Here is a 115,343-nt window from a genome sequence, read left to right as displayed (position 1 = left end):
CGTAGGAATACGAAATTGAGGAACAAGAGGAACACAATAACGGCTTCTCCCACCTTAAGCACAGAGTAATGGGCTTCATGCATCCACGTGAGAATCCCGATCCGGAGAATATTGACTCCGGCTATGATCCATACGCAACCTGCTATAAATAATAATATCTGCTTATTGACTCTGAACATCCGTCTACTTTTACTGCAATGCAAAAGTACTATTTTTAACGATATATCCTAATTTCAACAAACTATGAAGCCTGCTTTTCACTTTCCAGTTCCTTTATTTCCTTATTCAGGAAAACAGAAAGGATAGTCCTTAAAACAACAATACCGCCAAGGATAGCCAGTTCGTCCAAACTGGGTTCCAGGACGGTTTTAAGAATATCGGAAGCTATCAGCAACTCCAATCCCAATAACAAATAAGTTCCTAATTCAGCTCGCAGCCGACGGATATTGACTGTTGAGTATTGGCCGGTAAATCGCTTGAGTTCATTTCCTAGAAAAGATATAAAAGCAACCAGCGCTCCGTAAGTAACGATCAGTAAACTTACCACGCTGATAACCGTAGCCAGAATATTCAGAAAATGTGTGAACATGAGTTTATTCTTTATAATAGGAACAAACTCATGTTCAGGAAAGTTCACTTAATATGTTTTTAGCTTCTGCGATAAACTTCGGAACGTTTACTTTCCTGTCGTTTATTCTCTTTTTCCTTCTCTTTTTTGTCTTTATCACGCTTGTCATTGCGTTTTTCATTACTGCGATAGCTGTCTCCCCGCTTATCGGATCTTTTATCCCGGTCATACCGGTCATTTCCCGGTTTCGATGGTTTATTGAAATGCTGGTTATGATTTGGATTGGGACGATTATGATTGTCCGGGCGCCACTGTCCGTTATCATGATGACCGGGACGATCGTATTTACCCCGATACCATTTGCCATCATCAAAACGTCCATTCCATCGTCCGTTTGAATATTCCCATTGATTATGCCAGTAATGATCTTCATAACGCCAACAAACATCGGACGGACGGTAATTCGGATAATGAGGATTATTATACCAACCCTGATAATCATGAATACGCTGCGGACGTTCACGAACAAAGCGAACATACAGGCGGAACTGCGAAGGAGAAAGGACACGCTGTAATTTACGGTCGCGCTCCATACGCAGATTAAAGATCTTCTTTGCAGACTGGTCCCAGTAACGATAATGTTTACGGGCCTCTTTCTCTATCTTCTGACCGTATTTATGTACGATATTATGATAATCGGCTGCCTGTCTTCCATTCAACCGCATGGCTTGCTCCATCCAGAGGCAACTCTGGCAATGGGGTTCATTCCAACCAAAACTGATCCAAAACTGAGCTTGTCCCGGCAAACTACACAACAAAATCAACAAACATATAAAGCTAATCCGTTTCATGACTTTTCGTTTTTAGTTAGTAATTACTTCTATGACCAGCCAAAGAAGAAATGGTTTAACGGCCTGATCAACGTTTGACCTTCAACAATTCTTTTGCGTTGGCGATAGAAGCTCCGGTCAACGATGCGCCACTCAACATACGGGCAACTTCCTTGATCCGTTCTTCCTTGTTGAGTTTCTTAATTCGGGTTATCGTACGTTCGGACGTATCTTCCTTATAGACAAAGAAATGATCTTTTCCTTTGGCGGCAATCTGAGGTAAATGAGTGATAGTGATCACCTGCATCTTTGATCCCAGATCCTGCATAATATCCCCCATTTTATCGGCGATATCACCGGAAACACCTGTATCTACTTCATCGAAAATAATAGCTGGTAGAGCTGTGAATCCGGCAATCATAGCTTTTATACATAACATAAGGCGGGAAATTTCACCACCGGATGCTGTTTGAGCAACAGGTTGTAGTTCTCCACTCTTATTGGCAGAGAAAAGAAAACGTATATCGTCCATTCCATCGCTTTCCGGTTCCGGTCTGGCAACAAAATCCACAGCAAAACGAACATTCGGCATTCCCAATGGAATAACCATTTCCACTAACTGTTTGGCTATTGCATTCGATGCTATCTTACGCTGTTCGCTTAAAACGGCAGCCTGTTGGAGTAATTCCTGATAAGAAATATCCAATTGTCCTTTCAGAACATCGATCTGTTCGTCAAAAGAATCTATATCGCGTAATTGTTCAGTATATTTATCCTGTATCGCGATCAATTCTTCCACAGTGGCAACCCGGTGTTTTTGTTCCAAAGTATACAAGGTGTTCAGACGTTCATTTACCCATTCCAGGCGCTCCGGGTTGAATTCAACATCTTCTTTCAGAACATCAGTCTCCGAGGCCAGGTCGTTCAGGTCGATATAAGCAGAGCGCAAACGTTCTGCAATCTCTTTGGCTTTAGGATAGTAACGTTCCAACGAATCGACCGTTGAAAGAGCTTCTTTGATAAGCCGGACACTTCCCTGTTCTTCGCCATTCAGTAATTCGGTTATCTTATATAAGGAACTTTTGATGTCTTCGGCATGGGACAAGGTTTCCAATTCCTGTTCCAGTTCTTCCTGTTCTCCGGCAACCAGACGGGCATCGGTCAGTTGCTCCAACTGAAAACGGATATAATCCTCTTCCTGCCGGTTCTGCCCTGCCTTTTCTTCCAACTCTTTCAATTCCCGTTTCAAAGACTGATAACGCCGGTATTCTTTCCGGTACAGAATCAGAAGTATTTCATTTTCCGCCATTACATCGATCACCTTCAACTGGAAACGGTTATCTCCCAACAACAAGTTCTGATGTTGCGAATGGATATCGATCAGGCGACTACCGAGTTCCTTCATAACAGTAAGAGGCACAGGGGAATCGTTGACAAACGCACGCGATTTACCGGAAGCGAACAATTCCCGGCGAAGGATACAGATTTCCGGATCATATTCGAGGTCGTTCACATGGAAAAACTCTTCCAACTGATACTTGGATACATCGAAAGTTGCTTCCATCACACATTTATCCGAGCCGTTCTTAATACTCTTTCCGTCTGCCCGTTGCCCGAGCACCAACGATAAGGCCCCTAAAATAATAGACTTTCCGGCTCCCGTTTCACCGGTGATGACCGAAAAGCCGTTATTGAACTGAATATCCAGGCTGTCTATTAAGACAAAATTCTGTATAAATAAAGATTTCAGCATAGTTCTTATTTACTTTTTGAGTGGCTCCAGACGTGTAGTCATTGCCGGATACAGATTGGACAACATTTTATATCCTTCCTGCTTTTCAGTCGTGGTTGCCTTGGAATAAATGGCAACTACTTCATCCAGTTTGGAATCGGCAAACATTTGCAATAAAACAGAAGTTGGCCGGGTTTTCTTCAATTCCTCCAGGACAGGCAATAAAGAAAGGATCGTAGTACGTCCACGATCTACATTTGCAGCCATTTCATCGAGGCCTTTGCGATGGTAGTTATACCACATATCGCGGTATCCTTCCGATGCATTTTCAGTCAGCGCGGTCGCTATTGCATGGCGGTTACGGTCACTGTCGAAAGCTTTCCAGCCATTCCATGACATCTGTGCCTGGGCCAGTGTAACGACTTGCTGTGCCTGCTGGTAGAAAGCGCTTCCTCCTTTAGGTGAAAAACTATCGAAATCAAGTCCTAAAATGGTGTACAGATAAAATATGACCGTAGCTGTAAGATTATTGCTCAGAGAATTCTCCGTATATTCCAGCGGTTCGAACTCTGTATAATCAAAATCGAGCTGGGTGTCACGGAAGTTCAGCAACGTAGTTATATAACTTGAATTGTAGACCGGGCGACTTGCCTGAACCTGTAATTCCGCCTTGAAGCTGTTATCAGAAGGCATTTCATTGATAATGATATTAAAAGTACAGTCAATCCGTTCGTTGATACCGAAGGTCGCATCCGTCCATTTCCGGTTATTGATAAACTCGATCAAAGCATTCTGCAATGTAATAAATACCTGCTTGTTAGTACCCTGAATCTTATCACTATTGATTTTGACCTGGGCATTAAACTCATTTGCTTTATCTTGCGCTTTACCGATAAAAGGAATCGTTCCCAACAGGAACAGGAATAACAGTCTTTTAATCATTTTCATTTCAATAATGTTGCCAACTTGTTTACGATATCAGCAGCTACCCCTTGTTTTGATTTCAACGGATAACTGGTCAATTCTCCCTGACGGTCGATAATGGATATCTTATTGGTATCGCAACGGAAACCGGCACCAGCATCACGAAGTGAATTCAACACGATGAAATCGAGATTTTTTCGCTTCAACTTGCTTTCGGCATTTGTGGCTTCATTGTTCGTTTCCAAAGCAAAACCGACCAATACCTGCCCTTCCCGCTTGATTGCTCCCAAAGAAGCTGCAATATCCTTATTCGGGACCAGATGCAACGTCATCTCTTCTTTACTTTCGCGTTTGATCTTTTCATCCGCCTGTACCTCCGGACGGTAATCGGCTACTGCCGCACATAAAATACCGGCATCCACATCCGGAAAAGCTGCTATAGCTGCCTGATACATTTCTTCGGCTGACTCCACATCCACCCGATGTATGTTCGGATGCACAGTCGTCAACGATACCGGACCGGCTATCAATGTTACCTCCGCTCCTTGCTGTGCACAAGCCTCCGCCAGTGCAAATCCCATCTTCCCGGAAGAATAGTTACCTATAAAACGTACGGGATCAATCTTTTCGTACGTCGGACCGGCTGTTATTACAATCTTTTTTTTTTCAAGGGCAGTTTGGGAAACAAAAAACTCTTCCAGAACGGCAATGATCTTATCCGGTTCTTCCATCCTGCCTTTACCTACTAGATGGCTTGCCAGTTCGCCTTCAGCAGGTTCAATGATATGGTTTCCGAATGAACGGAGACGGTCCAGGTTCTGCTGTGTCGAAGGGTGGGCGAACATATCCAGGTCCATTGCCGGTGCGATGAAAACGGGTGCCTTACATGACAGATAGGTGGTCACCAACATATTATCGGCTATTCCGTTCGCCATCTTGCCGATCGTCGAAGCCGTTGCCGGAGCGATCAGCATCGCATCAGCCCACAAACCCAGATCGACATGGCTGTGCCAGGAACCGTCACGGTTAGAGAAAAACTCACTGATAACAGGATTACTGCTTAATGCAGAGAGGGTTATGGGTGTAATAAACTCTTTTCCCGCCGGGGTTATCACAACCTGCACTTCAGCTCCTTTTTTGACTAATGCACGGATAATATAGGCTGCCTTATAAGCCGCTATACTTCCTGTTATTCCTAGTATGATATGTTTACCTTTCAGCATCTTTCTCCTTATAAACGCAACATCAGAATGTCGTGTGTTACCTTACTGTCAATATTATGATGTTCACCCAAATGCCAGCCTTGTTTATCCACCGGGGCTGAGAGTGCATCCAGATCGCTTTCTTTAATACCGAATTCGCTCAAGCGGGTTTTCAGCCCCATACGGCGGAAAAAGTCTTCGCAGGCTGTAATTGTTTTACGGGCACGTTCTTCTTCCGTCCCTTCGATTATGCCGAAAACGACTTCACCCATACGGGCCAGTTTCACCTGTTTTTCCTTGAACATATAAGTCATTACACCCGGCAGAAGAATAGCCAGTGTTTGCGCATGGTCCAAACCGAACTGAGCTGTCAAAGCATATCCCATACGATGAGAAGACCAATCCTGCGGAACACCCTGGCCGATCCATACATTCAATGCATTGGTCGCTGCCCACATCAGGTTGGCACGGATATCGTAATCATGCGGATGATCCAAAACTTTTATGCCTTCTTCATAGATCACCTTCATCAGACCTTCGGAAAAAGCATCCTGTACTTTGGCATTGACCGGATAAGTCAGATATTGCTCCACGACATGGATGAAAGAATCCACAACACCGTTAGCAACCTGTCTTGCCGGTAGTGAATAAGTCACTTCCGGATCGAGTACGGCAAACTGAGGGAATACCATAGGACTCGCGAAATTTAATTTCTCACGGGTTTCCACACGTGAAATAACAGAACGTTCGTTCATTTCAGAGCCGGTTGCCGATAACGTCAGTACAACGCCTAAAGGTAATGCCTTTTTAATAACACCTCCTTTGGAGAGAATATCCCAAGGTTCGCCTTCATAATAATAAGCCGCTGCAATAAACTTGGTAGCATCGATAACGGAGCCACCTCCTACTGCCAGCAGGAAATCAATATTTTTTTCTTTAACGATCTCCACTACTTTCATGCAGGTTTCATAATGCGGATTGGCTTCGATACCAGGAAATTCGGTTACTTCAAAACCCTTCAGCGCATTTGTTACCTGGTCATAGATACCGTTTTTCTTAATACTGCCGCCTCCATAAACCATCAGCACCTTGCTTCCGGTAGGGATCAAAGCGGATAAACGTGCAATTGTGCCTTTCCCGAACACTACTTTTACAGGATTGGCAAACTCAAAGTTATTCATTGCTGTTATTTCGAATTAAAACCTCTCAATTTGATTTCGGTAAGCACTTTCTTCGTATTCAACGGGAAATCGCCATTCATGATCCAGGAATAATATCCCGGGTCGTTCTTCAACACTTCTTCTACCAGTTTTCCTTTGTATTTACCGAAATTGATGGTTTCCTTACCATCTTCATTGTAAACCATACGGCCTGCAAAATCCACATTATTGGTGAAGCTGGAATATTTGGAAAGAAATTCTATATCATTCTGCAAATCATCCGGATAACGATCAAGTTGTGCTTTTAATATCTCATAAGTCGCCATTGTATCAGCTTCTGCGGTATGGGCATTCTCCAGGCTCTTATCGCAATAAAACTTATAGGCAGCAGAAAGTGTGCGCTGTTCCATCTTATGGAAAATAGTCTGTACATCGACAAACTTGCGCTTGTTCAGATCGATATCCACTCCGGCACGAAGGAATTCTTCAACCAGTAAAGGAATATCGAAGCGGTTGGAATTATATCCGGCCAAATCACAGCCTTCGATCTGTGCTGCCAGCGATTTGGCTATCTCTTTAAAAGTGGGGCAGTCTTTTACGTCTTCATCCGTAATACCGTGGATCGCCGTCGATTCCGGTGGAATGGGCATTTCCGGGTTGATACGTCTCGTCTTACACTCTTCTTTGCCGTTAGGGTGAACCTTTACAAAAGAGATTTCAACGATACGGTCTTTAACAATATTTATACCCGTAGTCTCCAGGTCGAAGAAGACTAACGGGTTTCTCAGATTTAATTGCATTTTTTATTTATTAGTCATTCAACATCATTGGCATAAGCAGCATCAGTTGGTCTTCGTTCTCTTCATTTTCTGCAGGAACGATCAGACCGGCACGTGAGGGGTCTGCCAATTCAAGAATTACTTCTTCCGAATTGATATTACTTAATATTTCAATCAGATAGGTTGCCTTGAAACCGATATTCAGCTCTGTCCCGTCGAACTGGCAAACGATCTTTTCTTCTGCGGAAGTCGAAAAATCTATATCCTGTGCAGATACGACCATTTCACTCTCCTTCAACTGCAACTTAACCAGGCTGCTTGCCGGATTAGAGAAAACAGAAACACGCTTCAAAGCATTCAGGAAGGATACACGGTCAATCGTTACCTTGAACGGATTATCTTGTGGAATTACACTGTTATAATTCGGATAACGACCTTCGATCAGGCGGCAAACCATTTCAAAGTTTGTACAATTCACATAAGCATTGTTGTCGTCGAACTTGATATTAACCATTTCAGTTTCCTTACCCAGCAGATTCTTTAACAGGTTAGCCGGTTTCTTCGGTAATATAAAGGAAGCTCTTTCCGGTGATTTCACCGACAGGTTACGCAAACGCACCAATTTATGTCCGTCTGATGCCACAAATGTCAGGTCATCCGTATGGATATCAAAATAGATACCATTCATAACCGGACGAAGTTCATCGTCTGCCGTAGCAAAAAGAGATCGGCTGATACCATTCAGCAACATCTGTGAATCTACAGTAATGGCGATCGCATTATCGTTCAACGGTTTTTGTTGCGGATAAGTATCCCCTTTCTGACCGATGAAATTGTATTTACCGTTCTGGAAATGAATAAAGATCTCCAGATTCTCGTCGTTGATATCAAAAGTTAGCGGTTGTTCCGGCAGTTCTTTCAGAGGATCGAGCAGGATCTTGGCAGAAACGGCGAAAAGTCCGGTTCCTTTTGCATTCATCACTTCAACAGAAGTAACCAGACGTGTTTCAGCATCCGAAGCTGTTATAGTCAGTTTATTACCATCAAGGTCGAACAGGAAACTGTCGAGGATCGGTAAAGAGTTCTTAGACGCAATAACTTTGCTGATAGACTGCAAACGGGATAACAGCGCAGTGCTGGATACATCAAATCTCATGGTTCTTAATTGTTTATATTATTAATTTTATTATTGTACATTATTTAGTGACGCATCGTCAACGCCCATACAAAAGTAAAAAAATATTTGATTCTATCCATTATAATCTCCGTTACTTTTCTCTTGATAGAAAAGTAACCAAAAGATCAAGCCAAAAGTAACATACTAAATATGAAAACAAAAAAGAGGTCCTTCATGACGAAGAACCTCTTTTCTATATCTCTTATTACGAAAGATTATTTCGCGAAATAATCTTTTACAGCTTCGTTAGGAATCATTTCTTCCTGGAAGATGTAAGCACCAGTTTTCGGAGACTTAACCATTTTGATTACTTTTGAATAAGTACGGCCGTCACCTTTCTTAAATGTTGCAACTGCTTTTTTTGCCATCGTTTAAAATCTCCTATTACTTAATTTCTTTGTGTAAAGTCATCTTCTTCAGAATCGGATTGTACTTCATCAGTTCCAATCTCTGAGTTGTATTTTTTCTATTCTTTGTAGTGATGTATCTGGATGTACCCGGCATACCACTTTCTTTGTGTTCAGTACATTCCATGATTACCTGAACTCTGTTACCTTTTGCTTTCTTTGCCATTTTTTCTTTTCCTCCAAATTAAGCGTTTAAATAACCTTTTTCAGCTGCTTTTTTAATTGCTGCATCTAAGCCAAGCTTATTGATAGTACGCAAGCCTGCGGCTGAAATATTCAGGCTAACCCAACAATCTTGTTCTACCCAGTAGAACTTTTTAGTAAACAGGTTAACATCAAACTTACGTTTCGTTCTTCTCTTAGAGTGAGAAACGTTGTTGCCAACCATTGCTTTCTTTCCGGTAATTTGACAAATTTTAGACATTGCTATCTTCTTTTTTTATTAACGCAATAAATTAATTACAACTCCTGCTATCTGTCTTCCCTTCCGAACTAGCATCATGATCAGAACGAAGATTCTAATAGAGTTTCTCTCTTTACAGGGCGCAAAGGTAAATATTATTTTTGATTCTACCATACAAATCTCCGATAAATTTCACCTATACTTACATATATACTCCCGTGCAACAAAAATACAACTTTATTGGTTTTACTAATAATAATAAACATAAATACTTACGTAAAAATGGCTAGAAATTTTAAAGAAGCAGTAGAACACAGGAGAACATACTATCACATCACTAACAGCTCTCCTATTTCAGACAATGAGATTAAAGAGATCATCGCATTTGCAGTGAAAAACGTACCTTCCGCTTTCAACTCGCAATCGTCACGGGTCGTTCTTCTTTTAGGAAAGAACCATAAGAAGTTCTGGGATATCACAAAAGAAGCATTAAAAGCGATTGTTCCGGCAGAAGCATTTGAAAAAACGCTTGCAAAGATCAATTCCAGCTTCGACTGCGGGTACGGAACCATTTTATATTTTGAAGATATGGCAGTAGTGGAAAACTTACAGAAAGCTTTTCCGACCTACAAAGATAATTTCCCAATCTGGTCGCAACAAACTTCCGCCATGCATCAGTTCGCTATCTGGACGATGCTGGAAGATGCCGGTCTGGGTGCTTCCCTGCAACATTACAATCCGTTGATCGATGAAATGGTGCAAAATGAATGGAAACTCGACCCGAACTGGAAGCTGATCGCACAAATGCCGTTCGGTACACCGACCGAAGGACCGGGAGGAAAAGAATTCGACCCGATGGGAGAACGTTTCCTTACTTTTGAATAATTAAAACGAAAGGTTATGAAATATGACATAGCCATTATCGGAGGAGGTCCCGCCGGCTATACGGCCGGTGAACGGGCCGCCGAGAATGGATTAAAAACAATACTCTTTGAAAAGAATGCCATTGGCGGAGTCTGCCTGAACGAAGGTTGTATTCCTACCAAGACATTATTATATTCAGCAAAAATACTGGATAGCATAAAGAGTGCCTCCAAATATGGAATACAGGCAGATGATAACCCGGGGTTCGACCTCGGCAAGATCATCGCACGAAAAAATAAGACCGTAAAGAAACTGACACTGGGCGTGAAAGCCAAATTGAACGGAAACGGTGTAACAATCGTGCAGGGTGAAGCCTTGATCCGGGGAGAAGAAGAGGGATACATCCTGATCCAATGCGGTGAAGAAGTATTTGCGGTAAAAAACATTTTGCTCTGTACCGGTTCGGAAACCGTCATTCCACCGATAAAAGGACTGTCTGATATTGCCTACTGGACATCAAGAGAAGCTCTGGATATAAAAGAGCTACCCCGTTCGGTTGCCATTATTGGCGGCGGAGTGATCGGCATGGAATTCGCATCCTTTTTTAACAGCATGGGTGTAAAAGTGAAAGTCATTGAGATGATGCCCGAAATACTCGGTGCGATGGATAAGGAAATATCCGCCATGCTCCGGGCAGAATACACCAAAAGAGGTGTTGAGTTCTTTCTTGAAACCAAGGTTATTGAAGTCACTTCCGACAGCGTGATCGTTGAAAAAGACGGAAAGACGGAAACGATCGAAGCAGATAAAATACTGGTCAGTGTCGGACGAAAAGCCAATACAGCGAATCTGGGTCTTGAAACCCTAGGCATCGAACTCTTGCGGAACGGCGTAAAAGTAAATGAATACATGCAAACCTCCCACCCCAATGTCTATGCCTGCGGAGACGTCACCGGTTTCTCCATGCTGGCCCATACGGCATACAGGGAAGCGGAAGTTGCCATCAATCATTTGCTGGGACATGACGACCGGATGAGTTATAATGCGATTCCGGCTGTCGTTTACACCAATCCGGAAGTCGCCAGTGTCGGGAAAACGGAAGAAGAGTTGCTGGCTGCCGGCAGTATATATAATGTAGTAAAGATACCGATGACCTATTCCGGCCGTTTTATGGCAGAGAACGAAGGAATCACCGGCTTATGCAAACTGATCACCGATACGGACGATCGTATCATCGGTTGCCAACTGCTGGGAAACCCGGCTTCCGAAATCATTATTACAGCCGGTATCGCTATCGAAAACGGTTTCACGACGGAAGAGTTCAAAAAGAATATCTTTCCCCATCCGACAGTCGGTGAAGTCATTCACGAAAGTTTATATATGTAATGCTCTGCATTCACAACACCCATACAGACGCCTGGTTCAATCTGGCAGCAGAAGAGTATCTTCTGAAGAATTTCTCTGAAGACATTTTCATGTTATGGCAGAATGAACCGGCCGTCGTTATCGGTAAATATCAAAATATATGGGCGGAAGCAGATCTTGAATATGCCGGACAAAAGCAAATCAAACTGGCGCGCCGTTACTCCGGCGGAGGTGCCGTATATCACGACATGGGCAATCTGAACCTTTCTTTTATCGAAAACAGCAGTCAGATCCGCCCGACCGGATTTACCAACAGCATCATAGATTTCCTGGAGACCTACGGTTTGCATGCCTGCTCCGACGAAAGACAGGGCTTGACTATCGACGGTCTGAAAGTATCCGGTAGCGCACAGGCCATCCATAAACGGAGGATGCTGCACCATGCCACTCTTCTGTTTTCCACCGATCTGGAAACGCTCGAACATGTGCTTTGTCCATCGATAGAATATACCACCGGACATGATACGGCAGCCCGTCCCTATTTCGTTCCGTCGGTAAAAAGTCCGGTGACCAATCTGTGCGGCAAACTGCCTGCCCCCATCACCATCGACAAATTCAAGCAGTCTTTGCTGGCTTATTTCTCTGCGCGCAGCACAGCCTTCCGGCCATACAAATTCACAGACCAGGACCTGGAGGAGATTCGGTTGTTAAGGAATAAAAAATATGCTGACGAAAACTGGATATTCAATACTTACACCCTGTAATATAGAACTTTCCGTATCTCTTCCTTGTTCCATTATAACAATAGAACAGACCGAAATATTCACGGTCGATTTATTTATCCGGCGATAACAAAAAGAAATAAATTAATTATACTATGGCTACATTCGAAATAAAAATGCCCAAACTGGGCGAAAGTATTACAGAAGGAACCATTATTTCCTGGTCTGTAAAAACAGGTGATTTCATCAAAGAAGACGATGTACTTTTCGAAGTAAGTACGGCAAAGGTCAGTGCGGAAATACCTTCCCCCGTTGCCGGAAAAGTACTTGAAATATTATTCCAGGAAGGCGACACGGTTGCAGTAGGTACAACAGTCGCAGTAATCCTGCTGGAAGGTTCGGAAGAAGAGGATGCACCCGATCACACAGCTTCAGAACAAAAAGTTGAAAAAGGAACGACAGCCGCTGCTCCTGCCGGGAATAGCAACACGATATCTTCGGCACCGGTGCCTAAAGCACAAGCCGCCCAGGAAGACGGGAGATGGTATTCGCCTGTCGTACTCCAAATGGCCCGCGAAGCCAATCTGTCACAAGAGGAACTGGATCAGATTCCCGGAACAGGTTACATGGGACGTTTGAGCAAAAAAGATATGAAAGATTACCTCTCCGGAAAGAAAAATACCGCTTCGGGAACGAAAGTGCAGCAGCCCTCACAGGCAGTATCGGCCAGCAAACCGGAACCTGCTCCACAAAGCAAAGCAGCTTCTGCAACTCCGGTTACTTCTGCCCCATCCGCTCCGGCTTCTGCTCCGTCAATACCCGTATCGGCAAACGGCGAAGATAAAATAGTCGAGATGGATCGTGTCGGCCGGATCATTGCTGATCATATGGTCATGTCGAAGAACGTCTCACCTCATGTCACAACGGTTGTGGAAGTAGATGTAACCAAACTGGTTCAATGGCGCTCCCGCACAAAGGATGCATTTCGGAAACGCGAAGGTATCAGTCTGACCTATATGCCGGCCATCACGGAAGCGACAGCTAAAGCTTTAGCTGAATTTCCGCAGGTTAACGCCTCTGTCAACGGCTATCAGATCATTCTGAAAAAGCATATCAATGTAGGAATAGCAGTTTCACTGGATGACGGCAACCTGATTGTCCCGGTCGTACGTGATGCCGACAAGCTGAATCTGAACGGCCTTGCCGTTGCCATCGATTCTCTGGCCAATAAAGCACGTGCCAATAAACTTGCGCCGGATGATATACAAGGAGGAACTTTCACGATCACTAACTTCGGTACATTCAAGAACCTCTTTGCCACTCCGATCATCAATCAACCGCAGGTGGCCATCCTGGGTGTCGGTTATATAGAAAAGAAACCGGCTGTCATTGAAACACCTGAAGGCGACACGATCGGAATACGCCATAAGATGTATCTGTCCCTGTCATACGACCATCGTCTTATCAACGGTGCTTTGGGCGGTGCTTTCCTGCGCTATATTGCCGATTATCTGGAAAACTGGAATCTTTAATAATTAAATTACTCAAACATGAAAAAGTACGATATAAAGACTACGGATAAAGAAACCCTGAAAAAGTGGTTCTATCTGATGACACTTGGCCGGGCTCTCGACGAAAAGGCCCCTGCCTACCTGCTACAATCGTTAGGTTGGTCATATCATGCTCCATACGCCGGACATGACGGGATTCAACTTGCGATCGGGCAGGTTTTCAAAAAGGGAGAAGATTTCCTGTTCCCCTATTACCGGGACATGCTCACGGTATTATCGGCCGGAATGACTCCTGAAGAAATTATACTGAACGGTATCTCTAAGGCGACCGACCTGACTGGTGCCGGACGGCATATGTCGAACCACTTCGCCAAAACGGAGTGGAACATAGAAAATATCTCTTCCGCAACAGGTACACACGACCTGCATGCGGCTGGTGTCGGACGTGCGATGGTTTACTACAAACACAAAGGAGTTGCTATCACTTCCCACGGTGAATCCGCCACTTCCGAAGGTTTCGTGTATGAAGCGATAAACGGTGCCAGCACGGAACGCCTGCCGGTTATCTTTGTTATTCAGGACAACGGGTACGGCATTTCTGTTCCGAAGGAGGATCAGACAGCTAACCGAAAGGTGGCCGACAACTTCTCCGGTTTCAAAAATCTGAAGATTATCCATTGTAACGGTAAGGACGTATTCGACTCCATGAATGCCATGACGGAAGCAAAAGAATATGCCCTGAACCGTACACCGGTAATCGTACAGGCAAACTGTGTTCGTATCGGTTCCCATTCCAATTCGGATAAACATACTTTATACCGCGATGAAAACGAGCTGAACTATGTAAAGGCAGCCGACCCTTTGTACAAATTCCGCCGTATGCTTCTCCGTTACAAACGATTTACGGAAGAAGAATTGAAGGAGATAGAAGACAAAGCAAAGAAAGACCTGAGCGCAGCCAACCGGAAAGCATTGGCCGCACCCGATCCGGATCCTGCCACTGTCACTGACTTTGTTTTGCCCGAGCCTTATATCCCTACCAAATATACGGACGGCATACACGATGAAAACGGAGAAAAAGAAACATTGGTCACCGCCATCAACAAAACACTGAAAGCAGAATTCCGTCACAACCCGGACACGTTCATCTGGGGACAGGATATTGCCAACAAAGAGAAAGGCGGCGTTTTCAATATCTCAAAAGGAATGCAGCAAGAGTTCGGCGATGCCCGTGTCTTCAATGCCCCGATTGCCGAAGACTATATCGTCGGTACGGCCAATGGTATGTGCCGCTTCGATCCTAAAATCCATGTTGTAATAGAAGGGGCCGAATTTGCCGATTATTTCTGGCCCGCAGTAGAACAGTATGTGGAATGTACCCACGAATACTGGAGAAGCTACGGACGGTTCACTCCCAACATCACGCTTCGTCTGGCTTCCGGAGGTTATATCGGAGGAGGTTTATATCACTCCCAGACTATCGAAGGGGCGCTGACTACGTTGCCCGGTGCACGGATCGTCTATCCTTCTTTTGCCGATGATGCTGCCGGTTTACTCCGGACGAGCATGCGGTCGAAAGGCTTCACCCTGTTTCTCGAACCGAAAGCTTTATATAATGCAGTTGAAGCATCTGCCGTCGTTCCCGATGATTTTGAAGTCCCATTCGGCAAGGCACGCATCCGCCGGGCAGGCGACGATATGAGTATTATTACATATGGTAATACCACTCATCTCTGCCTGAATGTTGCCGAACGGTTACAGAAAGAGCATAACAGGAATGTCGAAGTGATCGATCTCCGTTCGCTTATTCCGTTGGATAAAGAGACTATTTTTGAATCCGTTAAAAAGACCAGTAAAGTGCTGATCGTACATGAAGACAAAGTGTTCTCCGGTTTTGGAGCTGAAATTGCCAGTATGATCGGTGCCGAGTTGTTCCAATATCTGGATGCCCCGATACAGCGTGTCGGTTCGATCTTTACCCCCGTCGGATTCAATCCGATACTCGAGAAGGCTATCCTTCCCAATGAGGAGAAGATATATAAGGCGGCTAAAGAACTATTGGAGTATTAAGATAATCAGAAAGGCAGTACCTGGTAATGCCACTATTATGGCACGACTCTGCCAAGGTAATGGCATAACTCTGCCATAGGTATGGCACAACTCTGCCAATACAGTGGCAGAGTCTTTTGGTCAGGACAAAAACAATCCTTTGTTACGGGTTCAGGTCTGATAAGATTAGAAACAATTAATAAAAACAAGCAATGAAAAAGATAGGATTATTTTACGGGACTGCTACAGCTAAGACTGCTGCAGTTGCCCAAAAGATAAAGGAAGCGTTCGGAGAAGATATTGTCGATATAATTCCGGTAGAACGTTCCGATGAAAAGGAGTTTAATGCATACGACCATATCATTGCAGGCTCATCCACCTGGTTTGACGGAGAACTGCCGACATACTGGGACGAGACCCTCCCCGAACTGGCAACACTCAACCTGCAAGGGAAGAAAGTCGCCCTCTTCGGACTGGGTGACCAAAAGAAATATCCGGATAATTTTGCCGATGGAATCGGTATTCTGGCAAGAGCATTTACCGAACGAGGGGCTACCCTGATCGGTAAAACATCGGCAGAAGGTTACCATTTCAGCCGTTCAGAAGCCGTCGAAAACGGACAATTCCTCGGCCTGGTGATAGATATAGAAAACCAATCCGATAAAACGAACGAAAGGATACGGAAATGGGTGAAACAAATAAAGACAGAGTTCGAGAAAGGCGCACCTTCTTCCGATGAAGAATTTAATTGTTGAGCCGATAAAATAAATCTCCCGGTGAATGTTCTCTTTACGGGAACAATCAACCGGGAGATCATTATTTAATTATTCTTGTTCCTCTTCAGAAGCCTTATAGAATCCGATCTCCGATAACTGAGGAAGATCTCTCGACTCCGAAACCACAATCCGGACTTTATTGCATCGGACAGGGGCAAACCGTAGAATCCGTTTATATCCGACAGTTGTCCCTTCTGTTATCATTTGCCAGGTATCGCCTACCTGACATTCCAGTGTAAAGCGTTCGATCCGTTGACCTTCCGTTATATTTTCCTGTAAAAGAAGGCGGTCGAACTGCTCTTCCCCTTCAAAGGATATTTCTATCGTATTTGTTTTTCCGGAACCTTGCCAATAGGTTTCCAGCCTGCCATCAGTTAAATCACCGATTTCACCGGTAGACGAAACAGCTTTCTCCAACAGATTCTTTTCAAATGTCTTTCCCAGTATCCGCTTCATATTCATTAATGAAGAAATGTCATTCTCATGGATCAATCCCCGTTTGTCAGGAGGCAGGTTCAATAGTAGCAATGAGTTCTTCCCTATCGAACTGTAATAGATATCGATCAACTTTTGAGGCGTTTTCACCGAAGTATCTTCCGATGCATGGTAATACCAGCCCGGACGGATCGAAACGTCTACTTCGGATGGATACCAGATCACTCCCCTGGCGTCAGCCAATAAAGTACGGCTTCCCAGATCCTGTGCCATCTTATCTCCTTCCGGCAGGAAAGTACCGCTGCCGGTTTCTTGCTGGGACGACTCCGCAATAGCTGTCAGGCTGGATACTGCTGCCGGCAATACACTCCACTCCGTATCACGTCCGTAACCGCTTTCCGTTCCTACCCATCTCACATCCGGCCCCATAACAGCAATGACAGCCTGAGGTTGCAAGCGACGGATCAGTTCATAATAACGCATGAAATCATATTCCTGTTTCTTCCCGTTCGGCCCTTCACCACAGGCTCCGTCAAACCATACTTCGTCAACACGGCCATATTGCGTCAACAACTCTGTAAGCTGGTTGACAAAATAATCATTATATTGCTCCGTTCCATAATCCGGATGATTCATATCCCAAGGAGAAAGATAAACGGCAAACTTCAGGCCGTATTCCTTACAGGCATCAGCTACTTCACGAACCAGGTCACCCTGCCCGTCTTTCCAGGGAGTAGATGCTACCGAGAAATCGGTATATGCCGAAGGCCATAGACAGAAACCATCGTGATGCTTGCAGGTCAGCAGAATCATTTTCATGTCCGCGTCTTTCGCTGTCTGTGCCCATTGCCTGGCATCGAGTTCTGTCGGATTGAAGACAGACGGATCTTCTTTCCCCGTTCCCCACTCTGCATCGGTAAAGGTGTTTACACCATAGCAGATGAAACAGGTAAACTCCATCTGCTGCCATTCCAGCTGACGGTCGGAAGGTACGACATGAGCTGCTAAACGGGCCTTTTCATCCGCCGTAACTCCTTTCGGGAACAGGCAGGAGGTGACAGATATTTCTTTCTGTTGGTTTCCACAGGATAATAAAGAACAGAAAGCAAGTCCCAATAATAAGTTATTCAAATTTTTCATATAGTAATTTCCGGTTCATTTGTTATTCCTGATCATCTCTCCTACTTCCTGAAGTACCTTCCGGTCTGTTTCGCGGATCATCATGAGGTCCACCCGTCCATTCTTTCTTCCGGCTACAACCACTGAACAGTAAAGACAAGATCATACACCAGAGATACAGATTCCCAACTATTGTTTTCATGATGTTAGAATTAGAATTTAGTACCGGCAAAAATAAATAATCCGTTTTATATACTCATTGTATAATTTTTGGCTATTATTGTAGAATCTTATTCCAGACTATAACATTATGATCCATTTAAACCATACAATCGATGTGCTTACCGGAGGAACTTATTCAGGCAACAGTTCATGGAATAAAAAGCATTCGGACATAGATAACTGTTTCAAGCTATACCAGATCACAGACGGAGAACTGTTCCTTACCGATGAAAACGGGGAATTTCTACTGGAAAGCGGAAATCTGTATTTTATCAACGGTAGTAAACTGGTATCGCAACAATGCAGGAAATCGTTCTCTACGCATTGGCTGCATTTCATTCCCAAAGATATAATTCTTCATCATAGTCTGCTGGCAATGCCTTTAGTCGTTAATTTCGCAGATACATTGGAAATGGTTGCCGGGTCATTACCCCATATAGAAATACTGATCTCCTCCGCACATACCTCCGGCAGAGAATATCTTCTGGAATCATTACGCATGCAAACCGGTATTCAGGCAATGATCGTATCTTTGCTGGAGCAGCATTCATGGACTTCTCCCCGCGAGATTTATTCTATCCATACGATAGAACCGGCCATTTCATATATCAAGGAACATTTCACCGAACCAATTCGCTTAAAGCAATTGGCCGATTGTTGTAATATCTCACCGAACTATTTCCATAAAATATTTTCAAAGGCATTGCAGACGACTCCGGCAAACTATATTTCTTTATTACGGATGAATGCGGCACTCCCTCTGTTGCTCAGCAATGAATATAATATAAAAGAGATCGCTTACCGGTTAGGATTCTATGACGATGCTTACTTCTCACGTGTGTTCAAAAATCATTATGGCATAACACCCGGTGAATACAGGAAAAGAAGAAAAGAATTATTATTCTGAAACAACGGTATGATGTCCGTTCTGAAAACATATATGGTTTGAAGGCAAAACACCTATGTTTTAGAAGCGAATCATATATGTTTTATTTCTTGGTAGGGAATGACAGGATATGCCAACTGACTCCGATACTGATCAGGATCAGCAGGATCTTCACCCAAAGAATATCGACGAGAAAAAGAGAGGTAAAAATAGCAGACAGCCACATCACTGCTACGGAAATGATCTTTGAACGTAACGGGATTGCCTTATCTACCATATAATTCCGGATATAAGGTCCGAAATGGCGGTTGCTCATCACCCTGTTGTATAACTTCTCGGAACTCCGGATATAAAACCAACAAGTGAGCAACCAGAAAGGAGTAGTCGGGAGCAACGGAACGAATATTCCTATTGCTCCCAGTATCAGGAAAAAAGAACCCAGTATTATATAGATAATGCGTCTGGTTCCTTTCATCATTATTCTACGGTATAATCCCCGATTTGTTTGAATCCGTTCAGGAAGTCTTTTACTTCCATCCGTTTTTTACCCGCTAATTGCACCGCCAACAGACGGATGTAACCATCTTCCACGGCGACATCGATATAGCTTTTTGCATCCGTATGTATCGTACCGGTAACCAGATCATGCGAAGCCGGATGCTTTTCAGTCTTATAAACTTTCAATGCCATACGGCTTCCATCGGGAGCTACCAGCTCTGTCCATGCTGCAGGATACGGAGAAAGACCACGGATAAAATCATATATCTTCTTCAACGGCTGGTTCCAATTGATCCGGCAGGTATCCTTGAATATCTTAGGGGCCGGGCGCAGTTCGGCTGCATCCTTAAAGAACTCTTCCTGGGGAACGGCATCCACTTTCCCTTCCAGCAGCAGATCTACCGTTTCTGTTACCAGGCCGGCACCTATGGCCATCAAAGCATCGTGTACGACACCGACATCATCCGTATCGGCAATCGGCAGATGTTTCTGGCGGATGATCTTTCCGGTATCTATTTCATGCGTCAGGAAAAAAGTTGTCACACCTGTTTCCGTATCGCCGTTAATCACAGCCCAGTTGATAGGAGCCGCCCCGCGGTATTGCGGCAGCAAAGAAGCATGCAGATTGAATGTGCCGAAACGAGGCATATCCCAGACAACTTCCGGCAACATACGGAAAGCTACCACGATCTGCAAATCTGCTTTCAATGCACGCAGCGCATCGAGAAAAGCTTCATCTTTCAGTTTCTCCGGTTGTAACACGGGAAGATTCTGCGACAAAGCATATTCTTTCACCGGACTTGCCTGCAGGACACTTCCATGACGTCCGACTGGTTTATCCGGCATAGTGATTACTCCTACTACATTATATCCGCCTTCCACCAAGGCACGCAGGCTCTCCACGGCGAAATCGGGAGTGCCCATATACACAATCCGTAACTCTTTTTTTTCCATCTTTTAATCTCCTGAAAAGTTTTCTACCAATACTTCGCGGTATGAATTAAATATCTTTGATTTCGACATAAAGCCGACATAACGTCCTTCTTCATCCACTACCGGCAAGTTCCATGCTTTCGTATCGTCAAAGATACCCATGATTTGTTCCATCGGTGTCCCGATCTGTATCTTTGCCGGAGCCGATACCATGAACTTAGAGACATGAAATCTGTTATATAACTCCGGACGGAACATAATGTTGCGAATGTTATCCAATAATACAATTCCCAGCAAAACACCCTTTTCATCGACAACCGGGAATGTATTTCGTCCGCTCTTTGCAATCACCTTGACCATATCTCCTAATGACATTTCCGGTGAAACGACCTGAAAGTCTTTCTCTATTACACTGTCCGTATTCAATAAAGTCAGGACGGCACGGTCTTTATGATGGGTAAGCAATTCGCCCTTTTGTGCCAGACGCATTGAATAGATACTATGAGGTTCAAACATGAGAATTGTCAGATATGAGCTGATAGAAACGATCATTAACGGAAGGAAAAGATCGTATCCACCGGTAAGTTCCGCAATCAGGAACACACCTGTTAGCGGAGCATGCATGACTCCCGACATGATTCCGGCCATTCCCAGTAGGGCAAAATTCTTTTCTGAAATATACATGGTGAACGGAAAGTAATTGGAGGTATGTGCAAAGAGAAAACCGGAAATACATCCCAGGTACAAGCTAGGTGCAAAAATACCACCACATCCGCCACCGGCATTTGTCGCACTGGAGGCGAACACCTTTGTTAGCAGGATCAGGAACAGAAACACGATAATTCCCCAATAAGTATCATTCAGGTCATAAAACAAACTCTTGTCCATGATATGGGAAAATTGTCCGTTCAGCAGTGAACCGATCGTATCGTACCCTTCACCGTACAACGGCGGGAACAGGAAGATAAGTACGCTCAACATGACACCGCCAAGCAGGAACTTCTTCCAGTAAACACCCAGTTTACGGTACATACCTTCCACCCGGTTCATCACCCGTGTAAAATACAAAGAAACCAATCCACAGAAAACTCCCAGTAACAATACATACGGAATACGTTCTATCTCAAACACTTCTGTCTGCGAGAATTTAAACATGGCCTCCGTACCTGTAAAGATATAGGAAACCGTAGCCGCTGTCACTGAAGAGATCAGTAAAGGCAACACCGATGTCATGGTCAGGTCGAGCAATAACACCTCGATCACAAATACCAATCCCGCGATCGGGGCCTTAAAGATACCGGCAATCGCACCGGCTGCTCCACAACCGACCAACAGCATCAACGTCTTCTGCTCCATACGGAACAGACGCCCCAGATTGGAACCGATAGCCGCTCCCGTCAATACGATCGGGGCCTCCGCTCCTACTGATCCACCGAAACCGATCGTGACCGAACTGGCTACAATGGAAGTCCAGGTGTTATGTGGCTTGATGCGGCTCTTACGCTGCGAAATGGCATACAGGATCTTTGTCACCCCATGACTGATATCGTCACGTACGATGTATTTTACGAATAATCCTGCCAGCAATATACCGATCACCGGATAAAGCAGATACAGGTAGTTCACTCCGCTCACATCGAAATTTCCGGTAAGAAGATGTTGTATCAGATGAATTAACTGTTTCAGGATAATTGCGGACGCAGCCGTACATATCCCGACCAGAAAACTGATCACCAAAATAAAATGCTTTTCTTTTATATGCTTGTCCCGCCAGAGCAGGAACCTGTAAAATAAACCTTCTTTTGCCATTTCAAATACCTTTACCTGTAAACACCGTTTTCACCGTATAAATCAAAATTGTTATATCCAGCACTAACGACATATTTTCGTAATATAATATATCATATCTTAAACGTTCTATCATCTTATCGACATCATTGGCATAACCGTATTTCACCATTCCCAACGAGGTAATACCTGGCTTTACGTTATGCAACAGATAGTAATAAGGCGCTTTTTTCACGATTTGATCGATAAAATACTTCCTCTCCGGACGCGGACCGACAATCGACATATCGCCTTTCAGTACATTCCAGAACTGGGGGAACTCATCCAACCGATATTTCCTTAAAAGATGGCCGAACGGAGTGATCCTTTTGTCTTTTTCCGATGAAAGCAAAGGGCCGTTATCTTCCGCATCGGTATACATTGTCCGGAATTTATAGATATAAAAAGGCTTCCCCATATATCCGATCCGTTCCTGCCGGAAGAACACCGGTCCTGGCGAATCTTTCTTCACCCGCCAGGCTATGTAAAGATACATCGGCGAGAGTATCAACAGTACCAATACAGACAATACTTTGTCCATCACAAACTTAATGTTCTTCTCAACCGACGACAGGTTATTCTCTGTCACGTTCACCAACGGGATGCCTCTGATCGTCTTTATCTTCACTTGCGACAACATGCTCAACTTATCTGCCAGCACCTTGATCGGCAATTTGTAATGATAAAGCGAATACAGGATCGTAAGTTGCTTTTTGTCGTCTTCCGTTTCAGCAGCCAGTACCAGTTCATCGATCTTCTTGTCGGTTACGACCGACGGCAAATCAGATAACTCTCCGGCAATCTCATTCTTTTCCACAAGTACAGGAGTCGTATCGTCTTCGGGGATAAAACCTGATATATGGTATCCCAACCGATAAAGATCACCCGCAATATGGGCTGCTCTCTTTCCTGCACCGATAATCAAAACTTTCGTTGCCCATTTCCGGCTCTTTATCTTTCGTATGCCACTTTGTGTAATTGCCAGGCGTGGTATATAGGTCATGAAAAACTGTAATCCGAAGAGAGAGAAAAACAGTTCATAATAAACATGGAAAGAACGCGGCAGGTCATTCAACACCACCACAAAGAAAATAAATACCACCCCGATCAGCACTGTCACAAAAGTCGAGAACAACTCTGTTAATCTTGACTTGGCCAGCCATTTATTGTAATAACCCGAGAAATAATACAAAGCCAGCCAAAAGAACGGAATGATCAACTGTCCTTTTATAACCGGAGTATAACTCAGATAGTTAGCAAAAGAGGTTGCCCCCTCATACACAGCCATCTCTTCATAGCGAAGCCAGTTAAATAAAAACCAGGCGACCGCTGCCGATACAAAATCCGATAATATGTATTTTGCTGCCTGTCTGTTTCTTTTCATTATTACCTGATCACCTGAATAAGACCTCCGGCACCCAACTTAAGTATGTTCGACGGTTGCGCCTTGCTCATATCATCCTGGCGGTAAGAAACGATGTAATCGACGCCATTCTTTACCACCTCGGACACTTCAGAGAAATTAGCTGGAGAAAGATCTCCGCTCACATTGGCAGAAGTAGAGACCAACGGTTTACGGAAGCGTTCGCATAACTGACGCGAAAATTCTTCATTGGTTATACGTATACCGACACTACCGTCATCTGCCAACAGGTTTTTTGCCAGATTCTTCGCATTGGAATAAATGATTGTCAGTGGCTTATCTGCCACTTCGATCAGATCCCAGGCAATATCCGGAATATCGTTCACGTACATATTTAATTTGGCTGAACTATCCATCAGGACCAGCATAGCCTTATTGTCTGCTCTTTTCTTTAATTCGTACACACGTTGCACGGCCTTCTCATTGGTCGCATCGCAACCAATTCCCCAGATTGTATCTGTCGGATAGAGAATTATCCCTCCCGCCTGCATTACTTCACAGGCCTTTTTTATATCTTCCGTCATTGTTTTTTAAAATATTGTGACAAATATACAGGTTTATTTTCCAACTAACGATATAAACCGAAAATAATTATATATCACCTTCACTGCTTTCAGTTTATCACAGAGACGGTACGAATCTACGGAAGAAAACATAAACCTGCCATTCTTCATATCCTGAAAGGAAAGTCAGTTTTTTTATTGTTAATATTTCATCGTACCCACCGATATTCTCCATTTTAATTTCTAACTTTACGGGTTCAAAAGAAACAGGGAGTTAACCCCGATGATAATGTGATTCAATCGACACATTATCTGTGATAAGAGAGAAAAAAGAAAAAAACAATATATAATGATTAACAGATGGAATTTTCAAACCCCTACAGAAGAAGAATTACGTAAGAGAGATGCACTGGCAGCCGAAATCGGCTTCAGCCCGGTCATCTGCCTGCTGCTTGTTCAGAGAGGGATCACGACGGCTGAAGAGGCCAGAAAATTCTTTAAACCCAGCTTGAACGACCTGCACGACCCGTTTCTTATGCCGGATATGGATAAGGCGGTGAAACGGTTGAACAGGGCATTGGGAAATAAAGAGAAGATTCTGATTTACGGCGATTATGACGTGGACGGTACAACAGCCGTATCACTTGTGTACAAGTATCTAAGACCCTATTCTTCGTCCCTGGATTATTATATCCCGGACCGTTACGATGAAGGATACGGCATTTCTTACAAGGGGATAGATTATGCCTCCGAAAACGGAGTCTCATTAATTATTTCACTCGATTGCGGAATCAAGGCAATCGAAAAGATTGAATATGCCAAAGGCAAAGGCATCGATTTTATCATCTGCGACCACCATATGCCGGATGATACACTGCCGGATGCTGTGGCTGTACTGGATGCAAAACGGGTGGATTCGATCTATCCGTATGACCATCTGTCGGGTTGCGGCGTAGGTTTCAAATTCATGCAGGCTTTTGCCAAAAGCAATAATTTCCCTTTCTCGGAACTGGAAAAACTACTGGAGTTGACAGCTGTCAGCATAGCCTCCGATATCGTGCCTATCACCGGCGAAAATCGTATCCTGGCTTATTACGGACTAAAGCAATTGAACAGTAACCCGAGCCTGGGACTGAAAGGTATCATCGATATCTGCGGACTTACCGGAAAAGATATAACGATCAGCGACATCGTTTTCAAGATCGGCCCACGTATCAACGCATCCGGACGCATGATGAACGGAAAGGAAGCTGTAGACCTGTTACTGGCGAAAGATGTGGAATCGGCCCGTGAAAAGAGCGAAAACATCAATCAATACAATGACGAACGCCGGGAACTGGATAAAAAGATTACCGACGAAGCGAATGCTATCATCGATGATTTCGCCAATATGGAAGACCGGAAGGCAATCGTCGTTTATAATCGCGGTTGGCATAAAGGCGTGATCGGTATCGTCGCTTCCCGCTTGACGGAAAAATACTACCGCCCGGCAGTCGTTCTGACCAAATCATCCGAACTGATCACCGGTTCCGCCCGTTCGGTTACGGGTTTCGATATCTACAAAGCTATTGAGAATTGCCGTGACCTGCTGGAGAATTTCGGAGGACACACATACGCCGCCGGTCTTTCCCTGAAAGAGGAAAACCTGGATGCTTTTACCGAACGTTTCCTGAAACTGGCTGCCGATGAAATCATTCCGGAACAGATGACACCGCAAATCGATATCGATGCGGTACTGGACCTGAAAGATATCAATACCAAGTTTATGAGTGAACTAAAGAAAATGAATCCTTTCGGTCCAGACAACCAGAAACCTGTGTTTTGCTCGCTGAACGTGAAAGATTACGGAACAAGCAAACTGGTCGGAAAGGAACTGGAGCACATCAAACTGGAACTGATAGACGACAAGTCGAACACACCGATCCACGGTATCGCTTTCGGAATGCATCAACACAGTACCCATATTAAAGGAATGAAGCCTTTCAATATCTGCTACACGATCGAGGAAAATACGTATAACGGTAACACGACCTTGCAACTCATGGTTAAAGACATAAAGGTCGATGACATATGAAGGAAACCGGTGGACGTCTACCATAAGATATTAGAGAAGTATTGGGGATACCCTGCTTTTCGTCCTTTACAGGAAGATATTATTCACTCCGTTTGCGAGGGAAAGGATACCCTTGGACTCATGCCGACAGGTGGAGGTAAGTCGATTACCTTCCAGGTGCCGGCATTGGTCATGGAAGGGATATGCATTGTCGTGACTCCTCTGATCGCCCTGATGAAAGACCAGGTCGACAATCTTCGCAGACTGGGGATCAAAGCGACTGCCGTTTATTCGGGAATGACGCGACAGGAGATTATCGCCCAACTGGAGAATTGTATCTTCGGTGATTATAAGTTCCTGTATGTCTCTCCCGAACGGTTAGGTACCGATATATTCAAAAGCAAACTTCAGGCGATGAATGTCAATCTGCTGGTCATCGACGAGAGTCATTGTATCTCACAATGGGGATATGACTTCCGGCCCTCCTACCTGAGTATTGCCGATATTCGTGAAGAACTTCCCGGAGTACCGGTACTTGCCCTGACAGCAACAGCAACTCCGGAGGTAGTTAACGACATTCAGGAACGGCTGCATTTTAAAGAAAAGAATGTATTCCGAAAAAGTTTCGTACGGAAAAATCTGTCATACATCGTACGGCAGACAGAGGATAAGTTGAACTCTCTGATTTATATTCTGGGGAAAGTGCCCGGAACGGCAATCGTTTATGTGCGTAACCGGAAACGGACCAAAGAAGTGGCAGTCATGCTCCAACAAGCAGGTATTTCGGCAGACTTCTTCCATGCCGGACTCAACCGGGATGAAAAGAACCTGCGTCAAAGCCGTTGGAAAAACAATGAATGCCGGGTAATCGTATCGACAAACGCATTCGGTATGGGTATCGATAAACCGGACGTACGCCTGGTAGTCCATCTGGATATGCCCGGATCGCTGGAAGAATATTACCAGGAAGCGGGACGCGCCGGACGGGATGAACAAAGGGCTTATGCAGTCGCATTATGTTCTAATATAGATTGTACGAAACTAAAGAAACGGCTGGCCGACGAGTTCCCCGACAGGGATTTTATAAGCCGGGTCTATGATGCTTTAGGTAATTATTACCAGATAGCGATGGGCTTCGGACTGGATACGGTACACGACTTCTCGCTCGTCGATTTCTGCACGGCTTATAAGTTCTCGCATTTACAGGCACACCATGCTTTAAAAATACTGGAACTGGCCGGTTATATAGAATACACGGAAGAACAGGAAAATGCTTCGCGCCTTGTATTTACGGCTACACGTGACGAGCTTTACAGATATCTGCATCAGGATAAGAAAACGGACGAGGTAATACAATGTATCCTCCGTTCCTATACCGGGCTATTTTCTGATTATGTCTATATCAATGAGGGACTGATCTCTACACGTACCGGATTGAGTCAACAGGATATTTACGATGTACTGGTCGGACTATCCAAATACAGGATCGTAAATTATATCCCGCACAAGAAAACGCCGTTAATCATTTATACCCGGACCCGTGAAGAGGTCAAATACCTCTCCATCCCCCGGTCGGCTTATGAAGAGCGAAAGGAACGTTTTGAGAGCCGTATCAGCCGGGTTATGGCGTATATCAATGAAAATCGTATCTGCCGGAGTCGGATGCTGATCTCCTACTTCGGTGAAGAGGACCCTTCTGATTGCGGTTGTTGTGATGTCTGCCTGGCTAAAAACGATTCCGGCCTGAACAATCATACATTCAATGCCATTCGTGATGCCTTACTGGAAGCTTTGGCTGACGGCCCGGCAGAAACCAAAAAGTTGATGGAAAACATCTCTTTTCCTTCTGACAAGATTATAACCGTAATTCGTTTCCTGGCTGACCATGATGATCGTTTTTCGCTGGAAGACGGTATATTAAGCCTTACGAAAATGAACACTCTGTCCGATAACGAACACCACGAAGTACAGTCTGAAGCTGAATAACAAGCTTTTATCTTTATGGCACAAACTTTGCTATTATGGATCGAGAACAATAATAACAAAGTCTTTTATGTATAAAGTCTATTTCAGGCAGGCAATGCAGATGCTAAGGCAAAACAAGTTCTTCAGCATCGTTTATATAACCGGTACCGGCCTGGCCATTACAATGGTCATGGTACTGGCTATTTTATATTACTTCCGCACAGCCGATATTGCCCCGGAAACCAATCGTGACCGGATGATGATCGTACAGCACGGAAAAGTAAATAATAAAAAAGGCCAGGGATACGGAAGCAGCAAACTGTCTTACCCGACCATTAAAGAATGCTTTTACCGGATGCAGACACCGGAAGCTGTCACCGCCATTCTTCCTATAGGCGAACAAAGTGAATTCATACAGGTACAAGGAAACAATGATGTTTACAACGGACTTGTTATGGGTACGGATGCTGCTTTCTGGAAAGTTTTCCAGTTTAGCTTCTTGTCAGGGATACCCTACACGGAAGAAGAGTTCATATCCGGAATTAAAAAGGCAGTGTTGAATGAATCACTTGCACGCAGACTGTTCAACACCTCCGACGCGGCAGGGAAAACATTTATGCTGAACTTTGAAGAATATATAGTCTCCGGCGTAGTAAAAGACATACCCTCCATCGCAAAATACAGTTACGCAGAGATGTGGATACCTTTTACTACCCGACCTTTACAGATTCAGGGAGGTAGTTGGTGCGATTATATATTGGGGCATATGAAAGTTTGCATACTGGCAAAAAAGCCCGGTGACTTCGATGCCATCCGGCAGGAAGCCAAAGAACTTTGCCGCCGTTACAATACCACTACGGTTCAATACGACTTTGTTTTAAACAATCAGCCGGATACCGTATTCCATGCCTGGATGAGTGAAGGAGACTCCTTTAACAGTCCGGAATTATTGAAGATCTACCTGCAAATCATACTGATCATACTTCTGTTGTTGTTAGTGCCCTCCATTAACCTGACGGGCATGACTGCCTCACGGATGAAAAAGCGCATGGAAGAACTGGGTATCCGTAAGGCTTTCGGAGCTGAAAACAGAACATTACTTATGCAGATATTATATGAGAACCTGCTGCTTACTTTCCTGGGAGGACTGGCTGGGTTATTGGGATCTTATATCCTGATCTATTTATTGAAAGGATGGTTGCTCGGCAATTATAACTGGGACGGCAGCTCGCTGACCGCTTCTATCGACCTTTCTCCCGGCATGTTGATCAATCCGGCTATTTTCGGATACACATTGATCTTCTGCCTGGTCTTAAACCTGATGTCGGCCCTTGTCCCGGCCTGGCGTGCACTCAGACGACCGATTGTTGATGCTATAAACGATAAATAAACAGAACCATGATACAGCACCTTTTTAAACTAATATGGAAACAGCGCAGGCAAAACGCCTGGATCGCTGCCGAATTATTCCTGGTATTCATGTTACTATGGTATATCATGGATTACTTCATTACAATCGGATATACTGCATCCATTGAGAATGCCTACCATATCGAAGATACATATCAGGTACAACTTGCAACAGTTCCGGCAAGCAGTCCGAAATACATTCATTATGAAGAAGGAGAACAGATTGCTGCCGAACAGTATCTTTCCATTATCGAACGTATCCGGCAATATCCCCAGGTAGAAGCCGTCTGCCTGTCGAATATGAGTGTTCCCTACTGTCCGAGCTACAGAAATTTACCGATGGGGCCAGACACGACAAGTTTAAAGAACTGTCAATACCTGCAAGTCACCCCATCTTATTTCGAAGTATTCCGCATCGAACCTTTGAACGGAGGGGAACCATCTTCCCTGAAAGATGTCCTGACAGAAAAGAGCATCGTCATATCCCGTTTGATGGCAGAAAAAGTATTTCCCAAAGAACAAAATCCTAAAGGTAAGTCTGTTTTATGCGGAGGAAACGACGAATTTTACCAGATAGGAGGCGTCTGCGGAGCAGTAAAACGAGATGACTACAGCCGGGAAGAAAGAGCCAATTACTTCTTATTATCAAACTCCGATATTGTCGACTGGGGAGAAATGGCACTGGCAGACCTGGAGATAAGCATACGGGTTAAACCGGGATTGAACAAGCATAATTTCATCGAGAACTTCCAAAAGGATATGCGGGAACAACTGAATACCGGGAATTTCGTATTATACAAGGTTTCATCGTTTGAAGATTTGAGAGATACGCTCTATCTGACCAATGGAGTTACTGATGCCATTCGGTACCGGATAGCATTTATGGCATTCCTTATCTTTAATATATTCCTGGGGATCATCGGAACGTTCTGGTTCCGCAACGAATACAGAAAGCCGGAAATAGGTTTGCGTATAGCGATCGGTTCTACACGCCGTCAGATATTACAAATGATGATCGGCGAAGGATGGCTGTTAGTAAGCCTGGTGGGTATTCCGGCTGCCATCATCTGCATCAATATAGCAAAGATGGAGTTTATCGGTACGAATATCATGCCGGTCACTTTCTTCCGCATCTTTGCCAGTCTGATATCAACCTATCTCATCATGGTCGTCTTTATCACACTGGGAGCCTGGTATCCGGCCTACCTGTCGTCAAGAATAGCTCCGGCAGATACGCTACGGAGCGAATAAAGGATAGGATATTTTACCTGCCGGTCACCATCGCTTACCTTAACGATGACGGTCGGCAGGTTTTATAAAAAACGTCGGCAGATTTTCCGAAAAACATCGGCAGTTTGAACAAGCACCGACACAAAGCTTTACAGTAGGATATTTATCTTATTTCTTTTCTTTATAATCTTTCCGGTAACTGCATTGCGTTTCAGTCGGGAAATCTTTCGGGACTTTCTGGGTCACTTTTCCTGTTGCTGCCCATTCAGCCCCCCGTAGTAACAAGACCTGAAAACCTGTGCATTGCATAGCGGTATTATCTTCTACAGTAGCACCGGCATGTCCGAGCATCGTATGGAAGATACGGGCATTTCCATAATCGACAGTAAAGATCAACGGTTCCTCACGTCCCGAACCACCTGTTTCCTTATCGGAATAAGCCGTATAAAGCAAATCGCCTATATTACCGGGACCACGCATACGGTCATACAATTCATCTTGTGTATGACGCCATTTTAACGGTAATCCCTTCATTATAGGATTCTCTTTATTACGTCCGTTCAATACATATTCATGCTGCCGGCCATGCGACCCGCCGGGACCCGCCGAACTGTCTTTGATCAGCTTTCCATCCTGCCAGTAGACATAGGGACCGGAATCTTCATTGCGTCCTTCCCATCCGCCCAGGGCACAGATCTTATTAAATTCCGGCCATTTGGAGAAAGCATTATCTGCTGCATGGTAAACAACCACTCCCCCGCCGTTCTGTACAAATTCCAGAAAACGCTTGTTTGTTTCTTCCGGCCATGAATCGCCGTTATAATCCAACACGACCAATTCGTACGGGGTAAAATCCAGTACAAACCCCGACATGTCCTTCCCTTGAGAAGGCGACACTGCAAAATCAACGGAGAAACGACCGGAGTTTTCCAGTATCTGTTTTAACACGACATGGCTCACCTGCCAGTTGTGATTGTTCTGCCCGGTGATCAGCAACGTTTTGATTGGTTTGCGTGCAGACACTGAACAAACACAGAAAAAGGAGAGCAACACAACCAATAACTTTCCTAAGAATAAATGTTTCATGGTATAAAAATGGTTTAAAGATTTAGAACACAAATATAGTAATTATTGTATGAATGCCAATAAGTAATAGTTACTGATAACGAATGTATTTATTCTTTCAACAGGATAATCCCTTGCTATAAATAAAGAATGACTTTGAATTAATAAAGTTTTAGTTACATTTGTCCATCTATTATTTAAATAAAAGAAATCGTGAAAAGGATTGTGATCATTGGGGCAACTTCCGGTATCGGTTATGAAGTGGCAAAGATATACCGTCAGCTGGGTTGGCGTGTCGGAGTGGCAGGCCGTCGTTTGGAACTGCTTGAAAAATTTAAAGAACAGGCCCCCGAACAGATAGAAATACAAGAACTTGATGTGACCCGGGCCGACGCTGTGGACAAGCTCCGTCAATTGATCGGAAAGTTGGGAGGCATGGACTTATTCCTTCTCAGCACGGGCATTGGAAGTCAGAATAGAGCATTAAATCCGGAGATAGAACTGGCAACCGTAAACACTAACGCCATCGGTTTCACCCGTATGGTCACTGCCGCTTTCAATTATTTCCGGGAAGAAGGCAAAGGGCATCTGGCTGTGATCAGTTCTATTGCCGGGACGAAAGGTCTGGGCGCCGCTCCTGCCTATTCTGCTACCAAACGTTTTCAGAATACCTATATCGATGCCCTGGCACAATTGGCAAAGATGGAGAAACTGCAGATCGATTTCACCGACATACGCCCCGGTTTTGTCAAAACAGATCTATTGAAGAACGATAAATATCCTCTATTGATGCGCCCGGAACGGGTAGCCCGGCGGATAGTACGGGCCTTGCAGCGGAAAAAACGTAGTGCTATTATCGACTGGCGATATGTAGTCCTCGTCTTTTTCTGGAAGATGATCCCCGAGTCTATCTGGGAACGTTTGTCCATTCAGAACTGAATTTGTATATTTTTCCTGTAATCCCTACCTTTGTCGCCAATTATCAAAAACAGAAGGAGAGCATTTCTTAATACATACTTTTGATATATCTTCTTATTAAACAAATTGAAAAATGGGATTATTTATAAAGAAACCGTTAGCCGCCTTGCAGGCGGAAGCCAACGAATCGGGTAGTAAAACACTTAAACGTGTACTAGGCCCCTGGAGCCTGGTTGCCTTGGGTGTTGGGGTTATTATCGGAGCCGGGCTATTCTCTATTACCGGGACCGTTGCTGCCGGATATACCGGACCTGCCATCACCTTATCATTCGCTATCGCTGCTCTAGGCTGCTGTTTTGCCGGATTATGCTATGCAGAATTTGCCTCCATGATTCCGGTTGCAGGAAGTGCCTACACCTATTCATATGCCACTATGGGAGAATTGATCGCCTGGATCATCGGCTGGGACCTGGTACTAGAATATACGGTAGCGGCCACAACGGTCAGCATCAGTTGGAGCCGGTATCTGGTTGTATTCCTCGAAGGACTGGGGATTCATCTGCCGCATGCTTTAACGGCTTGTCCGTGGGATGGCGGTATTGTCAATATCCCGGCTTTCCTGATCGTTGTCCTGATGAGCATTTTCCTGATCCGGGGAACGGAAGGAAGTTCTATCTTCAATGGGATTATCGTATTTCTGAAAGTATCGGTCGTGTTGGTCTTTGTCGCTTTAGGATGGAAGTATATTCAGACAGACAATTACGTTCCTTATATTCCGGCCAATACCGGCACTTTGGGAGAATATGGATTTTCAGGAGTTCTGCGTGGAGCTGCTATCGTATTCTTTGCCTTCCTCGGCTTCGATGCCGTATCGACTGCTGCACAGGAAGCTAAAAATCCGAAACGGGATATGCCTATCGGTATTCTTGTTTCGTTACTGGTCTGTACGATCCTTTACATGCTCTTTGCACATGTGATGACCGGAGTGGCGCACTACAGCCAGTTCAGCGGACAGGAAGGTATCGCACCTGTTGCCGTAGCGATCTCTCACATGGGACATGCGGACGCTGCCGGAGTGATACAGCCGGATTATCCGTGGTTGAATAAGGCGATCGTACTGGCTATCCTGTTCGGTTACTGTTCGGTCATCATGGTTACGTTATTGGGGCAAAGCCGTGTATTCCTGAGTATGAGCCGCGACGGGTTGTTACCTCCGTTCTTCTCGCATATCAATGAAAAATTCCGCACTCCGACACGCAGTAATTTTCTGTTTATGCTGCTGGTCGGATTGCTTGCCGCATTCGTTCCTGCACAGGTTGCTGGAGAAATGACAAGTATCGGAACATTGTTCGCTTTTACTTTGGTTTGTGCCGGTGTATTAGTGGTAAGAAAGACGATGCCGGATGTGCAGCGGGCTTTCAAGACACCGCTCGTACCGTTCGTGCCGGTAGCGGGTATCGTCACCTGTCTTTGTATGATGCTTTTCCTGCCTGCCGATACCTGGATACGTTTGGTGTTATGGATGCTTATCGGACTTGACATCTATGCTTGCTACGGTATCAAGCATAGCAAACTGGAATATATGCAACAGCATCGTAAAGGGAATCTGTCACTTAATATGATTGGGATAACATTGTCGGTATTATGTGTGATTGCCGGGTTATGGCATCAGCAGACCGTCGGTTGGAATGAAAGCAAGGTTTTGCTGATCATTTCATTTGTCTTTGCTTTTACCCATTTGCCATTCTATATGATCAGGATATGGAAAGGGACGACACAAGCGTAAGACTTATTTCTCTTTTTTTCTAAAGGTAAGCCGTCTGTTCATCGTGAAATTGACGGCTCCGTAAACAAACATGCCCAGGAATTGTGCCAGGTATTCATTCATGTCTCCGATCTCTACCATCAACAGCAGAGACAGGAACTGAAGGCCATAGGCACATCCGAAAGCAACGAGGAAAAGGGGAATCTCCCGCTCGAACTTTCCGCTACGGGAAGAGAATATCCAGTACTTACTCCAGCAAAAGTTATTGATCAATGCAGCTACATATCCGGCAATGTTCGACCATAAGTAATTACAGCCGATACCACTCATCAGCACCCAGATAACCAAGGCGGTAATAAGTGCATTCAGTGTCCCCACAATGATAAAACGAAATATCCGTACCGATTCTTTCATATCAATTTCCCACAGGCCAGTTCAGCCATCTATCAGAATATATTAAAACATTTGCGAGCCACTTCCTTCCCTTTATAACTGACCACAAGCGTCCAGGTCCCCCGTTTATCATCGGCAGGTTCCCAGATCGTATCTCCCAGAAAAAACTCGAAATCGTTACTGTTCACAAAATAAGTACCCACAAACGGGGGCATCACCTTCCCATCTTCATCACAAAAAGGCGGATGATCTATACAATATTCCAGTATTTCACCTTTACCCTTTTTCACAGAAAGAATAAAACCAAACTCGACACCAAGCTCTGCCGGAATATCCAAAGTGTGTTTGATAATCTTAGGTAAATCCTTCGATCCACGATCCCAGGCTGTGTATAATCCATAACTCTTAATGGAGAAGACAGGAGCTATTTTAGGCATCTTACGTTAATTTTATTCATTTTTCCACCACAAATATACGTGATTTTAAAGAGAACGAAGCCTAATCCGTGGAATTATTCTTCATAAAAAACTTCTCGAAAAAGGCATCCCGGTAACTGTTGCCTATCGAAATTTCATACTTTCCGATGAACACGTCATTATTATCAAACGAATCAATATGGTCGGAATTAACGATATACGACTTGTTTGTTCGTAGAAAAACATCCTTCGGGAGCATCTCATGGATCGACTTCAGATTCATCTTCGTCACGATCCGCTGTTCGGGTGTCTGTATCACGACATAATCCTTCAGACCTTCGATGAACAGGATATTTTTCAGTTGTATCCTGAAATAACGCCGCTCCGCTTTCACAAAGATATAATCGGCAGAGACCGATTCCACCTGGTTTTTGCTGTTGTCCGTTTTCAACAAAGAATGATAGGCATGAGCTTTCTGTACCGCCCGTTTGAAACGTTCGATCTCGATCGGCTTCACCAAATAGTCGATCGCATCCACTTCATAGCTGTCGAGGGCATATTCCGCATAGGCGGTAATGAAGATCACGAGTGTTTCAGACGGGATTGTCCGGGCAAACTCCAAGCCGTTCACGCCGGGCATCTTGATGTCGAGAAAGACCAAGTCGACCGGGCTCGCCTGCATAAACTTACCCGCAGAAACAGCATCCCCGAAACTCCCGCACAAAGACAACGCCGGTGTATCCTGTACCAACAGTTGGATGGCCTTGCGACCCAATGGTTCATCATCTACAATGATACAATTCATATAATTATCTATTTTAGTTTTAAACGGAGATTTATTGTATATGTTATGTCGGTTTCATCTATTTTCAGAGAACAATCCGTATCGTACATAAGTTGCAGGCGACGGCGGATATTGGCAAGCCCTATCCCACCGTCTGCCGCCTTTTCTTTCTGTTCCGCCGGTTTGGAGTTGAGACAGATAAAGATGAGTGTAGCTTCCTCCACCTTGAAATAAAGATGCACATAAGACAGCTTCTCATTATCGTTATTATGTTTCACGGCATTCTCTACAAAGGGGATGAACAATAAAGGAGGAACGGTTATATCCGCAATCTCCCCTTCCATCGAGATGATAAAGTCGAAATTATCACGCCGTATCTTTTCCAGATTGAGATAATCGTTCAGGAAATGGATGTCGTCTGCCAGGAATACTTTCTCTGAAGTGCTGTCCTTTAACTGGTATTTCAGCAGATCTTTCAGTTTGGACAGGACATGCACTGCCTCTACCGGACTTTCCCGGATCAGGACATTCGCATTATTCAGCATATTGAACAGGAAATGCGGATTGATCTGATTCTTCAACTGTTCCAGTTCCGACTGCATCGTCGCATTCTTCAATTCGTCGATCCGCTGCCCATATTTCACATAATCCTGGAAGACGATCACAGCCGAAGCACCGGCAATGATCAGGCACAATTGAATAATGGACGAGATGAAAAAGAAAGCAGCCAACCAGAATTGGAACAACTCATATTCTTCCTCAATCGCTTCTTTCCGCAATATATAGGAGAACAAAAGTGCCAAAAGAATCACCAAGACAACGGAAATCACATAAGTTCCAACCTTATTTTTCAGCAATAAACGGGGTGTGAGGACAAATACGCTCAAATAGATCGGGACGAGCAACAAAGCACTCTGAATGACATTGCTTACCAGGAAGCGGCTGTCTTCTATTACATCGACATAAAAATTCACAGACAGAATGATTACGCTCAGAACGAACAACAGGAAATGCCGGCAAATCCTGTAACGAGGATCGACTAACAAGCGTAACAGAAAACCAGATGTATTCTTCATAGCTTTATATACAAATTCGTTCTACAAATAGTTCCCTCATCCACCGTATCCAGCGTATAGGATTCTTTAAACAACAAGTCCAAACGATGTCTTATATCTTCCAGTTCCCGGCCGTTTTCCGGATCTTTATCCGTTATTCCCGGAGCAAAACAGATACAGGAAAAGAATAGCTCCTTTTCCCCGGCACGGAAAGTGAAATGAATATCCATCGGTGAACTTACCGACGGCAACAGTTTCACATAATAGATAGCAAACGGGATAAATAGCAAAGGCGGCACCAGTTTACGACTAAGTTTCCCCTCCTTCGTCACTGTAAAGTTCAAGCCCGTGTAACGAACCTTCGCCAGATCAAGAAAGTTTTCGATAAATGAAATTTCAGAGATAAGCAGTACCTTCTCCCGCTTTCCGTCATACAGCTGATAACGAAGCAGTTTACTCAATTTCATCAATACCATAGATGCCCGTTCAGGGTCATTGGGGGTTTGCTCCCCAGCTTCGTCAAGCATATTGAAAAGGAACTCCGGATTTATCTGATCCTTCAAAGATTCCAGTTCCGTCTTCAGGTTCTCCTTCTCCAGTTCGTTCTTCCGTTTGCTGAACTGCATCCAACGGCGCAGCAAAATCGTAATGGATGTCCCGGCAATCAGAAGTGCATACAGGAAGAAGTTTCCAGCTATTTCTATTGCCGGTATCCGGTCTTTATAGAAATAAGAATAATGTGTCGGTTCCTGGTCGTAATACCGTGTTACTCCATAATCGGCCCCCAAGGAGATCAGTATCATCAAGAAGATGAGCAGGGAAACAGTAATCGTGTAAAGCACATACCGGTTCTTAAGTAGCAGCTCCGGCAACAAAACATACAGATGCAGATAAACTCCTCCCAGATAAGAAACAAGTAATGCCAGACTAATATACCAAACCATATGATCCACCTGATCCAGAAAAACCGCGCAGGTAAGAAAAGGCAGATTGAACGACACGAAAACGAAAAACAGTATAAGCAGCAAATGTCTCGCTACCCTGTATTTCCTGTCGATCAGAAAATTGATCATAAAACTATTATAGGTCCCTTCCGACTTCGGCATAACACGAACTTAATTTATATATGAGAAGTAAAGGTGGTACATTTCCCGGTAATAACAAAACGATCCCACTCGGTTTATCAGAAACGTCATCGACTTAGAAACCATATTTCAAGGCTACACTTGCATAAAAAGAAGGCATGAAATGCGGATCATATTCGTCTCCTTTGAAGAATGCTTTCAATGTCCGGTCGCTATAATAAGCGGCACGGTAAGCCGACACTCCGACCGTCAGCGGGATGGAGAACGATTTCGACAAGACCAGTTCGGGTTGAAGTCCGCAGACGACATACTGCTGCGTAAATATCTGATCTTTCCCGCCATGCTCCACCAAAGCCATCATTCCGCCCATCGAAGCGACCAGCTTCAAACGCATCAACTTATGTAGCTGGATGCCACCCGACAGCTCGATCCCGTCCATCATCGAGACATTCACCATATAACGTCCCTCGATCCGCCAATCCACGAAAGCTGCCGGAAAGACCATCGGATAACCGAACGTCGTATTCAACGCTAGTCCCATCCCCACATCGAGGTTCTCCCGCAGATGCCAGATCGCAGCAGCCATGCCTATTCCCATAAGATTATTGAAACGGATATACGACAGGTTGGGCGTATCCATGAATGTCCCCACCCCGACACTTGCCAGCAGCGACCATTTTTTATTCAACGGGCGGATATACGACACTGCCAGTTGGGCATTGAATATCTCTTTCAGATCGACATACCCCGCCAGGTTCTTGTTATTCATCGATGCGTACGTTGCGCCCACTCCCACCATCCAGGCGGTCGGGTGGTTATTTTCATCCATCTTCATAGACAGGGGAATATTCACGCCTCCCTGTATCACTTTCATATCCCCTTTGCCGCCAACCTTTTGGTTATCCGCATCGCGGAAGCCGGAAGAGCCGATATACTCAGTCTTCAGCCAAACCTGGGCATTTACACCCTGACATACAGAAACAAACAGTAAAATCATCCACAACCATGCAGTCTTCATACCTTATTCACTTTAAGTTTACAGTTTAATACGCTGCAAAACTATTCGAACAAAGCATGGCGTTGCAGATTAATAGACAAACACGGGGATAATAATAGACCAAACGCAGGTTTCAGTATATAACGGACTACAAAGTCACTCCTTAAATTCGGATACACGCTAGGCTATATGAAAGGAAAGAATAAAAAAATCCCAGGAAAGATCAGAGCTTCGTTTTTTTAAAAGGGGATACATCCTGTAATTAAAAGGGGTACATGTGTTTGCGTAAGAACAAGCTCTTAGTGCGCGATCTTTCCCGGAATTAGTATGTCAGGGGACGTCATTTTCTTCGTTCAGGTCATCAGCTTCCTGATTGCCGCCCTCTATTGTTTCCGTAACGTCTTTAATATCACCTGCTGTATAGGTGTTAGACAGGACAGAGGCATCCGAAGCCATCGCTTCGTCGGTCAGATCCGAGCTCTCGTCCCACAGTGTTTGCATTATCTTCGTCATAACCGTTGATTTTATTGTTGATACACTATTCTAACAGCCTGTAGACGATAATTGTTGTCGGTAGAACGATGTTTTTTTAATTCTTTTACAGATAAACCGTTTTTATGGTTAAAAGGGAAGGACATAGTTCGTATAGAACTAGGTTAATTATGCTTTCAAAGGTATGAAATAAATCAACACAACCTCTACAAAGCCGTTAATTTATAAAGCAAGTATGTGTTTTTGCAAAGAATAGACCTTTTATGTCAGGAAAGCGGAATTGTATCGGGTACCAATACGATAATTGCCAAAAACTTAATTTTATATAAACCCAGTAGGTACTTTATGTTTTTGGAGGTGGTAAAAAAAGGATCAACACATTTTTTAGTATGTTTTTCATTTCAAAACGCACGCCTATTTTTATTAAGACATAGTTCTATACGAACTAATTAAATCTCAAAGATTATGGCTACAAATGAACCAAAGAAACGTAGCATCACCGGCAACCTCGTCGCTAACATGCTGACAGAGTGTGAAGACGACTTCACATTGAATATTACCTACGTGGCACGCCGCTTTATCGACAACCTTTGTCAGATCGCCGCCAAAGGTAAAAGTAAATTCACTGCTTCCGAATTGAGAACCACCTACAACGATCTGATGGACGTTGCAAAGGATAAGTTATACTCTGCTTCTACCGTAGAATTTGGTTTTGCAACCAACTCACTCGGTGTTGACGGTGCCTTTATAGGACCGAAGGCTAAATCGATCCTACGAAGAATAAAATCAACATTCGTGTTATCCCACTCACCTCCAACAATCATCACCGCATCCGACACCCAGATACGCTCACATCCGGTCTCCGGATAAACGATTCCCTTTATTCAAACACACTACGTATATATATGGCAACACGACTTATTCCATCCCAAACACTCCGCAACATCATCTCCGCACTATTTTCCGCTTGTATGATCTTCATCACGACAATAGCAAACGCTCTGCCTCCATCCGACAAAGCGATTGGCAATATCTCTCCTACTGCTCCGGTTCCTACGGCGAATAGATACCTTGCCGTAAAAACCAACCTGGCAGCTTGGGCAGGAACGATTATGAACATGGCGGCAGACGTGCAAATCACGAAACATGTTTCCGTAGAATTACCCGTATTATGGTGTCCGTGGCATATCGGTAGCCAGCATGCTGTAAAAACCTTTGTCATCCAACCTGAAGGGCGTTACTGGCTTTCCAAGCCTGGCAGAGGACACTTCTTCGGTATTCATGCGCACATGGGCTGGTTCAATGTCCGGTGGAACCGCGACCGCTATCAGGATACCGATCGTCCGTTCGTGGGTGCAGGCATCAGTTACGGTTATCTGTTGCCGTTCAATGAACATTGGGCAGGAGAATTTACCCTCGGCGCCGGTTATGCCAACATGAAATACGACACCTATTATAATATAGACAACGGCGCATGCATCGACACGCACACCCGGAACTATTGGGGCATCACACGTGTAGGTCTGTCGATTGTCTACCGGTTCAACTTAAAAAAGTAAGCGACCATGAAGAAACAATATTCCATCCTGTTGTTCATGTTACTCTCCATGCTGGGCAGCTGCGTACACGATTATCCCACGATAACCGAAGAAGGTGAAGAGGGTATCGACCCCACACTGGTACAAATCAACACAGAAGTGACACTCGACCTCGAACTCGTTCCGCTCGAAATCATCACACAAAAGAACGTCCGGACCGGAACCACGAAAGCTACTTCCGATTACCGACGCCGCTTCATCATCGAAGCCCGGAGAGACGGACATGCCGAAACACGCCAAGTAACGATACTGGATGAAGCCGAAACTGAAAACAAACAAATCTCCCTTCCTATCAATCTCCGCCTGCATGCCGTGGAGTACACTCTCGCCGTATGGACCGACTACGTGAAAGCAAACTCAGGCACCGACCTGTATTACGACACGGAGGATTTACAATACGTAGGTTGTACCGTTCCCTATACAGGTAGCACCGACTACCGGGATTGCCTCTACGGAACTACACCACTCGACCTGCGTCCCTACCGGGATGAATGGAACGCTAAAGTGCAGGTATCGGTGGATATGGTCCGTCCGCTGGCAAAATATGAACTGATCGCTACGGACGTAAAGGACTTTCTGCGCAAGACCCGCAAACAACGGTCCGGAGGCAAAGCCTTCAACGTCACATTCGCTTACGGCTTCTATCTGCCAACCGTATTCAACGTCCTGTCGGGTAAGCCTGCCGATTCGCAGACGGGAGTGCAATACACCGTCCCGCTCACTATTCCCACGGACGGCGCAGAGGAATGTAGTATCGGGACAGACTACATATTTGTGAACGGCATGGAATCGTTCGTCCAGCTCTCGATAGAGATACAGGATGAAAGAGGTACGGTCGTCGCACGCACTACCGGCCTCGAAGTGCCCTACTGCCGTGGACATCTCACCACTGTCCGTGCCCGTTTCCTCACCAACGAGATGCAAGGAGGCGTGGATATTGACGATGATTTTGAAGGAAATATAGACATAGACCTCGACGGTCTGCTCAAATGATCGACGAACAAAATATAATAATTAAACATCAAAATGTTAGAAACAATGAAGAAGAACAATCTTTATCTTTGGTTAATCACCCTTCTGGGATTGATAACCTCGTGCAGCCAGGACGAACCCGCCAATGTGCTGCAAACCAATAATCCGGGCAGTCGGGTGAGCCTTACCGCGTCGTTGCCTGCTGATTTTGCAAAGGTTGAAACACGTACCGTGCCCTCTGCACCGGCAAATCATCAACTGCGTTGCGTGCTCGAAGTGTGGGATGAGGATCTTACCGTACTCAAAGTGCGTCAGGAAATGTGCACCACCGGAACAAGCGATCTCACTTTCGAATTCGAACTGACTAATTCCGGGAACTACAAGGCGTTGCTTTGGGCAGATTATATGGACGCCACCGCATCTTCCTCACCTGTTACCATTGCCGGACTGAACAGTGTAGCACATTATCCCGACAAATATTATACAACAGATGGCTCCACAGGATTACAAGCCGTAGAGATGAAACAAGGAAGCACAACTCCCGCAGACTGCGACGCTTTTTATGCCTCCAAAAACTTCACCAAAGAGGCTAGCGCCCTGAATGACCTGAAAGTAACTCTCACGCGTCCGCTCACCAAGCTGACCATTGCGGAAAAGGATGCCACAAACTTCGGTTACTTCAATAGCATGAATATCACATTCTCCGTTCCCAGCTTGCTGAATGTGGCCACCGGTACTGTCTCCGGATCAAAGAACTGGGAAGTAAAAGGCAACGCAAACGAATTTGATAACGGCAAGGATATCACCATCAAGAGTTCTTCCTGCAAAACGATCTTTTCCCAATATTTCTTTGCCGAAGCGGACGGTACGATAGGTGAAATCACAATGGAGTTTACAGCGACAACGGCAAGCGGTAAGAAACTGAAGACGATTACCCTACCTGCCGGAATCCCAGCCAAACGCAACTATTGCGTCAATGCTGCCGGAAGCCTGCTGGTTATCGAAGACGAGCCTTCAACTGTCACGAAAATAACAGTGGATATCGATAAAGACTGGACGAGCGAACAGGAAGATACAGATGTGGACCCGAAGGTTGGCGACTGCTATTACTCGGATAATACCTGGTCAACCACGATAGACAAGAGCAAAACGGCTATCGGTGTCGTGTACTGGATAGATCCTACAAACAAGATCAAAGGTAAGATCATGGCGAAAGATTATGTTACAGCTCAGGTATGGGGACCTGTGGGTGTTGATGAATCAGCAGTCGGAGCCATCGGACAAAGTATCCGCAACGAAACGGACGGATCGCTGGGAACCCAGAAACTGCTCACTCAATATGGAAGTAATGCTGACTTTAAAACGAAATATGAAGTGTTTAACCAGGCATATGAAGCAAACGGCAGTGATAATAGTCCCTGGTATATTCCTTCAAAGAATGAGTTAGCGGAACTTTATACGATATATACAAATAATAATAAAATATTGGATAACACGCTGACCTCAATAGGAGGACGCGCATTCAAACTCAATACCCATTGGAGCTCCACGGAGAACGATGCCAATACAGCTTTTACCATAGCCTTTGACGATGGTACTCTAAGCAGCAGAACAAAAAGCAACAATCAAAGCGTGCGTTGCATCCGAGCATTTTAACATTCCAGTCAAGAGCTATTAACCCGACAAAAGAGATGCATCGAAAGCCTAAAAAGCTTTTCGGTGCACCTCTTTCTATATATAAAGTCAAGGACTTCTATCCTTTCATCACAATGTCGTATAAACGATCGAATCTACCGCATGCGACAGGATATAAGCAGCCGGTGTTGCATTCGTAGCCGAATACCCCTGCTTCAACTCCTCTATCGCAGCCGCCTTGCCTTTACCCAACACGGGGACAAGCAGCGGCGAACCGTTCAGGATAAGCGGACCCGTCATCGTAATACGGAACTGTCCCGATTCCGGATGCTGCGATACGGCATAATTCCGGCTGTCCGTCAGCAACGGCAGATTATCCGGGAAGATGGATGCCGTATGCGAATCGCCTCCTATCCCCAGGATGATACAATCGAAATACGGGAACTGCCCGTGACGAGGCAGATATTCCTTCACGATACGCGAATAACGCATTGCCTCCGTGCCGGGTTCTCCTTCACCGTGGATCCGGTGAATATGATCTTTAGGTATCTGCAGGGGTTCGAACAATAACTTGTTCGCATGCCCGAAATTACTCTCCGCATCTGTCGGCGGCACACAACGCTCGTCCACCCAGAAGAAACGCATGTTCTCCCAGTCGATCTTATCTTTATACTCATCCGCCCATAGAGCAAACATCTGTTTGGCTGTCTCGCCACCCGACAAAGCCAGGTTGAACGGCGTCTGCTCTTCTTTACGGGCCATATAATCCATCAATTGGCTGGTCAAAGCCCGCAAAGCCTCCTTGTTGTCTTTGTAATTCTCTATTTTCATATGTTTCTCATTTGAGGGGGCGATTCACGAACTGCCCCTACGTTGTTTAACCGCAGGAATCGCAGGAGTCTCCTGCTGAGTCTGCGCCTAACATCATTCTTTCCAATGGCCCGTTCTGCCCCGGTTCGTAGAAGAAGAGATTCTTCGAACCTTCCTCTTTCCAGTGATGCAGGATCGGGTCGATAAAGCGCCAGCTGGCTTCCAAAGCGTCGCTACGTGCATACAAGGTCGAATCGCCCAGCATGGCATCCAGCAACAGACGCTCGTAAGCATCCGGCAAATGGGTCTTTGACAGTGAATCGTAGCGGAACTCCATCCCTACCTGCTTCACTGTGAATCCGGCACCCGGCATCTTCAGGCCGAAACGCAGCGTGATGCTCTCGTCCGGCTGGATACGGATCACCAGCTTGTTACATGAACTGCCCGAGCATTGTCCGGCAAAAAGCTGATGGGGTGTCGATTTGAAATGGATAACGATCTCCGACGACTTCTCCGGCAGTTTCTTCCCCGTAAAGAAGTAGAACGGCACACCGCTCCAACGCCAGTTGTCGATGAAGAACTTCATGCCGACATAGGTTTCCGTATTCGAATCCGGCGCGACATTCTTCTCTTCACGATAGCCGTCGTACTGCCCGCGGACCACCTGTTCGTTGATCTCGCGGATCGTATAAGGACGGATGGCACGGAAGACCTTCACGATCTCGTCGCGGATAGGTTCAGGATCGAACACGGCGGGCGATTCCATAGCGGCAAACGCCATCAGCTGCATGAGGTGATTCTGAATCATATCACGCAGGGCCCCTGCCCCGTCATAGTATTTACCGCGGTTCTCCACGCCCAATGTTTCGGATGCGCTGATCTCCACCGAATCGACATAATTACGGTTCCATAACGGTTCGAAAATACCGTTGGAGAAACGGAGTACCAGGATGTTCTGCACCGTCTCCTTACCCAGGTAATGGTCGATACGGTAAATCTCGTTCTCGTCGAAGATGCGGCAGAGATGCTTGTTCAGCTCCTGCGCCGTCTCCAGGCTTGTACCGAAAGGCTTCTCGACGATCACGCGACGCCAGCCGTCTTCCGATTCCGCCACGTTCATGCCGTTTTCCTGCAGGTACTTCGGTACCAGCTCGTACATCAGCGGCGGTGTAGCCAGATAATACATGATCCTGTCCGGGATATTCTCTTGTTGCAGCAACAGATGTACACGGTCTTTCAGTTTCACATATTCGGCGGATTTGGTCGAATCGAATGCCAGGTAGAACAGTATCTGGAGGAATCTATCCAGATCTGCGCTGTTTGTTTCCTTATTTCCCCGTGCTTCCAGGATATGTTTACGTTGTTCGGCACGGAACTCATCATCCGTAAACGCTGTACGTGCAGCTCCCAGTATGGCAAAATGTTCGGGCAACATATCGCCGATGAACAATTCAAAAAGTGCGGGCAGCAACTTGCGGCCCGTCAGGTCGCCCGATGCCCCGAAAATAACAAGTAGTTGGTCGTTTGCTCTTTTCATTCTCCGGTCCTCCACTTGTTAAACTGTATAGGTTCCTGAAACCGTATTACCCCCTTCGCCCGTCCAGTTGGTGTGGAAGAAAATACCACGGTCGCGGTCTGTCCGTTCATACGTGTGAGCACCGAAATAGTCACGCTGCGCCTGTATCAGGTTGGCTGCCGAGCTCTGGGTACGCAACCCGTCGAAATAACTCAGGGCGGAACTCATGGCCGGTAGGGCGACACCGCTCAGGGCACCTTCCGCAACGACTTTACGCCAGGAAGGTAAAGCAGACTGTATCTTGGTGCGGAAGAAATCGTCGAACAACAGGTTTTCGAGTTCCGGATTCTTCCGGTAAGCCTCCGTGATCTTCTGCAGAAAGACGGAACGGATGATGCAACCCTTACGCCAGATCTGTGCGATCGTCCCGAAATCCAGTTTCCAGCCATAACGTTCGGAAGCACGGCGGATCAGGGAGAATCCCTGCGCATAAGAGATCAGCTTGGCAGCATACAATGCCTGGCGTATCTCTTCCACATACAGGTTTTCACCCAACTGCACCGGTTCCGGATACAAGCCGGAAGCCTTTTCGCGTTCGTCAGAGAGGGCGGACAGCATACGGGCGTACACGGCCTCGGTAATCAGCGTCAACGGATCGTTCTCGTCCATTGCGGCGATGGCACTCCATTTTCCCGTTCCTTTCTGGCCGGCAACGTCGAGTATCTTATCCAGCAACGGCTTGCCGTCTTCGTCGCGGAAGCGGAGTATGTTCGTGGTGATCTCGATCAGGAAACTATCCAGTTCGCCCTTGTTCCATTCTTCAAAGACGACGGACATTTCATCATTGTCCAGGCCTTTCCGGTTCTTCAACAGGGAATAGGCTTCGGAGATCAGCTGCATGTCACCGTACTCGATGCCGTTGTGCACCATCTTGACAAAGTGCCCGGCACCGCCTTCGCCGATCCATTGGCAACAAGGCTTACCGTCATCCAGCTTGGCTGCGATACTCTGTAAAATATCCTTTACGATGGGCCATGCTTCGGGAGATCCTCCGGGCATGATAGAAGGGCCGTGCAAGGCACCTTCTTCACCTCCCGAAATACCTGATCCGACAAAATACAGACCTTTGGCTTCCACCTCTTTCACACGGCGTTCCGTATCATGGAAGTCGGAGTTGCCTCCGTCGATGATCACGTCGCCGGGCGACATATGAGGCAAGAGCTGTTCAATCATTTCGTCGACCGGAGCACCGGCCTTGATCATCATCATAATGATGCGGGGACGCTTCACGGCATCCACCAGTTCTTCGATCGAATGGGTAGCGATAAAATTCTTTCCTTTTCCACGGCCGTTCACGAAGCGGTCCACCACTCCTTCTTCGCCGGGGAAACTACGGTTATATACTGCAACGGTAAAACCTTTGCTTTCCATATTTAGAGCCAGGTTCTCACCCATCACGGCGAGACCAATCAGTCCGATATCAGCTTTCTTCATGTTTTGTTCTATTTTATATTTCGTTATTTTATTAATGCAAACAAATCGTTCAACGATTCACTCATCGACGGATGCGTATAAATACTGTCCCGAAGGAATGTATAGTCTTTTCCGGCACGTATGGCCAGCGATACGGTGTTGATCACCTCGGTCGACTCGGCACAGAAAAGGGTACATCCCAGTATCTCGCCTGTTTCCGTATCGACGATCGCTTTCAGCAGTCCGTCCGTCTGTTCGAAGGTACGTGTCCGCGGGAATGCAGCAGCCGGCATCCGTGCAATGCTTATTTTCCTTCCGGAACGCAGCGCCTCTTCCTCTCCCATCCCGATGCGTGACAGCGGGGGATCGATGAATACGGAATAGGCAACCGCCACACGGTCATCCTTCGTTCGCCGTCCGTTACCGAACAGCTGGTCTTTTATCACACGATAATCGTCCAGAGAGATGTAGGTAAATTGAAGACCGCCCGTCACATCGCCCATTGCCCAGATATTCGGGACATTGGTGCGCAGATGGTCGTCCACGATGACGGCTCCCCGGTCGGAGATCTTTATCCCCGCAGCTTCCGGATGCAGGTCTGTGGTGTTCGGACGGCGTCCGGTTGCCAGCAGCACAGCGTCGGCGGGAAGTTGTACTTCGTTTCCTTCTTTCTCTTTATATGTTATAACAACTCCGGAGCCATTGTGTTCAATCGACTGTACCGAAGCGTTCAGACGGATGGTGATTCCTTTCTTTTCGAGTACCGTTTTTACCGCATCGGCAATGTCGCGGTCTTCGCGGGCAATGAACTTGTCTCCCCCTTCCAGCACGATCACTTCCGAACCGAAACCGGCAAACATGGAGGCGAATTCCAGGCCGATATAACCGCCGCCTACAATCACCAGCCGACGTGGTAGTTTGTCCAGTTCCATGATCGAGGTACTGGTGTAGACAAACGGATTTCCATCTATACCTTTGATGGGTGGGATGATGGTAGATGCTCCCGTATTGATGAATATCTTTTTACCTTCCAGGAGGAGGGTTTCGTTACCTGCTTTTACTTCTATTTCGTAAGGAGAACGGAAAGAGGCGATGCCTGTATAGACAGTCACGGTATCTTTTGAGTCGAGGTTGTCGAAATTCTTTTTACGCAGCAGCGAGGTCAGTTCCCTTTTCCCGGCAATCGCCTGGCGGAACTCTTCGGCATACTGTTCGAAGGAAGAAGGTTTGCGGTAGGAAATGACTTTCGACATATGCACCAGCCTTTTCGTCGGGATACAACCGATATTGATACAGGTTCCTCCGTACATACCGGACGAACGCTCGATAATAGCGACATTCCAGCCTCTGTTTCCCAACTCTGCGGCAAGTGTTTTACCGGCTTTACCAAACCCAATGATAATTGCATCGTACTTTTTCATCCTACAATCCTCCTCTTTTTTAGACTAAGTTATTAACAGAACAGCTGTTTTAACCTAATTGTTCGTAAAATTTTATCTATATTCTGATAATTGTTATCTATCCCCCGCCCTAATAGCAAAGGTCGACGATACAAAAGTAGAGAATGCAGACGGTTAAGAGGATATCTATTTTTCCTGAAAAGTTGGCGATTTGGCTAAATAAGAAAAAATGTGAAACATTTTTTCAGTTGACAGTTGACAGTTGACAGTTGACAAATGACAGTTGAGAGTTAGGCTTCGCTATCGAATATAGAAATAATTGAACCTATTCGAGCATAAGCGATCGTTCATAAACAAGGCTGGCTTAGTTACAGGTTCATTTGCCGTCAGTTTCAACTGACGGATAGTTAATGGATATATTATTCCTGGACTTTAGTCCCATTTCTCTTTAATAATATTACCTTTGTAAAGAATGTCGATTTAACCGGGGAAATCCCCCTTAACAAAAGAAATATATGAGCTATGTAAAAATTATCTTACACTGTGTCTGGAGTACCAGAAACCGTCAACCTTTACTGTCCGACTGCAGTCAGCGTAAAACTCTTTTTGCCCATATCTGTGCCAATGCCAAAGAGAAAGGTATATGGGTTAGTTTGGTTGGAGGTTATGTAGACCATCTACATCTTATACTCTATCTGGGAAAAGATCAAATTCCGTCTAAAGTATTACAACTCATTAAAGGTGAAGCTTCTCACTGGTTTAATAAACAATATGGGCAACGTCTGGAATGGCAGGATGATTATTTTTCTGTCTCCATCGGAGAAAGCCAGCTTGCAGCAGTTAGTAATTATATACTTAATCAGGAAGAACATCATCGTCATAAAAGCTTTCAGGAAGAGTATGAGGAGTTTATGCGTGTATATAAATTCAAGAAGAAATGTGACTAAAGTTAAAGAATAATATACACATTAACTATCCGTCAGTTAAAACTGACGGCAAATAGACCTGTAATAGCTGAGTTACTTTGATTACGGGTAGTTTATTTATTGATAAAATTTGAAGGGACCGTCTAAAAAGTATTTTTGACTCTGTTTTATTCGAATACCTATCTGAGATTGATTTCAAATATTCAATTCTCAAGGAGAATGAGTGACTTTTTAGACAACCTCTTCACATCGGATAAGACATCTACTATTCTTTAATAATCTTATTCTTCTTCCTGTACTCGGTTGCACTCATTCCGGTTGCGTTCTTGAAGAAGCGGCTGAAGGTGGCCTGGTCTTCGAAGCCCAGCATCAGGGCGATCTCTTTGGAGCTTTTGGAGGAGTAGAGTAACAGGCGTTCGGCTTCTGCCTGAATGCGGTTGTGGATGATGCGTATGGCAGAGGGTTGCTGGTAGGTGGAAAGGAGGTTTGCCAACGTCTTCGGCGATTTGTTCAGCATATCGGCATATTCCTGCACCTGCTTCTTTTCCTTGAACCAGGTATCGACCAGGACATAAAACTTACGGATCGTCTCAAACTGCATGCCGTTTTCCGTCCTCACCCCCTGCCGATTCTCCGCGATGCGTGTACATAATATAATAAAACGTTTCAGTAACACACGGAGCATTTCATCCTGCAGGTGGTCGCGGCTTTCAAACTCCTCGCGCATGATGTCCGTTAAGGTCCGGATCTTCCGCTTCTCGTCGTCGGAGAGATCGAAAATCACCACATGCGAGGAACCATGAAACAACAGTCCGTTGCACGACACCTCATGGTCATTGCCATAGATACAATAGAAATTACCATTGAACAACAGCGAGAGATATTCGCCCTCCACCCGGACAAACTCCAGATGATGCAGATGCGATAAAGTCAGCAGCTGGCCTGCTTCCAGTACGACCGACTGATGATCGACATCCAGCTCCAACCGTCCTGACAGCACCCAGATAAACTTATACAAAGACTTGTCCTTCAACAATGCCGGACTTTCATGCAACGAATCCGATAAAACGACTTTCCCTTTAATCTTGCTGTTTTCAAATGATAAATTCATACTACCCAATTTATATTACCTCCATTCGGTAGGGATCTCGCCCGTATGCCTGCGGAACCAGCGTGAAAAAGTATCGTGGTTGGCAAAGCCCAGCATCGTGGCGATCTGCGAAGGACGCAGACGGGTCTTCGATAACAGGTCTTTTGCTTCCAGCAATACGAACTCGCTGATCCACTCGGCGGCGGATATTCCGGCACCTTGTTTACACCGGATATTCAGTTCCTGCGAGGTGATCCCTAGTTTCTCCGCGTAAAAGTACGCAGGAGAATGGTGATATCTGCTAATTAAGGTCGCAAATTGTTGAAAAAAGAGTGAATTTTCTGTTTTCGGCGCGTCGATGATCGTTTTTCCCTGCTGTAAGTTTATGATTAGAGCCCGGAGCAACGATTCGACCACCTTCGCACGCATCTCTTTCATCTGTTCGATCTGCGATTCGATCAGGCGCAGATAAATGCGTGTTTCCTCGACCTCGTCCGAAGGGATATCGCGGTAGACGAGACGTTGCCGGTTGATCAGCAACTCTTCCGAAACGTAAACGATGATTCCTGTAAACCCGGTATCATGAAAAGGCTTTACCTCCGTCACATCATCGCTCGCCAGCAGAAGGAGTTGCCCGGGAGCCACTTCATACAGGTGATGCAAAGCCTTGCAACGAAAAGTACCTCCGGTACAGATCACGACCAACGTTCCCGAATCCAGCGGTAGTAATTTATCGTCTTCACCCTCTTTCACATAGAGGATCTTCAGCGAACTTTCAAGTTTCAGTTCCGGTGTCGACACGGAATTATAAAGATCCACAGGTAAGATTCTTTCTGTTTTCATCATCATGTTTTTTGTCTGTATTTTAATTTCCGGGTAAACATAAAAAGGTGTCTTTTAGTTTATTATGTTGTGTGATTTTATCTTTAGTTAAAAGAATAAGACATATTCTGTAAACAAAATCCCCGTCATGAAGAACAACGGTTCATTCTTCGTGACGGGGATGGCGGTCAGCGGAAACGTATCCTAAGGGATAGTTTCAAACAGAGGATCAGTCCGTGTTTCAGGAGACTGCACAGCAGGCGGTACAGGAGACGGATACGGGTCGGCCATGTCGGGAGTTTCGTCATCAGGTATAGATTTAAAGTGAAACAAAAAGTTAAGCAGGGCCAGGATAAATTCGATGATTCGTTTGAGTTTGGACATAATTATTACAATAAAAATAAGTTCATTTATAAAATAACATCTACATTTGTCGGAATAACAACAACTAAAAATTTATAACTATGAAAGATTTATGCATTGAAAACAAAATATTCGAATTACGCGGACAGCGTGTGATGTTGGATAGTGACCTCGCCGAATTATATGAAGTTGAAACCAAAAACCTAAATAAAGCTGTTAAACGTAATTTAGATCGTTTTCCAGCTGATTTTATGTTTCAACTGACAGAAAACTTGAGGTTCCAATTTGGAACCTCAAGTTGGGGTGGATCACGTTATTTGCCATACGCCTTTACAGAGCAAGGAGTTGCCATGCTTTCAGGAATATTACGTTCGTCCATAGCAGTGCAAGTCAATATAAACATAATGAGAGCATTTGTCAGAGTGAGGCAATACATCGCTTCATATAAAAGCGATAATTTGGAATTAGCTGAACTACACAAGCAAATGGAACTTATCCTCTCTCGTTTAAATGAGATAAACGAAGATATAGAAAGCCTTAACAAAGACCAGATTTCAAACGAAAGTATTTTTGAAGACTTATTTCGTTCCATAGCAGATATCAACCTTCAAATCCAATTAAAACATACAAAACTCGACAGAATACCAGTAAAAGGTTACTTAAAATATATTGATAAGGATCAAAACGGATGAAGTTCAATTCAAAAGCAACACAACCGGCTACGAACATTGTGCGCGTCCGCTGATGGGTATCCTGCTCTCGGGTACTTTCGGACAGTTCACCCGTTTTATCCCTTCGGCCGACGACGGTCTTTTCAGCCGCTTCCTGGCCTACACCGTCGACAAGCCGGTGGAATGGAAAGACCTGACCGACGAAGACAATAGTCCGTCGTCGAACAACTACTACCATGATCTGGGCCTGCGCGTGCTCGATATGGGAAACTTCCTGGATAAGTATCCTACCTTCGTGTGCTACACCAAGAAGCAGCGCGACCGTATGAATGCCCGTTTCCGCTACCTTTCGGAAAATACGTACGTTTCACTCGCGTTCATCCGGGTCGGGACAGCCCTCTCAGTCCTTTATCCCGAGAATCTTTTTCATCTCCGGACGGAAACTGTCTCCCCATCTCTCCATCTGTTCGATAATCGGAAGCAGGGTTTTACCTGTTTCCGTTATGGAATATTCGGAATGAGGAGGCAGTTCCTTAAATATCTTTTTCTTTATCATCCCGTGCATTTCCAGTTCTTTCAGTTGCTGGTTTATGACCCGCGGGCTGGCATCTTCAAACAGGCGGTGAAGCTCACTCGGACGCTTCGCCCCTGTACACAGTTCCTGGATGATGCAACTCTTCCACTTCCCTCCGATCACTTCCATAGTGATCTTTATGCCACAGTCAATGTCAAAAGGTATTTTCTTCTTATACATACTTGTTATTTTGGTATAAAGATACAAATTAAAACAGGACACCTGCAAAAAAAGCTGGTATACCCCCTGTCAGTCAGTATAGTGATAAATTTATCAGTATTATGAATAATTCAGCCGTACTTGCAGGATTGTCCCCTACCATTTACCTTTGTATCAAAAGACAGCACCATGAAAAAGTTATTATTATCAATTGTTTTATTCATTGGCGTAGCTTCGGCATACGCACACGATAAAGTATTTACAAATAATCAGAATATGGAAAATAAAACATCAACACTTCGTTTGATCTACCCGCAATGGCAGGGTGGAATTGTGGATCACTGGATGCCCGATATTCCGGCAGACGATGCTTCAAGAGGGTATTATTTAGGAGCTCAGTTACTGAACTTCCTGGCTCCCGAGAGTTCGCAAAAGACAGTGGAAGTACCGGTTTCACTGGATATAAACGACCGGAAAACGGAAAAAGGGGTCAGTGCCCGCAACGTAATCCTGAAGCAGACGAAAGCCGCCCTCGGAATAATCGGGGAAAACGCTCCGGAAAAGATCGTTACGCTCGGTGGCGAATGTTCGGTGAGTGTCGTGCCGTTTACTTATCTGGCTGCGAAATATCCGGATGATGTGGCGATTGTCTGGATCGATGCCCATCCCGATATAAATCTGCCTTACGATGACTATAAAGGCTATCATGCCATGGCTTTAACCGCCTGCCTGGGGATGGGTGACGAGGAAATTATCGGCACGCTGCCCGGAAAGGTCGATGCTTCGAAAGCGTTGCTCGTGGGATTGCGCTCATGGGATAAAGGTATGCAGGAACGTCAGAAAGAACTGGGGATAAAGGGCCTTTCACCGGAAGAGGTTGCCAATAACAGCGCGGCGGTCATGGAATGGCTGAAAGGGACCGGCGCCTCGAAGGTCGTTGTTCATTTCGACCTGGACGTGTTGGACCCTGCCGAAATCATTGCCGGTGTCGGTGTCGAACCTGACGGAATGAAGATGGATGAAGTGATCCGTGTGATAAATGATATTGCCTCCGGCTATGACCTGATAAGCCTGACCATAGCCGAACCGATGCCACGCATCGCCATCAAACTAAGAAATATGCTCAACCAATTGCCATTGCTGAAAGAGTAACGGGATATCTGTTTTTCGTATGTGCATTTATGAACACGGACCGTATCCGCACATACGAAAAACAATCGGAAAGAGAAGCGGGTCAGCTAAAAATATCCTGTTGTAATCTTCTTAATGACACAGCCTTAACCCCTTGCTGCTCTCCTTGTAAGAGAATATCGCCCAACATTCTGCTCACGTCTTTTGCCGAATTCCGCAGATAGCCATCGAACATAGCCTGCATCGCTTCATCATTAAAAACTTTCCGTACGATTGGAATACAAATAAACATAGGCAGATAATAGAGTTTGTTCACTTTCTCTTTTTTAGGATCGGTTCCCATCGCAGAACAGACATGGAAACCCTCTCTGACAGCCATTATTGCCTCCCTGACAATCTCCCGTTTTTTAAGAAAAGCCTCCATCGTGCCCCCGGCTTTCAGAACTCCGGCCGAAAGCCCGGCTATAAACGCACAATGAGGAAGAAGCCATGTGATGATCTGACCGGATATAAATGGCTTCATGCCGGCATCGTCCATTGCATCCGCTATTTTCCGTACACGCGGCGTTATTTCACCGGATACTTCGCCCAGCATTGTTTTCGAATATCCGGAACCGGAAATAATCGTATCGAGTCCTTTTTCATTCCGGCCTCCACCAGCCATAAAAGGAAAACCGAAGAAATATTGTCCGGGCGATATGTATTTACTTATTTTTTCCAGATCATCATACCATATATTCTGAAAGAAAAGAATATGGGCCTTTCCGACAGATTCTTTCAGGACAGACAAGACTTCTTCGGGATGGAGATTATTTGTCGCAACGATGATATACTCAAAATCATTGTCGGCCGAAAGAATATCCAGGACCTTTGGACGGAAAACGGTCTCCGCTTCCACCTTTCCTCCATTTCTGTAATCCGTACAATGGATATGAATACCATGTTCTTCAATCGGCATCTTTTTTCCCTTTCTAACCAGAAAACTGATGTCGTGCCCGGCCTCGGTCAGTTGCCAGCCATAGGTGCAGCCAATCACGCCCGCGCCAAAAATAAGAATCTTCATAATAAAATATATTTATTGTTTGCTATTCGGGAGGAAGATCGATAAACGCCGAGCGGAACAGTCCGTGATATCCGGAATATACCGGTTCGCAGGCATTGAAAAGCTGAGCCGGTGTAAATCCGGAAAAATCTTTCAGTTCCTTTATCAGGTGCGATTTGTCGTAGTAACCACATTCATAAGCCAGTTCTGCCAATGTCATACTTGTATGCAACTGCATCAAATGGTGTAGCTTCTGGAAACGCACGATTTGCAGGAAATCTTTCGGGTTTGCTCCGATCTTTTCACTAAAAACACGTTTGAACTGCTTGTAACTCAGGCAGGCGGTTTGCGCCAGACTATCGACATCTGTATTTCCCTGCCGGATAGCGTCTATTACCGCATGAATCCGTTTGTCATCCTGTTTGCCGAACCGGCACATACGGCTGAACAGAAATTTTTCTATAAGGCCGACACAGGCTAAATCATCAGCCGTCTCGTTCAAACGTTGCTCCAACTCAAGCAATTCCGGGTCGTCCAATACATCGAGCGAGGTCTGCCGGTCCTTCAGTTCACCGGGGGATATAAGGAAGAATCGACAGGTTCCCGCAGGCTGAAAAACAATGCTGATAAAATCAATACAGCCGGAAAAGACAAGGTCTGTATAACCGGCCGTTATGCCATAGAGATGCGACCGGGGCAAGCACCCTTTTTCCTGTGATGAATACGCAAAGTTCCCCCGATGAAAACTTAATGCCACACAACCCAACGGAACAAGGCGCTGTGAACTTCTCACAACGTCTTCCATCCGCAGAAACCAATATTGCTTTACATACGGAGCAAGTAACCCGGAAGGTTGTATAACTTTAAATTTATTCATACCGGTACAAAGTTAAGGTTATTACATGATCCGCCTGGTGTAAAAAAAGGACAAATCTTTGCTATGCTTCAAAAAGCAATTCGGGACACAACCGGCACAAAGATAGAACCTCCATATTTTGTCCGATTGAAAATTAAGCCATACTTTTGTCCAAACATGACAAATGTATTCATCATGCAAAAAACAGCTCTCAGAATAAGTCATATACCAGCTATCACATGGGGCAGCAAATCCGAAAAAGTCATTATTGCCATTCATGGAAATAGATCGAATAAGGCAGATACACCTATTGAGATCGTAGCCCAAAATGCGCTGCTGAATGATTACCAGGTTTTGAGTTTTGACCTGCCGGAGCATGGAGATAGAATAAACGAAGGCATTCCCTGTAAAGTCCGGTCTTGTGTTAAGGATCTTACTACCGTTATGCAATATGCAAAAACGAACTGGAAGCATATCGATTTATTTGCAAACAGTATAGGAGCCTATTTCAGCTTATTGGCTTATCCGGAGGAGGTAATAGGAAAAGCATGGTTCCTCTCCCCGATCGTCGATATGCGACGCCTTATCGAAAATATGATGACCTGGTTTTCCATAACGGAAGAAGAACTGAAAAGGCAACAGACCATATCCACGCCTATAGGACAAAAACTCTATTGGGATTATTACAGTTTCGTTAAGGATCATCCGATATCCCATTGGAATACCCCTACCCATATTCTATACGGCGGCAAAGATGAGCTATGCGAAAACGATGTCATATCCCGATTTGCCGAACAGTTTTCCTGCCAACTGGAGATTGTCGAAGGATCGGAACATTATTTCCATACACAAGAACAATTGACTGTTTTCAATGAATGGATAGGACGAACTTTATAAAGACACAGAAAATATATGAAAATAAGTATTGCACAAATAGAACCGATAAAAGGTGATATCGAAAAAAATCTGAGTAAGCATTTGAAGTTTATTGAAGCCGCATCGTCCGGACAATCGGACCTGATAATGTTTCCCGAACTATCGCTGACGGGCTATGAACCAGAACTGGCAAAAGAGCTGGCGATATATTCACAGGATGAAAGACTGACCCCGTTGCAAGAAATTTGTGATAAAAAGAACCTGATCATAGGTGCAGGCCTGCCTACTAAAAAAGATGATAATTTATTTATCAGTATGGTTATTTTCCAACCGGGAAAAGAGAGAATCACTTATTCAAAACAATACCTGTATCCTACCGAGAAAGATATATTCACCCCCGGTAATACCCCTTGTGTAATCCCTTTTGACGAAGCAAATACCATTGCCCCCGCCATCTGCTACGAATTATCCAACGAAGAACATGCAGCCCATGCACATAAAATGAATGCAAACATCTATATGGCAAGTGTCCTCAATTCCGTCAACGGCGTAGATGCTGACATCGAAAAGCTTTCAAAAATAGCTTCAACATATAAAATGATAACGTTCATGTCCAACTATATCGGGACATCAGGCGGTTATGAATGTGCGGGCAAATCCTCTATATGGAACCAGGAGGGCGAATTAATAGCACAGTTCGACAGCCAGACTGAAGGCATACTGATTTACGATACCTTAAGCAAATCTGTCGACACCATCCGTACGATCGTCTGAGCTTGTTTATCAGCAGTCTATTTGTTAAAAATGCGATTTTGTAAAAAATAATAAGAAAACCATGAGGTAGATAAGAAATAAGTTGTATCTTTACTGGTGAAAAACGTAAATTTTTTCATAGTTAAGGTTTTGGTTTAGAGATGGCCCCCTTGTGAAAGCAGGCCATTTCGTTTTTTTATTCAACCCGAAACAATTTGTTCTTGTAATCAATGATCACCGGTATCGCTATCCCAATTAGGAAAGTCCTTTTAGTTTATACACCAGCAAATTATCTTCCGGATCTCCGTCCTCTATCGATCCGTAAAGCGTAAAGGTTTCTTCATCGACAGCAAATTGAACAGGCCGTTTGCCATCCAAATGATACCGGATAACCGGATTGCCATCCAGATCGAATACCTCAAGGATCGTTCCCCGCGTATTGTTTGCATTGTGTTCTTTCCATGATGTTCCGAAAAATAATGCGTACAGATAGCGTTTGCCCAAATGACCATAAGCATAACTTACTTTTGCGTTTTCACTTGCCAGAACACTTACATCAGAAGCATCAAAATCAAATGTCACCCTTTTGATAAGGTTAAAATTGATATCCATAAAATCAATCTGCTTCTTATATCCATAGCAAAATACTATACGACTTTCATTTGCATACACATTCCCCATATCCGGATCCAGTGAATAATCCATGATATCCGGACTCCTGTATGTCCATATTTTCCGCGGCAAAGAATCTTTTACAGCCAACACATAAAGGCTGGGGACTAACATATATTTAGGATCTGCAATATATAAGGAGTCATTAATAAAGGCTGCGTCATATAAAGCATTGTCATAACCGAATGTTTTTGCATCTTTGAAAACAGGCTGTCCTTCTTTGTCGATAGCAAACCGGCTAATCTGATTCTTACCAAAATCACCAATCAGAAAATCGGAAAGCGGCCCCTGAAATAAGTATGAAGAAACAAATTCATCCGGACCTTGCCCCTCCACTCCAAAGGCACTTTTCAGTTCACGGCTTGTCAGATCATAGATGTGAAATATACTGTCACGACGCTTTACATTTTGAATAATCAGGTAAGGCGGTTTCACTTCTACTTTCCAGGGATTGGTTATCCCCTGCAAGGGCATCAATTCCTGCACCAATGTCTCTTCACGAGGAAAATCATGACCGGTAGAGCTACATGCTACAATTAAACCGCAACATAATACCAGCATTAAAGAATATATCCGCATAATCGTTAATTTTGTTTGGTTCTTAAACTATTACTTTACAGACTCTTCGTGACTTTTAGCCAACGATGCCAATCCTCCTATAGCACCCAGGTTCATGGTGTCCAATGCCGAACTGGGGACAATGATCATAGATCCTTTCTCTTTCAATCCCTCAAAAAGCATATTCATTCCTCTCAGGTGTAGTGCTACAGGATTATCGGTATACTTTTTACTAGCCTGTTCAAACTTATCGGCAATCTCGGTTTCTGCCGTACCCAAAATGACACGGGCTCTTCTTTCACGTTCAGCCTGAGCTTCCTTACTCATCGCATCAGCCAGATCCTGCGGTATGGCAATATCGTTAATACCAACGGTTTGGCACGTAATACCCCAAGGATTGGTATTTCTATCTAAAAGCAGCTGCAGATCTTCCGCTATTTTATCGCGTTCCTGCAAAAGAGTAGACAATTCATGCTTACCGATCGTGTCTCTTAATCCTGTCTGAGCAATATGTTCAATAGCTTTTTGATATTCCTGCACTTCCAAAGCTGCCTTCTCCACATCCCACACTGTCCAATATATGACGGCATCCACATTTACCGGCACCGTATCCTTTGTCAGGGTTTGCTCGGCTTTAAAGGAACTTACACGTACCCGCTGATCGATATAAGCAGATACACTGTCTAATATAGGAATAATTATAAACGGTCCGGGCCCTTTTAAGCCTTTGAACTTTCCCATACGCAACACCACGGCCCGCTCCCATTGGTCGGCAATACGGATCGAAAGAGACAATAAGCCTGAAATAAGAATCAGGAACAACAAAACCGGCGTATTTACTACATGTAAAATATACAGAGCGACCGATACAAAAATCAGTACCAACAATACTGAAATAGAAATTGGATTAAACCATCCCTTGTTGATTACATTTGTTGTCATAAGTATTATTTTTTAGAGGTTTCAATGTCTTTCAATTCCCGCACGACTTCATCGAGAGTAAAGCCGTAACTAAATGCTACAGAAGAAAACTGCACACAAATTTCTTTCAGCTTATCTTCCCTCTCCTTTTCTGCAATTACATTTTCCGTTTTATTGATAAAAGTTCCGGTACCTTGCTGAGTCTCCAGAATATTCCGGATCTCCAATTCTTTATATGCCTTCGATACCGTATTCAAGTTCACCTTTAACTCGACGGCAAGTGCCCTGACCGTAGGAAGCTGTTCACCTAATTTAAGCTGTCCGGATGCTATACCAAATATAATCTGATCGATGATCTGACGGTATACCGGAACGCCGCTGGAATAATCTAATAGAAACTTAATCATATAGGTATATATTATATTATACAAACATTGTACTATTTATATAGTACAAAGGAACAAAATAAATTTATTCCACCAAATTTATTTCAGATTTTTTTATCGGGAAAAAATGTTTGTCGATAAATAGATGAAGATAAGCCTTTATTATCCAAAGTCTATAATAACTCTTGTCCCCTTATTTACTTCGGAGTTTATATCCACTTTGGCACCATAAGAATTCAAAATACGCAACGATAAACTAAGACCGATACCGTGCCCGGCAAATTCACGGGTATTGGTCGCACGGTAGAAAGGTTGATAAACACGTTTCAATTCTTCAGCCGGAATACCGATACCAAAATCCTGTATTTCGAGAACGGAACATTTCAAACGCATTTCAACAGGCCCCTCTCCGGAGTATTTACAGGCATTGTTCAGGATATTGCCGATAGCGATCTTCAAAAGATGCGGATTTGCTTCCAGGCAGTATGCAAAGGTGTCGGTCGTGAATCTGATGCGGTTACCTACGAACTGCATCAGGAAGTCGGCCAGCATAATCTTTTCAGTGGCATTCTTCAATATCTCTTTATCGCCGTGCGACAAGAAAAGAAGGTGCTTCATCAACTGGATGATACGTTTTGTTTCGGAGGCAATGCGTTGTAACGCTGCCTGGTATTCGGCAGGGGTACGTTCTTTCAACAGGCTTATCTCGCATTCACCCTGTATGGCTGTAAGCGGATTATTCAGTTCGTGGGAAGCATTGCTGATAAAAGCTTTCTCGCTTTGATAGGCTGCATCGATACGATCGACCATACGGATGGCATAGAGTTTACCGACAAAATAGATCAGGACGGCACTTATGACGATCAGGGCGAGCAATAGCCAACCGATACGTTGCTGAATGTCCCCTCCATATTGATTGTTAGAGATAACAAGTACAATGAAATTACCTTCATTGTCCGGATAATAAAGGGCTGCTCCCACTTTCTCCTTTTCATGAAAAGTAATCACATCTCCTTTATACAACCGTGCAATCTCCTTTTCCGTCATATAACGGCCTAATGTCGTATGCGTCTCTGCCACACTGTCCGCGTTCAATAATATTTCGGTAGCGACAGGCAACGTTTCTTCATAGCGTTTTTGTATACGGGCATAGCTTTCCTCGTCCACTTCATCCTTCTCCCAATGTTTCTCGGCAGTAGCATAGGCTTTTTCCGTCAGGTAAGAATAATACAGGCGGCTGATATAACTGGTCGCAATAAAATAGAAAAGAATCGTGACAAAAGCAATGATACCGACTGTCATTGCCGTATAAAAGAAAGCTATTTTATTCCCTGTTTTCATGCTTCCATCATATAACCGATACCCACTACGGTACGGATCAGTTTATGAGTAAAATCTTTGTCTATCTTGGCACGGAGGTAGTTGACGTAGACATCGACAACATTGGTATTGGTATCGAAATCCTTATCCCATACATGTTTCAGAAGTGTCAGGCGGTTAAGGGCTGTACCCTGGTTCAGTATAAAGTATTCCAGCAAACGATATTCCTTAACCGTCAGGTCGATAACTGCATCCCCCCGGAAGGCCCGGTGGCTGGTCGGATCGAGATGCAGGTCTCCGCACCGTAAAGAGCCGGCCGTAACTTCCATTCCCGACCGCCGCAAAAGAGCTTTTATACGGGCTTCCAATTCCTGGAAACTGAATGGTTTAACCAGGTAATCGTCGGCACCGGCATCGAGGCCGTTCACAATATCGTCCGTTGTTCCCAAAGCCGTCAGCATAATTACCGGTGACTGGAAACCATAGAGTTGACGATATTGGCGACATAACTGTAAGCCGTTCATCTTAGGCATGATAATATCCAGGATCAGCAGTTGGAAGTTCTCTTTTTGCAATAACTCCCAACCCGCCATACCGTCATAAGCAACGCATACTTCATGACCGAATTCCTGTAATCCTCTTTCAATGAAAGAGGCTATATTCACTTCATCTTCTACTAATAATATTTTTGCCATTTGAAAGCTTATTTACTTAGGAGCACAAATATACGATTTCAGATTATATTAGAGAACGCGGATGACGCAGAATACGCAAACGTTCGCAGATTTACAGTCTTCGTTGTATCAGCTTTCCATCTTTGTCATAAAGCATGCGGCGATAGAAGGCTTCGACCATCAGCGGAAAGACAAACAGGGTAAAGAATGTCGCCCCTATTAAGCCACCGATGATGACAATAGCTAACGGACGCTGACTTTCCGAACCGATACCGTGACTAAGGGCCGCGGGCATCAAACCGATAGCTGCCATAGAAGCTGTCATAAGCACTGAACGCACACGTGATTTCACACTCATCTTGACGGCGTCCGACAAAGGCTCCCGCGCTTTCAGATTCCCTTTGATATCCGATATCATGATAACTCCGTTCTGAATACAGATACCGAAAAGAGCAATAAAGCCGATACCTGCCGAGATAGAGAAATTGAAACGGGTGATCAGGAGTGCCAGGATTCCCCCTACTGCGGCATAAGGAACATTCAGCAACACAAGTCCTGCATCCCGGGCATTCCCGAACAACACGAACAGGATGACAAATATGATAGCAATGCTGACGGGGACAACCTGCGCCAAGCGTTTCGTTGCCCGTTGCTGGTTCTCGAAATCTCCCGTCCATTTCAAGGTATAGCCTTCGGGAAGTTTCACCTGCTTATTGACTTTCTCCTGGGCTTCGGCTACGGCTGTACCCATATCCCGTCCGCGGACAGAGAATTTTACGGCACAGAAACGGGCGTGATTATCGCGGTAAATGATAAGCGGACCGGTTATGGTCGTGATATCCGCCAGTTCCTTAATAGGAACCATTGTCCCGTCGCGGGCAGGGACCAGGATCTTTCCAATCTCATTTTCACTTCTTCGGAAGGCGGACTCGTAACGGACCATGATATTGAATTTTCGTTCATCTTCGTACAATAAAGAGGCACTCTTACCTCCTATCGCCATTTCGATGATCGATTGTACATCTTCTTTCGCAACACCATAACGAGCCAGGCGCGATTCATCGAGCTCAATACGCAGTTCCGGCTGACCGATATTACGGATCACTCCGAGGTCTTCGATGCCGTCGACCGTTTGTAATATCTTATAGATTTCTACGGCTTTCTTTTCAGATTCATATAAATCTTTCCCGAAAACTTTTACTGCAATAGAACCCTTAACGCCGCTGGCCGCTTCTTCCACATTGTCGGTGATCGGCTGCGAGAAGTTGAAATCGACACCGGGATAGACAGCCAGGTTCTCTTCCATCTTTTCTATCAATCCGGCCTTGGTCAGTTTACTTTCCCATTTCTTTTCGGGATAGATATCCACATGAAATTCGATATTATAGAAACCTGTGGCATCTGTCCCATCGTTCGGGCGACCTGTCTGCGAAAGGACCTGGCGCACTTCCGGATAAGATGCCAGGTTGCGGCGCATCTGGTTAGCGAGCTTGACCGATTCATCTAAAGAAATACTTTGAGGCAACGTCGCACGGATATAGATAGAGCCTTCATTCAACTGGGGAAGAAATTCCGTACCCAACAGCGTGAAGCACCACAAGCCGGCGGCCGCCACCAAGGTAGCGATACCGATCGTAGCTTTCTTGTGGGCATGGCAACGGTCAAATATAGAAACGGACGTCCGGTTCACCCATGACAAGAAAGGGTTGTGCTTTTCACGCACATTCTTTTTCAACAGCATGGACGATAGTACCGGCACCAATGTCAATGTAAAAATAAGCGCGCCCAACAAGGCAAATCCCAGGGTATAAGCCAGCGGACTGAACATCTTCCCCTCCACTTTCTGGAAAGCAAAGATCGGGACCAGCGCAGTGATAATGATCAGTTTGGAGAAGAACACCGCCTTAGCACGATCCTTTGCCGTATGACGGATCAACCCCATCTTACTCATTACATTAAAGGCAGGCATCCCCACCTCCCGCGCTTTCCTGTCAAGGGCAACAAAAAGACCTTCCACCATTACCACGGCACCATCGATAATGATACCGAAGTCGATCGCCCCCATCGAAAGCAGATTGGCGCTCATCCCCATCGTCCGAAGGCAGATAAAGGCAAAGAGCAGCGCCAACGGGATAATAATGGATACAATCACCGTTGTACGCCAGTCTGCCATAAAAATCAACACAATGAAAGTTACCAGCAAAATACCTTCTATCAGGTTATGTGTAACCGTGTTCACAGCCAGGTCAACCAGATCTTCCCGGTCGTAGAACGAAACGATCCGGACATCTTCCGGCAACGAGTTCTCCTGGATATCGGCAATCTTATCTTTCAGGGCAGCGATTACTTCACCCGGATTTTCCCCTTTCCGCATAACGACGATACCCTGCACGACATCGTCTTCATCCATCCTGCCTACCTGTCCCAGACGGGGTAGACTCGACTCGTGCACACTTGCCAGATGCTTTACCAGGATCGGTGTACCGTTGATGTTCTTGACTACGATATTCTCGATCTCTTTCGTATCATTGATCAGACCGATGCCTCGTACTACATAAGCCTGCGAACTTTTAGTGATCACATCACCGCCCACATTAATATTACTCTTGGCTATGGCATCAAAAAGTTCAAGTGATGTTACATTATAATTGATGAGTTGGTTCGGATTAACGCTTACTTCAAAAGTCTTTACTTCACCACCGAAACTCACGATATCCGCTACTCCCGGGACAGCGCGCAGTTTACGTTCGATCACCCAATCCTGAAATGTTTTCAATTCGCGGACGGAACGTTTGTCACTACGCAGGGTATAACGGAAGATCTCCCCCGTCGGTCCGTATTGCGGCTGAACCTCCGGTGTAACGCCTTCAGGCAGATCGGCATCGTTCAACAGGTTGTAGACTTGCTGGCGAGCATAGAAATCGTCGGCATCATCATCAAACATTACATTGATCACCGAAAGCCCGAACAAAGTGGTACTACGAATATCCGTTTTTTTCTGTACCGGGTTCATAGCTATTTCGATTGGAATAGTAATGAATTTCTCTATCTCTTCCGCACTACGTCCCGGCCACTGGGTTATGATCGTTACTTTGGTATTCGTAACATCGGGGAAAGCGTCAACGGGGGTATGAACAAAGCTGACAGCACCTGCTATAATGGCTATGACGGTGCAGAAGAAGATAAAGAATTTGTTTTTCAGTGAAAAGGCTATTATATTGTCTATGAACTTATGCATATCCGTTTACTTTAAAGCGTTATAGACCAATAATGCATTCCGGTTGATGATACGGTCGCCCGCTTTCACGCCTGATTCCAGGAAACAATCTTTCTCGGTCTGTTTGAATACGGTGACTTCGTTGGTTTGCAATATATTATCGCTGCCGATGCTCACGATATAATGTTTTCCGTTTTCGAATATGACGGCACGGGCATCCACGCGGGGCATTTCCTTCCCTTCCACTTTGCTCTGCACATACACATTGGTGAACATGCCCGGTTTCAGCATATAATCCTCATTCTTTAGTTTCACCCGTATGTTCATGGTCTTGCTTTCGCTATCCAGCATATTATATACTTTGTCTACCGTTCCCGTAAACTCTTTCTCCCTGTAAGCGAGTGTCGTTATACGGACCGGTGCTCCTTCATACACCTTACTGATATCGCTTTCGTAGACATCAGCCATTACCCACACGTTATCCAAACCGGAAATGGTAAACATTGCTTCTGTCTGGTCGGAACGTATCTGCATATTCCGACTGACATTCTTTTCAATCACGAAACCGGATACCGGAGATTTTATTTCGTAAGTGGAATTGCCGGTTATATGATAGATGGCATAGACTTCATCGATACGTTTAAGTTCGGCTTTGGCATTTGCTACCTCCTGTCCGGCCTGCAGTTTGTCACGCTCGGAAGCCATTCCACTGCGAAACATATCCTCTGTGGCTTCCTGATTACGGTTTGCCAGCAGTAGTAGTTGCTCTGCCTCTTTCCGTTGTTTTTCATAATCGGCTACCTCGCTGCTGTGTATGATGGCTAGTATGTCTCCTTTCTTCACATAATCGCCGGTTTCAACATTCACCTCAGTGATGTTTCCTCCGAAGATGGGATAAACATGTGCCAGTTGTTCGGGATTGAAACTGACACGTCCGTTCAATAGCAATTCATTGCTTAAAGGAACATTGTGAACAGTTTCAACCGAAACAACCTTCTGTAAACTGTCGGTAAGCATGAGAGGGGCCGGACCCTCTTCCGGCCCGGTTGTCTTTTTGCCACAGGCTGCCAGTAAAGGAAGCAGAAGCATTAATGCGATACAATTCTTATTCATCTTATTTGTCATTTTCTTATTCGCTGTTATTCGTTAATAGCTGAAAACATCACTACCTGTCACCGTGTTGATCTCCTCCATAGCCAGGAAGACATCTTTCTGTGTTTGATAAAGTTGCAGGCAGGTTTCTTTATAAGCCTGGTAGTAATCAATAAATTCCAGCAAACTGATATTACGTTTCCTGAAATTCGTGTTTACCCCGTCGATAATGGTTTCAAAATCACGTTCCAACTCATAGTTTGAAGAGTTGTATAGTTTAACCGCTTTTTCCAGCCGGGCATAACTGGTGAAAAGCTCTTTCTCCGCCTGTTTGCGAGCCAATTCTTCCCGGCTTGTATTTTGCAGGACGGAGAGACGGGCAGATTTGATATTTCCCTGATTGCGGTTGAAGACCGGGATCGAGATGCTTAAACCAATAGCAAAATAGTTATCGCAGAAGTTTCCGGCACGGTCGTAAGAACCTTTCAGGCTGACCTCCGGAAAGGCTAACGACTTTTGCAGGCTTACATTTGCACGTGAAGCCTGTATATTGGTTCGTGCCATCTTCAGATCCGGACGTTCGGCAAGACGGTTATTCAGTTCGATAAAAGGGATGGAAGTTATATCGATCTGTTTCAGGACAGATTCATCGAAAACGGGTTCAAACGTCTCGGATGCATTCAAACCCAATAATAATTTCATATCGCCTTGCAGGGAAATAAGCTGGTTGGAAGTCTCGTTCCTTTCCTGTTGGAGAGATAACAGAAGTGCTTGTATTCTCGACTTTTCCAACAAAGAGATGTTGCCTTTATCGTTCTGCTCCTTCATTACCTCCAGGAGTTGTTGCAGATATTCTATCTCCTTGTCATAAATCGACAGAGACTTTTCTGTATAATAAAGTTCGATGAATTTACTGTTCAGTTCGCTTTTCAATGTGCGGAGTACCTCTTCAAACTGGTGGACCGCCATTTCTTTATTGAGTTTTTCTACCCGGACCCGTTTGTTACGCTGTCCGGCAATATAGATCAACTGCTCTATTTCGACAACAGCTTCCCCTTCTTTACCCATATCGAAATATTTCCCGTTCAGCCGGTTGTAGACGTTTTGTTCAAGAGAAATGACCGGGTTCTCAAACAATTTAGCCTGGATAACTTCGGCTTCGGCCATCTCTATATTATAACGTTCGGCTATAAGTTCCAGGTTGTTGACAAAAAACTGCCGACCGGCTTCTTGTAACGTCAGCGGTTTTTGTTGAACTTCTGCCGACGTTTTTAGATTGAATACGTGTAAGATTAATAATAATAAAATGAATCGTTTGCCCATTTCCTTTGTTTTTGGAAGCAAAGGTATAAGACTGACATATTTCAGACTCAATCAAAACGATTAGAATACTCTTAACTGAAATTAGAAATTAATTAGAAGGTTTTCAGGGGTTTATTTTCATACGGTAAAGCTGCATCGGCAGCTGATCGGTCTGCAGTTTGGGAGGTTGTTGGGGATAAATGAGTTCGAGCCAGCGTTGATCGATCGGGCCCGGTACCTCTTCGATACGTACACGGGTTATGCCTTTTCGCTTGAATCCTAATATTTCGGCTGCGGAGGATGAGACATCTATAATTCTTTTTCTGCGATGCGGACCCCGGTCAGTGACACAAACAATCACAGTCTTCATATTTTCCAGATTGGTTACCCGCAGATATGTCCCGAAAGGATAAGTACGGTGAGCCGCAACCAGTTCGTCTTTATCATGGATGCGGCCGCTGGAAGATTTCCGTCCATGAAAACGTTCGTGATAATAAGAAGCAAGCCCCTCCTCTTGTCCCCACACAACACCCCCTGCGCTTTGTAAAGCGATAAACAGGAGTATTATATGTGACAAGCGGAAGGGCATGTGCAAATATAATAACTAATTTGTATTTATTGAAGGAGCTTTCCGTTATATTCGCCGGTCAATGTATTCAGGAAGGCTACGATCTTTGCTGTTTCCGCATCTGAAATATGTCTACCGATCTGGAATTCATGCATTACCTGGATGGCATCTTCGATCGTTTGGATCGAACCGTCATGCATATAAGGTGTCGTAAGCATTACATTACGCAAAGTTGGTGTTTTGAACTTATGGCGGTCGGATTCATTTTTGGTAACAGCCCAGCGTCCGTTATCGCCATCTGTCAGACCTGTACCGCGATAATCAAAATAGTTCTCTTTGATACCCATATATTCGTATGACTGTCCGCCGAGATTCATACCGACATGGCATGTTGCGCATTTATTGTCTTTAAACAACTGGTAACCTTCCAGTTCTTCTGCTGTAAGCGCATTCTTATCTCCACTCAGATATTTATCGAAACGGCTAGGAGTAAGCAACGTTTTTTCAAATTCAGCGATAGCTTCCGTTACAGTCGATTCAGTAAAACCTTCGGGAAATACTTCCAGAAAACGTTTACTCAGTTCCTTATCTTCTGCCAGTTTTGCACAGATCTCATCGAAAGATGCACTTCCCATTTCAACTGGATTCAATGGAGGACCGGCAGCCTGTTCTTTCAGGTCGGCAGCACGTCCGTCCCAGAATTGAACGAAGTTAAGTGCAGCATTATAGACAGTCGGAGCATTTACACCACCGAATTGTCCGTGGATACCTTCAGAATATTGCTTGCGGTCTACACCGGCAGTATTCAGGCCGTGACAGGTTGCACACGAGATCGTATTATCTCCTGACAAGCGGGTATCGTGATATAAATCAAATCCTAAGGCAACCTTTGCTGAATCGGTAGGAATAAAGGCCACTAACGGCTGAACCGGTTCATTGGCAAACTCTTCTGCAACTGTAGGCGATACATAATTATTCTTGCGGGCCTCTTTTGCCCATGAGATAATTACTTTCTTTTCGTCGTCATTCAGACTGGTACCCCAATGCATGGTGTAATATTTGGCAGGAGGCATCGAACCGCTGAGAGCAGTGTTTTCTACTTTTGCCAAATCCACTTCAGAAACAGGCTTTCCGTTGTCAAGAGCGGTCAGCATAGCTGTAAGATCCAGATAATGTGTACCTTCTTTCATATCAGCCTGTACAACCGGGCCAATAATCGGAAGTTTGCCGTAAAAAGGAACATTTGCGGTGGCTGAATGACATTCCATACATCCGTTATTGCGGATGATAGAGGCTACCTGCTTTGCTTTATCGCCTTCAAGCTTCTTATACTCGTTGGATGAACAGGAAGGCATCGTTAAAGCTAATGTAAGTAGTCCGACAGGAAGTACTGCCATTTTACTAAAACTAGTGTTGCGCATAATTATTGGTTGTTTAAGATTTGTTTAGTGCAAAAGTAGATATATTTATTAATATATGTTCACAATGCCGATAGGTTTTATTTATCAGACGATAGTCTGTATTTATAAGGCTGACTTTATTACAAGCTCAGATTGTTCCGATCAATAAAAAAGAGCCGTAAAAGTGTTCTTTACGGCTCTTTTCTTTATTTCATTATTACAACTACCGGATTATCTTCTTCGCCTATCCGCTTCAGTTCTTTTACCTGTTGCGGAATCTCTTTATTTTCGTTATCCTCAAACCATTCAGCAGCATCTGCAGCGGAGAGTAAACCGACATATTCCCCTGCCTGGGACACCGACATAGGCTGTAAAGGCAAATAATTCGTTAAATCATCTTTCATACCATCCGCATACAAACCGACTTTAACATCGCCTGTCGATTTTGTAATCACAGCATTATACAACGTCGGTTTATGAAATAACTCCCTGATAAAGCGGACAATCATCCGGTCTTCACTATCAAGTATCTGCGTAATCAGAGCTGCATTGTCTTTATTCTTCATAAAGCGCTCGGAAAAAGACCAGTGATATTTCCCCAAATCAAGTACGCCTGACGGCATTAAAGTCCTGTCTTTTATCTGATAGATTGTATCATTGTACGCCTCCTTAAAATACAGTTCCTTGTCCTGACGCCACAAACGAGTATTAGCATTAAGAATAATACAACCGGTTTCCGGCTCTTTATAATCAATAACAATCGTCCCTTCATAGGCCGTCGGACCAAAAAGTTCGATACCTGTCTCGCTTTTAAAAATTGCTATCGACCCTATATTGGAAGGATCGAACGGCTGTTCGTCAGTAGCCATTGTAGAACATGAATCTACCGGCATATTATCCTTAAAGAAAAGAAGGTTGTTTTTCCCATCACCCAAAATACCCGATTTATACAAAACAAATGTTCCATCATTCTGATAGCCAAAAGAGGTCGATGAAGCTCCCATCGTCTCAAATGGAATCTTAATCTTTCTCTGGAATACACCGTCCTGGTCATAACAAACCAAATCTTTATTCCATCCGTTGAAATAAATCATTCCTGTTTCGTTATCACCCCAACAGAAAACACTATTATACCCTTCCGGATCATTCCCGATATGCCCAACCTGTTTGATGAATTTTCCAGTTCCCTTATCAAACATCAGGCATTGACTCTGGTTAGTAGAAACCAATATCCTGTCTTTGATAATCTGTACATAGGGGCCTTTCCCTATCAGGCTGCTGTCGGTCGTTTCCAGCGGAACATAACGAACCTGTTTGAAATAATCGGATGCCTTCAGCTCTACCGGTTTTTCAATGGCTGTTCCCAACGGGATTACGGATAGTTTACCGTCTGCAGTTTTATCTCCATTGCATGCAGCAAGAAAAAGACAGGAGGCAACGGTTAATTGACACAAATAAGTCTTCTTCATTTTACTGCTTTTTTTGCTGACGCATTTTTTGTTGTGATCAAAATCACTCCATCCTTGCCCTTTTCTCCATATAGACTTTTGGCTGATTCGTCTTTCAGTACAGAGATCGATTCAATCGTGTTAGGATTTATCTTTTCCAATGCACCTTCTCTTATCTGTTCTACCCCATCGATAAATATAAGAGGTTTTTCCACGCCGTTTTTTTCATTTCTAATACGGAGTTTCACCTCGCCTGGCAAATGATCTTCTATCGGACCGTACCCGACAACTTTTATTTCATCCGCTTTTACTTTTCCGGAATCAACTCCCTTTTTAGTTATAAGAGAAATAACGCCAAGTTTATCCGTCGCATTATATTTGGCTAACAGTTCTTCAGACTTTTCTTTGGGAAACATCGAGAAGCTATGGATATTTTCCGGAGATATTGCATCCAACTGGTCATAGGTTGCCACTTCATTGTCGATCAGGATCAGATTTCGGGACCATTCTACTTTCTTCTTGATCTTTCTCATGCGCTCTTCAGATCCTTTTCCAAAATCATCCAGTTGCTTTTGCATGGTTTCCAAAGGATTCACATTCTCTTTTTTCTCCTCCGGAACCGTTTCAGTCTTTATGGTTTTCGTTTTCTGCGGAACAGGAACAATCGGTTTGTCCACAGGAGCCGGTATAGCCTCGGCTATAGGTTCAGCTTTTTTAGGCTCAATAACTTCCTTAACCGAAACAATTTCGCTAATTTTGGCACTTGAAATTTTCTCCAGTTCGCGAGAGATTTCAGGACGGGCAAAAGCGACTACTGCTACAGCAGTCAGCGGAAGTACATACAGATACTTCAACCGCGCCCAGGGGTTTGATTTTCGTTTTAACATCATAGTAATTCGTTTTTTTAGTTTACTGTGATTAAAGCTGTTGGCCATAGAAGTGAAGCGCTGTGAACCAACAGCTTTTTTTATTAATAATAATTGATAATGTTTCGCGTCGATGCCATGATTGATCACACTCTCATCGGCTTCGTATTCATGAATATTCTGTAACTCCTGTTTCAGTAGCCAGACGGCAGGATTGAACCATTGAAGTATCACACAAAAACTACAAATCAACATATCCAAAGAATGATGAGCACTTATATGAGCCAGTTCGTGTGTCAATATCTCTTCGCCGCTTTCTTCCATATCTTTCCGGGAAATGACAATGTATCCCATCCAACTGAATGGACAGATCGGGTCGTTCGTAACTACCAGTTTGCATCCTTTGGAAAGAACCTGCTTCTCTCCTTTCCCGACCATCCGCCATATACGGAATGTAGAATAAAGGAAACGAAGAAAAAAGAAAATACAGCCGGCCAGATAAACGACAAACAAGAACGGAAGCCAGAAAGACTGAGGTGTCTGCACTTCTGTCTCCGTCTGCATCTGCGCCATTTGTAAAAGGTACTCCAAGTTTTGTAACGGGCGTTGTATGGCAACAGGCTCATCCGTCATTATACGGATAAAAGGAATGGCTACGGAGAGAATAACGACACTCAACAATGCGATCCGGTTAAAACGATGAAATGTTTCACGGCTTAACAACAATCTGTAAAACAGGTAAAATACTGCCAGACATACAGACGATTTAAGGATATAAACAAAGAAATCTCCCATAATATTAATCCTTATTTGCTTGTTCCACTTCGTTCAGCAATTGCCGGAGTTCATCCACGGAAATATCCTCCTCCTTTATCAGCGAAGAAACAACTCCCAGATAAGAGTTATTGAAATATTTGGCAATGACATTTTTCAATGTGCCTTTACTGTACTCTGCCTCGCTGACTGCACTATAATACTGATAAGTGTTACCGAATGTATTATGTGAAAGAAACCCTTTCTCCTCCAATCCCCGGACAATAGTCGACAAGGTATTGAAATGAGGCTTAGGTTCCTCATAATATTCTAGCAGTTGCTTCACGAACAAAGGGCCTTTCTCCCAAAAATAGCCCATGATCTCTTCTTCTTTTGCAGTCAATCGCTTCATAATTCCCATTGTTTAGGACAAAGAAACTAAAAGTTTTAGTTTTAAAACTAAATTCATTAGTTAATAAACTAAAAGAGATCGTTTTTCTCTTTTATCATCTTTTTTTGGACTATTCTTTTTTATCTATGTTCCATTTTTATTGTCCTGGAGCTATCATTTCAAATAATCATTATATTTGAAAACGAATAGATCCGAAAATTTATTTTTCGCTCAAGTACGCTCAAAAATTGACTTAGATTTGATTTTTTCACCAATAGTCCTTAACTCATTTGTTATTTTATCTGCGAAGAAATCAAATAACAATGTCTATTTATGTAAGAAGAGGCTTCCGCATTCAAATGCAGAAGCCTCTTTAGTCTTACCGTCAAAAGATCTTTCGAACGTTTCTGAAAAACTTATCGTTTCGGTATATCCACCGACTTATCCGATTTTCCTAACAAATGTTCAGAGAAGTAATCGACCATTCGCCAGTAGAAGTATTCGTCCATATCACCGAAACCGTGGCGTTGCTGTGGTAAAAGCAGCATGTCGAAGCGCTTATTGGCACGGATCAAACCATCTACAACGCGCATCGTATTACCCGGATGGACATTGTTGTCTATATCACCGTGAACCAACAGTAAATGGCCTTTCAACTGTTTTGCCAGTTCTTGATTACTCTTGATATTGTATGTAAATGTCGTATCGCCTTTTTCCGATACTACTTCTTTCACACCATGATGTGTTTCACTCCACCAACGGTTATAGATCTTGTTATCATGGTTACCGGCACAGGAAACTGCCACCTTGAAGAAATCCGGATATTGCAGGATTGCTGCAGTCGACATAAATCCTCCACCCGAATGTCCGTGGATACCTACACGATGGATATCGATAAACTTATTTTTATCAGCCAACTGGATGATAGCCGCTTTCTGGTCAGCCAGTCCATAATCGCGCAGATTACCGTATCCGAAGTTATGATACCATTTCGAACGACTCGGATGACCGCCACGGTTACCGACAGAAACAACAATAAATCCTGCCTGAGCCAAACGGTCTGTACGAACGCTCATACGGGTAAACGGATAACGGGTTGCTTCCACTTGAGGACCGGGATAAACGTAATCGATAACAGGATATACTTTAGTCGAGTCGAAGTTGAACGGTTTGTACATAACACCATAAAGGTCTGTCACACCGTCGGCAGCTTTCACCTTGAACGGTTCCGGGAACTGGTAACCGGCAGCAAACAGTTGTGAGAAATCGCTTTCTTCCAGGTCCATAATCTTCCGGCCTGTATTATCCAACAGGTCTGTCTTAGGAACCGTATTGATGCGGGAATAATTATGGACAATGAATTGTGCATTATCATCTATGCGGACATCATGGAAATAATCACCGACTGAAACCATCTGCAAGCCACTTCCATCCAGGTTCGCTCGGTAAAGATGTTCATAATAGGGATTCTCGTCCTTTTCCCTTCCATTGGCAAGGAAATAAACGACACGCTTGGCTTCGTCTACTTTTACGATCTGGTCGACATGCCAGGGGCCTGATGTGATACGGTTTTTCAGGTTGCCTTTATCATCGTAGAGATACAGATGTGCCCAGCCGTCGCGTTCGCTCCAATGGATCAGTTCCTTGCCATTGTTTACGGATGCCAGCGGACGGACTTCGATATAGGTATTCATACGCTCTTCGATGATCGGGCGGATCGAATCTTCACCGATGGTATACGTACAGATGTCGATGCGGTGCAGGTCACGGCTGGAACGGGTAACGAAGAAACGGTTATTGTCACCCAACCAAATACTCGGCAGCTCCTTCATATCACGTTGTTTCTGCAAGCGGGGTTGGTAAGCCATGCGGATGGTCTGGTCTTTGAATGCCCAGGTGTTGATCTCTTTATAAGAGTTATTGGTCATATCGAACAGATACAGATGGCTGATCGGCGCTTCTTTTTCACCCGGCATCTGGTACTTGTATGTTTCCAATGTCGGACGCGGGGTTGCCATGGCATTGATCACCCACAGGTCTTTCACCTCGCGGCTATCTGAGATAGATACGGCAAAGTGACGTGAATCGGGTGACCACAATAAGTAACCCGGATTTTTTCTTTTGCCGTTACATAATGTATCCGTATTTAAAATGCTGTAAGGCTGTCCGAAACCAAAGTCTTTTACTCCGGTGGTTGTCAGCTGTATTTCCGTAACGGTACTGTCTTTGTCATCCTTTTTCAGTTTCTCGTAATCTTCACGCGACATACGGTACAGATTCAGGTCTTTTGCATAAACAACGGTTTTACCGTCCGGCGAAATAGAAGCCCAGTCGGGATATTCCGTATCTTTCTTTTTATCGGCCAGATGTGTCAGTTTACGTGTCGGATAATCATAAGAGAAATAGAATATCTCTTTCTTAGTCTTGTTATCTTTATCCGTACTATCTTTCTTCGCATCCTGTGAAGAGGTTACCTGGAACGTAAAAGTACGCCCATCCTCTCCTGCCTCCAATTTCCGGATAGGTAACTGTTGAGCGATAAACGGGTCTTTTACGATCTCCGTAAGTTCTGCTGCCAGCTTATCCTGATCGAATAAAGGACGTTTCGATTTGGCGGAAGGATTAACCACATACCAGACATTCCCGTCTCCAGTCTTGTATTCATACCAGAAACAGTTCCCCGCCTTAAACCAATGTGGATCTACCGAAGTAGAAAACAACATCGTCGGCAATTTATCACCGGCAAACCGTTCCGCCTGCGTATAACCCGGCAGCGGATCGTCTGCTGAATTTGTTTGTGCACTCACGCCCTGAACAAGAAAAAGCCCTGACGCTAATAAGAGTAGATGTAAATGTTTTTTCATATTTTACAATTGTGTTATATTGTTTGCTTGCAATTCATACAAATGTAAGTAAATATTTTTTCTTTCGCCATATAAACTAAAAATCCCCTGTCTTATCAACCGATAAAACAGGGGATACTACTATGTTAAATACTAAATATTACACCGGAAGAGTTCCGCCGATCAGGATAACAACCAGCAAAGCCAAGATTGCATACAACTCAGGGAATACAGCCATTACCATCGTTGCACCGAATACGTTATGACCAGCACCAACACCGGCAATACCGTTTGCACAAACTTCTGCCTGACGGATAGAAGAGAATAAACCAGCGAATCCTAATACCAGACCGGCACCGAATATAGCTGTTGCATTCAGCATCGTAATGCTTTCAACCAGGAATTTCTGCATCATGAAATAACCTACGAATCCGTACAAACCTTGTGAAGAAGGCAACGCACTCAATGCGATGTAAGTACCCAATGCATCCGGGTTCTTCTTCATTGCTCCTACTACTGCGTTACCGCAGATTGTTACACCATAACTACTGCCGATAAAGGTTAAACCTGTCATCAACGCAATACCAAGATAAGCTAATAAAATTGGTTCCATAATGAAATTTGTTTGTTTAATTATTTTTTTGTTATTATTTAAATCACGTTTTGTTTATGCTTTTTTGAAAGGTTGGTAAGCCTTACCGCCACCTTCGAACTCTGCATTCTTATAATACTCTACGAAGATCAAACGGAGTGGGTGAACCAGTGAACTGATGGTACACAGACCGATGTTGATCGCATGGCCGACCAAAAGGATCAGCAACATACAGATCACACGCAATACGATGTTCATACCTTCCGTCATATCCACAGCCAGCGAATTGAATACGCCACCCAGGATCGCACCGGTCAGACCGATAGCGAACAGACGGATATAAGACAATGTATCACCCAGCAGTCCGGAAGCCATGTTATAGGTATTCCACAGACCTGTACCGAAGTTCAGGAAGATATTCTTACCCGGCGTATTGTAAAGGAAGGCTACCAGCAATCCCAGTCCGGCTATCACCAGGAAAATATTTTTCACTACTTCCGGTAACTGTACGTCCAGCATCGGCAAACCGAAAACAAGACATAATGCCAGGATAATGAATACCCATGCCAATGGTGCAATACCATATTTCTTGCCCTTCTGTGACATGATCTTCAGTGCAGCGATCGTCTTTCCGAACAGAATCTGTACCAATCCGATTATGATCGAGAACGTCATCAGATTGTCGCTCGAAACAAAATACTCTTTCACTGAAGCAAAAGCAGGTATGTCGACCAAAGCGATACCGAAAAACGAACCGGTAAGAGTTCCGACGATCAATGTCGCCAGTCCAAGATACTGGAACAAACTCAAATAAGGCTTGTAGTCCGGATTAACTTTCCGTTTCAGGATCGTACAGGCAATAATCATTAACAGTCCGTACCCACCATCTCCGAAACAAAGTCCGAAGAATAACATGAAGAACGGAGCAAAGAACGGTGTCGGGTCAAACTCTGCGTAATTAGGCAAAGAGAACATTTTTGTGATCGGCTCGTATAGTTTGGCAAACTTCCCATTCTTTAACAGAATAGGTACTTTATCTCCCTCTTCTATTTCCAATGGCTGATAGAAGTAACCATCCTTTTCAAGCGTTTCCTCCATAGCAGGAGCCTTCTCCGTAGGTACCCAGCCTTCCAGCAACATCAACTTATCGCCTGCCTGACGATCGGTTTGCACAAGCACATTCGACAGATTGAACTCATTCTGCAAATTCTTGTCAAACAAATCGAGCGTATTATAATCAGACGCTGCCAGCTTTTTCATTTCAGCATCCAATACCTTCATTTCCTGCTTTAACAGGTCGAGACGTGCATTCAGTTTCTGCAAGCCTCTGTCCGGCATCTTCGGACGTTCCGCATCTATGTCGATCGTCGTACCGACTTTCGTTATAGTAAGGAAATAAGTAACCGACTGGAAATTGTTGATCAATACAGCATTGTACTCATCACCCCATTTCGGTTCATACTTAGCCGTCGGGCAAGTCCAGAACGTAATATCATATCCAGCCTTCTTCAGACGATTGAAATTAGCCCAACTGAAATCACCCCAGATCTCCATATAAGCAATATCCTTTTCAAGGGATGCTTTCACGGACTGAAGCTGCACTTTCTTATCCTGCAATTCTTCTATCTTCTGGATCAACTTCAGTCCCGCTTTCTTATCCAGTTCACGGGCCGGAGCCAACTGAAGCTCCTTCGTTCCTGAATTCAGGTTCTTGAAAAAGCGCATTAACAAGTTGACACGCTTACGTATAGCCAGTATATCCTGAAGTTCTGCATTATCGAGAATAGACTTGCCCTCTTTCACATGCACGACACCCAGTTCGCGCAATTGTGCCAGGAACGAATCATATTCCCTGTGATATACCATAAAGGCATATTTACTCATTTTTACTATCATACGCCAGCCTCCTCTTTTTGTTCTTTTGCTTTACGCTTTTCCTGGTTAGCCCGCATGATCTTCTGTGACGACTTGGAAAGACTTTCTTCGTCTTCCATAAATCGTTTCACCTTACGGATCGCATCTTTATAGCCGGGGATCTGTACCTTCTCAAAGAGGTTTACCTTCTGAGTGGTCTTCTTCCTGGCATGCTCCAATAACTCCAGCTTCATTCCCGAAAACTCGGCTTCTATCCCGGTACGCGCCAGCTTTTTCAGCAGCTCGACACCATCGGTAAACCAGGCAGGGGAATTAAAGAGACTGTAATGTCCGATCTCAAACTGAATCTCGTCCAATACAGGAACGATCACACCGGCAATCTTCTTCGTAGAGAGTGTCACATCCTTCACCGCAATCAGTTCGGGAGAGAACTCGTTCCACAAAGCCACCATGTTCTCGTAGCTCTGAATCTCTTTTTCCAGCTGAAGTTCCAATTTTGTCACTTCATCCTTGGTCCGCTTCACTTCGATACGCAACGCACTTTCCTTGCTTTTAATCGTAGGCAGGGAACGCTCGCGCATCTTCAGCTGCTTTTCCAATTGCTGAAGAGAGGTTTTATTATATTGAAACTTTATTGCCATATTATATCGTTTTTTAATTCCTTTCGGATGGAATTCCGGTTTCTTCCGAGAGAAATTCTTTTTTCATCCGAATGGAACGGTTTGCGGACCGTTCTTACTTTTTCCAGTATTTGTCTACCAACTCCTGCTTGATATTCACTTCCGCCGGTTTGAAGTATTCGCCGAACAAGCCCCATGCCACGTCGAGCATTTCGGTTGTGTCGAGGTTTACGTCGATAGCCAGCAGCTTTTCCGAATAATCCTTTGCAAAAGACAGTGTACGGTTGTCGTAGTCCGTCAGGTCGAAACCATTCTCCATCTTGGTCTTTGCATTGGCAGCATCGGCATACAGACGAACGGCAGCATTCATCACCTGCGGGTGATCTTCGCGTGTCTTCTTTCCTGTTACCAGCTGTTTCAAACGTGACAAGCTTCGGAACGGGTCGACGATTACTTTACCGACATCGCTATCACGGCGCAGATACAATTGGCCTTCGGTGATATAACCGGTATTATCAGGTACGGCGTGTGTGATATCGCCACCGGACAAAGTCGTTACCGCAATAATGGTAATGGAACCACCTGCCGGGAACTGTACCGCCTTTTCGTAGATCTTTGCCAAGTCGGAATAAAGTGAACCCGGCATAGAGTCTTTCGACGGGATCTGGTCCATACGGTTCGATACGATCGCCAGGGCATCCGCGTAGTTGGTCATGTCGGTCAACAATACCAGCACCTTTTCATTCTTTTGTACGGCGAAGTATTCAGCAGCCGACAGCGCCATATCCGGAATAAGGATACGTTCTACGGACGGGTCTTCGGTTGTATTGATGAAGCTCACGATACGATCGAGTGCACCGGCGTTGCTAAATGTATTTTTAAAGAACAGGTAGTCGTCGTTGGTCATACCCATACCGCCTAGGATGATCTTATCCGATTGGGCACGCAGGGCTACCATCGCCATCACCTGGTTGAACGGCTGGTCAGGATCGGCGAAGAACGGGATCTTTTGTCCGGTTACCAGCGTATTGTTCAGGTCGATACCGGCAATACCCGTAGCGATCAGTTCTGACGGCTGTTTACGGCGAACCGGGTTTACAGACGGGCCACCGATTTCCACTTCCGTTCCTTCCGGGATCGGACCACCATCGATCGGGTCGCCATACGCATTGAAGAAACGTCCGGCCAACTGGTCGCCTACTTTCAGCGTAGGCGCTTTGCCCATGAATACCACCTCGGCATTCGTACGGATACCTTCCGTACCGGAGAACACCTGCAGCGTAACCTCGTCGCCGATGATCTTTACCACCTGTGCCAGCTTGCCGTCTACGGAAGCCAGCTCGTCATACCCAACTCCCGTTGCTTTCAGCGAACAGGTAGCTTTCGTGATCTGGGTAATCTTCGTATATATTTTTTGAAATGCTTTTGTTGCCATACGTTCTGTTATTTTTCCATACGCTCTGCGAGCAGGGCGTCGAGTTGATCGTTGAACTTCTTAAACTGATCGCTTTCGTATTCGGAATAGTTCATCTGCTTGAAGATGTTAATCATCTGTTTGAAATATTCCATTACTTCGAGGAAGGTGTCGAAACGGAATTCCGCATGACAGATCTTTACCACCTTGTCCAGCATAAATTCCTGACGGGCCAGCGGTGTCACGGCATCGACCGTATCGAACGCATCCTGTTGCAGGATCACGAAGTCGATCAATTCCGATTTCCAGAAAGTAACATGGTATTCTACAGGTACACCGTCGTCACCCAGGATGTTGATCTGTTCGGCAATTTCCTTACCACGCAACATACGGGTCTTGATCTCGTTCACCTTATCGAGCCATTCCGGAGAGATGTGTTTAGCGATATATTCCTGAAATTCGGGATATTCCAGATATTTTGAATAACTGTCGATCGGGTTTACGGCCGGATAACGTTTACGGTCGGCACGTTCCTGCTCCAAAGCGTAGAAACAACGGGCTACCTTCTTCGTATTTTCCGTTACCGGTTCTTTCAGGTTACCACCGGCGGGTGATACTGTCCCGATAAAGGTTACTGAACCTGTCGCCCCATTATTCAAATGAACGAAACCTGCACGGGCATAAAAGTTAGCCACGATCGCAGACAAGTCCATCGGGAATGCATCGGGTCCCGGAAGTTCTTCCAGACGGTTAGACATCTCACGCAAAGCCTGTGCCCAACGGGAAGTAGAGTCCGCCATCAACAATACCTTCAGTCCCATGCTACGGTAATATTCAGCCAGAGTCATCGCCGTATATACGGATGCTTCACGGGCTGCCACAGGCATGTTTGAAGTATTGGCGATAATGATGGTACGTTCCATCAATTTACGTCCTGTATGCGGGTCGATCAGTTCGGGGAACTCGGTAAAGATTTCCACTACCTCATTCGCACGTTCACCGCAGGCAGCGATGATCACGATATCGGCTTCCGCCTGTTTGGAGATAGCGTGCTGAAGCACTGTCTTACCTGTACCGAACGGGCCGGGGATAAATCCTGTACCGCCTTCGACGATCGGGTTTACCGTATCGATTGTACGAACACCTGTTTCCAGCAATTTGTATGGACGCGGTTTTTCTTTATAACAAGTGATGGCTCTCTTTACCGGCCAGCGCTGTATCATATTAATATCGATATCCTTACCATCTTCGTCTGTCAATACCGCGATCGTCTGGTTGATGGTATATTGTCCGGCTTCCACCAGGCTCTTTACAGTATAAGTGCCTTTAAACGTGAAAGGGACCATGATCTTATGAGGCTGGAAGTTTTCATCCACTTCGCCCAACCAGTCACCGGCAGTCACTGTATCACCAACCTTCGCCAGCGGCTTGTAATCCCACAATTTATCGTTATCGAGTGCAAATGTATATTCACCACGTTTCAGGAACACGCCGTCCATTTTATCCAGGTCATTCTGCAAACCGTCGTAGTTACGCGACAGCATACCCGGCCCCAATGTCACTTCAAGCATGTGCCCTTCAAACTCGGCTTCGTCACCTACACGCATCCCACGTGTACTTTCAAATACCTGTACAAAGGCATCTTTCCCTATTACTTTAATAACCTCCGCCATCAGCTTTACGCCTCCTACGGAAATGTAACAGATTTCATTTTGAGAAACCGGCCCATCCACCTCGACGGTTACCAGGTTGGATACGATTCCTCTAACAATTCCTTTCGTAGCCATAATTATTTATTATTGTTTCTTTTAAATTCTTCCAACGCATTATCACTTCCCTTCTTCATCGCTCCTACTATTTCGCGGAAAGTCTTCTCGCCTGTCACCCTATCCAGCGTAACCCAGCGTTCGATCATTTCCAGTTTCAGCAAGTAGGCGAACACACTTTCGATATCGAAAGTCTTGAAGAACGTATTATCGTCCAGCCATTTCCATTTCAGCAAATCCACTTTCTTTTCGCGGGCCATCAGGTCGGGCTCTTCAGCAATGCGTTGCAGATCGGGCAGATAGTCTACCGCATCTCCCAATCCGAAATCACGGGCATTGGAAGTACGGATAGCCTCCGCTACCTCGTTGTTTCCCACTATATATTCTGCTTTATCAAATCCATACTTACGGCAGGTTATGGCGGTCAGCATGTTATTGATATTGAGGTTCAGTTCAAACCAGTTACGGATGAAACCGTTGCTGCATTTCATCGCATAGTCGTAATAAAGGGCTGCCAGACGGTCTTCCCAGGAGATCGTTAGCTTTTCCTCTTTCTTCTGGCTATCCAGATACTGTTTGAAGAACTCTATGAAATAAGGAGGAATCTGTTTGTTCTTAGGCGGCTTCTCGCCATCCTTCAAAGCATCGAACAGACTTTTGTACTCGTCGTATGTTATACTTCCCTTTTCATCCGGGTCACTGTCCGGACGCTGTGAGAAACTAAGCAGGTTCTTATTATCGAATTTGAGGAAAAACAAGTCTACCAGCTTCTTATCACGGGATGTAAGAATACCGTCCAACTCCTTTCTGAATTCAGAAACGGAATAGGTCAGCTTACTATCATCCAATGATATATTAGGGAGTCCGGCAATCAGACAGTAGTATTTACTCATATCAGAACAACATTTCTACCAGCCCGGGACGCAGGAATTCTTTAAAGAATGCAACAAACTCGTCTTCCCCGAAGCTTACTTTATAGGATCCGTCGGCAGGAATAATGGTAAAATCGGCTTTCTTTCCGCTTACTTTTTCTATTTTCACGCCACCGTCAAGCAACGATTTGGCATTTGCTTCAAAATATTTGGTTAATGCATCCGCATCGGCTGTCTGGATAGTGATCGCTTCTTTCTTAGCCCATTCCTTAGCCATTTCAAGGATCACCTTCTGCATAAATGCAGTGTCAGAAACGATCGCTTTCACATTCGAGGAAGTAATCTTTCCGGTTATAAGGTTTACCACTTCGCTCTTCAGCGCTTCTACAGCCTGGGTAGCGAATAACTTCAGTTCGGCTTCTGTATTCTTTTTCAGTTCGGCAGCCTGTTTTTGCGCTGCTGCAACAATACGTTTTGCTTCCGCTTCCGCCTCGCTAACAATCGCTTGTTTCTGAGTATTCGCATCGGCAATGATCCGTCCAGCTTCTTCGTTCCCCTTCTCTACTCCTTCTTTGTAGATCTTGTCGGTCAGTTCCTGAATCTTTGTATCCATTTCTATATATATTTATTAAATTGTATTTTTCCCTAATATTAAACGCCTACAAAGTTATTCTTTTCTGTGAATAAACATTGAAATAAATGCAAAATCAAGCTAAAAAATAAAACGCTATAATTTAATTTTTAATTTTGTTCGTCTAAAACTAGCATAATATGTTCTCAATCAGAAAAGCAACGACAGAAGACTGTCTGTTAATCAGAAACTTGGCATCCCAAATATGGGAGCCGACCTATGGTTCTATCCTCTCCCGCGAGCAACTCGACTATATGTTCGAGATGATGTATGCCCCGGAAAGTATTCTCAATCAGATGAATGAACTTCATCACGAGTTCTTCATCATCAGCAAAGACGGTGAACCATCCGGATATCTCTCCATCGAAACGGTAGAAAAAGACCTGTACGAATTCCAGAAAATCTATTCGCTCCCTTCTTTGCATGGTTCGGGTATCGGACGTTTTATCATCGAACAAGGTGTCGCTTACCTGAAAAGTATTCATCCGGGATCATTCACCGTCGAACTGAATGTAAACCGCGAAAACCCGGCTCTCGGTTTTTATAAGCATATGGGGTTCCATGAACATGCGACACGTGATTTTCATATCGGCAACGGCTACTACATGAATGACTACATTATGCGGATGGAGGTGGCAAACTAAGATAAGAGACCGGTAATCCAATTTATTTGATTATATTCGTAACCAACAATTTAATACTTAAATACCATGAAACACTTTATCCGTATTTTATGTCTTTTGGTTTGTATGGCGGCTACCGGTATGCTCAAGGCAAACGCAAGTCCGCTGGACAGCATTATCCCCACCCGTGGACTGGCTATTGCTGCCCCTTCTGTTCAAAAAATGGATCTCTTCCTGAAATTTATAGAGGAAGAACTGGCTCCGGGGCATTTCAACCTGCTTATCTTACGGGTGGATTGGAACTATGCCTATAAATCTCATCCGGAATTAAGCGATCCTAACCCGCTTACGCTTCAGGATGTAAAACGGATTGCCGCCACCTGCCGGAAACATAACATACGGATAGCCCCGCAAATCAACCTGCTCGGTCATCAGTCATGGGCGGAAACGACCTATGCCCTGCTTCGTGTATATCCCGAATTTGACGAGACACCACATGTGGACACAAAAAACTATACCGGATGGCCTAACCCGGACGGATTATATTGTAAGAGTTATTGTCCTCTTCATCCGGATGTTCATAAAATAGTATTTGCTTTGGTAGACGAACTGACCGATGCTTTTGAAACAAATTTGTTTCATGCCGGTATGGATGAAGTTTTTTACATAGGTGACGATAAATGTCCCCGTTGCAACGGTCGGGACAAAGCCGAATTATATGCTGGAGAAGTGACCAAAATACAGAATCACCTGGCTCAACAGGGAAAGCGCCTGATGATCTGGGGTGACCGCCTGATAGATGGAAAAACGACGGGTATAGGGGCCTGGGAAGCCAGTATGAACAATACATACCGTGCTATCGACCTGATACCGAAAGAGGTATTCATCTGCGACTGGCATTATGAACGGCCGGAACAAACTGCCGTGTATTTTGCCATGAAAGGATTCGATGTCGCTACCTGTCCCTGGCGTAAACCGGAAGTAGCATTGAAGCAGGTGGATGATATGGTCCGCTTCCGTCAAAATTCGGGTAAACAGATGCGCGACCGCTTTCAGGGTATTATTGAAACGGTATGGTCGGGAGCCGACGGCTTTTTGGAAAACTATTATAAACCGGCAGACTCTTCAACGGAAATATCGGAAGCAGCAACGATTAAAAAGTTAATCGAGACTTATAAAACAATGAGTAAATAAAAATCTGCTCAAAAAGAAAGGGACTTTGAATTCAAAGTCCCTTTTACATATAATTAGTTGGTATTTTACAATAAGTTCGAAGCTAATTCAGACAACTGACTTCTCTCCCCTTTTACCAGGTTTACATGAGCGAACAGGTCCTGTCCTTTCATCTTATCCACCATATAAGCTAACCCATTACTCTGGGCATCCAGATATGGCGAGTCGATCTGTTGGATATCACCGGTAAAGACCATCTTCGTACCTTCTCCGGCACGGGTAATGATTGTCTTGATCTCGTGCGGCGTCAGGTTCTGCGCTTCGTCGATGATACAGAATGTTTCAGATAAACTACGCCCGCGGATAAAGGCCAGAGCTTCGATCACCAGCTGGTTATTCTTCTGCAGGTCATCAATCTTGCGGACATCCTGGCTTCCGGGTGCAAACTGGTTCTTTATAACATTCAGGTTATCGAACAATGGCTGCATATACGGAGCCACTTTCTGCTTCTCATCACCCGGCAGGAATCCGATATCCTTATTTGCCAATGCAACGATCGGACGGGCCAGTAATATCTGTTTGTATACCCCAGCCTGTTTAAGCGCAGCGGCCAGTGCCAATAATGTTTTTCCTGTTCCCGCTTTTCCGGTCAGGCCGACCAGTTTTACATCGGGATCATTCAATATTTCAAAGGCAAAACTCTGTTCCGCATTACGGGGTTGTATGCCATAATTAGATATCTTTTCTACCTTCTTTATCTTTCCGGTAAACGGATTATAACGAGCTAAAACAGAAGCACGTACACTCTTCAATATAAAGCATTCGTTCGGCTCCAGTTTTGACTTGAATTCAAACATATCCGCATCGAGTCCGTCGGGTGTCGAATAGATCTTGTCGATTAAATCAGGCTCTATATTTTCATAGGTGTCCTGTGCCCGTTCGAAGATATCGACATTGATCACTTTATCAGTGATATAATCTTCTACCTGAATACCCAACGCACGGGCTTTCATACGCAGATTGACATCTTTCGTAACGAGGATAGTCTGTATTTTCGGAGTCTTTTCTGCAACGGAAAGTGTGCAGGAAAGGATACGGTGGTCAGGCGTCTTTTCCGGGAAAGACAATGCAATCTTTTCCTGATACTTATCGCCGGTTACCACATGTAATGTTCCTAAACCTGCTCCTAACGAAGCACCCTTCAGGAAGAGATCATTGCTGGTCAGCAGATCCAACTCGCGTACAAATTCACGGGCGTTATAATTAATCTGGTCGCTCCCCTTTTTAAACTTATCCAACTCTTCCAACACGACGATAGGAAGATAGATATCATTCTCCTGAAAATTTTCGATACACTTGTAGTCATGCAAGATAACGTTCGTATCCAATACAAAATTCTTCTTTGCTCCCATGATCATTTCGATTTAATGATTATCGCTTCTAAGTTAAAAACATTTTTGATACTTATTTAGTTTAAAAGGTAAAATAAAGTTGAATGACTAATTTATTCCGTATTCGGGCTAATAGCACAAAACCCTACTTATCGAAACATAGGTGTTTTATCATCAAAACATATATGGTTTGCGAACAAAACACCTATGTCGTGAAAACGGAAGAATCAGGATTAGTTCCGTCAGTTTTCAAAAAAACAGAAAATCCCTATATTATATAATCTTTATATATAAATACTTCTTATTATATTAAAGAGGAAAGTGTTAACAGCAAATAGAGCCCCAATACAAACATGCTGTTAACAGCCATATATCAACATATAACGCGAATATAATGCGTATAACACGACAAATACTAAGAAATGTAAACAAAAAAAACTCCGAATTTAGATCCACAAACTGCTTTTATCTGCCATTATCTGTTCCTATCTGTCCTTATCTGTTTCTAAGTGTTTTTTTTATTCAACCAGATATGTATCTTTGCCTCGAAGAAAATTAACAAAACAATAAATCTAACATCTATGATCTTAAGTACTAAAAAACTCAAACTCATTTCTCTGTTTCTATTAACAGCAACTTTGTCGTTCGGGCAGAGCAACACTTCGGCCTTATTACCTTTGCCGAACCATATCGAGCAGGTTACAGGTAAGAAGAACTTTACAGTCACTCCGCAAACAGTAGTGAAAACAAATTTGCCCAAGCAGGCATTCTGTTTGTTCGAACTGCAACGTATATTGAGAGACAGAGTCGGCCAAAGCGCTATTATGGGAGGCTTTCAGGCAAGCGGAAACTCCGTGATCGAACTTTGGACAGAGCCTGCTATAAAAGGGGAAGAACATTACATGATCGAGATTTCGGAAAGCAAACTTTCCATCAAAGGAAGTACACAGAAAGCTCTTTTCTACGGGTTGAAGACGCTGGACCAGATATTACTGGGCGATGTATGCAATACAGCGAATAAGCAGATCGCTCCTATCCGTATCGACGATGAACCCCGCTATGGTTACCGTGCCTTAATGCTCGATCCGGCACGCCATTTCCTGCCTCTCGAAGATGTTAAGTTTTACATCGACCAGATGGCAAAATACAAATACAACATCCTGCAATTACACCTGACAGACGATCAGGGCTGGCGTGTCGAAATAAAGGCACACCCGGGACTGACAGAGATCGGTGCTTTCCGTAATCCGAAAACAGGTCCGAACGGGCCGGATAACGGTTTTTATACGCAGGAACAATTAAAAGAACTGGTCCGTTACGCTGCCGACCGGAATATAGAGATCATACCGGAATTGGATATTCCCGGCCATACGGTAGCCGTACTGGCGACTTATCCGGAACTGGGCTGTACACACACGGATACCATTCAGAAAGAAATGGGTAAGACAGTCGATCTGATGCTCTGTGCCAATAATGAGAAAGTATATTCCGTTTACGATGATATTATCAAGGAAATAGCAGCTATATTCCCGTCATCCAAAATTCATTTGGGCGGTGACGAGGCTGTTATTGAAAAGAACTGGACCAAATGCGATCATTGCCAATCGTTAATGAAACAATTGGGATATACCAAAGAATCTCAGCTTATGAACTATTTCTTCGATAAGATACTGGCTTCCGTACGCAAATATGGCAAGGAGCCTATGCTGTGGTGCGAACTGGACAATATTCGCATGCCGGCTAACGAGTATCTGTTCGACTATCCGAAAGATGTAACACTGGTCACCTGGCGTGCCGGACTGACACCCAAATGTATCGAGCTGACAGCTAAACACGGGAATTCGTTGATCATGGCTCCCGGAGAATATGCTTATCTGGATTACCCGCAGCTGAAAGGCGATCTTCCGGAGTTCAATAACTGGGGAATGCCTGTTACCACTTTGGAAACCTGCTATCAATTTGATCCGGGTTACGGACTTCCCGCTGCACAGCAAGCACATATCCTCGGTATATCCGGTACGTTATGGGGAGAAGCTATGAAAGATATCAATCGGATAACTTACATGACTTACCCGCGTGGTCTGGCATTAGCAGAAGCCGGATGGACACAGATGGAGCATCGCAGCTGGGATTCGTTCAAAGAACGGATGTATCCGAACCTGATGAATCTGATGAAACAGGGCGTATTCGTGAGAGTGCCGTTTGAAATCGTTCCCAGAAGATAACATACAATATTTCCGGATGCAGACGAATACCGAGCACGCAGAGGAAAAGTCTGCATCCGGAAATTATTACTATCTGCAAAACAATGAAATCAATAATGGAACACAAATCTCCAGTACAATCCCGTGAATGATGGCGATCGGAATGATATTCTTCCCGGAATAACGACTGATGACCGGCAGACAGACATCCATCGAATTAATACCCGCAACAGACACCGGAGCAAATTTTCCAAATAAAGACGCATAGACCGGCGCACCGAACAAAGCCATCATCTCTCTGATAATATTCGCCAGCAGGGCAATAGTCCCGAGCTGTGTCGCAATCTCTATTCCCGCAGAGGCTTCCTTAAACTGCACAATCAGTAAGGAAGATAAAGAATAGTAAGCAAATCCGCTTCCTACCGCCATGCAATCATACACATTCCAGGTTTTCAGCAGGATACTTGCCATCGCGGAAAAAAGTAAAGTACCCGCTATGGTAAAGAGTGGTAATAAAAGGTTGGATATCCGTACATTCCGTAACATGGTTCCCATCTCTCCGTTTGAACCGAGATTCAATCCCACCTGAATAATCAGCGCATACAATAACCAAGTCGGAAGTTTGGCACAGTAACCGGCCAACTCATCTCCTCCTAACATGCCACAAAGTATCCCTATAAAAAAGCAGGCTATCACGATCAGATTACTTTTCATCATTCCCCCCTTTCCCCGATAATACTTTAAAAGCCAGATAAGAAGCTAGCAAACTCCCCAGTACGCCACAAACAGCCAGCAGGGCTGCCTGCAAACCAAAATCTCCTATATTATCGACCAACGTTTTGTTCGCTCCTATCGTAACACCAAACACGAACAACATGATAAAAATGGTATAAGATATTGTATTTTCCAATCTTTTCAAACTATGGATATGACGGAACAGGTAACCCATACCTATCCCTACACATAATAGGCATAAAATGACAAACATATGTATAATCAATTTACACGCGGAGGATACACTTCTCCCGCGATACGTTAATAAAATAAATGATTGTTATAAAACGGTCTCCGGAAACATCCGGAAAAAGAAAGGAAAATAACTTAGATAAAACCACTAAACCAATGGACATGCACAACATGAATACCACACATCACGAGGGCATTCTGTCTTTTTAAATTATTTGTATAAACTTCATTCATATTCAATGCTCTGTCCTAATTTGGGTGCAAAAGTAATAATAAAATAACAAATTATCAAATTGATATGTTTTTGTCATTGCTGTATAGGGTCTTTTCTTTGTTTAGCTATCAAAATAACACATTTCGGCTATCAGGGTAATATTCATCTGGTATAAATATTACTCTGATAGCCGAAAAAATATTCTGAAAGGACGACTACTTACCGAACCGGGATGTATCTACTTTATCATGCTTTTTAGTTTTATAACCACCGAACTTCCAGATAAAGGAAACCGTCACACAACGTGTATCGTCAATCTTCGTCAGGCGGCTATATTGGTTTGCCTGGTTGATCTCAATCTTTTTCGGGATATTACTCCGGAAGATATTATCACATTTCAGGAGAACTGTCGCTTTATCATTGGCGAACTGCCATTTCAAACCGGCTGAAACGTTATAAACGGAACCCAGGTCGTAGATACCCTGCACTGCTCCTGTTATATAATAACCATTCAAATCCAGCTTCAGGTTCGGACGCGATTTGGAAAGCGTGAATGTATTATTCAGAAAGAATTGCCCCAGATATTTACTGTTATCAAAAGAAATATCATTGAAATGATCCAGTTTCTGACGCATCCTGATTCCCTGTGCCGTAAACTGGCTATTCATAAACTCACCAATACGGAACGGAATAACAGCCCCTATTCCTGCCGTTAAATTATAATCCATATTCTCATACCGGAACACATTTTTCAGTTCCGTAGAACTTTGATAAGGCAACTGGGCAAAGTAATCCGGTTCGTACTGTGCGAAAACCATAAAGGTATATTTCTGTTTCAGGATATAGAGGAATTGCCCTTCATACGAACGATAAGGCTTCAGAGCTGGATTACCCATCACGACAGAGTAAGAGTTTATGGGTGTTATCTGCGGTGTTATTTCCCAATAAGAAGGATAGGTTTTGTCGCTGTTCACGTTTAACTGCAAAATATGTTGCGGTGTAAAAACATAACTCAAAGAAGCATTCGGAAAAAATGTCCAGTCATTCCAAAGAGTCGATTTGCTCCCGTTTGAATTATAATCCGACCTGAAATACTCCGCTTTCAATGAAGCAGTTGCCGAAAAATGCTCTCCGAAATCCTTGGACACTTCCGCAAAGAGATTGCCCGTGTATTCCTTTTGCGTATTATTTTCCAGTAAATCCGGCTCTGGTTCATACCCATTACCTTTATTATATAGATAATCGATATAAGTTTTCGAGGAAGTGTAGCCACCGTGAACACCGTAGTTCAGTGTCCATCCGGTGGCAAAAGTGTGTGTATGGTTGGCAAATAGTGCCCATTGTGAAATATTCTGCCTGGAATTATTCTGCATATCCGTCAACGTTTCCTGTCCGCGGTTTTCCAAAAAGTTCTGGAAAGACGGAGAATTATAACGTGTAAAATCCATTCCGGCAGTTATACCCGTATGACCGTCATATTGCATACGGATATTATGTAAAGTTACTTTATCCTCTCCGGTTGTTCGGCTGAAACGTTGGTCACTTGTCTCCGCATCCTGCAGTACGGAAAAAGAAGTTTCTGCTACACGATTCTTTTTTATATTATTGCCGCCCAAAGTATATGCAGCAGATAACTTATCTTCGTTCTTCAATTTATAGTCTACACCTAACCGCATGTCTCCGCTGTTTATACGGCCATTGCCACGGCCTGACTGATAAACTTCCGTCACACTATTCTCCAGGGTGTGTCTTGCCATAATATTTTCCCCTTCAAAATATCGTCCTTTCTCTCCGTTTACCAGAAAATCGACAGTCAGGTTAGAAGTAGAATATAAGAGGTTCGCATGTGCCTTACCTGTTGCAAAATGTTTCTGTAGATAATCAACACCGGCTTCACCCTGTAAAGCCGTTCCTTCTGTCGATCCTTTATCTAATATAACGTTAATAACAGCTCCTTTAATATTGTATTTTGCAGGGGCATTATACATAACCTCTACATTTTTTACCCGCGAAGAAGGAATACTCTTCAACATCGTGATCAACTGGTCCGGCGACATCGTCGTCAACTGTCCGTTCAGGATAATTCTCGGAGCCCCCGCCCCCAGCAATTGAATCTCGTCTGCACCGCCGATAATACCGGGTAATTGTTTTACAGCCTCAAAAGCATTACTCACTGATTTATCTTTCATCAGTTGCGGAACATCATATTTCAATGCGCCATTCTCCACTTTGACCTTCGGACGTTCGGCTTTTACCACCACTCCGTCCAACTCATAATCTTTAGTTGTCAGACGAATCGTTCCGGCATCCGCCTGTGAAATCTCCTGCTGGAAAGGTTCGTATAAGAGATGTTGGAAGAGAAGCCGGTAAGCCTGATCAGCTGCCCGGTTCAGGTTAAACAGTCCGAGACTATCGGTCACCACAGCATCCACATAAACGGAATCCAATGTCTGAAGTACGACAGCTACGCCATCTACCGGAATATTATCCGTATCGGTTACCTTTCCGTGAATCGTATTTTGAGCGATCAACATCCCATTACCGGTAACCAGCAAAAACATCATGTAGTAAAGTATTCGTTTCATATCTATCGATCTTATTAGTTTCTCATTGCAAAGGAAAGAAGTTACAATGAGAAACTGTGTTACCGTTGGCTTATGAAGTGTTATTTAGTCTTACCGTCGAATGCGAAACGGCATCCAGTAAAAGGCTGCGGATAAGTAAAGGGCTTTTGTTAGTTATGAAGAAAAAAGGAATCTTTAGTATAAGAAAAAAAGGCCATCTCAAATTTTGAGACAGCCTCTTTTTATGTATCGTCTGTAGAGAAGGAGTGATTTTTTAATCGTTGCTTTCCATATTCGGAGCGATCTCCTGCATATCTAAAGAACCGGTCAGTTCTTTATTATATTCCTTAAGTAAATCAATATCATGCATATCATTGATATCTAGTATTTCACGGATCAATTCAACTTTACCATTTTCCAATTCAGTGTTAGGTATCATACTTTTTGTCGTTTTAGATTGTTTAATATTGTTTTATCTTTCATCTAACAATACAAATTTCACATTGTTCACATGTGTAATGTCTTTTTTCGAAACTGATTTCCGGATCGATTGATATTCATAAAAACAAAAAAGGTGATCATCATGAATAGATAACCACCTTCCCTTATAACTGAAATAAAATTTTATTTAGCTGCTTCGACAGAAACTTTTCTAAATTCTTTCAGTAACTTCTCAAGTTCCAGAGAAGCTTTGCGAGCACGTGTACCTGCTGCCTTGTTTCCGTTTTCAACCTGCAAATTAGCATTTGTACTAAATTCTCCAATTGCTACATTGATTCTTTCTACTAACTCTTTCATTTTACTTTTGATTATTTTTTATTATTAAATCGAAGCACAAAAATATAAATAATTATATCATGGGCAACAAAAAATCAACAAAACATATCAATTAAAACGATGAATATTATAAATGTGCCATATATTGACATAACTAATTATATGACAATCAGAACACAGGAAATTGAAGTACTACTTTTTATATGTATCTCCCTTTTTAAGTAAAAAAGCAGACTATCCCTTATTTTTGATAGTCCGCTTTTATATCATAGCCTTTATTTAATTTTTCATGCATGCATTACCAACAACGGCGTATCGGTGTGGAATAACATCTTACGCGCAATAGACGGATTGAACATACGTGCCAGGATATTCCGGCGATAGGTGCTTAAAGCGATCACATCGATCTGTTCATCACGGACAAATTTTTCAATAGCAAGTAATAAATCACCGTCAGCCAGTACGGAATAAGTGATATTTGCGTCCGGATACTGTTTCTGGAAATACTCGCGGACACCTGTTAAACGTATTTCATTCCATTCATTCTTACTGGTCGATATATTGAACAAATGAATCTGAATATCATATCCTTTTACTATTTCCATGAACTCGTCGAAAGCGACCAGGTCACGCTGGTTGAAAGAGGTAGCGAATGCGATATTTTTAGCTTCACTCAGGTCATTGAAACGTACATTTTCAGGTATAGCCAAAACCGGTACTTTATTGACCTCAATCACTTCGCCTGTCACACTACCGATCAGATCCATATCTTTCTGGCTCTTTCCACGCGTACCCATGACAATAAGCGTTGGATGATATTCCTTGCAATAAGCCAGAATTTCTTCTTCGGGCAAACCTTCCCGTAATACATAATTATATTTAACCTTCGGCAGTTCACCGGACTGTATCTTCCGGTTGATCAATGTACAGATATTTTCCATATCGATCTGCACACGTTTCAATACGTTCTGCACAGATTCTTCTTCATTCACCTGGTAAGCCAGTGTGTCTCCCATAGGAATTGCCGATGGAAAATAGGGGCTGAAATAGGCATGCATGATCATGACTTCCGCTCCGGCATGATAGGCATAGTTGATTCCCAACTCACAAGCCTTAATGGAGTAATCGGAAAAATCGACAGGGATCAGGATCTTCTTTACCTGTGGGGTTGTTGCTTCTTCAGGAGTATCTTCACTCAGCCATTTACTGTCCTCTATAATGCGCAAGGCATGGGGCAGATCGCTCTCTTTGATTCTCACACGTACACCTGCCGATACAACCGGCTGGATCTGATTGACATTGTGTATGTAAACTTCAATTCCTTCCGTTTCAAGTATTGTTTTCAGGATTTGTGCTTTCTCGAATGTGTGAATAGCTAATGTTACTAATTTATCTTCCATACTCGTGTGTTTTTATAGATTAAACAATCTGAAAATGGTAAATGCTACCTATAATAAAAAAATCCCACAGCGTTTTTGTTCAGTCAGCTATGGGATTTTTTATGTACTGTAAATTTCTTTACGCTTGCTGTGCTTCCGATACGCCTTCTGCTTCTGCCAGTATCTGTAAAGCACGTTCAAATATTGTTGTATCATCTAATACTACCAAACCGCCATCAGGACCCGGTTCGATGTGTATCCCACAGCTTTTACCATCTTTATAATTATATCCACCAAAATAATTACGGACAGTTTCAACTGCTAAACCTAACTCATCTGCTATGCGATGAGTACTACCGTCAGGCAGACGGTCTTTAATTCTGCGCAATTCATTAAAAGTGATTGTCTTTGTCATGGTGTTCCTTTATTTTGAAGGTTAATACTTCGGTTAATTATTTATGGCACTAACTTAAGCAATATATATCAGAGGCACAAATTATTTAGTTAAATTTAGCTTGAAAACAAACATGCTTTACGACATGTACCGAATCTCTGCTACAATTAACTTTATCTTAACCAGCCAGCTAAGGGAATATTAAAGATTGCGATCAGCAAGGTCGTGATAAATATGGCATAAACAATAACACGCTTGCGTTTATCCGAATAGATTGCACTGACTTCTCCGTTTGACCCTGTAACAACCGGATGTACTTTTACATACAACCAATACACCAGCCCACCGAAGAAGACACCGGCTATAGCACCCGGCACGATATCTGAAATAAAATGAACTCCCAGATAAACGCGGGTATAAGCAGTAAGGACAGCCCAAAGGAAGATGGTCCATGTAAATAACCTGTAACGGAAAAGCAACGACATATAGGTTGCAAAACCAAACGCATTCGCCGCATGGCTGGAGATAAAACCATATTTTCCTCCCCGGTAACCGAAAACGGTTTTTACCTGATCCATGAAGTCCGGATGATGAGTCGGACGGAAGCGGGTAAAAATAGGTTTACATACATGAGACGCAAACTGGTCACAAAGAGTAACTACTAGTACTATGGCTAACAAAATCAGAATAGATTCTCTCCATTTCTTTTTATACAGCAGTACGATCAATATAAAAGCGGCTAACGGCAGCCAAACCGTTTTTCCTGAAAATATCCACATAAAGCGGTCAAGAAAAGGGGAATCGCTACCGTTAAGCATGAAGAACAAATCCCGTTCGTAAACTAATATTTTTTCTACCATCAGATTGTTTCAATATCTTTTGTCGGCATCCAACCAACGTTTCCATCTTCTAAAGCTATTTCACTCCAGTCGCCTAACGTACTTTTTACTAAGACTTTGGTTCCTTCATGCAAGACGAACAAATCTGTTCCGCTAGCATCAGGCGAACTTTTTACAGTTACAGTCGGAGCAAAAACAATAGCATGAGTACGGTTTACCAACTCGTTTTTCTGGTTTCTGGCAAAGATATTCGAGATGATCACACAGATTAAAAGCAGTACTCCTATATAGAAACCTACTTTCTTCAGGCGAATCTGTCTTGAAAAGAAGAACAGGATCAGACAACCGATAAATAAGATAAAGCAAACAATTCCCGTTTTAGCCCATGAATCGGCTGCTCCCATATTCTGAACGGCGTCAAACCATCTGGCCAAAAAGAAACCGTCGACAGGTTCAATCTTGTCTACTGTCTTCTGGCGTGCCATCTGCAAGTTGAAACGGACATCACTGTCACCCGGATCGAGCACCAGTGCCCGTTCATAGTTCAATATGGCAGAAGATATCTTACCGGCTTTATAATAGGCGTTTCCCAGATTATAATATATCTCCGGCGAATCGCCATTACTTTTCAGTACCCCTTCATATAGTTCGATTGCTTTTCCGTAATCTTCTTTAGTATATGCAGCTTCTGCTTCCTTGATCGCTGCATCCTGCGCATAAGCACTTAATGCCAGACACTGAATCAATAGAAAAAACAATATTTTTTTCATCTTTATACTTGTCTTCATTTTATTGCTTTTTAATTGTATTCTCCATCTTACCAATGGCATCTACGGTTAACTCATACAATTTATCCATAGCATCCGAAGCCTGCGCCGGTGCATAACGGGCAAACTCGCAGGTATTCAGAATATCCATAAACTCATTTATCAATGTTTCGTCCACTCCATATCTGGTCAACTCTGTTTCCACATTATCTTTGGTAAGGCTCGCCTGAGATATATTGAGTTTATCGCTCAGATATCCCCATAAAGCCCGGAGAACTTCGTCGTAAAACTCTTCTTTCTTGTTTTCCTTCATCAGCTTACCGGCATTCTTCAATCTCTTTACAGCGATCTTATTAGCCTTCTTGGTACGAACCAGGGCAATGTTGGAATTTTCCTTTACCTGTTTACGGTAAATGAAGAAGAAGACAATAAATAGAATTGCCGGAACGAGATAACACATGTAATACATGAACGAACCAAAGAAGATATCGTTGTTGGCAACAAAATTGAAGTCTTTTACTTTGAGGAAACGAATATCTTTACCCAGATACTTCACGCTTTCTTTGTTGCTGAAGTTTGAAACGACCGGTGAATTGCTGCTTCCTCCCTCACCCTGCTCTACATGCAGCTTATAAGGTTCTGATTTCAACGTTTTATAAGTTGCCGATTTCGGATCGAAATAAGAGAAAGAGATAGCCGGTATTTCAAAATCTCCGGCATAACGTGGAATAGCCATGTATTCGATTGTCTTGCTTCCGCTTACTCCTGCTGTTGTCGTTTTGAGATCTGTCTCAATCTTCGGTTCGAAGGTATCGAAATCATTCGGGAAAACCACTTCCGGACTCTTTATCAGTTTGATATTTCCATTACCGGAAATCTTCAATTTGATCGTGACTGCATCATTCGTTTTTACATTATTGGAATTAATGTCCGATGTCATGGTGAAGTTTCCTACTGCACCTGTGAATGATGCCGGCTTACCGGACGGCAATGATTTCACGTCGATCGTAGCAGGACTTGAAACCAGGACTTTCCTTACATTAGTATAAGCATCTTCAAACTCATCGAAGATACTACGTATTTTCCGTTCGGTCGGGATACGGATAATAGCATCGAATTTCCCACTTTCGATAGTCAGCTTTCCGGAACGCTGCGGATAAAGAACCGTTTGCTTTAAAACAACCGTAAAATAATTACGACCATTATAATGATCTTGTGTCCACTGGGGATTCGGCTGTTCTATCTCCTGTGCCAGAAAACCTTCGAACTCAGGAAATTTTGCATTTTCCAATCCGCACATACGTGCAGCATATAATTTGAACGTTACCAAGAAACCTTCCTGCTCGTACACATTGCGGTTAGAAATTTCCATTCTGACAAAATAGTCATCTTTTCCAATGGAAGCAGACTGTCCGGAATTATCCCCCCCACTCGCTTCAGAAGCCTTATCCGGCGGAAGAACTTTAACACTTACCGCATTGGATGTATAATTGGCCCCTTTTACTTTTATGGATGCCGCTCCGATATTGAATGTACCTTCCTTTTTAGGCATCAGAATATAAGTAAACGTGAATGCCGTTTCAGATGATACACTCCCGTTAATGATCTGAGTACTCATACTACTGGAAGTAGAAGGTCCCATCAAGACATCAAAATCCGCAAGTTCAGGAATACGAAGGTCGCTAGCCTTCGCTTCCGCATTCACGGTGTACGCTAATCTGAATTGTTGCCCCATCACCACAGCATTCGGAGCGACAGCTTTAAAGGTCACATCAGCGGCCTGTGCCATCATCCCGGCTGTTAGAAAGAGAACGAATAAGAAAGCTAATTTTCTCATTATATTGTTGTTTTTTCTGTTTCTGTATCTATTACCACTCTTTATCTGTTTTACGACGCTGTTGCTGTTGTGCCTGTGCCTTCTTTACCTTTTCCTGCGTATTCTTTTCGTCCTGCAGGAATGCATCCAACATCTGCTGAGCGTTGTCCTGACTCATCTGTTCATTTTGCTGTTGTTCTTGCTGAGTCTTATTTTCTTTCTTGTCATCCTGCTGCTGTTGCTGCTGGTCTTGTTGCTGTTGATCATCCTTATTTTCCTGATCATCCTTTTTATCCTCATTCTGCTGATCCTGGTTTTGATCCTGGTCCTGATTTTGTTGATTCTCAAGCAACTTCTGAGCCAATGCCAGGTTATAACGTGTCTCGTCATCCAGCGGATTCAAACGCAAAGACTGTTTGAAAGCTTCTACGCTCTTGGCGTACTCTTTACTTTGCATGCTGATATCGCCCAAATTATGGAATACACTGGCAAGACGGGCTTTCCCTTCTTCTGTTTCGACCATCTTCTCAGCCTGACCGGTCAACAGCTGATATTGCTCGGCTGCCTCCGGGAACTTTTTCTGCTTGTATAAAGCATTTCCCAAATTATAAGTACCTTCAACAGAACGGGGATTTACATCCAGACTTTTACGGTAAGCGATTTCGGATTCGGTGAACTTTTCGCTGCTGTACAACTTGTTCCCTTCCCGTACATTCTTACGTTCAGCCTTCTGGGCAAACACCGCTCCTGAGCAAAACAGGAACGCTCCCATCCATATCATTGATTTTCGTATATGTCTCATCTTATCCATTGAATTAAGAGAACAATTTTACTTTTCTGAAAATACGATTCTTCCTGTCTAATGTGAGGAAGTCTGCGATCAACAGGATCAATGCGATCCATGCCAGTGTCTGAAATTGTTCGTTATATTCGGAATAGACTTTGCTGTCGAGTTCCGATTTATTCATCTTCTCTATCTCTTTCTGCAATGCCTTCAATGCTGAATTGGTATTGTCTGCACGTACATACATTCCTTTACCTGCTGCTGCAATCTCCTGGCACATCTGTTCGTTCAACTTGGTAATAACCACATTGCCGTCTTTATCTTTCATGTAGTTATTGGCTCCGGCTACAGGGATCGGCGTACCTTTCGGGTCACCCATACCCACAATATTTACATGAATATTTTTTTCTGCGGCAGCGGCAGCTGCTTTTACAGCATCATCTTCATGGTTCTCACCATCAGTGATCAGGATAATTGTTTTATCCGACGTTTCGCTGGGAGTAAATGAACGCATAGCCAGGTTGATAGCCGATCCGATTGCCGTACCTTGCGTCGAAACCATCGACGGGTTGATAGAGGAAAGGAACATCTTGGCCGAAATATAATCGGAAGTGATCGGTAACTGGGTGAAAGCATCACCGGCAAAAACGATCAATCCCATTTTATCATCCTTAAAACCATCCGTCAGTTTCGACAGCATCTGTTTAGCCTTATCCAAACGATTGGGCGAAACATCTTCTGCCAACATGGAGTTAGAAACGTCCAGACAGACCATAATCTCCACGCCCTGCCGTTTTACGGTTTCCAACTTGGAGCCGAACTGAGGTCCGGCAATAACAAAGATAACCATTGTAATGGCTCCGAACAATAGCCAAAACTTCAGATGCTGACGCTTGGGAGAAACCTCCGGCATCAACTCTGCCAACAATTCGGGATTACCATATTTCTTTATTGCTTTTTTCTTCAGGATCATCGCATATACATAGAATGCAATGAGTACCGGAAGGATGAAAAGCAAGTACAAAAAGTCCGGATGTGCAAAACGAAACATAAGCCTTTATATTTACGGTATATTTCTTAACAATGTATTTCTCAATAAAATCTCGACTAAAAGCAACGCAAACAACAACAAAGCCCAGTTTTTATATTCTTCCTGTTTCTTGCTGTATTGCTGAACGCTGATCTTGGTCTTTTCCATCTTGTCGATCTCTGAATAGATTTCCTTCAAACTGCTATTATCCGTAGCACGGAAATACTGTCCGCCTGTCGTTGACGCGATCTGCTTCAACGTAGGTTCGTCGATCTCGACAGGAATATCCTGATATTGTACACCAAATGCGGTTTGGAAAGGATAAGGCGCTGTGCCTTGTGTTCCCACACCGATTGCATACACACGGATGCCAAACGTTTTGGCGATCTCGGCTGCCGTAACAGGAGCAATCTCGCCAGCATTGTTCACACCGTCTGTAAGCAGAATGATCACTTTCGATTTTGCCTGGCTGTCTTTAATACGGCTTACCGCATTTGCCAGTCCCAGACCGATCGCAGTTCCATCCTGGATAATACCCGGCTGAATATCTTTGAATAAGTTCAGCAACACGGTATGGTCGGTAGTAAGCGGACATTGTGTAAAACTTTCAGCCGCAAAAACCACCAACCCGATGTTATCGTTCGGACGGCCGTTGATAAAAGAAGCAGCCACATCTTTGGATGCTTCCAGACGGTTCGGCTTAAAGTCCTGTGCCAACATACTACTGGAAATATCCATTGCCATGACAATGTCGATACCTTCCGTAGAAGTGTTCTGCCAGCTATTCGTCGACTGTGGACGCGCCAATATAATAATAAGTACAGCTATTGCTGCCATTCTTAGTGCAAAGGGGACATGACGCAGATAAACCTTCCACGAAGTCGCCCCCGGTGCATCGAATGCTTCCGAAGATGATACCTGCAAACTAGCCTGACTTTTACAGAGCTTCCAGATATACCATCCTATCATCGGGATAAGCAGCAATAACAAATACAGATATGTAGGATTTGCAAATACCATTTTATTCTTTTGTTATATTAGAATCGTTTGTTTCAGTTGTCTTTTCTTCAGTTTCGGCAACTTCAGGAGTGGCAACCTCTTCAATCTTTGTCTGATTAATAAACAAGTATGCATTTACCATACTCAAGTCATTCTCATCAGGAAGCGGATTCATTTTAGCGAATTTCACAAAATCAGACAGATTCAGTATCTGTTTCAGATTTTCATATACAGAATCAGCTTCATGCTGCTTACGGATGATATCCAGGATTTCGGCAGAAGTCATTTCCATAGCATTGATGTCGAAACGCTCTACAATATAACGACGCAATGTTTCGGTAACCAGTGTATAGTATTCCTTGCTACGTCCCTGTTGCCATAGTTTCTGTTGTTTGATTTCATCCAGTTCCTTGATGGCCTGTTCATGAGGCGGAAGTTTCGGTTCCGACTTCTTGAACGGGATAAGAGACTGCTTGTTGCGTATACGTTTAATGATATAGGCAATCACACAAATCAGGAAAAGAGCCAGCAAGATGCCATAAATGATCGGATAATAATCAGCCAGGACAAAAGGCGGTTTCCAGATATCCTTTATATCGTAGAACTCCTCCGGTTTGTCCACATTCACAGGAATGGTCGAAACTTTCAAGGCTACCTGATTGGAATAAACCGTATCGACCCCGTCGATCACTTTGAACGGCGGTAATAAATACAGCGACGAATCGAATGAAGTGACCAGAATATCCTGCTTGATCAGCAAGCGATCATTCTCGATAACCGACGAGTCCGCCTTGGAAAGGTTCAGAACCTCTACCCCACGCATCAACGTATCATTGGGGATCACGATCTGGACCGGTTTATCCTTGTCTGTGGTAACCGTCAAATGTAAAACGGTCTGTTCCCCGATCAGAATAGCAGCCGAGTCGATCTTCACATCGATCAGTGTCTTCTGTGCAAACATCTTCCCTCCTGCCAGCAAGATCAGAAGAAGGAACAGAACGCCCTTATTTATAATTTTCTTTTGCATGCTTAACTACGTTTATCAAAAAGAGCAATCAATGCTTTCACATAATCATCTTCCGTACGAATAGATACTGAATCGACACGGCACTTCTTGAACGAATCGTTCATAGCTGCCTGCCGGCGGTTCCACCATTCTTTATAGGCTTCACGGACACGGGCAGAAGAACTGTCGATCCAGCGCTCCGATCCTGTTTCAGCATCTTTTATTTTCATCAATCCGACAGACGGCAACTCGGTTTCACGACGGTCGTATACCTGGATAGCCACCACATCATGTTTACGGTTGGCAATCGTCAGGGCGTCTTTGAAACCTTCCTTATCGATAAAGTCGGATATCAGGAATGTCGTACAACGTTTCTTAATGGCGTTGGTCAGGAATTTCAGTACCTGGCCGATATCAGTCTTCGTATCCTGAGGTTTGAAATCGATCAGTTCGCGAATGATATAAAGAATATGCTTCTTTCCTTTCTGTGGAGGAATGAATTTCTCTATTTTATCAGAGAAGAACACTACACCGATCTTATCATTATTCTGTATAGCAGAAAATGCCAGTGTAGCAGCAATCTCGGTAATCACCTCTTTCTTCATTACGTTCACGGAACCAAAGTCTCTACTGCCCGATACGTCGATCAGCAACATCACGGTCAGCTCGCGCTCTTCTTCGAACACCTTAATATAAGGGCGAACATAGCGGGCTGTCACATTCCAGTCGATATCGCGGATATCGTCGCCGTACTGGTACTCGCGAACTTCGCTGAACGCCATACCGCGACCTTTAAACGCCGAATGGTATTGTCCTGCAAATATATTGCGTGACAAGCCACGGGTTTTTATCTCGATTCGCCGGACTTTTTTTAATAGTTCACTTGTTTCCATCGTAATCCTTTTAATTTTTTAATCACTATTCCTTTTGTTTCTTCCGGGTGGAAAAAAGATTCCTTTCGGAAGAAAATAAAATTTCATCCGGGAGAAACTTCTTTTTCACCCGGACGGGATTAAAATTAAGGTACTTCTACCTTATTAAGGATTTCGCTGATAACCTCTTCGGATGTCAGGTTATTTGCTTCGGCTTCATAGCTCAAACCGATACGGTGGCGCATCACATCGTGACACACAGCACGGATATCTTCAGGGATCACATATCCTCTGCGTTTGATGAAGGCATAAGCACGTGCAGCCAGTGCCAGATTGATAGAAGCACGAGGAGATGCACCGAAAGCAATCATGTTAGACAGATTTGCCAGGCCATGTTCCTGCGGGAAACGGGTAGCAAATACGATATCGACGATATATCGTTCGATCTTTTCATCCAGATATACTTCGCGAACCACTTTACGGGCTTCCAGAATTTCATTCTTTGTCAGGATCGTTTTAATATCCGGTTTCACGCCTGAGATATTCTGACGGATAATCAGTTTTTCTTCCTCTTTCTTCGGATAGTTGATGATCACCTTCAGCATGAAACGGTCGACCTGGGCTTCGGGCAGCGGATAAGTACCTTCCTGCTCGATCGGGTTCTGAGTTGCCATTACCAGGAATGGTTCCGGCAATTTATAGGTGTTTTCGCTGATTGTCACCTGACGTTCCTGCATGGCTTCCAGAAGTGCACTCTGAACCTTTGCCGGTGCACGGTTAATTTCATCCGCCAACACAAAATTAGCGAAGACCGGGCCTTGTTTTACCTGAAATTCTTCGCTTTTCTGACTATAAATCATAGTACCGATCACGTCGGCCGGCAGCAAGTCCGGTGTAAACTGTATTCGACTATATTTTGCATCGATCAGTGAAGCCAATGTTTTAATGGCAAGCGTCTTTGCCAACCCGGGTACACCTTCCAAAAGGATATGCCCATCTGAAAGCAGACCGATCAATAATGATTCCACCAAATGCTTCTGTCCAACAATTACCTGGTCCATGCCCATCGTAATCATGTTTACAAACGAACTTTTACTCTCAATCCGTTCGTTCAACTCACGAATGTCTACTGTCTGACTCATAGATTTTTCCTATTTATATTGTTTATTGTTTCTGCTTGTTTTTATGGTTGCACAAAATTAGAAATGTTAAATTCGTATCCTTCACTTTTGCAGTTAAATAATACTAACCTAACGATAACTATTTTGTTTTATTTTACTTAAAAAGGCGGATTTTTAGTTACAAATTTCCGGATAATATTTCTGTCTGGCGTGCAGCGGCCTTATCTACGGAGGCACGACTATATCTGTCGATTCCGTATACTTCTGGCGCAGGGACTTGTATTTCAGTACCTACCGGGACGTTGTTAGGATCTTTGATCACTGATTTATTGAACTCATACAGGTAAACCCAAAAGATCTTACTACCATAATATTCAAGGGAGATCAAGGTTAAACGACTTCCCGGTTCTATTTTTACTTTTGCCAATACCTTCGGTGTTTGTACTGTGGGTTCAGCGGTTTGATTTGAAGATACAGTAGAAGCTGTATCCGGTTTTTCTTCCGCAACAGTAGTGCTTTCTGTCACTTCTGTTTCTTCTACCTGAGTTGTATCCGGGAGGGCAATGGCCGTTTCGGGCAAAGACTGACCGGTTAATGCTTTCGGTTTTTCCGGTCCCAGAAATAAACTACGATTCTGATACAAAAAGAAACTGGACACGGCTATGATAGCTACAATACCCAAAGAAACCCAAACTTTCATCCAGTGTGATTCTGCCGGTTTTTCGTCTTCAAACTGATAATCCGTCTCACTGAAACCGGTTGATGTAACCGGTTGTTTTATTTCTTCATCCGGCTGTCCGGAAGATTCTTCTACCGTTTCTACTGTTTCAGGTACTGAAAATTTCTCCTCTGTTTCTTCTACTGTTCCGGGATCTTCCGTCTCTTTTACCTCTGCTTGTTCCGGTTCGATAGATTCTTCCGTCAATTCTTCTACCTTATTTTCTACAGCCCCTGTTGTTTGTAAATCAGGCTCCGTAACAGCAACGGTTTCCTCCGGGGCGGAAACTTCTTCTGCTATTGGCTGTAACTGTGGAGTTTCACTAACCGCTTCTTCATTTTCAGGAAGGATCTCTTCTACAGATTCGTCTTCGCTTTCTTTCTCTTCTGCACCATTGGATATATCCAGGTCTGTAAAATCAACATCCTCATTCAGTTCTGTTGTTTCAAAGAATGAAAACGGTTTATTGACTAATTCACGTAACTCCTTATCGGGTAGAAAAGAAAACTTATAATGTGCAGGGATCGTAAAACGCTCACCTGTATTCACATGGATACTTTCCCGTTTTTCTACCAAGACAATTTTAAAGGTGCCAAGCCCCTTTACTTTAGTCATTTTGTCAGTGAAAACGCCCTGTGATACGATGGCAATAAACTCTCTCAGGAATTGCTCGGAGCTATTCCTGTCCTTTCCGGTACGCTCGGCTAGTAAAGCGGCCAGGTCTTGTATCGTTAGCCGACTATTCATTGTCGCTCAATTCTTTTAATTTAGATTTAATGGTTGCTCCCGGTTTGAAAACAGGTACTAATTTCGGAGGGACCAGATAACGCTTCCCGTTTGCCGGATTTACAGAGATGCGTTCTGCTTTCTTTTTGATTTCAAACAACCCGAACCCTTGTAAATAAATAGCATCATTATCCATTAACTTTGAACCGACCACAGCCCCAAAAGCAGATAACATTTCTGTTACCTCCTGTGAAGTCCACCCCAATTTCGCGGACAACTCTGTTATCAGTTCTTTGTTTTTCATACTTACTTCATCAATAGATTCAGCAGCGATATTAGTTATTTTTTTGTAAACAGACAAACTTCTTAATGGTTTTTATATCAAAGCAACACTTTTCCGTATAGGTCAAAAGCCTGTGATTCTTCGATATTTACGTTATAAAATTCTCCCGGATTCAATGATTGCTCTTTAAAAACAAGGATTTCCGGATCTACCTCAGGTGAGTCAAACTCGGTACGTCCGACATAATAATCTTCATCCTCACGATCGAGCATTATTTTAAAAGTCCGGCCTACCTTTTCTTCGTTTATCTCGGCAGAGATACGTTCTTGTATCCGCATAAGATAATCCAAACGCTCCTGTTTTACCTCTTCAGGGACATCATCCGTATAATTCTTGAATGAATAAGTGCCTTCTTCGTGACTGTAGGCAAATGCCCCCATACGCTCGAAGCGTGCTTTTTTGACAAATTCGACCAACTCTTCAAAATCCTGCTCCGTCTCCCCCGGATGACCGACCATCAGCGTTGTCCGGAGATGAATGCCCGGAACCTCTTTGCGAATACGTTCCAGTAAGGCGTATGTTTCTTCCTTGGTTATATTACGGCGCATCATTTTCAACATATGATCACTGATATGCTGTAAAGCGATATCCAGATATTTACAGACATTATCACGTTCACGCATTACCCGTAACAGATCATAGGGGAAATGAGACGGATAACCATAGTGTAAGCGGATCCATTCCACACCGGGAATATCAGAAATACGTTCGATCAATTCCGGTAACGCGTACCTCTTATATATATCCAGTCCGTAATAGGTCAAATCCTGTGCGATCACCTGAAACTCTTTTACCCCCTGGGCAACGAGCAGACGCACTTCTTCTTCTATCTGCTCCATCGGAAGAGACTGATAATGCCCGGTACTGATAGGTATCGCGCAGTACGAACAGGTGCGGTTACATCCTTCCGCTATCTTCAGAAAGGCATAGTGTTTCGGGGTTGTCAGCACACGGTCGGAAGCCAGTTCGCGATAGTAAGATTTACCGATATCGGACAGGAGCTGTTTCCAATTGAACTTACCGTAAAAATGATCTACTTCGGGTAGTTCCTGCTTCATTTCTTCCAGGAAACGCTCCGTAAGGCATCCCATAACGTATAATTGTCCGATCTTTCCTTTCTTCTTGGCTTCCCCTAATTCCAGAATCATATTGATCGATTCCTCCTGGGCATCTCCGATAAAACCGCAGGTGTTTACAACGACAATCTCTCCGTTTATTTTATGGGGATCATGTTCTACCGTATAACCGTTAGCTACAAACTGGCGCATCAGCTGTTCCGAATCGACCAGATTCTTCGAACAACCAAGCGTGATTATATCTACTTTATTTTTTCTCATATGATTAATATACAAACAAATAGTAACCAATTCCCCTCTTGAGCGGGGAAAGGGGTGTGTAAAAAGTATCAAATACGTAATTGTTACACACCCCCTGCTCCCTCTCAAGAGGGGAAAAGTTACTTTTAAATATTATTCTCCAAATAATGAGTTGACAAATTCCTTTTTGTTAAAGACCTGCAGATCTTCCATCCCTTCACCCAGACCGATATATTTCACTGGGATACGGAAATGGTCGGAAATACCGATCACCACACCTCCTTTAGCTGTTCCGTCCAATTTAGTGACAGCCAACGCATTCACCTCCGTTGCGGCCGTAAACTGCTTAGCCTGTTCAAAAGCATTTTGCCCTGTGGAACCGTCCAGCACCAGTAAAACTTCGTGGGGAGCATCCGGAATGACTTTCTTCATCACATTCTTGATCTTGGTCAGCTCATTCATCAGGTTTATCTTGTTATGCAGACGACCTGCCGTATCGATAATCACCACATCGGCATTATTAGCCTTGGCCGAACTAAGCGTATCGAATGCCACAGAAGCCGGATCTGAACCCATTTTCTGTTTTACGATAGGGACACCGACACGTTCACTCCAGATAACGAGTTGCTCCACAGCCGCTGCACGGAATGTATCGGCAGCTCCCAGGTAAACATTTTTCCCGGCTTTCTTGAACTGATAAGCGAGCTTTCCGATCGTAGTCGTTTTACCGACCCCGTTCACACCGACCACCATAATGACATAAGGCTTTTTATCTTCCGGCAGAGTAAAACTTTCAGCATCTTCCGTATTATTTTCGGTCAGCAGAGTTGCGATTTCATCACGCAACAATGTTGTCAGTTCCTGGGTAGTCACATATTTGTCACGGGCTACGCGCTTCTCGATGCGTTCGATGATCTTCAACGTTGTGTCTACACCGACATCGGAAGTAATAAGCACCTCTTCCAGGTTATCCAATACTTCATCATCGACTTTGCTCTTACCGGCAATGGCCCTGGTGAGTTTAGAAAAAACATTTTCTTTGGTCTTAGATAACCCTTTGTCTAAAGTTTCCTTTTTTTCTTTACTGAAAAAGCTAAAAATACCCATATATTAATCCGCTTAATTTATTTCTGCTTAGAATGAGACCGCTAAGTTACAACTTTTTTAGTTGACAGGTGACAGTTGACAGTGGAAAGTTATCTAAAAACTGTCACTTGTAAACTGTCAACTTAACCATTTCTCCCTTTATAATCTTCGTAGCCGAATGTCCGGTATAGAACCAGTTTGTCATCCTTACTCCACAGAGCCAATGACGGATGTGGTATTCCGTTGAACATGGACGTTTTTACGATTGTATAATGGATCATATCTTCAAAGATAATCTTATCTCCTATTTTCAACGGTTCATCAAACGACCAGTCTCCCATATAATCACCGCTCAGGCAACTGTTTCCACCGATACGGTAAGTCGGTTTTCCTTCTATCCGGTCAGTGGCATTACGGATGGCCGGCTTATACGGCATTTCCAGGCAATCCGGCATGTGGCAGGTAAACGACGCATCGATTATAGCAGTCTTTATACCGTGGTTCTCCACGATATCCACAACTGTGGTCAACAGGAAGCCTGTTTGCCAGGCAAAAGCACTTCCCGGTTCCATAATGATTTCTAAATTAGGGTATTTAGCCTTGAATGACTGAAGTAAAGATATCAGGTGTTCCGTGTCATATCCTTTTCGTGTCATCAGATGTCCGCCTCCCATATTCAACCATTTGATATGAGGAAGGAAACGTCCGAAACGCTTTTCCACTTCCCCCAATGTTTTTTCCAGATCATACGAAGAGGATTCGCAAAGCGTATGAAAATGGAGTCCTTCTACTCCTTCCGGTAACTTGTCGCCCAACAGGTCTGAAATAACTCCCATCCTTGAACCCGGTGCGCAAGGATTGTATAACTCGGTTTCCACATCCGAATATTCCGGATTGATGCGCAAACCGCATGAGACCCGGTTCCCATCCGCTTTTACCATCGGATAAAAACGCTCAAACTGAGATAACGAATTGAAAGTTATATGACTGCTATATTTCAATATGGCAGGAAAATCAGCTTCCGTATAAGCCGGGGAATACGTATGAGCCGGACTTCCCATTTCTTCAAAAGCCAACTGTGCTTCAAACTTCGAACTGGCCGTTGAATACGGTATATACTCACGAACGATCGGAAAAGATTTCCACAAAGCGAATGCCTTGAATGCAAGAATTATATTCACTCCTGCCCGCTCTTTTACACTTTTAATAAGTGCCAGGTTATTACGAAGCAGTTTCTCTTCCATCACATAACAAGGAGATGGTATTACGTTGAAATCGATCATTTAGTTTCTTTATTCAATTAAATAAGCTACAAAGATAATGTTATATTCAGAATATCCCAGTATACCAAGCGGAAGAAGATAACGTCAGCTACAAATCTTAATACAGATAAGAGAGTAAACCCTCTGCCACAACGTTGGCAGAAGAGTGCCAAGCTAGTGGCATTACTGTGCCATGCCTGTGGCACTCTTTTGCCATAGTAATGGCACCAGTTGTCAGTAACATGAAAAAAGTACTTTTATATAGGTATTACATAGGCAACTAGCAAGCATCCGACATTTGCAGTAGTATTACCCCTGCAATGACACAATAGTATTTGGTCCCCTTTAACAATATTTACAAGGCTTCCGGTTGTATATCTACTAAATATTAGTAGATTTGCTAAAAAATAGTAGACTATTAATCAGAAAATTATAGACAGATGGAACGATTGACAGCACAAGAAGAAGAGATCATGTTGTATATATGGAAGTTAGGTCCTTGCTTTATCCGGGATATCCTGAATGAAATGCAGGAACCCCGTCCTCCTTATACCAGTGTCGCATCCGTTGTGCGCAACCTGGAACGTAAAAAATATGTCTCGCCGAAGAAGTACGGAACAATTACCGAATTCTCACCTTTGATCAAAGAGGCAGACTACAAGCGGACTTTCATGTCGAATGTTGTCAGGGACTACTTTACGGGCTCTTACAAAGAAATGGTTACGTTTTTTGTAAAAGACCGGAAGTTATCTAAAAGCGATCTGCAGGATTTGATGAACCTGATTGAAAATGAAGAATAATTAAAAAACGCTCTGCTATGACGCCGCTATTTATCTATTTCATCAAAGTAAACCTGGCGTTGGCTTTACTTTATATAAGTTACCGCCTGTTATTCCGTAATGATACATTTTTCGGACTGAGACGGATAACGTTATTGGGCATGTTGCTGATCGCTTTTCTATATCAATTGCCTGATATCAGTAATTGGCTGTCAACACGTCCGACCATATCGGAAATGATTTCCTATTATTCAACGATCTTACCCAAGGAGATACCTGTCGAGGCTGCCGCAAGTATGGACAAAACGGCCAATGAAGCGAATATGGATTGGGGAAAAGCAGGCATGAACGGCTTTATCATCATCTATCTGTCCGGAGTGCTGATCTTAACCATCCGGTGCATAGCTGAAATGATAAATTTATTCGTAACACATCGGCGGAGTAAAAAGCGTATGATCGACGGAATTAAGGTATATCTGATCCCGGAAACGGAAGAACCTTATTCTTTTTTCCGATGGATCTTCATCCCTGCGAAACTACAGAATGAGCTCATATTGGGAGAAATACTCCAGCATGAAGCGGCCCATGTCCGGCAAGTTCACTCTTTCGATGTCTTGCTCGGAGAGTTGGTTTCTGTTATTTGCTGGATAAATCCGTTTGTGTGGCTCTTCAAGAAAGAGATCGGCATAAACCTGGAATATCTGGCAGATCAGGAAGTTATGCATGCCGGATACAACAAGAAAAAATATCAGTATCACCTCATAGGATTGGAACATTCAGATACGGCTATAGCAAATCTATATAATAATTTCAGTGTCTTACCATTAAAAAAGAGAATTTCTATGTTAAACAAAAAAAGGACGAATAATGTCGGAAAAGTAAAGTATCTGGCATTAATCCCGATGGCTGCTGCCATGTTGTTATTCAACAACATCGATGTAATGGCGCGGATTGTAAATAGCCGGACAACGGAAGCCCCTAAAGCGCTTGTTGCTGCAACGACTCCCGAATTTGTCCCGGCAACGATAGCGGAAGCACCGCTTCCTCCGGATGATGACAAAGTGCACACTGTTTGTGAAGTGATGCCTGAATTTCCAGGTGGACAGGAAGCGCTGTTACAGTTTTTATCAAAAAGCATAAAGTATCCGACAGAGGCTTTTGAAAAGAAAGAAGAAGGGCGTGTGTCTCTGACATTTATCGTAGAGAAAGATGGTAGCATATCAGACATCAAAGTTGTACGCAGCATCTCTCCTTCGCTGGATGCAGAAGCCTTACGGGTTGTTAAATTAATGCCTAAATGGACTCCGGGTAAAAACAAATCAGGTGAAATCATAAGAGTCGCTTATACTGTACCTGTTATTTTCAGATTACAATAATCAATCCGGTTTAACATCTATTTCCCTTTTTTGAGTAGACACAAAGAAGGCATGAAATCTTCAAAATGCTGCCAGGCGATAATAAAGATAACATGCCCCACCCTCTCGAAAAAGGGAAATATTTTTATTAGTAGTTAGTACTTACAAAAGTATAGATTTTTATTAGATTCGTACTCCTTACTCGATATAAAATCGTATTTTTGTTTACAAAGTATCTTGTAATCCCGAATCCCATGAAACGACTATTATTACCTCTGATTCCTTTTTTATGCCTGTCTTGTAATCCATCCGACAAAGAATATAAGGATTACTCGAAGGAAGTTATTATTACCGGAAAAGTCTTGAACAGTGATTTTTACCCGCAGGAAAAAGACTTAACACTTATCGTTCCGTTTTTCCGTGACCAGGAGACGAAATATGTTGTACCTATTGCTGAAGATGGAAGTTTTTCGTTCCGTTTCTCTCCTTACGCCAAACTCCGGAATGTGCAGATCAGTAAGTATGCAGACCATTTATTTGTCAGTCCGGGCGATAGCCTGCATGTGGAGATAGACTTTAAAAACATTCTTAATCCGAAGATATCCGGAGATGCCGAAAAAAGGAATCAGGAAATAAATACTTTCGCACAGAGCGGACGCTATTATATAGAAGACTATTTAATCAGAAGAGATCTGGAACCGGAAGCCTTTGAGACTGAGTTACAACAGGAATATCAACTGCGGCAAGAACGCAGACAGGAGTTTCTCGACACATACAAACCGGACGAAGAGATACGGCAATATACGGACAAACTTTTGAAAATCGATTATTATCGCATATTGATCGACTATCTCAGCACCCGGAGCTGGCAAAATAAAGATATCTCAAGATACAACGAACAGGAGATATTTGCTAAAGCCGACTCTCTTTTTGAAGGGGAGATCATTCCGTCAAATATATTCAAGTTGACAGAAACCATTAGTTCTTTTATTACTTGTCAAATATATAAAGTAAAGAAAGAGAAGACTACTTTTGATGATTTCGTGGCTTATCCCACAGGGAAAAATATCAAGCAATATCTTTATGCTGCATCAATCTCACGGTCGCTAGTATCAAACGACACAACGCTTTTCTCCAGTCGGCAGAAACAACTTGATTCGATTGTACATATTCCTGTTCTAAGCCAGGTGCTTCATTCGGCTTATCAGAACAAAAAAGATTTTCTGAAAAATCCCCGTACCGTATCTAATTATATGCTTTACGGGAACTATTCCGATATGCCGGGTTTGAAAGTCGATATGGATTTTATGAAACCTGTTTATGAGATAATGGACAAATATAAAGGAAAAGTAATTTATCTGGATTTCTGGACTACAGCTTGTTCTCCCTGCCTGGGTGAAATGGAACCGCTCAAAAAACTTCGTAAAGAGTTTTCTCCGGAGGATGTCGTTATGGTAAGCATTTGTGCCGGTGGTCCCAGAAAGACATGGGAAGATTTAGTGAAACGGCTGGATCTGCAACAACCGGGAATCGATTGCCTGTATCAAACGGACTTTGCGGATGATAAATCTTTAATAAAAATATTGAACCGACTGGAACTAAAAGGCTATCCTCATTATCTATTGCTCAACCGCGAAGGAATCATTGTGGATTACGGAACAGTAGTACGCCCCAGTGATCCTCGAACCAAACAAAAAATAAACAGTCTGTTATGATATAAAAAGCCAATAGATTCATAATTGATCTATTGGCTTGATTTTATTTGTTTTAGAAATCTCCTTTTACAATTTATCGATCCACCGCTTACCTGCTGGGGTTATCGTATAAATATAAATACCAACTGCGACGATTGCTAATATTCCAAAAGTTATCATTTTCTTTATTTTAAGATGTTATTACCAATACGGGCAAATGCAAAAACGACTATGAGTCCCAAAAATACTACATAACACCATTTAATTTCAATTCCCTGAAAAAATGATATTATTCCCCCCAAAACCATTGCCGCAAAAGTTAACCTTGACAGATCGTAAAAGTACTTACCCATT

The 115,343-nt window shown here is 43.8% G+C and carries 109 protein-coding genes and 1 pseudogene (2 of these 110 cut by a window edge); 29 read left to right on the top strand and 81 right to left on the bottom strand.

Annotated features, from left to right (window positions below; genetic code table 11):
- The 12 genes from IEY67_RS13025 to rpmB form a co-directional block, all read right to left on the bottom strand.
- Nucleotides 1-179 carry the 5' portion of a hypothetical protein gene (locus IEY67_RS13025; protein WP_183671628.1) on the bottom strand. 247 nt of this gene lie to the left of the window's left edge, so only the first 179 of its 426 coding nucleotides appear in the window; it begins with the start codon at nucleotides 177-179; the stop codon falls past the left edge of the window.
- A gap of 62 nt (nucleotides 180-241) precedes the next feature.
- The gene (locus IEY67_RS13020; RefSeq protein WP_122354444.1) at nucleotides 242-589 is read right to left on the bottom strand and encodes a DUF1622 domain-containing protein; all 348 of its coding nucleotides are present in this window, start codon (nucleotides 587-589) and stop codon (nucleotides 242-244) included.
- A gap of 59 nt (nucleotides 590-648) precedes the next feature.
- Entirely contained in the window at nucleotides 649-1,419 is a 771-nt protein-coding gene (locus IEY67_RS13015) for a hypothetical protein (RefSeq protein ID WP_122373189.1), read from the bottom strand.
- Between the two features lie 67 nt (nucleotides 1,420-1,486).
- On the bottom strand, nucleotides 1,487-3,151 hold the full coding sequence (gene recN / locus IEY67_RS13010) for a DNA repair protein RecN (protein WP_122354446.1): 1,665 nt from the start codon (nucleotides 3,149-3,151) through the stop codon (nucleotides 1,487-1,489).
- Between the two features lie 9 nt (nucleotides 3,152-3,160).
- Entirely contained in the window at nucleotides 3,161-4,078 is a 918-nt protein-coding gene (porD, locus tag IEY67_RS13005) for a type IX secretion system protein PorD (protein WP_183671627.1), read from the bottom strand.
- Complete coding sequence (coaBC, locus tag IEY67_RS13000) at nucleotides 4,075-5,277, bottom strand: bifunctional phosphopantothenoylcysteine decarboxylase/phosphopantothenate--cysteine ligase CoaBC (protein WP_183671626.1); 1,203 nt, start codon at nucleotides 5,275-5,277, stop codon at nucleotides 4,075-4,077. Before coaBC ends, porD begins: the two co-directional genes overlap by 4 nt.
- Before the next feature lie 8 nt (nucleotides 5,278-5,285).
- Nucleotides 5,286-6,437: an iron-containing alcohol dehydrogenase gene (locus IEY67_RS12995; protein WP_183671625.1), complete on the bottom strand. Its 1,152-nt coding sequence runs from the start codon at nucleotides 6,435-6,437 to the stop codon at nucleotides 5,286-5,288.
- 5 nt (nucleotides 6,438-6,442) lie between these two features.
- Nucleotides 6,443-7,216 (bottom strand): 3'-5' exonuclease, encoded by a 774-nt coding sequence (locus IEY67_RS12990; RefSeq protein ID WP_122373185.1) that lies wholly within the window; start codon nucleotides 7,214-7,216, stop codon nucleotides 6,443-6,445.
- A 10-nt stretch (nucleotides 7,217-7,226) separates the two neighbouring features.
- Nucleotides 7,227-8,351 (bottom strand): DNA polymerase III subunit beta, encoded by a 1,125-nt coding sequence (gene dnaN / locus IEY67_RS12985; protein ID WP_122354451.1) that lies wholly within the window; start codon nucleotides 8,349-8,351, stop codon nucleotides 7,227-7,229.
- 236 nt (nucleotides 8,352-8,587) lie between these two features.
- A complete protein-coding gene (locus tag IEY67_RS12980; RefSeq protein WP_005638125.1) occupies nucleotides 8,588-8,740 on the bottom strand; it encodes a DUF4295 domain-containing protein in 153 nt (50 codons plus the stop codon).
- A 16-nt stretch (nucleotides 8,741-8,756) separates the two neighbouring features.
- Complete coding sequence (gene rpmG, locus IEY67_RS12975; RefSeq protein ID WP_007657199.1) at nucleotides 8,757-8,945, bottom strand: 50S ribosomal protein L33; 189 nt, start codon at nucleotides 8,943-8,945, stop codon at nucleotides 8,757-8,759.
- Between the two features lie 18 nt (nucleotides 8,946-8,963).
- Nucleotides 8,964-9,203 carry a 50S ribosomal protein L28 gene (gene rpmB / locus IEY67_RS12970; RefSeq protein WP_005638129.1) on the bottom strand — a complete coding sequence of 80 codons (240 nt, stop codon included), beginning with the start codon at nucleotides 9,201-9,203 and terminating at the stop codon, nucleotides 8,964-8,966.
- Nucleotides 9,204-9,464: 261 nt separating this feature from the next.
- On the opposite strand from rpmB, the gene IEY67_RS12965 reads away from it, so the two are divergent.
- The 6 genes from IEY67_RS12965 to IEY67_RS12940 all read left to right on the top strand — a co-directional run bounded on the left by IEY67_RS12965 (nucleotide 9,465) and on the right by IEY67_RS12940 (nucleotide 16,448).
- Nucleotides 9,465-10,067, top strand: coding sequence for a nitroreductase family protein (locus tag IEY67_RS12965; protein ID WP_183671624.1), 603 nt, complete (start codon nucleotides 9,465-9,467; stop codon nucleotides 10,065-10,067).
- A gap of 15 nt (nucleotides 10,068-10,082) precedes the next feature.
- Nucleotides 10,083-11,432: a dihydrolipoyl dehydrogenase gene (gene lpdA / locus IEY67_RS12960; protein WP_183671623.1), complete on the top strand. Its 1,350-nt coding sequence runs from the start codon at nucleotides 10,083-10,085 to the stop codon at nucleotides 11,430-11,432.
- The gene (locus IEY67_RS12955) at nucleotides 11,432-12,175 is read left to right on the top strand and encodes a lipoate--protein ligase family protein (RefSeq protein WP_183671622.1); all 744 of its coding nucleotides are present in this window, start codon (nucleotides 11,432-11,434) and stop codon (nucleotides 12,173-12,175) included. Before lpdA ends, IEY67_RS12955 begins: the two co-directional genes overlap by 1 nt.
- A gap of 113 nt (nucleotides 12,176-12,288) precedes the next feature.
- A complete protein-coding gene (locus IEY67_RS12950) occupies nucleotides 12,289-13,665 on the top strand; it encodes a dihydrolipoamide acetyltransferase family protein (protein ID WP_183671621.1) in 1,377 nt (458 codons plus the stop codon).
- An 18-nt stretch (nucleotides 13,666-13,683) separates the two neighbouring features.
- A complete protein-coding gene (locus IEY67_RS12945; RefSeq protein WP_183671620.1) occupies nucleotides 13,684-15,714 on the top strand; it encodes an alpha-ketoacid dehydrogenase subunit alpha/beta in 2,031 nt (676 codons plus the stop codon).
- Between the two features lie 191 nt (nucleotides 15,715-15,905).
- The gene (locus tag IEY67_RS12940) at nucleotides 15,906-16,448 is read left to right on the top strand and encodes a flavodoxin (RefSeq protein ID WP_183671619.1); all 543 of its coding nucleotides are present in this window, start codon (nucleotides 15,906-15,908) and stop codon (nucleotides 16,446-16,448) included.
- 69 nt (nucleotides 16,449-16,517) lie between these two features.
- On the opposite strand, the gene IEY67_RS12935 is transcribed toward IEY67_RS12940, so the two are convergent.
- Together IEY67_RS12935 and IEY67_RS12930 are read right to left on the bottom strand one after the other, a co-directional pair.
- Entirely contained in the window at nucleotides 16,518-18,044 is a 1,527-nt protein-coding gene (locus tag IEY67_RS12935; protein ID WP_183671618.1) for an alpha-L-fucosidase, read from the bottom strand.
- Nucleotides 18,045-18,066: 22 nt separating this feature from the next.
- The gene (locus IEY67_RS12930; RefSeq protein WP_183671617.1) at nucleotides 18,067-18,225 is read right to left on the bottom strand and encodes a hypothetical protein; all 159 of its coding nucleotides are present in this window, start codon (nucleotides 18,223-18,225) and stop codon (nucleotides 18,067-18,069) included.
- 108 nt (nucleotides 18,226-18,333) lie between these two features.
- Here IEY67_RS12930 and IEY67_RS12925 point away from each other — a divergent pair, with 108 nt between their 5' ends.
- Complete coding sequence (locus tag IEY67_RS12925; RefSeq protein ID WP_183671616.1) at nucleotides 18,334-19,152, top strand: helix-turn-helix transcriptional regulator; 819 nt, start codon at nucleotides 18,334-18,336, stop codon at nucleotides 19,150-19,152.
- Between the two features lie 82 nt (nucleotides 19,153-19,234).
- Here IEY67_RS12925 and IEY67_RS12920 read toward each other — a convergent pair whose 3' ends face one another.
- Genes IEY67_RS12920 through IEY67_RS12900 form a run of 5 tightly spaced genes read right to left on the bottom strand, consistent with a single transcriptional unit; the run spans nucleotide 19,235 to nucleotide 24,336 of the window.
- Nucleotides 19,235-19,606, bottom strand: coding sequence for a YbaN family protein (locus IEY67_RS12920; RefSeq protein WP_122354522.1), 372 nt, complete (start codon nucleotides 19,604-19,606; stop codon nucleotides 19,235-19,237).
- A gap of 2 nt (nucleotides 19,607-19,608) precedes the next feature.
- On the bottom strand, nucleotides 19,609-20,583 hold the full coding sequence (gene fmt, locus IEY67_RS12915) for a methionyl-tRNA formyltransferase (RefSeq protein WP_183671615.1): 975 nt from the start codon (nucleotides 20,581-20,583) through the stop codon (nucleotides 19,609-19,611).
- A gap of 3 nt (nucleotides 20,584-20,586) precedes the next feature.
- The gene (locus tag IEY67_RS12910) at nucleotides 20,587-22,371 is read right to left on the bottom strand and encodes a chloride channel protein (RefSeq protein WP_122354461.1); all 1,785 of its coding nucleotides are present in this window, start codon (nucleotides 22,369-22,371) and stop codon (nucleotides 20,587-20,589) included.
- A gap of 1 nt (nucleotide 22,372) precedes the next feature.
- The gene (locus tag IEY67_RS12905) at nucleotides 22,373-23,773 is read right to left on the bottom strand and encodes a sugar transferase (protein WP_183671614.1); all 1,401 of its coding nucleotides are present in this window, start codon (nucleotides 23,771-23,773) and stop codon (nucleotides 22,373-22,375) included.
- A gap of 2 nt (nucleotides 23,774-23,775) precedes the next feature.
- On the bottom strand, nucleotides 23,776-24,336 hold the full coding sequence (locus IEY67_RS12900; RefSeq protein WP_183671613.1) for an L-threonylcarbamoyladenylate synthase: 561 nt from the start codon (nucleotides 24,334-24,336) through the stop codon (nucleotides 23,776-23,778).
- A 328-nt stretch (nucleotides 24,337-24,664) separates the two neighbouring features.
- On the opposite strand from IEY67_RS12900, the gene recJ reads away from it, so the two are divergent.
- The 4 genes from recJ to IEY67_RS12880 all read left to right on the top strand — a co-directional run bounded on the left by recJ (nucleotide 24,665) and on the right by IEY67_RS12880 (nucleotide 30,994).
- Nucleotides 24,665-26,389: a single-stranded-DNA-specific exonuclease RecJ gene (gene recJ, locus IEY67_RS12895; protein ID WP_122354464.1), complete on the top strand. Its 1,725-nt coding sequence runs from the start codon at nucleotides 24,665-24,667 to the stop codon at nucleotides 26,387-26,389.
- Between the two features lie 9 nt (nucleotides 26,390-26,398).
- Nucleotides 26,399-28,354: a RecQ family ATP-dependent DNA helicase gene (locus IEY67_RS12890; protein WP_183671612.1), complete on the top strand. Its 1,956-nt coding sequence runs from the start codon at nucleotides 26,399-26,401 to the stop codon at nucleotides 28,352-28,354.
- A 67-nt stretch (nucleotides 28,355-28,421) separates the two neighbouring features.
- Nucleotides 28,422-29,723, top strand: coding sequence for an ABC transporter permease (locus tag IEY67_RS12885; protein WP_183671611.1), 1,302 nt, complete (start codon nucleotides 28,422-28,424; stop codon nucleotides 29,721-29,723).
- An 8-nt stretch (nucleotides 29,724-29,731) separates the two neighbouring features.
- Nucleotides 29,732-30,994 carry an ABC transporter permease gene (locus tag IEY67_RS12880; RefSeq protein WP_183671610.1) on the top strand — a complete coding sequence of 421 codons (1,263 nt, stop codon included), beginning with the start codon at nucleotides 29,732-29,734 and terminating at the stop codon, nucleotides 30,992-30,994.
- 147 nt (nucleotides 30,995-31,141) lie between these two features.
- Here the strand turns inward: IEY67_RS12880 and IEY67_RS12875 are convergent, their stop codons facing one another.
- Nucleotides 31,142-32,059 carry a ThuA domain-containing protein gene (locus IEY67_RS12875; protein ID WP_122354468.1) on the bottom strand — a complete coding sequence of 306 codons (918 nt, stop codon included), beginning with the start codon at nucleotides 32,057-32,059 and terminating at the stop codon, nucleotides 31,142-31,144.
- 192 nt (nucleotides 32,060-32,251) lie between these two features.
- On the opposite strand from IEY67_RS12875, the gene IEY67_RS12870 reads away from it, so the two are divergent.
- Both IEY67_RS12870 and IEY67_RS12865 read left to right on the top strand, forming a co-directional pair.
- On the top strand, nucleotides 32,252-32,977 hold the full coding sequence (locus tag IEY67_RS12870; protein ID WP_122373171.1) for an SDR family NAD(P)-dependent oxidoreductase: 726 nt from the start codon (nucleotides 32,252-32,254) through the stop codon (nucleotides 32,975-32,977).
- A gap of 112 nt (nucleotides 32,978-33,089) precedes the next feature.
- On the top strand, nucleotides 33,090-34,742 hold the full coding sequence (locus IEY67_RS12865; protein ID WP_183671609.1) for an amino acid permease: 1,653 nt from the start codon (nucleotides 33,090-33,092) through the stop codon (nucleotides 34,740-34,742).
- A gap of 3 nt (nucleotides 34,743-34,745) precedes the next feature.
- Here IEY67_RS12865 and IEY67_RS12860 read toward each other — a convergent pair whose 3' ends face one another.
- The 7 genes from IEY67_RS12860 to IEY67_RS12830 all read right to left on the bottom strand — a co-directional run bounded on the left by IEY67_RS12860 (nucleotide 34,746) and on the right by IEY67_RS12830 (nucleotide 39,964).
- Nucleotides 34,746-35,135 (bottom strand): GtrA family protein, encoded by a 390-nt coding sequence (locus tag IEY67_RS12860; protein ID WP_122354471.1) that lies wholly within the window; start codon nucleotides 35,133-35,135, stop codon nucleotides 34,746-34,748.
- A gap of 32 nt (nucleotides 35,136-35,167) precedes the next feature.
- Entirely contained in the window at nucleotides 35,168-35,551 is a 384-nt protein-coding gene (locus IEY67_RS12855; protein WP_122354472.1) for a DUF3859 domain-containing protein, read from the bottom strand.
- 61 nt (nucleotides 35,552-35,612) lie between these two features.
- On the bottom strand, nucleotides 35,613-36,335 hold the full coding sequence (locus IEY67_RS12850) for a LytR/AlgR family response regulator transcription factor (RefSeq protein ID WP_183671608.1): 723 nt from the start codon (nucleotides 36,333-36,335) through the stop codon (nucleotides 35,613-35,615).
- 8 nt (nucleotides 36,336-36,343) lie between these two features.
- Nucleotides 36,344-37,390, bottom strand: a complete 1,047-nt coding sequence (locus IEY67_RS12845; protein ID WP_183671607.1) for a sensor histidine kinase — start codon at nucleotides 37,388-37,390, stop codon at nucleotides 36,344-36,346.
- A complete protein-coding gene (locus tag IEY67_RS12840; protein WP_122354474.1) occupies nucleotides 37,387-38,475 on the bottom strand; it encodes a sensor histidine kinase in 1,089 nt (362 codons plus the stop codon). The genes IEY67_RS12845 and IEY67_RS12840 overlap by 4 nt, the downstream gene beginning before the upstream one ends.
- Before the next feature lie 94 nt (nucleotides 38,476-38,569).
- Nucleotides 38,570-39,472, bottom strand: coding sequence for a DUF6268 family outer membrane beta-barrel protein (locus IEY67_RS12835; protein ID WP_122354475.1), 903 nt, complete (start codon nucleotides 39,470-39,472; stop codon nucleotides 38,570-38,572).
- A 309-nt stretch (nucleotides 39,473-39,781) separates the two neighbouring features.
- Nucleotides 39,782-39,964 (bottom strand): hypothetical protein, encoded by a 183-nt coding sequence (locus tag IEY67_RS12830; protein WP_122373167.1) that lies wholly within the window; start codon nucleotides 39,962-39,964, stop codon nucleotides 39,782-39,784.
- A gap of 444 nt (nucleotides 39,965-40,408) precedes the next feature.
- Here IEY67_RS12830 and IEY67_RS12825 point away from each other — a divergent pair, with 444 nt between their 5' ends.
- The 4 genes from IEY67_RS12825 to IEY67_RS12810 are packed head-to-tail and all read left to right on the top strand — an operon-like array spanning nucleotide 40,409 to nucleotide 44,169.
- Nucleotides 40,409-40,813 carry a hypothetical protein gene (locus IEY67_RS12825; RefSeq protein ID WP_229801050.1) on the top strand — a complete coding sequence of 135 codons (405 nt, stop codon included), beginning with the start codon at nucleotides 40,409-40,411 and terminating at the stop codon, nucleotides 40,811-40,813.
- A 35-nt stretch (nucleotides 40,814-40,848) separates the two neighbouring features.
- The gene (locus IEY67_RS12820) at nucleotides 40,849-41,502 is read left to right on the top strand and encodes a DUF3575 domain-containing protein (protein WP_229801049.1); all 654 of its coding nucleotides are present in this window, start codon (nucleotides 40,849-40,851) and stop codon (nucleotides 41,500-41,502) included.
- A 6-nt stretch (nucleotides 41,503-41,508) separates the two neighbouring features.
- Nucleotides 41,509-42,534, top strand: coding sequence for a DUF6562 domain-containing protein (locus IEY67_RS12815; protein WP_122373166.1), 1,026 nt, complete (start codon nucleotides 41,509-41,511; stop codon nucleotides 42,532-42,534).
- A 45-nt stretch (nucleotides 42,535-42,579) separates the two neighbouring features.
- Nucleotides 42,580-44,169, top strand: coding sequence for a DUF6562 domain-containing protein (locus IEY67_RS12810; protein WP_158607038.1), 1,590 nt, complete (start codon nucleotides 42,580-42,582; stop codon nucleotides 44,167-44,169).
- 108 nt (nucleotides 44,170-44,277) lie between these two features.
- Here IEY67_RS12810 and pgl read toward each other — a convergent pair whose 3' ends face one another.
- From pgl to IEY67_RS12790, 4 genes are read right to left on the bottom strand one after another with little or no spacing between them, the layout of a single operon-like run.
- Complete coding sequence (gene pgl / locus IEY67_RS12805; RefSeq protein WP_122373164.1) at nucleotides 44,278-44,979, bottom strand: 6-phosphogluconolactonase; 702 nt, start codon at nucleotides 44,977-44,979, stop codon at nucleotides 44,278-44,280.
- A 46-nt stretch (nucleotides 44,980-45,025) separates the two neighbouring features.
- Nucleotides 45,026-46,495, bottom strand: a complete 1,470-nt coding sequence (zwf, locus tag IEY67_RS12800; protein ID WP_122373163.1) for a glucose-6-phosphate dehydrogenase — start codon at nucleotides 46,493-46,495, stop codon at nucleotides 45,026-45,028.
- Between the two features lie 18 nt (nucleotides 46,496-46,513).
- The gene (gene gnd, locus IEY67_RS12795; RefSeq protein ID WP_122373162.1) at nucleotides 46,514-47,968 is read right to left on the bottom strand and encodes a decarboxylating NADP(+)-dependent phosphogluconate dehydrogenase; all 1,455 of its coding nucleotides are present in this window, start codon (nucleotides 47,966-47,968) and stop codon (nucleotides 46,514-46,516) included.
- Nucleotides 47,969-47,991: 23 nt separating this feature from the next.
- Nucleotides 47,992-49,368: an FAD-dependent oxidoreductase gene (locus IEY67_RS12790; RefSeq protein ID WP_122373161.1), complete on the bottom strand. Its 1,377-nt coding sequence runs from the start codon at nucleotides 49,366-49,368 to the stop codon at nucleotides 47,992-47,994.
- Nucleotides 49,369-49,862: 494 nt separating this feature from the next.
- Between IEY67_RS12790 and IEY67_RS12785 the strand changes: the two genes are divergently transcribed.
- On the top strand, nucleotides 49,863-50,294 hold the full coding sequence (locus IEY67_RS12785) for a transposase (protein WP_122373160.1): 432 nt from the start codon (nucleotides 49,863-49,865) through the stop codon (nucleotides 50,292-50,294).
- A gap of 244 nt (nucleotides 50,295-50,538) precedes the next feature.
- On the opposite strand, the gene IEY67_RS12780 is transcribed toward IEY67_RS12785, so the two are convergent.
- From IEY67_RS12780 to IEY67_RS12770, 3 genes are all read right to left on the bottom strand, one after another.
- A complete protein-coding gene (locus IEY67_RS12780; RefSeq protein WP_122354486.1) occupies nucleotides 50,539-51,384 on the bottom strand; it encodes an AraC family transcriptional regulator in 846 nt (281 codons plus the stop codon).
- 15 nt (nucleotides 51,385-51,399) lie between these two features.
- On the bottom strand, nucleotides 51,400-52,206 hold the full coding sequence (locus IEY67_RS12775) for an AraC family transcriptional regulator (RefSeq protein ID WP_122373476.1): 807 nt from the start codon (nucleotides 52,204-52,206) through the stop codon (nucleotides 51,400-51,402).
- A gap of 183 nt (nucleotides 52,207-52,389) precedes the next feature.
- A complete protein-coding gene (locus IEY67_RS12770; RefSeq protein ID WP_183671606.1) occupies nucleotides 52,390-52,569 on the bottom strand; it encodes a hypothetical protein in 180 nt (59 codons plus the stop codon).
- Between the two features lie 80 nt (nucleotides 52,570-52,649).
- Between IEY67_RS12770 and IEY67_RS12765 the strand changes: the two genes are divergently transcribed.
- Nucleotides 52,650-53,240 (top strand): ORF6N domain-containing protein, encoded by a 591-nt coding sequence (locus IEY67_RS12765; protein ID WP_183671605.1) that lies wholly within the window; start codon nucleotides 52,650-52,652, stop codon nucleotides 53,238-53,240.
- Nucleotides 53,218-53,559 (top strand): annotated as a pseudogene (locus IEY67_RS25320) (DUF3987 domain-containing protein); the annotation flags it as partial. The gene IEY67_RS12765 and the pseudogene IEY67_RS25320, both read left to right, overlap by 23 nt.
- Nucleotides 53,560-53,619: 60 nt before the next feature.
- Here the strand turns inward: IEY67_RS25320 and IEY67_RS12760 are convergent.
- A complete protein-coding gene (locus IEY67_RS12760) occupies nucleotides 53,620-53,973 on the bottom strand; it encodes a winged helix-turn-helix transcriptional regulator (RefSeq protein WP_183671731.1) in 354 nt (117 codons plus the stop codon).
- Between the two features lie 255 nt (nucleotides 53,974-54,228).
- On the opposite strand from IEY67_RS12760, the gene IEY67_RS12755 reads away from it, so the two are divergent.
- The gene (locus IEY67_RS12755; RefSeq protein ID WP_229801070.1) at nucleotides 54,229-55,104 is read left to right on the top strand and encodes an arginase family protein; all 876 of its coding nucleotides are present in this window, start codon (nucleotides 54,229-54,231) and stop codon (nucleotides 55,102-55,104) included.
- 82 nt (nucleotides 55,105-55,186) lie between these two features.
- On the opposite strand, the gene IEY67_RS12750 is transcribed toward IEY67_RS12755, so the two are convergent.
- Both IEY67_RS12750 and IEY67_RS12745 read right to left on the bottom strand, forming a co-directional pair.
- Entirely contained in the window at nucleotides 55,187-56,146 is a 960-nt protein-coding gene (locus IEY67_RS12750; protein WP_122373156.1) for a ketopantoate reductase family protein, read from the bottom strand.
- 22 nt (nucleotides 56,147-56,168) lie between these two features.
- The gene (locus IEY67_RS12745) at nucleotides 56,169-57,002 is read right to left on the bottom strand and encodes a helix-turn-helix domain-containing protein (RefSeq protein WP_183671603.1); all 834 of its coding nucleotides are present in this window, start codon (nucleotides 57,000-57,002) and stop codon (nucleotides 56,169-56,171) included.
- A 174-nt stretch (nucleotides 57,003-57,176) separates the two neighbouring features.
- Here IEY67_RS12745 and IEY67_RS12740 point away from each other — a divergent pair, with 174 nt between their 5' ends.
- On the top strand, nucleotides 57,177-57,878 hold the full coding sequence (locus IEY67_RS12740) for an alpha/beta hydrolase (protein ID WP_122373475.1): 702 nt from the start codon (nucleotides 57,177-57,179) through the stop codon (nucleotides 57,876-57,878).
- Between the two features lie 15 nt (nucleotides 57,879-57,893).
- Complete coding sequence (locus IEY67_RS12735; protein WP_122373154.1) at nucleotides 57,894-58,631, top strand: carbon-nitrogen hydrolase family protein; 738 nt, start codon at nucleotides 57,894-57,896, stop codon at nucleotides 58,629-58,631.
- Nucleotides 58,632-58,865: 234 nt separating this feature from the next.
- Here IEY67_RS12735 and IEY67_RS12730 read toward each other — a convergent pair whose 3' ends face one another.
- The 21 genes from IEY67_RS12730 to IEY67_RS12630 form a co-directional block, all read right to left on the bottom strand.
- Nucleotides 58,866-59,861, bottom strand: coding sequence for a BF3164 family lipoprotein (locus IEY67_RS12730; protein WP_183671602.1), 996 nt, complete (start codon nucleotides 59,859-59,861; stop codon nucleotides 58,866-58,868).
- Between the two features lie 30 nt (nucleotides 59,862-59,891).
- Nucleotides 59,892-60,782 carry a slipin family protein gene (locus tag IEY67_RS12725; RefSeq protein ID WP_122373152.1) on the bottom strand — a complete coding sequence of 297 codons (891 nt, stop codon included), beginning with the start codon at nucleotides 60,780-60,782 and terminating at the stop codon, nucleotides 59,892-59,894.
- Nucleotides 60,783-60,787: 5 nt separating this feature from the next.
- The gene (locus IEY67_RS12720) at nucleotides 60,788-61,168 is read right to left on the bottom strand and encodes a GntR family transcriptional regulator (protein WP_122354501.1); all 381 of its coding nucleotides are present in this window, start codon (nucleotides 61,166-61,168) and stop codon (nucleotides 60,788-60,790) included.
- A 141-nt stretch (nucleotides 61,169-61,309) separates the two neighbouring features.
- Entirely contained in the window at nucleotides 61,310-62,488 is a 1,179-nt protein-coding gene (locus IEY67_RS12715; RefSeq protein ID WP_122373151.1) for a sensor histidine kinase, read from the bottom strand.
- Nucleotides 62,485-63,162: a response regulator transcription factor gene (locus IEY67_RS12710; RefSeq protein WP_122373150.1), complete on the bottom strand. Its 678-nt coding sequence runs from the start codon at nucleotides 63,160-63,162 to the stop codon at nucleotides 62,485-62,487. The genes IEY67_RS12715 and IEY67_RS12710 overlap by 4 nt, the downstream gene beginning before the upstream one ends.
- 91 nt (nucleotides 63,163-63,253) lie before the next feature.
- Complete coding sequence (locus tag IEY67_RS12705) at nucleotides 63,254-66,379, bottom strand: efflux RND transporter permease subunit (protein ID WP_183671601.1); 3,126 nt, start codon at nucleotides 66,377-66,379, stop codon at nucleotides 63,254-63,256.
- 6 nt (nucleotides 66,380-66,385) lie between these two features.
- The gene (locus IEY67_RS12700) at nucleotides 66,386-67,471 is read right to left on the bottom strand and encodes an efflux RND transporter periplasmic adaptor subunit (protein WP_183671600.1); all 1,086 of its coding nucleotides are present in this window, start codon (nucleotides 67,469-67,471) and stop codon (nucleotides 66,386-66,388) included.
- Nucleotides 67,472-67,504: 33 nt separating this feature from the next.
- Nucleotides 67,505-68,773: a TolC family protein gene (locus IEY67_RS12695; RefSeq protein WP_183671599.1), complete on the bottom strand. Its 1,269-nt coding sequence runs from the start codon at nucleotides 68,771-68,773 to the stop codon at nucleotides 67,505-67,507.
- 103 nt (nucleotides 68,774-68,876) lie between these two features.
- A complete protein-coding gene (locus IEY67_RS12690) occupies nucleotides 68,877-69,341 on the bottom strand; it encodes a septal ring lytic transglycosylase RlpA family protein (protein ID WP_122354507.1) in 465 nt (154 codons plus the stop codon).
- 26 nt (nucleotides 69,342-69,367) lie between these two features.
- Nucleotides 69,368-70,741 (bottom strand): cytochrome-c peroxidase, encoded by a 1,374-nt coding sequence (locus IEY67_RS12685; RefSeq protein WP_183671598.1) that lies wholly within the window; start codon nucleotides 70,739-70,741, stop codon nucleotides 69,368-69,370.
- 185 nt (nucleotides 70,742-70,926) lie between these two features.
- A complete protein-coding gene (locus IEY67_RS12680; RefSeq protein ID WP_183671597.1) occupies nucleotides 70,927-72,189 on the bottom strand; it encodes a DUF4934 domain-containing protein in 1,263 nt (420 codons plus the stop codon).
- A complete protein-coding gene (locus IEY67_RS12675) occupies nucleotides 72,186-73,829 on the bottom strand; it encodes a M56 family metallopeptidase (protein WP_183671596.1) in 1,644 nt (547 codons plus the stop codon). Before IEY67_RS12675 ends, IEY67_RS12680 begins: the two co-directional genes overlap by 4 nt.
- A gap of 4 nt (nucleotides 73,830-73,833) precedes the next feature.
- On the bottom strand, nucleotides 73,834-74,199 hold the full coding sequence (locus IEY67_RS12670) for a BlaI/MecI/CopY family transcriptional regulator (protein ID WP_122354511.1): 366 nt from the start codon (nucleotides 74,197-74,199) through the stop codon (nucleotides 73,834-73,836).
- 395 nt (nucleotides 74,200-74,594) lie between these two features.
- Entirely contained in the window at nucleotides 74,595-77,042 is a 2,448-nt protein-coding gene (locus IEY67_RS12665) for a S9 family peptidase (protein WP_183671595.1), read from the bottom strand.
- A gap of 139 nt (nucleotides 77,043-77,181) precedes the next feature.
- On the bottom strand, nucleotides 77,182-77,634 hold the full coding sequence (locus tag IEY67_RS12660; protein ID WP_007656321.1) for an ATP synthase subunit C-like protein: 453 nt from the start codon (nucleotides 77,632-77,634) through the stop codon (nucleotides 77,182-77,184).
- A gap of 54 nt (nucleotides 77,635-77,688) precedes the next feature.
- On the bottom strand, nucleotides 77,689-79,509 hold the full coding sequence (locus IEY67_RS12655; protein ID WP_183671594.1) for a V-type ATP synthase subunit I: 1,821 nt from the start codon (nucleotides 79,507-79,509) through the stop codon (nucleotides 77,689-77,691).
- A complete protein-coding gene (locus tag IEY67_RS12650; protein WP_075557595.1) occupies nucleotides 79,506-80,129 on the bottom strand; it encodes a V-type ATP synthase subunit D in 624 nt (207 codons plus the stop codon). The genes IEY67_RS12655 and IEY67_RS12650 overlap by 4 nt, the downstream gene beginning before the upstream one ends.
- Before the next feature lie 94 nt (nucleotides 80,130-80,223).
- Nucleotides 80,224-81,543: a V-type ATP synthase subunit B gene (locus IEY67_RS12645; protein WP_075557596.1), complete on the bottom strand. Its 1,320-nt coding sequence runs from the start codon at nucleotides 81,541-81,543 to the stop codon at nucleotides 80,224-80,226.
- Between the two features lie 8 nt (nucleotides 81,544-81,551).
- On the bottom strand, nucleotides 81,552-83,309 hold the full coding sequence (locus IEY67_RS12640) for a V-type ATP synthase subunit A (RefSeq protein ID WP_129733500.1): 1,758 nt from the start codon (nucleotides 83,307-83,309) through the stop codon (nucleotides 81,552-81,554).
- Nucleotides 83,310-83,311: 2 nt separating this feature from the next.
- Nucleotides 83,312-84,181: a DUF2764 domain-containing protein gene (locus IEY67_RS12635; protein ID WP_122373140.1), complete on the bottom strand. Its 870-nt coding sequence runs from the start codon at nucleotides 84,179-84,181 to the stop codon at nucleotides 83,312-83,314.
- A gap of 1 nt (nucleotide 84,182) precedes the next feature.
- Complete coding sequence (locus IEY67_RS12630) at nucleotides 84,183-84,773, bottom strand: hypothetical protein (protein WP_183671593.1); 591 nt, start codon at nucleotides 84,771-84,773, stop codon at nucleotides 84,183-84,185.
- 158 nt (nucleotides 84,774-84,931) lie between these two features.
- On the opposite strand from IEY67_RS12630, the gene IEY67_RS12625 reads away from it, so the two are divergent.
- Nucleotides 84,932-85,435, top strand: coding sequence for a GNAT family N-acetyltransferase (locus IEY67_RS12625; RefSeq protein ID WP_122354517.1), 504 nt, complete (start codon nucleotides 84,932-84,934; stop codon nucleotides 85,433-85,435).
- A 105-nt stretch (nucleotides 85,436-85,540) separates the two neighbouring features.
- Nucleotides 85,541-86,608 (top strand): family 20 glycosylhydrolase, encoded by a 1,068-nt coding sequence (locus IEY67_RS12620; protein WP_370450051.1) that lies wholly within the window; start codon nucleotides 85,541-85,543, stop codon nucleotides 86,606-86,608.
- A 65-nt stretch (nucleotides 86,609-86,673) separates the two neighbouring features.
- Here the strand turns inward: IEY67_RS12620 and IEY67_RS12615 are convergent, their stop codons facing one another.
- On the bottom strand, nucleotides 86,674-87,999 hold the full coding sequence (locus tag IEY67_RS12615; RefSeq protein WP_183671592.1) for a PhoH family protein: 1,326 nt from the start codon (nucleotides 87,997-87,999) through the stop codon (nucleotides 86,674-86,676).
- Between the two features lie 560 nt (nucleotides 88,000-88,559).
- Here IEY67_RS12615 and IEY67_RS12610 point away from each other — a divergent pair.
- The gene (locus IEY67_RS12610) at nucleotides 88,560-90,203 is read left to right on the top strand and encodes a beta-N-acetylhexosaminidase (protein ID WP_183671591.1); all 1,644 of its coding nucleotides are present in this window, start codon (nucleotides 88,560-88,562) and stop codon (nucleotides 90,201-90,203) included.
- Between the two features lie 69 nt (nucleotides 90,204-90,272).
- Here IEY67_RS12610 and IEY67_RS12605 read toward each other — a convergent pair whose 3' ends face one another.
- The 21 genes from IEY67_RS12605 to nspC all read right to left on the bottom strand — a co-directional run bounded on the left by IEY67_RS12605 (nucleotide 90,273) and on the right by nspC (nucleotide 111,182).
- Nucleotides 90,273-90,896 carry a LysO family transporter gene (locus IEY67_RS12605; RefSeq protein WP_122357277.1) on the bottom strand — a complete coding sequence of 208 codons (624 nt, stop codon included), beginning with the start codon at nucleotides 90,894-90,896 and terminating at the stop codon, nucleotides 90,273-90,275.
- Nucleotides 90,886-91,170 carry a LysO family transporter gene (locus IEY67_RS12600; RefSeq protein ID WP_122373137.1) on the bottom strand — a complete coding sequence of 95 codons (285 nt, stop codon included), beginning with the start codon at nucleotides 91,168-91,170 and terminating at the stop codon, nucleotides 90,886-90,888. The genes IEY67_RS12605 and IEY67_RS12600 overlap by 11 nt, the downstream gene beginning before the upstream one ends.
- A 407-nt stretch (nucleotides 91,171-91,577) precedes the next feature.
- Nucleotides 91,578-93,947, bottom strand: a complete 2,370-nt coding sequence (locus IEY67_RS12595) for an outer membrane beta-barrel family protein (RefSeq protein ID WP_183671590.1) — start codon at nucleotides 93,945-93,947, stop codon at nucleotides 91,578-91,580.
- A 253-nt stretch (nucleotides 93,948-94,200) separates the two neighbouring features.
- Nucleotides 94,201-94,365 (bottom strand): hypothetical protein, encoded by a 165-nt coding sequence (locus tag IEY67_RS12590; protein ID WP_183671589.1) that lies wholly within the window; start codon nucleotides 94,363-94,365, stop codon nucleotides 94,201-94,203.
- Between the two features lie 185 nt (nucleotides 94,366-94,550).
- Nucleotides 94,551-94,724: a BF3379 family histone-like protein gene (locus IEY67_RS12585; RefSeq protein WP_122357252.1), complete on the bottom strand. Its 174-nt coding sequence runs from the start codon at nucleotides 94,722-94,724 to the stop codon at nucleotides 94,551-94,553.
- A 266-nt stretch (nucleotides 94,725-94,990) separates the two neighbouring features.
- Nucleotides 94,991-96,103, bottom strand: coding sequence for a universal stress protein (locus tag IEY67_RS12580; protein ID WP_122357253.1), 1,113 nt, complete (start codon nucleotides 96,101-96,103; stop codon nucleotides 94,991-94,993).
- Nucleotides 96,104-96,221: 118 nt separating this feature from the next.
- The gene (locus tag IEY67_RS12575; protein ID WP_183671588.1) at nucleotides 96,222-96,497 is read right to left on the bottom strand and encodes a DNA-binding protein; all 276 of its coding nucleotides are present in this window, start codon (nucleotides 96,495-96,497) and stop codon (nucleotides 96,222-96,224) included.
- Nucleotides 96,498-96,649: 152 nt separating this feature from the next.
- Entirely contained in the window at nucleotides 96,650-97,336 is a 687-nt protein-coding gene (locus IEY67_RS12570; RefSeq protein WP_183671587.1) for a phosphatase PAP2 family protein, read from the bottom strand.
- Nucleotides 97,336-98,103, bottom strand: coding sequence for a tetratricopeptide repeat protein (locus IEY67_RS12565; RefSeq protein WP_122357256.1), 768 nt, complete (start codon nucleotides 98,101-98,103; stop codon nucleotides 97,336-97,338). The genes IEY67_RS12570 and IEY67_RS12565 overlap by 1 nt, the downstream gene beginning before the upstream one ends.
- A 1-nt stretch (nucleotide 98,104) precedes the next feature.
- Nucleotides 98,105-99,919 carry a BatD family protein gene (locus tag IEY67_RS12560; RefSeq protein WP_122357257.1) on the bottom strand — a complete coding sequence of 605 codons (1,815 nt, stop codon included), beginning with the start codon at nucleotides 99,917-99,919 and terminating at the stop codon, nucleotides 98,105-98,107.
- Between the two features lie 31 nt (nucleotides 99,920-99,950).
- Nucleotides 99,951-100,700 (bottom strand): tetratricopeptide repeat protein, encoded by a 750-nt coding sequence (locus tag IEY67_RS12555; protein ID WP_183671586.1) that lies wholly within the window; start codon nucleotides 100,698-100,700, stop codon nucleotides 99,951-99,953.
- Between the two features lie 13 nt (nucleotides 100,701-100,713).
- Nucleotides 100,714-101,733, bottom strand: coding sequence for a vWA domain-containing protein (locus IEY67_RS12550; RefSeq protein ID WP_122357259.1), 1,020 nt, complete (start codon nucleotides 101,731-101,733; stop codon nucleotides 100,714-100,716).
- 12 nt (nucleotides 101,734-101,745) lie between these two features.
- The gene (locus IEY67_RS12545; protein ID WP_122357260.1) at nucleotides 101,746-102,732 is read right to left on the bottom strand and encodes a vWA domain-containing protein; all 987 of its coding nucleotides are present in this window, start codon (nucleotides 102,730-102,732) and stop codon (nucleotides 101,746-101,748) included.
- A 1-nt stretch (nucleotide 102,733) separates the two neighbouring features.
- Complete coding sequence (locus IEY67_RS12540) at nucleotides 102,734-103,738, bottom strand: hypothetical protein (RefSeq protein ID WP_122373132.1); 1,005 nt, start codon at nucleotides 103,736-103,738, stop codon at nucleotides 102,734-102,736.
- 2 nt (nucleotides 103,739-103,740) lie between these two features.
- Entirely contained in the window at nucleotides 103,741-104,610 is an 870-nt protein-coding gene (locus IEY67_RS12535) for a DUF58 domain-containing protein (RefSeq protein WP_122373131.1), read from the bottom strand.
- Nucleotides 104,611-104,735: 125 nt separating this feature from the next.
- A complete protein-coding gene (locus IEY67_RS12530) occupies nucleotides 104,736-105,731 on the bottom strand; it encodes an AAA family ATPase (RefSeq protein WP_122357263.1) in 996 nt (331 codons plus the stop codon).
- 157 nt (nucleotides 105,732-105,888) lie between these two features.
- Entirely contained in the window at nucleotides 105,889-107,175 is a 1,287-nt protein-coding gene (locus IEY67_RS12525; RefSeq protein WP_183671585.1) for an HU family DNA-binding protein, read from the bottom strand.
- Nucleotides 107,168-107,458: an HU family DNA-binding protein gene (locus IEY67_RS12520; protein ID WP_122357279.1), complete on the bottom strand. Its 291-nt coding sequence runs from the start codon at nucleotides 107,456-107,458 to the stop codon at nucleotides 107,168-107,170. The genes IEY67_RS12525 and IEY67_RS12520 overlap by 8 nt, the downstream gene beginning before the upstream one ends.
- A gap of 77 nt (nucleotides 107,459-107,535) precedes the next feature.
- A complete protein-coding gene (rimO, locus tag IEY67_RS12515; RefSeq protein ID WP_122357265.1) occupies nucleotides 107,536-108,834 on the bottom strand; it encodes a 30S ribosomal protein S12 methylthiotransferase RimO in 1,299 nt (432 codons plus the stop codon).
- Nucleotides 108,835-108,966: 132 nt separating this feature from the next.
- Entirely contained in the window at nucleotides 108,967-109,920 is a 954-nt protein-coding gene (gene ftsY, locus IEY67_RS12510) for a signal recognition particle-docking protein FtsY (protein ID WP_122357266.1), read from the bottom strand.
- 122 nt (nucleotides 109,921-110,042) lie between these two features.
- A complete protein-coding gene (gene nspC / locus IEY67_RS12505) occupies nucleotides 110,043-111,182 on the bottom strand; it encodes a carboxynorspermidine decarboxylase (RefSeq protein ID WP_183671584.1) in 1,140 nt (379 codons plus the stop codon).
- Nucleotides 111,183-111,601: 419 nt separating this feature from the next.
- Between nspC and IEY67_RS12500 the strand changes: the two genes are divergently transcribed.
- The 3 genes from IEY67_RS12500 (at nucleotide 111,602) to IEY67_RS12490 (ending at nucleotide 115,010) form a co-directional block, all read left to right on the top strand.
- The gene (locus IEY67_RS12500; protein WP_122357268.1) at nucleotides 111,602-111,961 is read left to right on the top strand and encodes a BlaI/MecI/CopY family transcriptional regulator; all 360 of its coding nucleotides are present in this window, start codon (nucleotides 111,602-111,604) and stop codon (nucleotides 111,959-111,961) included.
- Nucleotides 111,962-111,978: 17 nt separating this feature from the next.
- Nucleotides 111,979-113,316: a M56 family metallopeptidase gene (locus tag IEY67_RS12495; protein ID WP_183671583.1), complete on the top strand. Its 1,338-nt coding sequence runs from the start codon at nucleotides 111,979-111,981 to the stop codon at nucleotides 113,314-113,316.
- Between the two features lie 233 nt (nucleotides 113,317-113,549).
- Entirely contained in the window at nucleotides 113,550-115,010 is a 1,461-nt protein-coding gene (locus IEY67_RS12490) for a TlpA family protein disulfide reductase (protein WP_183671582.1), read from the top strand.
- Nucleotides 115,011-115,174: 164 nt separating this feature from the next.
- Here the strand turns inward: IEY67_RS12490 and IEY67_RS12485 are convergent, their stop codons facing one another.
- Nucleotides 115,175-115,343, bottom strand: the 3' portion of a protein-coding gene (locus IEY67_RS12485) for a DUF6722 family protein (RefSeq protein WP_122357271.1). 50 nt of this gene lie beyond the right edge of the window; 169 of the gene's 219 nt are visible here — the last part of the coding sequence; its start codon lies beyond the right edge, outside the window — the gene reads right to left on this strand; its stop codon occupies nucleotides 115,175-115,177.

Origin of the sequence: Parabacteroides faecis (assembly GCF_014647375.1) — a bacterium.
GTDB classification, from domain to species: domain Bacteria; phylum Bacteroidota; class Bacteroidia; order Bacteroidales; family Tannerellaceae; genus Parabacteroides; species Parabacteroides faecis.
Note: the sequence above shows the minus strand (reverse complement) of the source record. Positions and strands in the feature narration are given on the sequence as shown.

What these genes read in the sequence shown, in the direction of transcription:
- IEY67_RS12840 (WP_122354474.1), bottom strand. Translation starts at nt 38,475, where the DNA reads ATGCCGAAGTCGGAAGGGACCTATAATAGTTTTATGATCAATTTTCTG.
- rpmG (WP_007657199.1), bottom strand. Translation starts at nt 8,945, where the DNA reads ATGGCAAAGAAAGCAAAAGGTAACAGAGTTCAGGTAATCATGGAATGT.
- IEY67_RS12780 (WP_122354486.1), bottom strand. Translation starts at nt 51,384, where the DNA reads ATGAATTTATCATTTGAAAACAGCAAGATTAAAGGGAAAGTCGTTTTA.
- pgl (WP_122373164.1), bottom strand. Translation starts at nt 44,979, where the DNA reads ATGAAAATAGAGAATTACAAAGACAACAAGGAGGCTTTGCGGGCTTTG.
- IEY67_RS12765 (WP_183671605.1), top strand. Translation starts at nt 52,650, where the DNA reads ATGAAAGATTTATGCATTGAAAACAAAATATTCGAATTACGCGGACAG.
- IEY67_RS12815 (WP_122373166.1), top strand. Translation starts at nt 41,509, where the DNA reads ATGAAGAAACAATATTCCATCCTGTTGTTCATGTTACTCTCCATGCTG.
- IEY67_RS12860 (WP_122354471.1), bottom strand. Translation starts at nt 35,135, where the DNA reads ATGAAAGAATCGGTACGGATATTTCGTTTTATCATTGTGGGGACACTG.
- IEY67_RS12665 (WP_183671595.1), bottom strand. Translation starts at nt 77,042, where the DNA reads ATGAAAAAACATTTACATCTACTCTTATTAGCGTCAGGGCTTTTTCTT.
- IEY67_RS12555 (WP_183671586.1), bottom strand. Translation starts at nt 100,700, where the DNA reads ATGAGACATATACGAAAATCAATGATATGGATGGGAGCGTTCCTGTTT.
- IEY67_RS12720 (WP_122354501.1), bottom strand. Translation starts at nt 61,168, where the DNA reads ATGATTAAGTTTCTATTAGATTATTCCAGCGGCGTTCCGGTATACCGT.
- lpdA (WP_183671623.1), top strand. Translation starts at nt 10,083, where the DNA reads ATGAAATATGACATAGCCATTATCGGAGGAGGTCCCGCCGGCTATACG.
- IEY67_RS12905 (WP_183671614.1), bottom strand. Translation starts at nt 23,773, where the DNA reads ATGAAAAGAAACAGACAGGCAGCAAAATACATATTATCGGATTTTGTA.
- IEY67_RS12790 (WP_122373161.1), bottom strand. Translation starts at nt 49,368, where the DNA reads ATGAAAAAGTACGATGCAATTATCATTGGGTTTGGTAAAGCCGGTAAA.
- IEY67_RS12640 (WP_129733500.1), bottom strand. Translation starts at nt 83,309, where the DNA reads ATGGCTACGAAAGGAATTGTTAGAGGAATCGTATCCAACCTGGTAACC.
- IEY67_RS12745 (WP_183671603.1), bottom strand. Translation starts at nt 57,002, where the DNA reads ATGAATAAATTTAAAGTTATACAACCTTCCGGGTTACTTGCTCCGTAT.
- IEY67_RS12490 (WP_183671582.1), top strand. Translation starts at nt 113,550, where the DNA reads ATGAAACGACTATTATTACCTCTGATTCCTTTTTTATGCCTGTCTTGT.
- IEY67_RS12760 (WP_183671731.1), bottom strand. Translation starts at nt 53,973, where the DNA reads ATGTATAAGAAGAAAATACCTTTTGACATTGACTGTGGCATAAAGATC.
- IEY67_RS13020 (WP_122354444.1), bottom strand. Translation starts at nt 589, where the DNA reads ATGTTCACACATTTTCTGAATATTCTGGCTACGGTTATCAGCGTGGTA.
- recJ (WP_122354464.1), top strand. Translation starts at nt 24,665, where the DNA reads ATGATTAACAGATGGAATTTTCAAACCCCTACAGAAGAAGAATTACGT.
- IEY67_RS12950 (WP_183671621.1), top strand. Translation starts at nt 12,289, where the DNA reads ATGGCTACATTCGAAATAAAAATGCCCAAACTGGGCGAAAGTATTACA.
- IEY67_RS12880 (WP_183671610.1), top strand. Translation starts at nt 29,732, where the DNA reads ATGATACAGCACCTTTTTAAACTAATATGGAAACAGCGCAGGCAAAAC.
- IEY67_RS12830 (WP_122373167.1), bottom strand. Translation starts at nt 39,964, where the DNA reads ATGACGAAGATAATGCAAACACTGTGGGACGAGAGCTCGGATCTGACC.
- IEY67_RS12630 (WP_183671593.1), bottom strand. Translation starts at nt 84,773, where the DNA reads ATGGATACAAAGATTCAGGAACTGACCGACAAGATCTACAAAGAAGGA.
- IEY67_RS12845 (WP_183671607.1), bottom strand. Translation starts at nt 37,390, where the DNA reads ATGAAGAATACATCTGGTTTTCTGTTACGCTTGTTAGTCGATCCTCGT.
- IEY67_RS12735 (WP_122373154.1), top strand. Translation starts at nt 57,894, where the DNA reads ATGAAAATAAGTATTGCACAAATAGAACCGATAAAAGGTGATATCGAA.
- IEY67_RS12885 (WP_183671611.1), top strand. Translation starts at nt 28,422, where the DNA reads ATGTATAAAGTCTATTTCAGGCAGGCAATGCAGATGCTAAGGCAAAAC.
- dnaN (WP_122354451.1), bottom strand. Translation starts at nt 8,351, where the DNA reads ATGAGATTTGATGTATCCAGCACTGCGCTGTTATCCCGTTTGCAGTCT.
- IEY67_RS12595 (WP_183671590.1), bottom strand. Translation starts at nt 93,947, where the DNA reads ATGAAACGAATACTTTACTACATGATGTTTTTGCTGGTTACCGGTAAT.
- IEY67_RS12675 (WP_183671596.1), bottom strand. Translation starts at nt 73,829, where the DNA reads ATGGGAGATTTCTTTGTTTATATCCTTAAATCGTCTGTATGTCTGGCA.
- IEY67_RS12560 (WP_122357257.1), bottom strand. Translation starts at nt 99,919, where the DNA reads ATGAGAAAATTAGCTTTCTTATTCGTTCTCTTTCTAACAGCCGGGATG.
- IEY67_RS12535 (WP_122373131.1), bottom strand. Translation starts at nt 104,610, where the DNA reads ATGGAAACAAGTGAACTATTAAAAAAAGTCCGGCGAATCGAGATAAAA.
- IEY67_RS12585 (WP_122357252.1), bottom strand. Translation starts at nt 94,724, where the DNA reads ATGAAAGAGTTAGTAGAAAGAATCAATGTAGCAATTGGAGAATTTAGT.
- IEY67_RS12920 (WP_122354522.1), bottom strand. Translation starts at nt 19,606, where the DNA reads ATGAAAGGAACCAGACGCATTATCTATATAATACTGGGTTCTTTTTTC.
- IEY67_RS12955 (WP_183671622.1), top strand. Translation starts at nt 11,432, where the DNA reads ATGCTCTGCATTCACAACACCCATACAGACGCCTGGTTCAATCTGGCA.
- IEY67_RS12755 (WP_229801070.1), top strand. Translation starts at nt 54,229, where the DNA reads ATGGAAAATAAAACATCAACACTTCGTTTGATCTACCCGCAATGGCAG.
- IEY67_RS12940 (WP_183671619.1), top strand. Translation starts at nt 15,906, where the DNA reads ATGAAAAAGATAGGATTATTTTACGGGACTGCTACAGCTAAGACTGCT.
- IEY67_RS12855 (WP_122354472.1), bottom strand. Translation starts at nt 35,551, where the DNA reads ATGCCTAAAATAGCTCCTGTCTTCTCCATTAAGAGTTATGGATTATAC.
- IEY67_RS12995 (WP_183671625.1), bottom strand. Translation starts at nt 6,437, where the DNA reads ATGAATAACTTTGAGTTTGCCAATCCTGTAAAAGTAGTGTTCGGGAAA.
- IEY67_RS12710 (WP_122373150.1), bottom strand. Translation starts at nt 63,162, where the DNA reads ATGGCAAAAATATTATTAGTAGAAGATGAAGTGAATATAGCCTCTTTC.
- IEY67_RS12580 (WP_122357253.1), bottom strand. Translation starts at nt 96,103, where the DNA reads ATGGAAGATAAATTAGTAACATTAGCTATTCACACATTCGAGAAAGCA.
- coaBC (WP_183671626.1), bottom strand. Translation starts at nt 5,277, where the DNA reads ATGCTGAAAGGTAAACATATCATACTAGGAATAACAGGAAGTATAGCG.
- IEY67_RS12500 (WP_122357268.1), top strand. Translation starts at nt 111,602, where the DNA reads ATGGAACGATTGACAGCACAAGAAGAAGAGATCATGTTGTATATATGG.
- IEY67_RS12775 (WP_122373476.1), bottom strand. Translation starts at nt 52,206, where the DNA reads ATGAAAACAGAAAGAATCTTACCTGTGGATCTTTATAATTCCGTGTCG.
- IEY67_RS12545 (WP_122357260.1), bottom strand. Translation starts at nt 102,732, where the DNA reads ATGGTATTTGCAAATCCTACATATCTGTATTTGTTATTGCTGCTTATC.
- IEY67_RS12725 (WP_122373152.1), bottom strand. Translation starts at nt 60,782, where the DNA reads ATGACAACAAATGTAATCAACAAGGGATGGTTTAATCCAATTTCTATT.
- IEY67_RS12865 (WP_183671609.1), top strand. Translation starts at nt 33,090, where the DNA reads ATGGGATTATTTATAAAGAAACCGTTAGCCGCCTTGCAGGCGGAAGCC.
- IEY67_RS12660 (WP_007656321.1), bottom strand. Translation starts at nt 77,634, where the DNA reads ATGGAACCAATTTTATTAGCTTATCTTGGTATTGCGTTGATGACAGGT.
- IEY67_RS12705 (WP_183671601.1), bottom strand. Translation starts at nt 66,379, where the DNA reads ATGCATAAGTTCATAGACAATATAATAGCCTTTTCACTGAAAAACAAA.
- IEY67_RS12605 (WP_122357277.1), bottom strand. Translation starts at nt 90,896, where the DNA reads ATGAAAAGTAATCTGATCGTGATAGCCTGCTTTTTTATAGGGATACTT.
- IEY67_RS12670 (WP_122354511.1), bottom strand. Translation starts at nt 74,199, where the DNA reads ATGAAGCGATTGACTGCAAAAGAAGAAGAGATCATGGGCTATTTTTGG.
- gnd (WP_122373162.1), bottom strand. Translation starts at nt 47,968, where the DNA reads ATGAAGAAAGCTGATATCGGACTGATTGGTCTCGCCGTGATGGGTGAG.
- ftsY (WP_122357266.1), bottom strand. Translation starts at nt 109,920, where the DNA reads ATGGGTATTTTTAGCTTTTTCAGTAAAGAAAAAAAGGAAACTTTAGAC.
- IEY67_RS12740 (WP_122373475.1), top strand. Translation starts at nt 57,177, where the DNA reads ATGCAAAAAACAGCTCTCAGAATAAGTCATATACCAGCTATCACATGG.
- porD (WP_183671627.1), bottom strand. Translation starts at nt 4,078, where the DNA reads ATGAAAATGATTAAAAGACTGTTATTCCTGTTCCTGTTGGGAACGATT.
- IEY67_RS12685 (WP_183671598.1), bottom strand. Translation starts at nt 70,741, where the DNA reads ATGCGCAACACTAGTTTTAGTAAAATGGCAGTACTTCCTGTCGGACTA.
- IEY67_RS12825 (WP_229801050.1), top strand. Translation starts at nt 40,409, where the DNA reads ATGGCTACAAATGAACCAAAGAAACGTAGCATCACCGGCAACCTCGTC.
- IEY67_RS12565 (WP_122357256.1), bottom strand. Translation starts at nt 98,103, where the DNA reads ATGAAGACAAGTATAAAGATGAAAAAAATATTGTTTTTTCTATTGATT.
- IEY67_RS12495 (WP_183671583.1), top strand. Translation starts at nt 111,979, where the DNA reads ATGACGCCGCTATTTATCTATTTCATCAAAGTAAACCTGGCGTTGGCT.
- IEY67_RS12715 (WP_122373151.1), bottom strand. Translation starts at nt 62,488, where the DNA reads ATGAAAACAGGGAATAAAATAGCTTTCTTTTATACGGCAATGACAGTC.
- IEY67_RS12730 (WP_183671602.1), bottom strand. Translation starts at nt 59,861, where the DNA reads ATGCGGATATATTCTTTAATGCTGGTATTATGTTGCGGTTTAATTGTA.
- IEY67_RS12700 (WP_183671600.1), bottom strand. Translation starts at nt 67,471, where the DNA reads ATGAATAAGAATTGTATCGCATTAATGCTTCTGCTTCCTTTACTGGCA.
- IEY67_RS12650 (WP_075557595.1), bottom strand. Translation starts at nt 80,129, where the DNA reads ATGGCAATAAAGTTTCAATATAATAAAACCTCTCTTCAGCAATTGGAA.
- IEY67_RS12645 (WP_075557596.1), bottom strand. Translation starts at nt 81,543, where the DNA reads ATGGCAACAAAAGCATTTCAAAAAATATATACGAAGATTACCCAGATC.
- IEY67_RS12810 (WP_158607038.1), top strand. Translation starts at nt 42,580, where the DNA reads ATGAAGAAGAACAATCTTTATCTTTGGTTAATCACCCTTCTGGGATTG.
- IEY67_RS12530 (WP_122357263.1), bottom strand. Translation starts at nt 105,731, where the DNA reads ATGAGTCAGACAGTAGACATTCGTGAGTTGAACGAACGGATTGAGAGT.
- recN (WP_122354446.1), bottom strand. Translation starts at nt 3,151, where the DNA reads ATGCTGAAATCTTTATTTATACAGAATTTTGTCTTAATAGACAGCCTG.
- IEY67_RS12965 (WP_183671624.1), top strand. Translation starts at nt 9,465, where the DNA reads ATGGCTAGAAATTTTAAAGAAGCAGTAGAACACAGGAGAACATACTAT.
- IEY67_RS13015 (WP_122373189.1), bottom strand. Translation starts at nt 1,419, where the DNA reads ATGAAACGGATTAGCTTTATATGTTTGTTGATTTTGTTGTGTAGTTTG.
- IEY67_RS12550 (WP_122357259.1), bottom strand. Translation starts at nt 101,733, where the DNA reads ATGTTTCGTTTTGCACATCCGGACTTTTTGTACTTGCTTTTCATCCTT.
- IEY67_RS12575 (WP_183671588.1), bottom strand. Translation starts at nt 96,497, where the DNA reads ATGACAAAGACAATCACTTTTAATGAATTGCGCAGAATTAAAGACCGT.
- IEY67_RS12540 (WP_122373132.1), bottom strand. Translation starts at nt 103,738, where the DNA reads ATGCAAAAGAAAATTATAAATAAGGGCGTTCTGTTCCTTCTTCTGATC.
- IEY67_RS12820 (WP_229801049.1), top strand. Translation starts at nt 40,849, where the DNA reads ATGGCAACACGACTTATTCCATCCCAAACACTCCGCAACATCATCTCC.
- IEY67_RS12785 (WP_122373160.1), top strand. Translation starts at nt 49,863, where the DNA reads ATGAGCTATGTAAAAATTATCTTACACTGTGTCTGGAGTACCAGAAAC.
- IEY67_RS12980 (WP_005638125.1), bottom strand. Translation starts at nt 8,740, where the DNA reads ATGGCAAAAAAAGCAGTTGCAACATTTAAGAAAGGTGACGGCCGTACT.
- zwf (WP_122373163.1), bottom strand. Translation starts at nt 46,495, where the DNA reads ATGAAAAGAGCAAACGACCAACTACTTGTTATTTTCGGGGCATCGGGC.
- IEY67_RS12695 (WP_183671599.1), bottom strand. Translation starts at nt 68,773, where the DNA reads ATGGGCAAACGATTCATTTTATTATTATTAATCTTACACGTATTCAAT.
- IEY67_RS12600 (WP_122373137.1), bottom strand. Translation starts at nt 91,170, where the DNA reads ATGTTTGTCATTTTATGCCTATTATGTGTAGGGATAGGTATGGGTTAC.
- fmt (WP_183671615.1), bottom strand. Translation starts at nt 20,583, where the DNA reads ATGGAAAAAAAAGAGTTACGGATTGTGTATATGGGCACTCCCGATTTC.
- rimO (WP_122357265.1), bottom strand. Translation starts at nt 108,834, where the DNA reads ATGAGAAAAAATAAAGTAGATATAATCACGCTTGGTTGTTCGAAGAAT.
- IEY67_RS12750 (WP_122373156.1), bottom strand. Translation starts at nt 56,146, where the DNA reads ATGAAGATTCTTATTTTTGGCGCGGGCGTGATTGGCTGCACCTATGGC.
- IEY67_RS12525 (WP_183671585.1), bottom strand. Translation starts at nt 107,175, where the DNA reads ATGAATAGTCGGCTAACGATACAAGACCTGGCCGCTTTACTAGCCGAG.
- IEY67_RS12590 (WP_183671589.1), bottom strand. Translation starts at nt 94,365, where the DNA reads ATGATACCTAACACTGAATTGGAAAATGGTAAAGTTGAATTGATCCGT.
- IEY67_RS12770 (WP_183671606.1), bottom strand. Translation starts at nt 52,569, where the DNA reads ATGTCCAAACTCAAACGAATCATCGAATTTATCCTGGCCCTGCTTAAC.
- IEY67_RS12930 (WP_183671617.1), bottom strand. Translation starts at nt 18,225, where the DNA reads ATGAAAACAATAGTTGGGAATCTGTATCTCTGGTGTATGATCTTGTCT.
- IEY67_RS12835 (WP_122354475.1), bottom strand. Translation starts at nt 39,472, where the DNA reads ATGAAGACTGCATGGTTGTGGATGATTTTACTGTTTGTTTCTGTATGT.
- rpmB (WP_005638129.1), bottom strand. Translation starts at nt 9,203, where the DNA reads ATGTCTAAAATTTGTCAAATTACCGGAAAGAAAGCAATGGTTGGCAAC.
- IEY67_RS12625 (WP_122354517.1), top strand. Translation starts at nt 84,932, where the DNA reads ATGTTCTCAATCAGAAAAGCAACGACAGAAGACTGTCTGTTAATCAGA.
- nspC (WP_183671584.1), bottom strand. Translation starts at nt 111,182, where the DNA reads ATGATCGATTTCAACGTAATACCATCTCCTTGTTATGTGATGGAAGAG.
- IEY67_RS12925 (WP_183671616.1), top strand. Translation starts at nt 18,334, where the DNA reads ATGATCCATTTAAACCATACAATCGATGTGCTTACCGGAGGAACTTAT.
- IEY67_RS12935 (WP_183671618.1), bottom strand. Translation starts at nt 18,044, where the DNA reads ATGAAAAATTTGAATAACTTATTATTGGGACTTGCTTTCTGTTCTTTA.
- IEY67_RS12945 (WP_183671620.1), top strand. Translation starts at nt 13,684, where the DNA reads ATGAAAAAGTACGATATAAAGACTACGGATAAAGAAACCCTGAAAAAG.
- IEY67_RS12615 (WP_183671592.1), bottom strand. Translation starts at nt 87,999, where the DNA reads ATGGGAGCAAAGAAGAATTTTGTATTGGATACGAACGTTATCTTGCAT.
- IEY67_RS12910 (WP_122354461.1), bottom strand. Translation starts at nt 22,371, where the DNA reads ATGGCAAAAGAAGGTTTATTTTACAGGTTCCTGCTCTGGCGGGACAAG.
- IEY67_RS12655 (WP_183671594.1), bottom strand. Translation starts at nt 79,509, where the DNA reads ATGATAGTAAAAATGAGTAAATATGCCTTTATGGTATATCACAGGGAA.
- IEY67_RS12900 (WP_183671613.1), bottom strand. Translation starts at nt 24,336, where the DNA reads ATGACGGAAGATATAAAAAAGGCCTGTGAAGTAATGCAGGCGGGAGGG.
- IEY67_RS12610 (WP_183671591.1), top strand. Translation starts at nt 88,560, where the DNA reads ATGATCTTAAGTACTAAAAAACTCAAACTCATTTCTCTGTTTCTATTA.
- IEY67_RS12520 (WP_122357279.1), bottom strand. Translation starts at nt 107,458, where the DNA reads ATGAAAAACAAAGAACTGATAACAGAGTTGTCCGCGAAATTGGGGTGG.
- IEY67_RS12875 (WP_122354468.1), bottom strand. Translation starts at nt 32,059, where the DNA reads ATGAAACATTTATTCTTAGGAAAGTTATTGGTTGTGTTGCTCTCCTTT.
- IEY67_RS12620 (WP_370450051.1), top strand. Translation starts at nt 85,541, where the DNA reads ATGGCGGCTACCGGTATGCTCAAGGCAAACGCAAGTCCGCTGGACAGC.
- IEY67_RS12690 (WP_122354507.1), bottom strand. Translation starts at nt 69,341, where the DNA reads ATGCCCTTCCGCTTGTCACATATAATACTCCTGTTTATCGCTTTACAA.
- IEY67_RS12850 (WP_183671608.1), bottom strand. Translation starts at nt 36,335, where the DNA reads ATGAATTGTATCATTGTAGATGATGAACCATTGGGTCGCAAGGCCATC.
- IEY67_RS12990 (WP_122373185.1), bottom strand. Translation starts at nt 7,216, where the DNA reads ATGCAATTAAATCTGAGAAACCCGTTAGTCTTCTTCGACCTGGAGACT.
- IEY67_RS12635 (WP_122373140.1), bottom strand. Translation starts at nt 84,181, where the DNA reads ATGAGTAAATACTACTGTCTGATTGCCGGACTCCCTAATATATCATTG.
- IEY67_RS12680 (WP_183671597.1), bottom strand. Translation starts at nt 72,189, where the DNA reads ATGAAGAAGACTTATTTGTGTCAATTAACCGTTGCCTCCTGTCTTTTT.
- IEY67_RS12570 (WP_183671587.1), bottom strand. Translation starts at nt 97,336, where the DNA reads ATGGTAGAAAAAATATTAGTTTACGAACGGGATTTGTTCTTCATGCTT.